Origin of the sequence: Streptomyces sp. NBC_00083 (assembly GCF_026343295.1) — a bacterium.
GTDB lineage: Bacteria > Actinomycetota > Actinomycetes > Streptomycetales > Streptomycetaceae > Streptomyces.
In genome coordinates this window covers 1,079,584-1,188,955 of the sequence record NZ_JAPELY010000003.1, presented here as the reverse complement: position 1 = coordinate 1,188,955, position 109,372 = coordinate 1,079,584, and the positions used below count along the sequence as shown (strand labels likewise).

At 70.5% G+C, this 109,372-nt stretch carries 114 protein-coding genes, 1 tRNA gene and 3 pseudogenes (1 of these 118 cut by a window edge); 62 read left to right on the top strand and 56 right to left on the bottom strand.

The window, feature by feature from the left end; translation table 11 throughout:
* On the top strand, positions 1-629 hold the 3' portion of the coding sequence (locus OOJ98_RS29190; protein ID WP_267058047.1) for a hypothetical protein. The gene continues 16 nt to the left of window position 1, outside the view; 629 of the gene's 645 nt are visible here — the last part of the coding sequence; its start codon lies off the left edge, out of view; its stop codon occupies positions 627-629.
* 37 nt (positions 630-666) lie between these two features.
* Here the strand turns inward: OOJ98_RS29190 and OOJ98_RS29185 are convergent, their stop codons facing one another.
* Positions 667-954, bottom strand: a complete 288-nt coding sequence (locus tag OOJ98_RS29185; RefSeq protein WP_267058046.1) for a DUF4190 domain-containing protein — start codon at positions 952-954, stop codon at positions 667-669.
* A 338-nt stretch (positions 955-1,292) separates the two neighbouring features.
* On the opposite strand from OOJ98_RS29185, the gene OOJ98_RS29180 reads away from it, so the two are divergent.
* Both OOJ98_RS29180 and OOJ98_RS29175 read left to right on the top strand, forming a co-directional pair.
* Complete coding sequence (locus tag OOJ98_RS29180) at positions 1,293-2,579, top strand: sensor histidine kinase (RefSeq protein ID WP_267058045.1); 1,287 nt, start codon at positions 1,293-1,295, stop codon at positions 2,577-2,579.
* Complete coding sequence (locus OOJ98_RS29175) at positions 2,576-3,331, top strand: response regulator transcription factor (protein ID WP_267058044.1); 756 nt, start codon at positions 2,576-2,578, stop codon at positions 3,329-3,331. The genes OOJ98_RS29180 and OOJ98_RS29175 overlap by 4 nt, the downstream gene beginning before the upstream one ends.
* Before the next feature lie 141 nt (positions 3,332-3,472).
* On the opposite strand, the gene OOJ98_RS29170 is transcribed toward OOJ98_RS29175, so the two are convergent.
* Positions 3,473-4,033: a hypothetical protein gene (locus OOJ98_RS29170; RefSeq protein WP_267058043.1), complete on the bottom strand. Its 561-nt coding sequence runs from the start codon at positions 4,031-4,033 to the stop codon at positions 3,473-3,475.
* 823 nt (positions 4,034-4,856) lie between these two features.
* On the opposite strand from OOJ98_RS29170, the gene OOJ98_RS29165 reads away from it, so the two are divergent.
* The 3 genes from OOJ98_RS29165 to OOJ98_RS29155 all read left to right on the top strand — a co-directional run bounded on the left by OOJ98_RS29165 (position 4,857) and on the right by OOJ98_RS29155 (position 7,695).
* Entirely contained in the window at positions 4,857-5,927 is a 1,071-nt protein-coding gene (locus tag OOJ98_RS29165) for a cytochrome P450 (protein ID WP_267058042.1), read from the top strand.
* On the top strand, positions 5,920-7,149 hold the full coding sequence (locus OOJ98_RS29160; protein WP_267058041.1) for a cytochrome P450: 1,230 nt from the start codon (positions 5,920-5,922) through the stop codon (positions 7,147-7,149). Before OOJ98_RS29165 ends, OOJ98_RS29160 begins: the two co-directional genes overlap by 8 nt.
* 261 nt (positions 7,150-7,410) lie before the next feature.
* Positions 7,411-7,695, top strand: coding sequence for a hypothetical protein (locus tag OOJ98_RS29155; RefSeq protein WP_267058040.1), 285 nt, complete (start codon positions 7,411-7,413; stop codon positions 7,693-7,695).
* Between the two features lie 484 nt (positions 7,696-8,179).
* On the opposite strand, the gene OOJ98_RS29150 is transcribed toward OOJ98_RS29155, so the two are convergent.
* Positions 8,180-9,037 (bottom strand): alpha/beta fold hydrolase, encoded by an 858-nt coding sequence (locus tag OOJ98_RS29150; protein WP_267058039.1) that lies wholly within the window; start codon positions 9,035-9,037, stop codon positions 8,180-8,182.
* A 100-nt stretch (positions 9,038-9,137) separates the two neighbouring features.
* On the opposite strand from OOJ98_RS29150, the gene OOJ98_RS29145 reads away from it, so the two are divergent.
* A complete protein-coding gene (locus OOJ98_RS29145) occupies positions 9,138-9,623 on the top strand; it encodes a helix-turn-helix domain-containing protein (protein WP_267058038.1) in 486 nt (161 codons plus the stop codon).
* Positions 9,624-9,807: 184 nt separating this feature from the next.
* On the top strand, positions 9,808-10,464 hold the full coding sequence (locus OOJ98_RS29140) for a hypothetical protein (RefSeq protein WP_267058037.1): 657 nt from the start codon (positions 9,808-9,810) through the stop codon (positions 10,462-10,464).
* A 167-nt stretch (positions 10,465-10,631) separates the two neighbouring features.
* Here OOJ98_RS29140 and OOJ98_RS29135 read toward each other — a convergent pair whose 3' ends face one another.
* Positions 10,632-11,096: a hypothetical protein gene (locus OOJ98_RS29135; protein WP_267058036.1), complete on the bottom strand. Its 465-nt coding sequence runs from the start codon at positions 11,094-11,096 to the stop codon at positions 10,632-10,634.
* 64 nt (positions 11,097-11,160) lie between these two features.
* Here OOJ98_RS29135 and OOJ98_RS29130 point away from each other — a divergent pair, with 64 nt between their 5' ends.
* The 15 genes from OOJ98_RS29130 to OOJ98_RS29060 all read left to right on the top strand — a co-directional run bounded on the left by OOJ98_RS29130 (position 11,161) and on the right by OOJ98_RS29060 (position 24,605).
* Positions 11,161-12,012 (top strand): class I SAM-dependent methyltransferase, encoded by an 852-nt coding sequence (locus OOJ98_RS29130; protein ID WP_323177945.1) that lies wholly within the window; start codon positions 11,161-11,163, stop codon positions 12,010-12,012.
* A 427-nt stretch (positions 12,013-12,439) separates the two neighbouring features.
* On the top strand, positions 12,440-13,405 hold the full coding sequence (locus OOJ98_RS29125; RefSeq protein WP_267058035.1) for an NAD-dependent epimerase/dehydratase family protein: 966 nt from the start codon (positions 12,440-12,442) through the stop codon (positions 13,403-13,405).
* On the top strand, positions 13,405-14,421 hold the full coding sequence (locus OOJ98_RS29120) for a radical SAM protein (protein WP_267058034.1): 1,017 nt from the start codon (positions 13,405-13,407) through the stop codon (positions 14,419-14,421). Before OOJ98_RS29125 ends, OOJ98_RS29120 begins: the two co-directional genes overlap by 1 nt.
* Before the next feature lie 2 nt (positions 14,422-14,423).
* Positions 14,424-15,380, top strand: a complete 957-nt coding sequence (locus OOJ98_RS29115; RefSeq protein WP_267058033.1) for a GNAT family N-acetyltransferase — start codon at positions 14,424-14,426, stop codon at positions 15,378-15,380.
* Positions 15,380-16,798: a glycosyltransferase family 4 protein gene (locus OOJ98_RS29110; RefSeq protein ID WP_267058032.1), complete on the top strand. Its 1,419-nt coding sequence runs from the start codon at positions 15,380-15,382 to the stop codon at positions 16,796-16,798. The genes OOJ98_RS29115 and OOJ98_RS29110 overlap by 1 nt, the downstream gene beginning before the upstream one ends.
* Positions 16,795-17,499: a PIG-L deacetylase family protein gene (locus OOJ98_RS29105; RefSeq protein ID WP_267058031.1), complete on the top strand. Its 705-nt coding sequence runs from the start codon at positions 16,795-16,797 to the stop codon at positions 17,497-17,499. The genes OOJ98_RS29110 and OOJ98_RS29105 overlap by 4 nt, the downstream gene beginning before the upstream one ends.
* Positions 17,496-18,479 carry a UDP-glucose 4-epimerase GalE gene (gene galE / locus OOJ98_RS29100; RefSeq protein WP_267058030.1) on the top strand — a complete coding sequence of 328 codons (984 nt, stop codon included), beginning with the start codon at positions 17,496-17,498 and terminating at the stop codon, positions 18,477-18,479. Before OOJ98_RS29105 ends, galE begins: the two co-directional genes overlap by 4 nt.
* 1 nt (position 18,480) lies before the next feature.
* Positions 18,481-19,092, top strand: a complete 612-nt coding sequence (locus tag OOJ98_RS29095) for a histidine phosphatase family protein (protein WP_267058029.1) — start codon at positions 18,481-18,483, stop codon at positions 19,090-19,092.
* On the top strand, positions 19,089-20,681 hold the full coding sequence (locus OOJ98_RS29090; protein ID WP_267058028.1) for an alkaline phosphatase family protein: 1,593 nt from the start codon (positions 19,089-19,091) through the stop codon (positions 20,679-20,681). Before OOJ98_RS29095 ends, OOJ98_RS29090 begins: the two co-directional genes overlap by 4 nt.
* On the top strand, positions 20,678-21,625 hold the full coding sequence (locus tag OOJ98_RS29085; protein ID WP_267058027.1) for an ABC transporter ATP-binding protein: 948 nt from the start codon (positions 20,678-20,680) through the stop codon (positions 21,623-21,625). The genes OOJ98_RS29090 and OOJ98_RS29085 overlap by 4 nt, the downstream gene beginning before the upstream one ends.
* On the top strand, positions 21,609-22,457 hold the full coding sequence (locus OOJ98_RS29080) for an ABC transporter permease (RefSeq protein ID WP_267058026.1): 849 nt from the start codon (positions 21,609-21,611) through the stop codon (positions 22,455-22,457). The genes OOJ98_RS29085 and OOJ98_RS29080 overlap by 17 nt, the downstream gene beginning before the upstream one ends.
* Complete coding sequence (locus OOJ98_RS29075) at positions 22,454-22,699, top strand: acyl carrier protein (protein WP_267058025.1); 246 nt, start codon at positions 22,454-22,456, stop codon at positions 22,697-22,699. The genes OOJ98_RS29080 and OOJ98_RS29075 overlap by 4 nt, the downstream gene beginning before the upstream one ends.
* The gene (locus OOJ98_RS29070; protein WP_267058024.1) at positions 22,696-23,379 is read left to right on the top strand and encodes a phosphatase PAP2 family protein; all 684 of its coding nucleotides are present in this window, start codon (positions 22,696-22,698) and stop codon (positions 23,377-23,379) included. Before OOJ98_RS29075 ends, OOJ98_RS29070 begins: the two co-directional genes overlap by 4 nt.
* Before the next feature lie 7 nt (positions 23,380-23,386).
* Entirely contained in the window at positions 23,387-24,097 is a 711-nt protein-coding gene (locus OOJ98_RS29065) for a bifunctional 2-polyprenyl-6-hydroxyphenol methylase/3-demethylubiquinol 3-O-methyltransferase UbiG (protein WP_267058023.1), read from the top strand.
* The gene (locus OOJ98_RS29060; protein WP_267058022.1) at positions 24,090-24,605 is read left to right on the top strand and encodes an NUDIX hydrolase; all 516 of its coding nucleotides are present in this window, start codon (positions 24,090-24,092) and stop codon (positions 24,603-24,605) included. Before OOJ98_RS29065 ends, OOJ98_RS29060 begins: the two co-directional genes overlap by 8 nt.
* Positions 24,606-24,633: 28 nt before the next feature.
* Here OOJ98_RS29060 and OOJ98_RS29055 read toward each other — a convergent pair whose 3' ends face one another.
* A complete protein-coding gene (locus OOJ98_RS29055) occupies positions 24,634-24,822 on the bottom strand; it encodes a hypothetical protein (protein ID WP_267058021.1) in 189 nt (62 codons plus the stop codon).
* Between the two features lie 631 nt (positions 24,823-25,453).
* Here OOJ98_RS29055 and OOJ98_RS29050 point away from each other — a divergent pair.
* Positions 25,454-27,391 (top strand): hypothetical protein, encoded by a 1,938-nt coding sequence (locus tag OOJ98_RS29050; RefSeq protein WP_267058020.1) that lies wholly within the window; start codon positions 25,454-25,456, stop codon positions 27,389-27,391.
* Between the two features lie 50 nt (positions 27,392-27,441).
* On the opposite strand, the gene OOJ98_RS29045 is transcribed toward OOJ98_RS29050, so the two are convergent.
* A complete protein-coding gene (locus tag OOJ98_RS29045; protein WP_267058019.1) occupies positions 27,442-27,915 on the bottom strand; it encodes a MarR family winged helix-turn-helix transcriptional regulator in 474 nt (157 codons plus the stop codon).
* Between the two features lie 84 nt (positions 27,916-27,999).
* Here OOJ98_RS29045 and OOJ98_RS29040 point away from each other — a divergent pair, with 84 nt between their 5' ends.
* The gene (locus OOJ98_RS29040; RefSeq protein WP_267058018.1) at positions 28,000-28,368 is read left to right on the top strand and encodes a glyoxalase/bleomycin resistance/extradiol dioxygenase family protein; all 369 of its coding nucleotides are present in this window, start codon (positions 28,000-28,002) and stop codon (positions 28,366-28,368) included.
* A 33-nt stretch (positions 28,369-28,401) separates the two neighbouring features.
* Here OOJ98_RS29040 and OOJ98_RS29035 read toward each other — a convergent pair whose 3' ends face one another.
* On the bottom strand, positions 28,402-28,770 hold the full coding sequence (locus OOJ98_RS29035; RefSeq protein ID WP_267058017.1) for a nuclear transport factor 2 family protein: 369 nt from the start codon (positions 28,768-28,770) through the stop codon (positions 28,402-28,404).
* A 267-nt stretch (positions 28,771-29,037) separates the two neighbouring features.
* Here OOJ98_RS29035 and OOJ98_RS29030 point away from each other — a divergent pair, with 267 nt between their 5' ends.
* Positions 29,038-29,316, top strand: a complete 279-nt coding sequence (locus tag OOJ98_RS29030; protein WP_267058016.1) for a DUF5302 domain-containing protein — start codon at positions 29,038-29,040, stop codon at positions 29,314-29,316.
* A gap of 141 nt (positions 29,317-29,457) precedes the next feature.
* On the opposite strand, the gene OOJ98_RS29025 is transcribed toward OOJ98_RS29030, so the two are convergent.
* The 4 genes from OOJ98_RS29025 to OOJ98_RS29010 form a co-directional block, all read right to left on the bottom strand.
* Positions 29,458-30,678, bottom strand: a complete 1,221-nt coding sequence (locus OOJ98_RS29025) for a phosphodiester glycosidase family protein (RefSeq protein ID WP_267058015.1) — start codon at positions 30,676-30,678, stop codon at positions 29,458-29,460.
* A 222-nt stretch (positions 30,679-30,900) separates the two neighbouring features.
* Entirely contained in the window at positions 30,901-33,957 is a 3,057-nt protein-coding gene (locus tag OOJ98_RS29020; protein WP_267058014.1) for a putative Ig domain-containing protein, read from the bottom strand.
* 201 nt (positions 33,958-34,158) lie between these two features.
* Positions 34,159-34,584 (bottom strand): DUF3592 domain-containing protein, encoded by a 426-nt coding sequence (locus tag OOJ98_RS29015; protein ID WP_267058013.1) that lies wholly within the window; start codon positions 34,582-34,584, stop codon positions 34,159-34,161.
* 46 nt (positions 34,585-34,630) lie between these two features.
* The gene (locus tag OOJ98_RS29010) at positions 34,631-35,842 is read right to left on the bottom strand and encodes a pyridoxal phosphate-dependent aminotransferase (RefSeq protein WP_267058012.1); all 1,212 of its coding nucleotides are present in this window, start codon (positions 35,840-35,842) and stop codon (positions 34,631-34,633) included.
* Positions 35,843-35,947: 105 nt separating this feature from the next.
* Here OOJ98_RS29010 and OOJ98_RS29005 point away from each other — a divergent pair.
* Positions 35,948-36,301: pseudogene (locus tag OOJ98_RS29005) on the top strand (winged helix-turn-helix transcriptional regulator); the annotation flags it as partial.
* Between the two features lie 310 nt (positions 36,302-36,611).
* Complete coding sequence (locus OOJ98_RS29000) at positions 36,612-36,989, top strand: hypothetical protein (protein WP_267058011.1); 378 nt, start codon at positions 36,612-36,614, stop codon at positions 36,987-36,989.
* A gap of 36 nt (positions 36,990-37,025) precedes the next feature.
* On the opposite strand, the gene OOJ98_RS28995 is transcribed toward OOJ98_RS29000, so the two are convergent.
* Complete coding sequence (locus tag OOJ98_RS28995; RefSeq protein ID WP_267058010.1) at positions 37,026-37,709, bottom strand: hypothetical protein; 684 nt, start codon at positions 37,707-37,709, stop codon at positions 37,026-37,028.
* Between the two features lie 78 nt (positions 37,710-37,787).
* A complete protein-coding gene (locus OOJ98_RS28990; protein ID WP_267058009.1) occupies positions 37,788-38,579 on the bottom strand; it encodes an SDR family oxidoreductase in 792 nt (263 codons plus the stop codon).
* Between the two features lie 185 nt (positions 38,580-38,764).
* On the opposite strand from OOJ98_RS28990, the gene OOJ98_RS28985 reads away from it, so the two are divergent.
* On the top strand, positions 38,765-39,649 hold the full coding sequence (locus OOJ98_RS28985) for a helix-turn-helix transcriptional regulator (protein WP_267058008.1): 885 nt from the start codon (positions 38,765-38,767) through the stop codon (positions 39,647-39,649).
* Between the two features lie 14 nt (positions 39,650-39,663).
* On the opposite strand, the gene OOJ98_RS28980 is transcribed toward OOJ98_RS28985, so the two are convergent.
* From OOJ98_RS28980 to OOJ98_RS28965, 4 genes are all read right to left on the bottom strand, one after another.
* On the bottom strand, positions 39,664-40,080 hold the full coding sequence (locus OOJ98_RS28980) for a hypothetical protein (RefSeq protein WP_267058007.1): 417 nt from the start codon (positions 40,078-40,080) through the stop codon (positions 39,664-39,666).
* Positions 40,081-40,280: 200 nt separating this feature from the next.
* The gene (locus tag OOJ98_RS28975) at positions 40,281-41,711 is read right to left on the bottom strand and encodes a carotenoid oxygenase family protein (RefSeq protein WP_267058006.1); all 1,431 of its coding nucleotides are present in this window, start codon (positions 41,709-41,711) and stop codon (positions 40,281-40,283) included.
* A 91-nt stretch (positions 41,712-41,802) separates the two neighbouring features.
* Complete coding sequence (glgX, locus tag OOJ98_RS28970; RefSeq protein ID WP_267058005.1) at positions 41,803-43,941, bottom strand: glycogen debranching protein GlgX; 2,139 nt, start codon at positions 43,939-43,941, stop codon at positions 41,803-41,805.
* A gap of 126 nt (positions 43,942-44,067) precedes the next feature.
* Positions 44,068-44,535: a PPOX class F420-dependent oxidoreductase gene (locus OOJ98_RS28965; RefSeq protein ID WP_267058004.1), complete on the bottom strand. Its 468-nt coding sequence runs from the start codon at positions 44,533-44,535 to the stop codon at positions 44,068-44,070.
* A 187-nt stretch (positions 44,536-44,722) separates the two neighbouring features.
* On the opposite strand from OOJ98_RS28965, the gene OOJ98_RS28960 reads away from it, so the two are divergent.
* Positions 44,723-44,935 carry a hypothetical protein gene (locus OOJ98_RS28960; protein ID WP_267058003.1) on the top strand — a complete coding sequence of 71 codons (213 nt, stop codon included), beginning with the start codon at positions 44,723-44,725 and terminating at the stop codon, positions 44,933-44,935.
* 205 nt (positions 44,936-45,140) lie between these two features.
* Entirely contained in the window at positions 45,141-45,974 is an 834-nt protein-coding gene (locus OOJ98_RS28955) for a PIG-L family deacetylase (protein WP_267058002.1), read from the top strand.
* 76 nt (positions 45,975-46,050) lie between these two features.
* Here OOJ98_RS28955 and OOJ98_RS28950 read toward each other — a convergent pair whose 3' ends face one another.
* A complete protein-coding gene (locus tag OOJ98_RS28950) occupies positions 46,051-46,656 on the bottom strand; it encodes a hypothetical protein (protein ID WP_267058001.1) in 606 nt (201 codons plus the stop codon).
* Positions 46,657-46,938: 282 nt separating this feature from the next.
* Positions 46,939-47,517: a TetR/AcrR family transcriptional regulator gene (locus OOJ98_RS28945; protein ID WP_267058000.1), complete on the bottom strand. Its 579-nt coding sequence runs from the start codon at positions 47,515-47,517 to the stop codon at positions 46,939-46,941.
* Positions 47,518-47,603: 86 nt separating this feature from the next.
* Here OOJ98_RS28945 and OOJ98_RS28940 point away from each other — a divergent pair, with 86 nt between their 5' ends.
* Positions 47,604-48,485 (top strand): SDR family oxidoreductase, encoded by an 882-nt coding sequence (locus OOJ98_RS28940; protein ID WP_267057998.1) that lies wholly within the window; start codon positions 47,604-47,606, stop codon positions 48,483-48,485.
* A gap of 97 nt (positions 48,486-48,582) precedes the next feature.
* On the opposite strand, the gene OOJ98_RS28935 is transcribed toward OOJ98_RS28940, so the two are convergent.
* Positions 48,583-48,819: a chaplin gene (locus OOJ98_RS28935; RefSeq protein ID WP_267057997.1), complete on the bottom strand. Its 237-nt coding sequence runs from the start codon at positions 48,817-48,819 to the stop codon at positions 48,583-48,585.
* Positions 48,820-49,051: 232 nt separating this feature from the next.
* On the opposite strand from OOJ98_RS28935, the gene OOJ98_RS28930 reads away from it, so the two are divergent.
* The 4 genes from OOJ98_RS28930 (at position 49,052) to OOJ98_RS28915 (ending at position 52,947) form a co-directional block, all read left to right on the top strand.
* Positions 49,052-50,416, top strand: coding sequence for a ferredoxin reductase family protein (locus OOJ98_RS28930; protein ID WP_267057995.1), 1,365 nt, complete (start codon positions 49,052-49,054; stop codon positions 50,414-50,416).
* A 29-nt stretch (positions 50,417-50,445) separates the two neighbouring features.
* Entirely contained in the window at positions 50,446-50,868 is a 423-nt protein-coding gene (locus OOJ98_RS28925) for an FMN-binding protein (protein WP_267057994.1), read from the top strand.
* 115 nt (positions 50,869-50,983) lie between these two features.
* Positions 50,984-51,709 (top strand): FAD:protein FMN transferase, encoded by a 726-nt coding sequence (locus OOJ98_RS28920; protein ID WP_267057993.1) that lies wholly within the window; start codon positions 50,984-50,986, stop codon positions 51,707-51,709.
* A gap of 245 nt (positions 51,710-51,954) precedes the next feature.
* Positions 51,955-52,947: a phospholipase gene (locus OOJ98_RS28915; protein ID WP_267057992.1), complete on the top strand. Its 993-nt coding sequence runs from the start codon at positions 51,955-51,957 to the stop codon at positions 52,945-52,947.
* Positions 52,948-53,045: 98 nt separating this feature from the next.
* On the opposite strand, the gene OOJ98_RS28910 is transcribed toward OOJ98_RS28915, so the two are convergent.
* On the bottom strand, positions 53,046-54,155 hold the full coding sequence (locus OOJ98_RS28910; protein WP_267057991.1) for a glutamate--cysteine ligase: 1,110 nt from the start codon (positions 54,153-54,155) through the stop codon (positions 53,046-53,048).
* 174 nt (positions 54,156-54,329) lie between these two features.
* On the opposite strand from OOJ98_RS28910, the gene OOJ98_RS28905 reads away from it, so the two are divergent.
* The gene (locus OOJ98_RS28905) at positions 54,330-55,742 is read left to right on the top strand and encodes a HEAT repeat domain-containing protein (RefSeq protein ID WP_267057990.1); all 1,413 of its coding nucleotides are present in this window, start codon (positions 54,330-54,332) and stop codon (positions 55,740-55,742) included.
* A gap of 20 nt (positions 55,743-55,762) precedes the next feature.
* Here OOJ98_RS28905 and OOJ98_RS28900 read toward each other — a convergent pair whose 3' ends face one another.
* The 3 genes from OOJ98_RS28900 to OOJ98_RS28890 all read right to left on the bottom strand — a co-directional run bounded on the left by OOJ98_RS28900 (position 55,763) and on the right by OOJ98_RS28890 (position 58,679).
* Positions 55,763-56,860, bottom strand: coding sequence for an alanine racemase (locus OOJ98_RS28900; protein WP_267058276.1), 1,098 nt, complete (start codon positions 56,858-56,860; stop codon positions 55,763-55,765).
* Between the two features lie 113 nt (positions 56,861-56,973).
* Complete coding sequence (locus OOJ98_RS28895; RefSeq protein ID WP_267057989.1) at positions 56,974-57,996, bottom strand: ornithine cyclodeaminase family protein; 1,023 nt, start codon at positions 57,994-57,996, stop codon at positions 56,974-56,976.
* Complete coding sequence (locus OOJ98_RS28890; protein ID WP_267057988.1) at positions 57,996-58,679, bottom strand: transcriptional regulator; 684 nt, start codon at positions 58,677-58,679, stop codon at positions 57,996-57,998. The genes OOJ98_RS28895 and OOJ98_RS28890 overlap by 1 nt, the downstream gene beginning before the upstream one ends.
* 185 nt (positions 58,680-58,864) lie before the next feature.
* Here OOJ98_RS28890 and OOJ98_RS28885 point away from each other — a divergent pair, with 185 nt between their 5' ends.
* The gene (locus tag OOJ98_RS28885; protein ID WP_267057987.1) at positions 58,865-59,794 is read left to right on the top strand and encodes an aldo/keto reductase family oxidoreductase; all 930 of its coding nucleotides are present in this window, start codon (positions 58,865-58,867) and stop codon (positions 59,792-59,794) included.
* Between the two features lie 18 nt (positions 59,795-59,812).
* Here OOJ98_RS28885 and OOJ98_RS28880 read toward each other — a convergent pair whose 3' ends face one another.
* Together OOJ98_RS28880 and OOJ98_RS28875 are read right to left on the bottom strand one after the other, a co-directional pair.
* Positions 59,813-59,971, bottom strand: coding sequence for a hypothetical protein (locus OOJ98_RS28880; protein WP_267057986.1), 159 nt, complete (start codon positions 59,969-59,971; stop codon positions 59,813-59,815).
* Positions 59,972-60,217: 246 nt separating this feature from the next.
* Positions 60,218-60,856 carry a hypothetical protein gene (locus OOJ98_RS28875; RefSeq protein ID WP_267057985.1) on the bottom strand — a complete coding sequence of 213 codons (639 nt, stop codon included), beginning with the start codon at positions 60,854-60,856 and terminating at the stop codon, positions 60,218-60,220.
* Between the two features lie 316 nt (positions 60,857-61,172).
* Between OOJ98_RS28875 and OOJ98_RS28870 the strand changes: the two genes are divergently transcribed.
* A complete protein-coding gene (locus tag OOJ98_RS28870; RefSeq protein WP_267057984.1) occupies positions 61,173-61,553 on the top strand; it encodes a hypothetical protein in 381 nt (126 codons plus the stop codon).
* A gap of 200 nt (positions 61,554-61,753) precedes the next feature.
* On the opposite strand, the gene OOJ98_RS28865 is transcribed toward OOJ98_RS28870, so the two are convergent.
* Complete coding sequence (locus tag OOJ98_RS28865) at positions 61,754-62,335, bottom strand: TetR/AcrR family transcriptional regulator (RefSeq protein WP_267057983.1); 582 nt, start codon at positions 62,333-62,335, stop codon at positions 61,754-61,756.
* 64 nt (positions 62,336-62,399) lie between these two features.
* Here OOJ98_RS28865 and OOJ98_RS28860 point away from each other — a divergent pair, with 64 nt between their 5' ends.
* The gene (locus tag OOJ98_RS28860) at positions 62,400-63,371 is read left to right on the top strand and encodes an SDR family NAD(P)-dependent oxidoreductase (RefSeq protein ID WP_267057982.1); all 972 of its coding nucleotides are present in this window, start codon (positions 62,400-62,402) and stop codon (positions 63,369-63,371) included.
* Between the two features lie 229 nt (positions 63,372-63,600).
* A complete protein-coding gene (locus tag OOJ98_RS28855) occupies positions 63,601-63,831 on the top strand; it encodes a hypothetical protein (RefSeq protein WP_267057981.1) in 231 nt (76 codons plus the stop codon).
* Positions 63,832-63,943: 112 nt separating this feature from the next.
* On the opposite strand, the gene OOJ98_RS28850 is transcribed toward OOJ98_RS28855, so the two are convergent.
* Positions 63,944-65,347: a cytochrome P450 gene (locus tag OOJ98_RS28850; RefSeq protein ID WP_267057980.1), complete on the bottom strand. Its 1,404-nt coding sequence runs from the start codon at positions 65,345-65,347 to the stop codon at positions 63,944-63,946.
* Between the two features lie 36 nt (positions 65,348-65,383).
* Positions 65,384-66,382, bottom strand: coding sequence for a UbiA family prenyltransferase (locus tag OOJ98_RS28845; RefSeq protein WP_267057979.1), 999 nt, complete (start codon positions 66,380-66,382; stop codon positions 65,384-65,386).
* A gap of 520 nt (positions 66,383-66,902) precedes the next feature.
* Between OOJ98_RS28845 and OOJ98_RS28840 the strand changes: the two genes are divergently transcribed.
* A complete protein-coding gene (locus tag OOJ98_RS28840) occupies positions 66,903-67,064 on the top strand; it encodes a hydrophobic protein (protein ID WP_267054796.1) in 162 nt (53 codons plus the stop codon).
* Between the two features lie 118 nt (positions 67,065-67,182).
* On the opposite strand, the gene OOJ98_RS28835 is transcribed toward OOJ98_RS28840, so the two are convergent.
* Both OOJ98_RS28835 and OOJ98_RS28830 read right to left on the bottom strand, forming a co-directional pair.
* Positions 67,183-68,148: a DUF1152 domain-containing protein gene (locus OOJ98_RS28835; protein ID WP_267057978.1), complete on the bottom strand. Its 966-nt coding sequence runs from the start codon at positions 68,146-68,148 to the stop codon at positions 67,183-67,185.
* A 429-nt stretch (positions 68,149-68,577) separates the two neighbouring features.
* Positions 68,578-68,886, bottom strand: a complete 309-nt coding sequence (locus OOJ98_RS28830; protein ID WP_267057977.1) for a hypothetical protein — start codon at positions 68,884-68,886, stop codon at positions 68,578-68,580.
* A gap of 954 nt (positions 68,887-69,840) precedes the next feature.
* Here OOJ98_RS28830 and OOJ98_RS28825 point away from each other — a divergent pair.
* Both OOJ98_RS28825 and OOJ98_RS28820 read left to right on the top strand, forming a co-directional pair.
* Complete coding sequence (locus OOJ98_RS28825; protein WP_267057975.1) at positions 69,841-70,554, top strand: SUMF1/EgtB/PvdO family nonheme iron enzyme; 714 nt, start codon at positions 69,841-69,843, stop codon at positions 70,552-70,554.
* Positions 70,555-70,795: 241 nt separating this feature from the next.
* Positions 70,796-72,127, top strand: coding sequence for a hypothetical protein (locus tag OOJ98_RS28820; RefSeq protein WP_267057974.1), 1,332 nt, complete (start codon positions 70,796-70,798; stop codon positions 72,125-72,127).
* 132 nt (positions 72,128-72,259) lie between these two features.
* Here the strand turns inward: OOJ98_RS28820 and OOJ98_RS28815 are convergent, their stop codons facing one another.
* Complete coding sequence (locus tag OOJ98_RS28815; RefSeq protein ID WP_267057973.1) at positions 72,260-72,772, bottom strand: GNAT family N-acetyltransferase; 513 nt, start codon at positions 72,770-72,772, stop codon at positions 72,260-72,262.
* Between the two features lie 346 nt (positions 72,773-73,118).
* On the opposite strand from OOJ98_RS28815, the gene OOJ98_RS28810 reads away from it, so the two are divergent.
* Positions 73,119-73,550 (top strand): hypothetical protein, encoded by a 432-nt coding sequence (locus tag OOJ98_RS28810; protein ID WP_267057972.1) that lies wholly within the window; start codon positions 73,119-73,121, stop codon positions 73,548-73,550.
* Positions 73,551-73,574: 24 nt separating this feature from the next.
* Here the strand turns inward: OOJ98_RS28810 and OOJ98_RS28805 are convergent, their stop codons facing one another.
* Positions 73,575-74,129: a GNAT family N-acetyltransferase gene (locus OOJ98_RS28805; RefSeq protein ID WP_267057971.1), complete on the bottom strand. Its 555-nt coding sequence runs from the start codon at positions 74,127-74,129 to the stop codon at positions 73,575-73,577.
* 224 nt (positions 74,130-74,353) lie between these two features.
* On the opposite strand from OOJ98_RS28805, the gene OOJ98_RS28800 reads away from it, so the two are divergent.
* Positions 74,354-74,938 (top strand): dihydrofolate reductase family protein, encoded by a 585-nt coding sequence (locus OOJ98_RS28800; protein WP_267057970.1) that lies wholly within the window; start codon positions 74,354-74,356, stop codon positions 74,936-74,938.
* A gap of 499 nt (positions 74,939-75,437) precedes the next feature.
* Here the strand turns inward: OOJ98_RS28800 and OOJ98_RS28795 are convergent, their stop codons facing one another.
* Positions 75,438-75,599 carry a hydrophobic protein gene (locus OOJ98_RS28795; protein ID WP_161252934.1) on the bottom strand — a complete coding sequence of 54 codons (162 nt, stop codon included), beginning with the start codon at positions 75,597-75,599 and terminating at the stop codon, positions 75,438-75,440.
* Positions 75,600-75,908: 309 nt separating this feature from the next.
* Between OOJ98_RS28795 and OOJ98_RS28790 the strand changes: the two genes are divergently transcribed.
* The 3 genes from OOJ98_RS28790 (at position 75,909) to OOJ98_RS28780 (ending at position 77,212) form a co-directional block, all read left to right on the top strand.
* The gene (locus OOJ98_RS28790) at positions 75,909-76,136 is read left to right on the top strand and encodes a DUF5133 domain-containing protein (RefSeq protein ID WP_267057969.1); all 228 of its coding nucleotides are present in this window, start codon (positions 75,909-75,911) and stop codon (positions 76,134-76,136) included.
* A 276-nt stretch (positions 76,137-76,412) separates the two neighbouring features.
* Positions 76,413-76,577: a hypothetical protein gene (locus tag OOJ98_RS28785; protein WP_267057968.1), complete on the top strand. Its 165-nt coding sequence runs from the start codon at positions 76,413-76,415 to the stop codon at positions 76,575-76,577.
* Positions 76,578-76,777: 200 nt separating this feature from the next.
* The gene (locus OOJ98_RS28780) at positions 76,778-77,212 is read left to right on the top strand and encodes a DUF6234 family protein (protein ID WP_267057967.1); all 435 of its coding nucleotides are present in this window, start codon (positions 76,778-76,780) and stop codon (positions 77,210-77,212) included.
* Positions 77,213-77,278: 66 nt separating this feature from the next.
* Here the strand turns inward: OOJ98_RS28780 and OOJ98_RS28775 are convergent, their stop codons facing one another.
* On the bottom strand, positions 77,279-78,211 hold the full coding sequence (locus tag OOJ98_RS28775; protein WP_267057966.1) for a ketopantoate reductase family protein: 933 nt from the start codon (positions 78,209-78,211) through the stop codon (positions 77,279-77,281).
* A 295-nt stretch (positions 78,212-78,506) separates the two neighbouring features.
* Between OOJ98_RS28775 and OOJ98_RS28770 the strand changes: the two genes are divergently transcribed.
* Together OOJ98_RS28770 and OOJ98_RS28765 are read left to right on the top strand one after the other, a co-directional pair.
* Positions 78,507-79,454 carry a LysR family transcriptional regulator gene (locus OOJ98_RS28770; RefSeq protein WP_267058275.1) on the top strand — a complete coding sequence of 316 codons (948 nt, stop codon included), beginning with the start codon at positions 78,507-78,509 and terminating at the stop codon, positions 79,452-79,454.
* Positions 79,455-79,566: 112 nt separating this feature from the next.
* Positions 79,567-80,541, top strand: a complete 975-nt coding sequence (locus OOJ98_RS28765) for an aminoglycoside phosphotransferase family protein (protein WP_267057965.1) — start codon at positions 79,567-79,569, stop codon at positions 80,539-80,541.
* A gap of 170 nt (positions 80,542-80,711) precedes the next feature.
* Here the strand turns inward: OOJ98_RS28765 and OOJ98_RS28760 are convergent, their stop codons facing one another.
* From OOJ98_RS28760 to OOJ98_RS28740, 5 genes are all read right to left on the bottom strand, one after another.
* Positions 80,712-81,476: a trans-aconitate 2-methyltransferase gene (locus OOJ98_RS28760; RefSeq protein ID WP_267057964.1), complete on the bottom strand. Its 765-nt coding sequence runs from the start codon at positions 81,474-81,476 to the stop codon at positions 80,712-80,714.
* Positions 81,477-81,614: 138 nt separating this feature from the next.
* Positions 81,615-81,884 (bottom strand): hypothetical protein, encoded by a 270-nt coding sequence (locus OOJ98_RS28755; RefSeq protein WP_267057963.1) that lies wholly within the window; start codon positions 81,882-81,884, stop codon positions 81,615-81,617.
* Between the two features lie 241 nt (positions 81,885-82,125).
* A complete protein-coding gene (locus tag OOJ98_RS28750) occupies positions 82,126-82,716 on the bottom strand; it encodes a hypothetical protein (RefSeq protein ID WP_267057962.1) in 591 nt (196 codons plus the stop codon).
* Positions 82,713-83,087, bottom strand: coding sequence for a PadR family transcriptional regulator (locus OOJ98_RS28745; RefSeq protein ID WP_267057961.1), 375 nt, complete (start codon positions 83,085-83,087; stop codon positions 82,713-82,715). Before OOJ98_RS28745 ends, OOJ98_RS28750 begins: the two co-directional genes overlap by 4 nt.
* Before the next feature lie 280 nt (positions 83,088-83,367).
* The gene (locus OOJ98_RS28740; RefSeq protein WP_267057960.1) at positions 83,368-83,994 is read right to left on the bottom strand and encodes a helix-turn-helix domain-containing protein; all 627 of its coding nucleotides are present in this window, start codon (positions 83,992-83,994) and stop codon (positions 83,368-83,370) included.
* Between the two features lie 188 nt (positions 83,995-84,182).
* Between OOJ98_RS28740 and OOJ98_RS28735 the strand changes: the two genes are divergently transcribed.
* A complete protein-coding gene (locus OOJ98_RS28735; protein WP_267057959.1) occupies positions 84,183-84,809 on the top strand; it encodes a bifunctional 2-polyprenyl-6-hydroxyphenol methylase/3-demethylubiquinol 3-O-methyltransferase UbiG in 627 nt (208 codons plus the stop codon).
* An 83-nt stretch (positions 84,810-84,892) separates the two neighbouring features.
* On the opposite strand, the gene OOJ98_RS28730 is transcribed toward OOJ98_RS28735, so the two are convergent.
* The 3 genes from OOJ98_RS28730 to OOJ98_RS28720 form a co-directional block, all read right to left on the bottom strand.
* A complete protein-coding gene (locus OOJ98_RS28730) occupies positions 84,893-85,531 on the bottom strand; it encodes a beta-glucanase (RefSeq protein ID WP_267058274.1) in 639 nt (212 codons plus the stop codon).
* Between the two features lie 211 nt (positions 85,532-85,742).
* On the bottom strand, positions 85,743-85,952 hold the full coding sequence (locus tag OOJ98_RS28725) for a hypothetical protein (protein WP_267057958.1): 210 nt from the start codon (positions 85,950-85,952) through the stop codon (positions 85,743-85,745).
* Positions 85,953-86,142: 190 nt separating this feature from the next.
* Positions 86,143-86,793, bottom strand: a complete 651-nt coding sequence (locus OOJ98_RS28720; protein WP_267057957.1) for a CatB-related O-acetyltransferase — start codon at positions 86,791-86,793, stop codon at positions 86,143-86,145.
* A gap of 187 nt (positions 86,794-86,980) precedes the next feature.
* Here OOJ98_RS28720 and OOJ98_RS28715 point away from each other — a divergent pair, with 187 nt between their 5' ends.
* Complete coding sequence (locus OOJ98_RS28715) at positions 86,981-87,901, top strand: LysR family transcriptional regulator (RefSeq protein WP_267057956.1); 921 nt, start codon at positions 86,981-86,983, stop codon at positions 87,899-87,901.
* A gap of 116 nt (positions 87,902-88,017) precedes the next feature.
* Entirely contained in the window at positions 88,018-88,524 is a 507-nt protein-coding gene (locus OOJ98_RS28710) for an SRPBCC family protein (protein WP_267057955.1), read from the top strand.
* Between the two features lie 105 nt (positions 88,525-88,629).
* Here OOJ98_RS28710 and OOJ98_RS28705 read toward each other — a convergent pair whose 3' ends face one another.
* Both OOJ98_RS28705 and OOJ98_RS28700 read right to left on the bottom strand, forming a co-directional pair.
* Complete coding sequence (locus tag OOJ98_RS28705; RefSeq protein ID WP_267057954.1) at positions 88,630-89,283, bottom strand: fasciclin domain-containing protein; 654 nt, start codon at positions 89,281-89,283, stop codon at positions 88,630-88,632.
* A gap of 144 nt (positions 89,284-89,427) precedes the next feature.
* A complete protein-coding gene (locus OOJ98_RS28700; protein WP_267057953.1) occupies positions 89,428-91,053 on the bottom strand; it encodes a molybdopterin-dependent oxidoreductase in 1,626 nt (541 codons plus the stop codon).
* A gap of 156 nt (positions 91,054-91,209) precedes the next feature.
* Here OOJ98_RS28700 and OOJ98_RS28695 point away from each other — a divergent pair, with 156 nt between their 5' ends.
* Genes OOJ98_RS28695 through OOJ98_RS28685 form a run of 3 tightly spaced genes read left to right on the top strand, consistent with a single transcriptional unit; the run spans position 91,210 to position 92,853 of the window.
* Positions 91,210-91,818 (top strand): sigma-70 family RNA polymerase sigma factor, encoded by a 609-nt coding sequence (locus OOJ98_RS28695; RefSeq protein ID WP_267057952.1) that lies wholly within the window; start codon positions 91,210-91,212, stop codon positions 91,816-91,818.
* The gene (locus tag OOJ98_RS28690; protein ID WP_267057951.1) at positions 91,815-92,570 is read left to right on the top strand and encodes an anti-sigma factor; all 756 of its coding nucleotides are present in this window, start codon (positions 91,815-91,817) and stop codon (positions 92,568-92,570) included. The genes OOJ98_RS28695 and OOJ98_RS28690 overlap by 4 nt, the downstream gene beginning before the upstream one ends.
* A 13-nt stretch (positions 92,571-92,583) precedes the next feature.
* Entirely contained in the window at positions 92,584-92,853 is a 270-nt protein-coding gene (locus tag OOJ98_RS28685; RefSeq protein ID WP_267057950.1) for a hypothetical protein, read from the top strand.
* 156 nt (positions 92,854-93,009) lie between these two features.
* On the opposite strand, the gene OOJ98_RS28680 is transcribed toward OOJ98_RS28685, so the two are convergent.
* Positions 93,010-93,534, bottom strand: a complete 525-nt coding sequence (locus OOJ98_RS28680; RefSeq protein WP_267057949.1) for a hypothetical protein — start codon at positions 93,532-93,534, stop codon at positions 93,010-93,012.
* Between the two features lie 133 nt (positions 93,535-93,667).
* Positions 93,668-94,114 carry a DUF1772 domain-containing protein gene (locus tag OOJ98_RS28675; protein ID WP_267057948.1) on the bottom strand — a complete coding sequence of 149 codons (447 nt, stop codon included), beginning with the start codon at positions 94,112-94,114 and terminating at the stop codon, positions 93,668-93,670.
* Between the two features lie 90 nt (positions 94,115-94,204).
* Here OOJ98_RS28675 and OOJ98_RS28670 point away from each other — a divergent pair, with 90 nt between their 5' ends.
* Positions 94,205-94,783, top strand: coding sequence for a TetR/AcrR family transcriptional regulator (locus OOJ98_RS28670; RefSeq protein WP_267057947.1), 579 nt, complete (start codon positions 94,205-94,207; stop codon positions 94,781-94,783).
* A 150-nt stretch (positions 94,784-94,933) separates the two neighbouring features.
* On the opposite strand, the gene OOJ98_RS28665 is transcribed toward OOJ98_RS28670, so the two are convergent.
* From OOJ98_RS28665 to OOJ98_RS28655, 3 genes are all read right to left on the bottom strand, one after another.
* Positions 94,934-96,211, bottom strand: coding sequence for a DUF4157 domain-containing protein (locus tag OOJ98_RS28665; protein ID WP_267058273.1), 1,278 nt, complete (start codon positions 96,209-96,211; stop codon positions 94,934-94,936).
* 180 nt (positions 96,212-96,391) lie between these two features.
* Positions 96,392-96,949: an XRE family transcriptional regulator gene (locus tag OOJ98_RS28660; protein ID WP_267057946.1), complete on the bottom strand. Its 558-nt coding sequence runs from the start codon at positions 96,947-96,949 to the stop codon at positions 96,392-96,394.
* 3 nt (positions 96,950-96,952) lie between these two features.
* Entirely contained in the window at positions 96,953-99,235 is a 2,283-nt protein-coding gene (locus OOJ98_RS28655) for a DNA-binding transcriptional regulator (RefSeq protein ID WP_267057945.1), read from the bottom strand.
* Positions 99,236-99,369: 134 nt separating this feature from the next.
* Between OOJ98_RS28655 and OOJ98_RS28650 the strand changes: the two are divergent.
* Positions 99,370-99,649, top strand: a pseudogene (locus OOJ98_RS28650) (PP2C family serine/threonine-protein phosphatase); the annotation flags it as partial.
* A gap of 23 nt (positions 99,650-99,672) precedes the next feature.
* On the opposite strand, the gene OOJ98_RS28645 reads toward OOJ98_RS28650, so the two are convergent.
* Positions 99,673-100,656, bottom strand: a complete 984-nt coding sequence (locus OOJ98_RS28645) for an aldo/keto reductase (protein ID WP_267057944.1) — start codon at positions 100,654-100,656, stop codon at positions 99,673-99,675.
* A 185-nt stretch (positions 100,657-100,841) separates the two neighbouring features.
* Between OOJ98_RS28645 and OOJ98_RS28640 the strand changes: the two genes are divergently transcribed.
* Together OOJ98_RS28640 and OOJ98_RS28635 are read left to right on the top strand one after the other, a co-directional pair.
* On the top strand, positions 100,842-101,462 hold the full coding sequence (locus OOJ98_RS28640) for a TetR family transcriptional regulator (RefSeq protein WP_267057943.1): 621 nt from the start codon (positions 100,842-100,844) through the stop codon (positions 101,460-101,462).
* Between the two features lie 157 nt (positions 101,463-101,619).
* Positions 101,620-102,663 (top strand): LacI family DNA-binding transcriptional regulator, encoded by a 1,044-nt coding sequence (locus tag OOJ98_RS28635; protein WP_267057942.1) that lies wholly within the window; start codon positions 101,620-101,622, stop codon positions 102,661-102,663.
* Here OOJ98_RS28635 and OOJ98_RS28630 read toward each other — a convergent pair.
* The 5 genes and pseudogenes from OOJ98_RS28630 to OOJ98_RS28610 all read right to left on the bottom strand — a co-directional run bounded on the left by OOJ98_RS28630 (position 102,647) and on the right by OOJ98_RS28610 (position 107,745).
* On the bottom strand, positions 102,647-103,357 hold the full coding sequence (locus tag OOJ98_RS28630) for a sulfite exporter TauE/SafE family protein (protein ID WP_267057941.1): 711 nt from the start codon (positions 103,355-103,357) through the stop codon (positions 102,647-102,649). The genes OOJ98_RS28635 and OOJ98_RS28630 overlap by 17 nt on opposite strands.
* 281 nt (positions 103,358-103,638) lie before the next feature.
* Positions 103,639-105,015: pseudogene (locus tag OOJ98_RS28625) on the bottom strand (amidohydrolase family protein); the annotation flags it as partial.
* Positions 105,012-106,511 carry a uracil-xanthine permease family protein gene (locus OOJ98_RS28620; protein WP_267057940.1) on the bottom strand — a complete coding sequence of 500 codons (1,500 nt, stop codon included), beginning with the start codon at positions 106,509-106,511 and terminating at the stop codon, positions 105,012-105,014. The gene OOJ98_RS28620 and the pseudogene OOJ98_RS28625, both read right to left, overlap by 4 nt.
* Before the next feature lie 313 nt (positions 106,512-106,824).
* Positions 106,825-106,898, bottom strand: a tRNA-Met gene (locus OOJ98_RS28615).
* Between the two features lie 94 nt (positions 106,899-106,992).
* Entirely contained in the window at positions 106,993-107,745 is a 753-nt protein-coding gene (locus OOJ98_RS28610) for a helix-turn-helix domain-containing protein (protein WP_267057939.1), read from the bottom strand.
* Positions 107,746-108,170: 425 nt separating this feature from the next.
* Between OOJ98_RS28610 and OOJ98_RS28605 the strand changes: the two genes are divergently transcribed.
* On the top strand, positions 108,171-109,151 hold the full coding sequence (locus OOJ98_RS28605; RefSeq protein WP_267057938.1) for an MBL fold metallo-hydrolase: 981 nt from the start codon (positions 108,171-108,173) through the stop codon (positions 109,149-109,151).
* Positions 109,152-109,372: the final 221 nt, after the last annotated feature.

Here is a 109,372-nt window from a genome sequence, read left to right as displayed (position 1 = left end):
ACGACGGCACCTTCTTCCTTCAATTCGCCATCTACGTCGGCGCGTTCGGCCTCGCCGCTTGGTTCACCCAGTCGCGCAGGCCGCTGTGGTCGCGAGCGGTCGTGGCCTTCGGCCTGGTTCTGCTGATGCCACTCGGAACTCTTGCTTCCGCGCAGGCCACCCGGAACAGCCAGGACAGCGAACTGGCCGCCGCACACGTCCCCCTCCTCGGGCCCGATCTGCCCGACGGCTATTACATGAATGGCGTCGGGACCACCGGTTCGGGCAACGACGGCACCCGAACCTTCTTCTACCGGCTCACGCCCGAAAGCCTGCGCAGGGGTGCGAACACCATGGACGAGCTCCATCAGGAGATCCAGGTGATCGTCGGGCCCGTGCAGCCGGGGTTCACCCCGCCCGCCCACTGCACCGCGCTGACCAGCGTCTACCCGCTGCCGTCGCCCGCCTGCCCCCAGGTGGCTCCTGGAGTGTGGCGATCGGCGAACTATCAGTACGTCGAGTACTTCACGCGAGTCGGCGACGCCGTCGCGGTCATCCAGGCGACCACTCCCCCGGTGAGCGACTCCGTTCTCCGCGAACTCGCCACCACGATGCGCGTCCGCACACCGTCGTACTTCCCCGCCGACTGACCCCCGAGCGACCAATTGACCTGCCCACCAAGCCAGTTCAACTTGCCTTGATGTGCTCGCGTACGCACTCCGTGTACTGGTGGAAACTGTCGGGTTGGTAGCACTCCTGCGTCTTGTTGGCGTACCAGATCATGAAGACGGCGATCGCTCCTGACACCACGATCGCGAGGGCCGACGTCACCACGGCGGCGACGGCCTTGCCCCGGCCGACGCCGGTCCGCCTGGCCGAGATCAGCGCGGCGATCCCCAGGATCAGGCCGATCACGGCGAGCGGACCGCCGATGAAGACGACCGAGGTGCACAGGCCGATGATGCCCAGGCTCATGGCAGCCGTGGCAAGACCGTTCTTCGGCCGTGCGGAGCCGCTCCCGCTTCCGCTCGCCGACACTCCCGGCGGCGCCATCCCGTTCACTGCCGTCCTGTTCGCTGCCCTCCTGTTCGGTACCGTCCGATTCCATGGGGTCTGGTCCTGTGCTGACGCCGTGCGGTTCTGCGGCGTCTCGATATCCGGGGCGTTCATCGGCCCGTCCTTCCGTCCTGGCATCTGGTGAGACACCGATTCTGGTGTTCGGGCCCCGCCCCCACATCGCGGGAAGGCGGGAGAATCCGCTCCCCCGATCGGGGGAGGCCACCGATGTGCCGTCCGGTCATACTTGTCCGGCCATGTTCAGAGGAATCCGGCCGCTGCTGCGCGGCTCCACGTATTCAGGTGCGCTCTTCGCCTACTGCGGCGCACTGGCGAGCCTCCCCTTGCTGCCTTTCGCCGCCCTTCCGGCGATCGCGTGGCCGTCGGCTCCCGTGGGAGTGCGGTTCGCTCTCACCGCGCTGGTCTGGTCGGTACTGATCGGTGCGCTCGGGCTGGCTCGTACCACGCGGCGGGTACTCGTCGCCTGCGCACGGCGGATGCTCGCGGTGCCGCTGCCGGACCCCGTGGGCGGGCGTCGACGTTCGGGCCCGCCCGGTGACGGGGCGGCTGCTTCACCGGCGTCGGGGGCCGACCGCCTGCGGACCCCGCTCTGGCTCCTGTCGCACGTGGCGCTGGGGTGGGCCGGGGCGCAGCTGAGCGTTCTGCTGGTCGTCGCGGGGCTGCTCCTGACCGGTGGCTGGGCCGGCGCGGAGGCCGGGGTGAGTGTGCACGGCTGGACGCTGCGGGCGGACAGCGGCCGGCAGAGCTGGGTGGTGGCGCTCTGCTGCCTGCTCCTGGCGGCGGCCCTGTGCGGGGCAGTGACGTACGCCCTGCGGTGGCTGGCGCCCAGGCTGCTCGGCCCCTCGTCGGCCGAGCGGCTCGCGCTGGCGGCCGAGCGGGAGCGGGCCCTTGCCGAACGTAACCGTCTCGCCCACGAGTTGCACGACTCGATCGGGCACACCCTGACGGCCGCCACGATTCAGGCGGCGGTGGCGGGCGAGTTGCTCGGCGCCGACCCAGTCGCGGCGCGCGCCGCCCTCCGCAGCATCGAGGAGTCGACCCGGGCCGCCCTTGAGGACCTGGACTATGTGCTGGGCATGTTGCGCGAGGAGCAGGCCGGAAGGGCGCCGGCCCGTGCCCTGGCCGACCTGCCCGAGCTGTTCGACCGGCTGCGGTACGCGGGCGCGGTGGTCGAGCCGGAGCTGACGGGCGACTGTGCGCAGGTGCAGGGGACGCTCTCCCGGGCGGCTTACCGGATCCTGCAGGAAGGCCTGACGAACGCGCTGCGGCACGGAGCGGGCGGTCCGATCAAGGTCAAGGTCGCGGCCACGCCCGGCTCGCTGGAGCTTGAGGTGGTCAACGGGACCGGAACCGCAGGCGGGAAGGGAAGCGGGGTGAGGCAGGCTCCCTTCCCGACGTCCGGGCACGGCCTGTCCGGCCTCTTCGAGCGTGTACGGCTCCTGCACGGCGAGATCGAGGCCGGCCCGCACGGACCGGAGCACTGGCGCCTCGCCGTTCGGCTCCCGATACGCTTGCCCGCATGATCGGCTCACAAGCGAGCGCAGGGGTCGCGACCGGCCGCGACGCGAGCGCAGCCGCGATCCCTGCCCCCTTCACGCCGGACGCATCCGCCGCGCCCGCCCGCACCACACTCCTGATCGCGGACGACGACGCGGTGACCCGCAGCGGTCTGCGAACGTTGCTCTCCCTGCAGCCCGGGATCGCCGTGGTCGGGGAGGCCGCCGATGGCATCGAAGCAGTGGAGCAGGCACGGCAGTTGGGGCCGGACGTGGTCCTGATGGACGTGCGGATGCCGCGCCGCAACGGCATCGAGGCCACCCGGCAGCTACTCGCCGAGTCGGCCGACCCACCCAAGGTCGTCGTGATCACCACGTTCGAGAACGACGGCCACGTCACCGCCGCGCTCGGCGCCGGGGCGAGCGGCTTCGTACTCAAGCGCCTCCCCGTCCCCAAGATCGCGGACGCGGTCCGGGTCGTCGCCGCGGGCGAGGCGATCCTCTTCCCGGCGGCCCTGCGCCAGTTGGTCACCGCCCGCCCACGAGGTTCCGCCGAGGCGCTGCCACTGGCCGCGCTGACGGGCCGCGAGGAGGAGGTGCTGCGCCTGATGGCGACGGGCCTGTCCAACCCGGACATCGCGGAGTCGTGCAGGGTGAGCCTGGAGACGGTGAAGACACACGTCGGGAACGTCCTGACCAAGCTCGGTGCGCAGAACCGGACGCACGCGGTGGTGATCGCGTACGAAACCGGCCTGGTGGTGCCCGGGGTCGCCGGCTGACACCCAGCTCGGATCGCACGGCGTTGTCACGTACGCCCTCAGCCTGTGAGCAGCCCCGGAGGCCTTGGGGTGGCATCCGGGAATCAGTTAGCGCCATCCGTCCGCGGGCGGGCACGCGGGAGCAGGTTCGCCGCGGGTGGGTTATTCAGGCCGGGTGCCGTAGCGCGTCCTGTGCCAGGCCACTGTCTCGGCGCTCATGGGCGAGTAAATGGCGTGCACGTCGCCTGAGCGCGCATTGCCACGTCGGCTCGCCCAATTCTCGGGAGCCCGGCTCACCATGACGGCCACCTGGGCGGCCGGTTGCCAATGCAAGCTGTACTCAGGTGCATTGACGTCCGGAACATCCTCCATGTGCACGCCCCGCCTGGCCAGTAGTCGTTCCAGTTTGTCGAAGCGAAGATGCCGGTCGAAGCGGCCGAACCGTTTGCGAATGGAGGTGTTGACCACGCCGCCACTCCAGGAGAGCCGGTGGACCTGGAGAGTGAAGTGATGCCCCGCCCAGGGGTGCTCCAGCGATTCACGGCACCAGAAGAACTCGGCCATTCCGTAGTCACGCCACATGCTGTGGTCGTCGAATGAGTTCTCGCTGTAATCGGAGCCCAGGATGGCGGTGACCTCGTCCGGACTGCTCGTGGGCTTCGCCCCGAGGACGGTCCCGGAGGTGATCACGTCCAGGTAGAACGCGAGGGAATGCGGTGTCACCTGAAAGCTCCTGAATCTGGCACTTCTATGCAGCGTGCTGAGGGTAGCGAGGGGTAGTGATCACCGTCCACCGCATTCCCGGTGGGCGCGCGCAGCATGTAGCCGCTCGCCGCGTCCGTCACTGGTCGACGCTCTCATCGACCGGTCCGCGCGCTCGAATGCCTCGACCTCATGACATCGGACACGCCCTGAATCCGGCACGCGGGAGCACCCGCTCGCACCGGTTCGCAATCGACCACGGCGCACGCCGAGGCCTGCGGGGAAGGTGCGGCGCGTCTGAGCTGACGCACCGCCAGGGTCTCGTGCCGGGGCCTTCTGCGGACACCCGGGGACCGCGGATTTTCCCGATCTCCCTATTTAGCAGGCCCGTCACGGGCGTCGAAAGGTATTTCCGGGCAATCCCCTATGACCGTTCGGGCACTGTTCTTCCGCGCCGCCAGAATGAATGTTTCGAGCGGCCCGACGTGAACGCCAGGACTCACAGGGAAGAAGAAAGGCGGAACCATTGACAACGCTCACGACGGCCCGCTTCACTCTCCCTCAACGGCCGGTGATTGAAAATGAACACACCCCAGGTGTGTGAATGGAAGGTCTCCGTCCGGCGGTTCACATCCGGTTATCAGCGAGAGGAAGGGACTAATCATGTCGAAGATTATTGCCGCCCTGCGTGCCAAGAAGAGCCAGCCGAGCCTGAAGCAGGCTGCCTGGTACTTCTGGTACTAAACCGAAGGCCAATCCTGGGCCCGCACACGAGGCAGGCCGACTGAATTTCGGTCAGTCGCGTGTGCGGGCCCTCCGCATTTTCATTTCCGGAGCTCTCCGTATGCCCTACGCCACGCCCCGCACCCGCCGCCGCACCACGGTGCTCGCTCCTCGTCTCCAGGCCCTGCTCGACGAACACCTCGGGAAGGACCTCGTCCGCCTCGAACCCGACACCATCGGCATCGCCGGCGCGGAACTCTCCGACCGCATCCTGGCCGCCAGACGGGCGACCGAGACGGAACGGCCCACCTTCAAGCCGCTGCACGGCCGGTCGATCTCCAAGGCGGAGGCGTCTTCGGTGATGCGCACGGTCGGCAAGGACGTCCGTGCGGCGCTCGAACAGCCCGACCCGCTGCCGGAGTCGACCGATCTGTCCGGGCCCTGGCCCATCACCGGGCACCGGTTCCTGAGCGACCTCGTGCTGCGCGACGACCCGTACCGCCTGCGGATCCTCATGTCCCGCACGCTGGAGATCGACCCCAGGCTCACCTGGAGCACCATCGTGGCCGGGGCCGCCCTCCCCCGCCGACCTGCCCCCGGGCCCCAACTGACGCATTTGGCCAACCTGTTCGCCGAGGCGCGCACCTACGACGACCGGCGCTATGCGATGGGAATCTACCGGCGCGCTGCCGCACCGGTCTGCTTCACGGTCTCCACCCTCGTCGCCAACGCCCTCTGGCTCGGCTCACCCTTCGACGACGACGCGTCCAACCGCGACATCCTGTACGAGGCGATGCGGCTCCTGCCCCCCTCGTGGAACCTGCTGCGCAACCGGTCACCGGAGTACCCGGCGATCGACGGCCGCATCGGGCAGGGGGACGACCTGCTGATGCTGCCGCTCCTCACCCACCGCGACCCCGCCCTGTGGGACGCGCCGAACGAGTTCCGGCCCGGACGCTGGGCCGGACTCGACCCGGACAACACCTCCGGCTACATGCCGTTCGGTCATGTCTCGGAGCGCTGCTGGGGCCGCCACATGGTGATGCCCCTGGCCGAACTCCTCCTGGACCACATACGTCGCACCGGTCTTGTGGTGGCTCCGGGCCAGCGCACCGCCGACGTACCGCTGGTGGGGCTGCTCGGCGTGAAGACCGTTCACATCGGCCATAAGAGCAAGGTCCGCCATGTCTGAGATCGCGACACCCGCCGACCCCGCCACGCAGATCGTCGATCCGGAGTTCTTCGACCACCCCCATGCCACCTACCGCGCATGGCGCGAAGCGGGCGGAGCACGCCGGGCCCGCTATCCGGGCCCGATCCCGGTCGAGGGGTGGGTCGTCACCTCGTACGCCGACGCGAAGGAACTCCTGGCCGATCCCCGGCTGTCCAAGGACGGGGCCGTGGAGAGGTTCGGCCGCCATGTGGGACTCACCCAGGGCCCCGGCAGCGCTCTGTTCAGCCACATGCTGAACACGGATCCGCCGCACCACACCCGGCTGCGCAAGCTCGTCCAGAAAGCGTTCACGCAGCGCCGCACGGCGGCCCTGCGCCCTGCCGTCGAGGCCCATGTGTCGGGGCTTCTGGACGCGTGGGAGGGGCGGGACGAAGTCGAGTTGATCAGCGAGTTCGCGCTGCCGCTGCCGCTGGCCGTGGTGTTCGACCTCTTCGGCGCCTCGGACGCCGACCACGAGACCCTCCAGGTCCGCGGCAACACCCTCGACGGCGGCCAGGGCGACGGCGAGGTGTCGGTGTTCACCGCCGACTCCATGCTGACCTACCTCCGGGCACTGCTCGCCCTCAAGCGCGAAAACCCCGACGACGGGCTGCTGTCCGCGCTGGTCGAGGCTCGCGCGGAGGGAGAGGAGGCGCTCAGTGAGGACGAGATCACGTCCATGGCCTTCCTGTTGGTGATCGCGGGCCATCAGACCACGGTCAACCTCATCGCCAACGGCATCCACACCCTGCTGACCCACCCCGAGCAACTCGCCGCCCTGCGCGCCGATATGACGCTCATGCCAGGCGCGGTGGAGGAGATCCTGCGGTACGAGTCCCCGTCGGCCCTCGCCTCGCTGCGGTACGCCGCCGAGCCGGTCGAGGTCGGCGAGGTAACCCTCGACGAGGGGGAGTTCGTACAGATCTCGTTGCTCGGCGCCAACCGCGACCCGCAGGTGTTTCCCGACCCCGACCGGTTCGACTTCCGTCGCGAGGACGCCGCCAAACACCTCGCCTTCGGCCACGGCATCCACCACTGCCTCGGCGCGCCGCTGGCCCGGCTCCAGGCCGAAATCGCGTTCACTCAGCTACTGAACCGCTATCCGGGCCTGCGCCTGAGCGACGACCACGAGCCAAGATGGCAAGTCAACCCCCGCCACCGCGGCCTCCTTTCGCTACCTCTGCGCCTGACGAAGTCGTGACGCAGGCACCACGCGCCGCGCCGACAGCGAGCACCTAGGAGGACGCGCCGGCGAGGGTGCCACGTGCCTGCCGCTGCCGCCGTCGAGGAGGCGACCACCTCGCCCGGTGTGATGATGGCAGTTTCCATCCGCAGGGGTGAACGGGCCTCCTCCCAGCTCGACTTCGCCCCAGCACCCTCGCTACGAAGGTCCTCCTGTACTCGCGATCTTTGGAGGATGCCCGTGCGCACAACGCCCAGACCGACGTGGGGAATTGTGGGCGTGCTGAGCACTGCTGCTCTCGCGCTGACGGGGTCGGCGGCTGCTGCCTCCCCCGGGGAGGAGCCGTGCCGCATCTCGGTCGGCACCGCCGTCATCCGCCACACGCCGTCGAAGACAGCGCCCAAGGCAGGGGTCGGCCGCCTCGACCAAAAGTGCCGCTTTCACGGCTACTCGCGTGACGTGAACTGGGCGCACATCACGATGAAGGGCTCCGGGGTGGACGGCTGGGTGGATCGGCACTCGGTCTCCACAGCCAAGGAAGAGCTCGCCCCCAGCGGCCCGTGATGCGCATCCCCCGCATGCCCCTCGTCATGCTGGCCGTGCTGACCAGTACCGCCTGCGTTTCCGTGACCCCACGGCCGGCAGTGCCCGCACGCCAGCTTGCTCCCGACGGAAGCCACACCGTTCCCGCGGCCGCCGACTCGATGTGGCCCCGCCCCGTCCAGCCACCCGCCCGCGAAGCCCTGGAACCCGCCTACGACCCGGCCCCCGCATCCGATGCCGCAGGCACCGGCTCGGCAGACCAGCCCCGACCCACCCCCGAACCGCCACAACACGAGGCCAGGGCTCGACATCACCGCGACACCAGCGGTGCCGCCGACCACCCGTCAACCGCCCATCGCCCCTCCCTCACCACCCACCCCCATCCGCGTCGCCCCACCCCCCAACCCGGCTACAACCCACGGGTGGTGTGCTCCTGGGCCCAGGGCACCGGCCTCGATCCGTCCATTGTCCGCGCCTGCCGGCAGCAACTCGGCCATTGACGTCGTTACGCCCTGCGTGCCAGACCGGCCGGGCCGGCCAGGAACGGCTCCAACAGCGCGAGCAGGGCGTGCGGTCGGTGGAGCGGGATGATGTGGCCGCACTCCTTGATGACATGTCCGGTGAAGTCATCGGCGATGGGGCGTAGTTGACGCTCCAACGCCGAACCGACGGGCTGGGCACCCACCGCCATCGTTGGCATCGTCAGGCGGGTGGTGGCGACGGCCTGCCCGATCTGCAGCGCGCTTTCGGGCAGGGCCCGGTAGTACGAGAACGCGCGGCTCAATGCACCGCTGCCCGTGTATGCGCGGACAAAGGCGTCCCGGATGGCGCGGGGTGCTCCATCGCCGAGTGTGCCGGTGTGCAGGAACCAGTCGACGTAGGCGGCCTCGTTGCCCTCCAGCACCGTCTCCGCGAGGCCTGGCGCGGCGGTGTGGAAGCCGAACCACCACGGTGGTCCGTCGGCGAGGAAATCCTCGGCGCCCGGGAGACCGCCGAGCACAGCCTCCATGACGACCAGGCGGCGAACGAGGCCGGGGTGGCGCAGGGCGAGGAGAAGGGCTGCTGGGGCACCGGCGTCGATGCCCGCTACCGATACCGAGGACACGCCCAGCTCGGAGAGTAGCGCCGCCGCGTCCTCGGCCAGGGTTCCGGCGTCATATCCGGACACGGCCGGGCTGCTCGCACCGAAACCGCGCAGGTCAGGGGCGATGACGCGGTACCGGTCGGACAGGTCAGCCATGACGTCCGTCCACACCTCCCATGTGTGGGGGAAGCCGTGCAGCAGCAGGACAGGCGGGCCGGATCCCGCGAGGGCGACGTTGAGTTCGACACCGTTGACGGCGACTCGTCGCAGTTCGGGCATGGAGGAACTCCAGGGAGGTGAGGAATGGTGACAGGGTCACGCTAGGGAACTAGCCTGGTCGCTCCAAGACGGCACTTTCCCCTCAGGTGGTGAGCTCCGGGTGACCACGTCGATGCCCGCCGAGCGCGGTGGGCGCTCCGCCGAGACCAGTGGGCGGTCCACCGAGCACAGTGCGCCGTCCGACGAACCGCGTGGCCGGGTCGGCGAGCGCGGTGACGTCCTCGACCCGCTCTGTCCGACCCGCCAGTTGCTCGACCGCATCGGCACCAAGTGGACGTCGATAGTGGTCAAGGTGTTGGCCGAGGCGGAGCCCGGTGAACTCCGGTTCGCGGAACTTCGACGTCGTGTTCCGGGCGTCTCGCAGAAGATGCTGTCCGTCACGCTGCAGAGCCTGGTGCGTGACGGCCTGGTCGTACGCCGTGTGGAAGCCACCGTGCCGCCCGCGGTCCACTACCGGCTCACCGAGCTGGGCCTGTCCCTCGAAGAGCCGCTCTCCTCCCTGCGGGTCTGGGCCGAGACACACATGGCGGCGATCGACCGCAGCAACCGGCTTGCCGAGGCGCGACAAGCCTGCCGGGAAGAGTGATGGCCACAGCCGTTCAATGACGGCGGCAACCTCATACTGGGCCGGACCTCGCAGCCAGGCGCCTCAACAAGCAACGCCTGGTGGCCCCTTGCCGACTTTCCGGCCGGACGCAAAAGGTGAGCCCGATCGCGGTCCGGCCGGCTGCGGTGCACCGAGTGGATGAGCCGGCCCTTACGCTCGTACCGTGGAGAAGTCATGGGCGCCGTCGAACAGCACCGATCCCTTGGTGAGGGCGTTCCCGTCGCGGCTCGCGGGTGATGTGAAGCGTGTGCTGGCGCTCGTACCGGATGGCACATGCGCACCGGCGAACCCGTTCCAGGTCGAGGTGGAGGGGGAGACCGTCACCATCCCCCTGCGGATCGACCGCAATGAGCCGGACGCCGACGTGGTGGGTTCACTGTCCGACGTCCAGCAGGTGGTCCTGCACTGCTTGTACTCCCGGCACAGCGACGGCCGGGTCCGTCAACGCCACCTTGAACAGATCGTGAAGCTGGACGAGGCGTGGGTGGTCCCGTTCGTCGTGCAGCTGGTCGGCGAATACGTGGTGGAGATCCTCGAAGCCATCTACGGCGGGCTGCCCGGACTCAGAGTTCAGGACTCGGTCCAGCGCCGTCTCTATGGAGACTTCATCGTTCGGAATCCCGCGTTCTTCGCCCGGACGGAACGGCGCGTGGTCAGTTACTGGTCCTGGCACTACCGCTGGAAGTACCAGGAGTTCGGCACGTATCCAGGGAGTTCCCTGGCCGAAGCGCTGCGGGCTGCCGCCTCCGAACAGGCGGGCGCGCCCTGGCCCCGCCACACGCCGCCCCCGTCGGTGGACACAGGCGGAACGACGGCCTGAGTCGGCGCCATCCGTCCATCCGTCCGGGGGCCGTCGCACCCTGTACGCCACAGTCGGCCGGGGCCCGACTGTGGCGTGGCCGGGCGTCCTGCTGGGGCGGGTCCGGGGGTGTCGGGCGGCGCCGCCTGGATGTCGGACTGCGAGCCGTACGGCACCCCTCTCCTCCGTCAGCCGCGTGGGGCCGCCGACCCCGGACCGCTCAACTCGTGTGGAATGACCACGACTTGTACGTCATCCTCGTAGATGACCCGCCCGGGGTCGGCGGACGACAGTGCCAGGCAGTCGACGCCGTGGGCCGCCAGTATCGACAGATATCCCGGGACCCGGACGAGGAGGTGGGTGGCCGACGGCTTGAACCATGCCGCGGCGCCAGGGTTGACCGCGTCGTCGTAGACAGAGGGGTCGACCGTCGAGGGGTCGGTGTACGCGGCGTCGTACCAAGCGTTGTTGGTGCGGCGGAAGGCCTCCTCCTCGGCCGACAGTCTTCCTTCCCGCGCCAGATTGTTGACGAGCCCGAACACGCCGGTGAAGTGACCTCGTCCGTTCCGGTGCGGCGACTGGAACCGCACGTACGGGACGGTCCCGCCGTCGGCGCCGCTCCCGCCGTCATGACCCTTGCCGCTCGTCTTCATCCGGCCATCCTGCCCACCCGCCCCCTCGATCCGCCGGGCATCCTCGATCCCCTACGCTGACGCGGTGACTGATGACCAGGAGCGGGTGCAGCCGTCCGGCGTGTGGGCCACGGCGGTGGGGGTGGCTCGGGTCCGGGCGCTGGAGAGCGAGCGGGAGGACGCGCTGTTCCGCGACCCGCTGGCCCAGGCCTTCGCCTCCGCGGGCGGCCTGTGGCCCTCCTCGGCGTCGCAGCCCGCTGACGAGGCCGCGCGACGCCGCCGGCTGGCCGTGGCCTTCTCCATCGTCATCCGGACGAAGTTCCTCGACGACCTGTTGCGGCAGGCCTCCGCGTCCGGGGTCCGGCAGGTGGTGCTGCTCGGCGCCGGCATGGACAGCCGGGCCTTCCGGCTGGACTGGCCCGAGGGCACCCGGCTCTTCGAGGTCGACACCGCCGAGCCGTTGGAGTTCAAGGCTTCGGTGCTGCGCCAGGAGAGTGCTGTCGCTCGCTGCGAGCGGATCACCGTCGCGGTGGATCTGCGGGAGGACTGGCCGGGCGCACTGGCGGCCGCGGGGCACGACCCGACCCTGCCGACCGCGTGGATCGCCGAAGGACTCCTGATCTATCTGCCCGAGGACGCCGTGGAGCTGCTGCTCGCCCGCATCGGCGAACTGTCGGCGTCAGGCAGTCGGATGGGACTGACGTTGGGCTCGCGCGGTGTGATCGAGCGCTTCGGCGCGGATGCCGCGCCGGGGTCGGCGGCGTCCCTGTGGGTGTCGGAGATGCCCGACGACCCGGTGGGCTGGTTGGCGGGGCACGGCTGGGATGCCGGCAGCTACACGTTGCGCGAGCGTGCCGCCGCGTACGGCCGACCCCTCAGCACCCCGCCGCGGCGCGAGGAACAGCCCGGCGGTCTGATCTCGGCGGTCCGCCGCTAGCGCACCGGTCGAACCCACTTCGGCGGCCCGCGCCGCCCGTCGGGAAACCGGCACCCCGCGCTGTCCGCAGCCCTCGACCGAAGTCAACAAAAGTACCCACCGGTTTGAGTCGAATTGATCTAGGTTGAGGAAAACAGCCAGCCATTCGCCGCCCGGTTCGAGACAGAGTAAACATCGCTCACGGCGCGCGTAAATCCGGATGAGGGCCCTCCCCTTGCCGTTCTCGCCTGGGGTTTTCAGCTGAGGCGATAAGCCTGAGTTGGTCCAAACGTGAACCGAGTCACACCCGGGCGTCCACAGCGGCGGCCTAAGGTGTCGCTGTCACGGGCCAGATGGGTTTCGTGCCGATCTCATGCAGGCCCTCAACGCTCCTGCCGACAGGCCCATTCACGAATTGGTCCACTAGCGGGGATGCCGAGGTATTGGCATGCAAAGAACTTCTTCGAAAGGCCGGATCCTCATCACCGGAGGCGCCGGATTCATCGGTGGTCATCTTGCCCGCGCGCTTGCCGCATCCGGGGAGGACGTCACCGTTCTGGACGACCTTCGCGTGCCCCCGATGATCCCGCCGGAGGGCACGGGCAAGTTCCTGGAAAAACCCGTCCTGGAGTTGGACGAGAGGGACCTTCTCGACGTACGACTCGTTTATCACCTCGCGTCACACAAGAGCGTTCCTCGCTCCTTCAAGCAGCCACTCGCTTATCTCGACAACCTGGATTCCGGCCGACATTTGCTCGCCCTCTGCACGAGCACGGGTGTGGGGAAGGTGGTCGTGGGGAGCACGTGCGAGGTCTACGGCCAGGCCGACGTGCTGCCGACGCCCGAGACCAGCCCCCTGTCCCCACGCTCGCCCTACGCCGCGAGCAAAGTCGGCCTGGAGATGGTGACCGGCGCCCACCAGCGCGCTTGTGGCGCACCCGAGGTGGGGATCGTCCGGTTCTTCAACGTCTACGGTCCGGGCGAGCGGCCCGATGCGCTGATCCCGCGGCTCTGCGCGAACCTCCTGGCCAGAAACGAGCTGCCGGTCGAGGGCGACGGCGAACAGCGCCGCGACTTCACCTACATCCCGGATGTCGTGGACAAGCTGGTCGCGTTGGCCGGCCGGCCGCTCCCCCGGGTCGTCAACTTCGGTTCCGGCCACTCCTTTTCCGTCAATGACGTCGTACGGATCCTTCAGTCCGCCTCCCCGGGCGCCGGGATCGCCGAGAGGCGGCCGCGGCCGAATGAGATCGCGGAGTTCCGGGCGAACACCGCACTGCAAACGCGGCACTTGGGCGCACGGCCCCTCGGGACCGGCCTCGAAGAAGGCATTCGTCTGACCCTTGCCTGGTGGCAGTCCCGGGGCCCGGACGACGTACTCCAGCGCATCTTCCAAGAGGAGGGGGCCGACTGATGGCCGGATACACCGCACCTGTACGCGCCAGTCTCGATGTCACCTACGCATGCGATCTGCGCTGCATCCACTGCCGCACGAACACCGGGGAAATACCGGTCCACATCCGCCGCAAAATGCTGTCGATCGAGCAGTTGCAGGACATCATGCTGCAACTGGACCGGATGGGAACGTTCGAGATCACCTTGACCGGCGGGGAACCGACGATCCGCAAGGGATTCTGGCAGCTCCTTGACGTCGTCCCGAAATTGCGCCATTCGACGGTCACCCTCATCACCAACGCGGCGGCCCACACCCGCGAGCAGCTGGACCGCATCGTGGACAGCGGAATCTCGTCCATCCGGGTCAGCATGGACGGCACACGGGAGACGTTCGCCGCGGTCAGGCTCATGGACGTGTTCGACACCGTCGTGGACAACTCGATCTACCTGCGCGACCGGGTCCGCAGTTTCAAGGTGCTGACCACGGTCATGAAGACCAACCAGCACAATGTGTTCGACCTCGCGCACTACCTGCGTGCTCAGGGCTTTCGGCGTCAGGATCTGATCCTGGTCCGTGCGCACGGCCGCGGAGGCCGCAACCGGCTGCTCCTCACCGAGGAGGAGACCATGGCGGTCCACCGCCAAGTGGCCGCGTTCAAGCGGGACGTACCGGCCACGGACTTCGATCTGAACCTCAACGCCCCCTACTTGGTGCCGGGCGAGACGCTGCGCCCCTTCCAGGACGTCGTGATCTTCCCCTATCTGGTGCGTGACAGCAGCGTCGCGATCTCCGCGACGGGCGACGTGACCATGAGCCGTCTCTACAGCGCCGCGCCCCTGGGAAACACCAAGGACGCCGCCCTGCACGAGATCTGGGCGCAGGGCCAGTCCCAACTCGCCCAAGAACAGGAGGAGTTCACCGAGGACCGGCTGCGTGAGATCTTCTGGGACTTCGCCTCCGGTGACACGTCGGAGGGGCCGGTGCTCACCTCGCTCCTGGACCGGCAGATCTTCGAGGGTGCGGAGGTGAGGTAGCCATGGCCAGGGAAGCATTGATCCGGCTGTACGACATGGGTCCGTCCCACCCTCTGCTCGACGCGCCGGCCGCCGCTCCGGGTGTACAGGATCCGGCTCCCGCTCTCCCCCGGTTCGAGGCGGCCGTGGGGCCCCGGGCGGAGTCCTTCGTGGAACTGCGCCGGAGCGGGGCACTTCTGGGCCGGTGCGGCATCAACCGTCAGGGCCCCGGCACGGTCGGCGGCTGTGAGCTGACGGCCGCGGTCGCGCCGGCGGACCGCGCCCAGGTGCACTGGCTCCTCATCCATCTGGCGCTGGAGCGACTCCAGTGGCTCGGATACGCCTACGCGCTGCTGGAGATCGGTGAACACGCGGACCGGTTCCCGCCGGAGCTGCGGCAGGCGTCGTGGTGGATCCCCGATTCCACTCGGCTCACGAGCGCGGTGGCCCGGGATGACAAGAGCCTGGAATGGGCGGATCTCTTCATCGACTTCCGGACGTGGCAACCGAGCTCGACTCCGGTCTCCCTGACCGTCAACGGCCGGGACCTGTGGGTGCGCCGTCCGGAAGCCGGCGAGCAACTGCTGATCGTCGACTGGCTCAGGGAGACCTTCGGCGGCGGCTGGGCGAGTGAGATCCACCGGTCGTTCTCGCGGGATCCGATCTCGTCCGTCATCGTGGTCGACCGCGACAAGGAGCTGCCGCCGAAGGACCGGCTGCTCGGCTTCCTCGCCTACGACACCGCGCGGCTCGGGATGCTCTCGACGATCGCCCTCGTGCCCGAGGCACGTGGCCGGGACCTGTCGCTCGCGACGGTGCTCATCGAGGAGTGTCTGCGCGAAGCACGGGCCAGCGGAATGACGTACGCGGTGCTCGGCGGTGTCGGCCATGCCCGTGTGGCGGCCCTGCGCGCGTTCAGTGCTCTGTGGACCATCCCCGGCTCGTGCCCGGGAATCTTCGGGAGGGGTGTTCGGAACTAATGGAGATCGTCCTTACTGTCTCCGATCAGGTCTGGGGCGGCAAACACCGCTACATGCACGACATGGCGGTCGGTCTTGCGCGGTCGGGCCACTCGGTCACCGTCCTCGCGGAGGACGGCGGGGCCATGCTGCGGCAGTGCCGGGCCGACGGCGTCCTGAGCGTGGGTGTGCCGGTCTTCGCCGAGGGCGGCGCGGTCGAGGCCGTACAGGAGGCGCTGCGGCGCCGTCGCCCTCGTATCGTCTGTGTGACCGGCCGGGCGGACGCCGCCGCCGTGCACCGGGCGCGGTCGCTCGGTGCGCACGATGCCGCTGTCGTCCTCTTCCGTCACTCGGCCTTCCCGCTGGGAACCACCGACGAGGTACGGGGGCTGTTCAGCGGTGTGGACCTCGTGTTCGCCACATCGCGTGAGCAGCGCAAGCGGCAGTTCGAGCCCTTGATGGACGCCGGCGTCCTGGTGGACGGGCAGGTCGAGCTGCTCACCAGTGGCGTGGGCGAACAGCTGCTTTCGGCGCTGGACGCCGCGGACCGGAACGCCGCGCGCCGTGAACTCGGCGCGGACGAGGGGCAGTTCGTGTTCCTTGTGCTGTCCCGGCTGGCATGGGAGAAGGGTGTCGACCGGGTGATCGACGCCTTTGCCGACATCGAACTGCCGCAGGGGGCGCCGACGCCGCTGCTGGTGATCGCCGGGGACGGACCGCTGGAGACGGACCTGCGCGACCAGGCCGTCGAGCGGGGTGTCGCCGACCGGGTCCGGTTCGTCGGGCACCTCGACGACGTGGCCCCCGTCATCGCCGCCAGTGACGCCGTGGTCCTCGCCAGTACGGTTCCCGAGACGGGCCCGCTGGCACTGAAGGAGGCCATGGCCGCGGGCCGTCCGGTCATCGCCTCGGCCCAGGGCGGCATCCCGGAGTTCGTGGAGGACGAGCGGCACGGTCTGCTGGCCGTCGACGACGAGGACCTGCGGCAGGCGATGCAACGGCTCGTGGGCGACCGCGCGTTCGCCCGGACCCTCGGTGCCGCCGCAGCCGAGTCGATCCGCGGTGGTCACCGTGCGGTTCGACGCGTGGAGTACCTGGTGCACCGTCTCGACCTCCTGGTCCTCGACCGGTTCGGCCCGGAGCCGGTCCTCGACGAGGTCGCGTGGGACGACGTGCGGCTGCGCGGGGAGGCGGAGGGCGGCTTCGTCTTCGTACCGCGTACGTCGCACATCATGGAGCTGGGCAGCGACGCCTACGACGCCGTCCGCGCCGCGGCCGAGGCCGGCGATCCCCGCCTGCTGCTCAAACTGACCGATGGGGATCCCGGTGTCCTGGCGCGTCGCCTCTACGCCATGGGTGCCCTGATCCGGCCGGGGCGTGAACCGGCACCCGCCGCCGGCACCCCGGGCGGACGAGGGCCCGCTCCGGAGGAGGCGTGAAGGTTCTCGTTCTCGCCGCGCACCCGGACGACGAGGTCCTCGGTGCCGGTGCCACGGTGTCGGCGTTGAGCCGGCAGGGCGCCGACGTACGGATCCACGTCCTCGCCGAGGGCGTCTCCCTGCGGCACTCGGGCGTCACGATGCAGGAGGCACGGGAACGCTGCCGGGCGGCTGCCAAGGAACTCGGCGCGAGCGAGGTGTCGTTCGGCGGTCTGGCCGCCGACGGGCGCCTGCTGGCCGACCTTCCGCAACGGCAGGTCGTCGACGCCGTCGGCCGGGTCGTGCGTGAGGCGGCGGCCGAGGTCGTCTTCACGCACCACCCCGGTGACATCCACGCGGACCACCGCAGCGTCGCCCAGGCGGTGGGGTACGGCACCCGGATCCTCGGTTCCGGTTCCGTCCGGCAGGTACTGCACTTCGAGGTGCTGTCGTCGACGGAGCAGCAGACGGGCCTGGTGGCGCCGTTCGTTCCCACCGTGTTCTACGACGTCACCGGGCACGTCGAAGCCAAGTGCCGCGCCCTCGCGGCCTACCCCTACGAGGTCTACGACGCGCCGCACCCACGGTCCCTGACGGCCGTGCGGACCCTGGCCGCCTACCGGGGCACACAGGTGGGTGTGGAGGCGGCCGAGGCGTTCGCCGTCGGCCGGGAACTCCGTGCCGCCACGACGGCGGACCTCGACGGAGGCGATGCGCGATGAGAGTCCTCGTGACGGGCGGCGCCGGATATGTGGGCTCCTTCACCGTGCGGCGCCTCCTGGCGGCCGGCCACGACGTCGTGGTCGTCGACAACCTCAGCACGGGCCGCCGCGAAGCCGTCCGGGGTGGCCGGCTGCTGGTGGCGGACATCCGCGACATCGCGAGCATGACTCCGCTCTTCACGGAGTTCCGCCCCGAGGCCGTGATCCACTTCGCGGCCCTGAAATCCTCCGAGGAGTCGCTGCGTGACATCAGCGCGTACTTCGCCGTCAACGTCACGGGGACGCAGAACGTGCTCGCCCTGTGCGCGCGTACGGGTGTGGAGAGGTTCGTCTTCTCGTCGTCCTGCGCCGTGTACGGAACCCCGCAGATCTGCCCGGTGGACGAGACGGCGCCCGTGCGGCCGGAGAGTCCGTACGGAGAGACGAAGTATCTGTCCGAGCGCATGATCGCCTCCTACGCGGGGACCACCGGGATGCGCTACGCGAATCTGCGGTACTTCAACGCGGTGGGCGCCGCCGACGACGCGTCGCTCGGGGAGCGCGCGGGACCTCTCGCCACCCAGCTCCTGCCCGTGGCCGTACGGGCCACTCTGGGTCTCGGCCCCACCCTGCGGATCTTCGGCGACGACTACCCGACGAGCGACGGAACGGCGCTGCGCGACTACGTCCATGTCGAGGACCTGGCGCGGGCCCACGTGCGGGTGCTGGAGGGCCTGCGGGACGCCCGCCGGTGCGGGCCGGTGAACCTGGGCCGTGGCCGGCCCGTCAGCGTGCGCGAACTGATCGACGCCCTCGACGCCGTCTCCGGAAAGGAGACCCCGACGTCCGTGGCGCCGCGCCGCCCCGGAGACCCGGGCCTGTCCTGGGCCGACCCCGGGCTGGCGCTGAGCCGGTTCGGTTGGCGTGCGGAACACGACCTCGACCACATCGTCCGTACCGCGTGGAACTGGCACACCAGTGTCCCCGCCTCACTGGAGTGACATGGACCTCTACCTACTGCGTCACGCCGAGGACCGTGCGGGACAGCACGATCCGCACGGCACTCTCCTGACCGGTGCCGGACGCCGCCAGGCCCGCGCCGCCGCTCATTGGCTGGCGGAGCGGCGCCCGACCGAGATCCGGACCAGTGTGCTGCCCCGCGCGCGGCTGACCGCGGACATCGTCGCGGAGCACACCGGCCTCGCCGTGCGGGAGGACCCCCGGCTCAACGAGATCGTGTGGGCCTCGCTCGACGGTGAACGTCTGCCCAACCCGCGGGAGGACCGGCTCCATCCGCCGCCCCCGGGCGCCGAGTCGTGGCATGCCTTCATGACCCGCGTCGCCACCTGCATGAGCGAGCTCTGCCATCGGGCCGCGCAGGACCAGCGGATCGTGCTGGTCACCCACAGCGGCTTCTTCGACGCCGTCAACGAGCTCCTGTGCGGCGGGGCGGGCAGGGTCGAGCTGCTGACGGCACACGCCGGGATCACCCACTGGCAGTACCGCCCGGCCCATCCCGGGGGCGCGTGGCTGCTCCACCAGCACAACGCGTCCGGCGTCCTGTCGCCGCCGACGGACCGGAATCCCGCGGGCACCCGGTGGCCGAGCTCATGAGGGGGCGTCGTCGTCTGGTCGTCATCTGTGTCGACGGTGGTCTGCCCACGATCGTCCGCGAGCACGACTTCTTCGATCTGGGCCGGGTGCTGCCCGGCCTGCCGGGGAGCGGCGTGCACGAACTGCGCAGCATCTACCCCTCGTCGACGGCGCCTTCGCACGCGTCCTTCCTCACCGGCACTCATCCGCGGGGGCACGGCATCGTGGGGAACCGGTTCTGGGAGCGGGAGGCCGTCGCGGACATCCGGCGCCGCGCGGACGACCCGCTCGCCTCGTTCCACCCCTATGAGGCGAGCTCTCTGACGGCTCCCGGCCTGCTCGACTGGTTCGCTCGGCAGGGCGCGACGGCGGCCGCGGTCCACTTCCCCCAGACCTTCTCGCGCACCGCCCGGCAGGCGTTCCCCGCCTGTTACTGCCTGTACGCCCCAGCCCGCGACCTGTCCGTCCCGCTGGCGCCCCCGGCCGACGGAGTGGCCGTGGGAAGGGTGACGCTCTCCTACCTCGGCCACGGCATCGCGTTGTGCCTCCGGCTCGACGAACGCACGGGGACGATCACCGTGCGGAGCGTCCTCGCCGGCGACGGCGGGACCAGAGCCGCCATCGGCATCGGCAACGACAGCCGGCCCGGCATCACGGTCGACGGCTCCCGCCCCACCCGGCTGGACATCCCCGTGCCTTCCGGTTCCGTCTCCGTGGCGCTGACCTGCCGCCGGGTGACGGCCGGCCGGATCGAGGTGGGCCTGGGAACCGCCGTGCTCACCCTGGGATTCGGCGGGATCGACCTGTCGACGCGCTCCGGCCAGGGGCCCGCGTCCCTGCACGTCGACTACACCGCCAATCCGCACCACGCCTTCCACGAGTCGCCGCGCGCCGAGTGGGTGGAACAGGCCGCGCTCGACGTCCTGGAGCAACACGACCCCGACGTGCTGTTCGTACGCTTCAACCAGGCCGATCACGCCCAGGAGTTCCTGTACTGGCACGCGGTCCGAGGCGGCGCCGACGAGCGGATGCGGGCGTGGCAGCAGATCCTCGACGTGTACGCCAGGATCGACGCGTGCGTGACACGGCTCGCCGGGGCCGTCGGCGGGAGTGCGGACTTCCTGCTCTTCTCCGACCACGGCATCGACTACGTCGAGACCCACCTGCGCCCCAACCATCTGCTCGGGGACCTCGGCCTCGCAGACCGCATGGTGTTCCAGGGCGACAGCAACAGCGCCTATCTGTACGCCGATTCACCGCTCGCGCCGGCCGAGAGAGCGGGCCTCGACCGTGCCCTGCGCGCGCTCGACCCGTCCGTCCGGGTCCTCACCCCGTCCGACCAGGAACAGCTGAAGCTGCCGGTGGGCAGCGCGCGCCTCGGCCGCCTCACGGTGAGCTGCGGCCCGCACATCGAGTTCCAGTACGACGACGCGACGCCGACGGAGCGCGTGGCGTCCGCCTCGCACGGCTATCTTCCCAGCGACCCGGCCATGAGCGGCTTCTACCGCCACTTCGGGCCCGCGGCACCCCTCGTACCTCCCCCCGAGGACATCACGGGTGCGGCGGCCGTGGTCCGCCGCATCTGGCGTCACGCGACGCGGGGTGCATGACCGTGCCGCACACCACACCGCGCGACGCCCCGGACAGCCCGCCGTACGCGTACGAGGTCGAGGGCCTGTGCAAGCGGTTCGGCGGGACGGCCGGGCCGGCCAACGCGGACATCTCCTTCCGCATCCGGCAAGGCGAGTTCTTCGGGCTGCTCGGCAGCAACGGCGCCGGGAAGACGACCTTGGTCAAGCAGATGACCGGGCTGGTCCGCCCGGATCGGGGGACGGTGCGGCTGCTGGGGCGCGACGTCTTCACCCACCCTCGCTTCACGGCCTCCACGGTCGGCTACATGCCGCAGTCCGCTTTCGCCCTCAACTCCCTGACGGTCAAGGAGGCCCTGTATTTCAGTGCGCATCTGCGCGGTGTCTCCGCGAAGGCGGCGCGCCGTGAGCGCGACACCATGCTGGAGCTCCTCGACCTGACACATCTGGCCGGCAAGGTGGCCCGTCAGCTCTCCGGGGGAGAACGGCGTCTGCTGCAGATCGCGGTGACGCTGGTCGGAGCGCCGCCCGTGCTCATCCTCGACGAGCCCACCAACGAGCTGGACCCGTCGCGGCGCCGCCAGATGTGGCAGTTGTTCCGGGAGCTCAACCAGCGTGACGGTCGCACGATCATCCTCATCACGCACAACGCCGTCGAGGCGGAGCAGGTGATCGAGCGCGTCGGCATCCTCAAGGAGGGCCGTCTCGTCGCGCTCGGCGCTCCCGCGGAGCTGAAGTCCTCCCTGCTGCGATCGCAGATACGCCTGTCGATCACCCTCGGCGACACGCAGAGGCACGGTCTGCCTGACTACGTGCGCGTGCAGTCCGAGCATCGCGGCAAGGTCGTCGCGCTGGTCGACTCCGCCGACCTCCCCAGCCTCACCAAGGACGTGGATCTCACCGTCTTCCCCGCGTTCACCCTGCACACCGCGACCCTGGAAGACGTCTATGTCAGCTACGCGTGACGAAAGGCTCGGGCTGGGCTTCGCGGGACAGGTCTGGGACCTGTTCCGGATCCAGCTCACGAACTGGCGCTGGTCATGGCCCCAGATGGTGCTCACGGGCATGCTCGCCCCGCTGGTCAGTATCGCGGCGCTGGGCCTGTTCGCCAGGAGTTCCGGTCCTGCGGCGACCGAGTACGTGCTGACCGGCAGCGTCACCATGGCCATCCTCTTCGAGACGCAGAACCGGATCGCCAGCAACTTCGCGTTCATGCGCGGCAACGGCGCCTTCGAGTACTACGCCGCCCTGCCCGTACGACGCGAAGCACTCATCCTGGCCACGCTCGCGGCCTTCTCGATCCTCTCGGTGCCCGCCGTGGCGGTCACCCTGTTGCTCGGCTCGGCCCTGCTCGACGTGCGGCTCACCGTCTCACCGCTGGCTCCCCTGTGCCTCCTGTTCGCCCTGCTTCCCTCGGCCGGACTCGGGGCGTTCATCGGCAGCAGATCGGGAACCATCGAGCAGGCCTCCTCGCTGAGCCTGGCCAGCACGCTCCTGATGATGGCCGCGGGCCCGGTAGCCGTCCCGCCGGACATGCTCCCCGGCGTGCTCGTCCAGATCGGCCACCTCAATCCCGCGGTCTACGCGGCCGACAGCCTGCGCCACTCCCTTACCAGCCCCGACGGTGTCCGGGCCCTCGCCGACGCGGCGGTACTCGCCGTATTCGCCGGCGCGGTCTGGGGCCTGACCGGCACCCGCATGCACTGGCGGGCCCGCTACCGGCGCCGCGACCTCGCGACCAGAACCGACGAACAGCCATCACGGGAACAACCATTACGGAAGGGACCACTCCCATGACCGAGCAGGAGTTCATCGCCGTCCTCGCACCGCTGATGGAGGAGATCACCGGGAACGCCTTCTCCCCCGGCCAACTCGACGTCAGCTTCGGTGATCTGGACATCGACTCGCTCAACCAGATCGAAATCATGAGCCGTGTCGAGGACGAGTTCGGCTGTCGGATAGAGGACAGCACGCTGCGCACCATCCGCACCCCCCGCGGCCTCCTCGACCACATCGCGAGCACCGCAAGCCCCGCGTGATCCGACCCCTCGCCGGGGGCCCGCCCGGGTGGCCGATGTGGTTCGGGTGGTGGACGGCGGCCCATGCCGGTCTGCTGCTCGTTCTCGTCACGTTCGGGTGGGACCAGCGGCTGAGCGGGGCGCTGTGCTCCTGGACGGCCGGCCGTACGTCCCTCGTCCGTTGGCTGGAGGTCCTCACCTCGTGGGGCAACCCGTGGCCCGTGACCCTCGTCGCCGCCGGATCGGCGTGCTTCGCGCTGATCCGGCGGAACGTCACGGCCGCGGTCGTCCTCCTGGTCGTGCCGTACGCCGCCACGGTGAGCTGCGACCTGGTCAAGGGGTGGGCCGAACGGCCGCGCCCTTCCCTGCCCTGCGCCTCGGTGCAGGCCGCCGGATTCAGCTTTCCCAGCGGCCACGCGGTCGGCGTGACGACCGGCTTCCTGCTGGCCGCGCTCTACGTCGGCTCCCGGACTCCGCCGGCGGTGTCGGCGCTGATCCTCGCACTGACGGGGTTGTGCGCCGAACTCGTCTCGTGGAGCAGGGTCCTGCTCGGTGTGCACTTCGGCGTCGATGTGCTCACCGGGCAGCTGCTCGGCGCCGGATGGCTGGCCGTCGCCGTCCTGCACCGCAGGCCGGGTCCCCTCTCGCGCCGTGGAACCCGGCCATCGCTGCCCGATTCGGCGGATGAACCCGTGCCATGATGACGGCGTGCCGTTCAACCACAACAATCATTACCATCGCCTCTTACTGCGCGAACTCCCCCCGGCGTGCCGCACTGCGCTCGATGTGGGCTGCGGGACGGGGGAGTTCGCGCGGACGCTGGCCCGTCGAGGCATCGACGTGCATGCCATCGACGCGGACAGGGACGTCATCACGGCCGCACGCGAGCAGACGTCCACGCTCGATTCCTCTGCGCGCGTCTCCTTCGAGCAGGTGGACATCGGCCATCTGCGACTGCCGCCGGGGAGCTACGACTACATCGCCTGCCTGGCCAGCATTCACCACGTCCCCTTCGAGACGGTACGGAAGCTGCGCGCGGCGCTGACCGAGGACGGTGTGCTGGTCATCCTCGGCTGCTACCGGGCGACGACGGTACGAGACCACGCAACGGGTCTGCTGGCCGTTCCGGTCAACGCCGCCTGGCGCGCGGTCATTTACGCCCGGGAGAAGTGGCAGGGCAGACGCGCCGACCCGGCCGGCCCTGCAAGGCCGCGCTTCTCCGCTTCTTCCGCTTCTTCCGCTTCTTCCGCTTCTTCCGCTCCTGCTGCCGATCGGGCCACCGCTCCGGTGATGGCCCCGCTGATGTCGCTGGCAGAGGTCCGCGCGGGCAGCGCCGAGTTCCTGCCGGGCAGCCACATCCGACGGCTTCTTTTCTGGCGGTACCTTCTGGTGTTTCGCAAGGGGCAGGAACGTGGCTGACCGGCAGGCGCCCGCGCACGCCCGGACGTCACGTTCGTACGTCCTCGGGGCCACGTGTGTCGCGTTCAACGACCTGGGGCAGGTTCTCGTGGGCCGCCGCCGCTCCCCGGAACGCTGGGAGCTGCCCGGCGGGTTGGTGGACCCCGGGGAGGCCTTCCATGATGCCGCGGTGCGCGAGACGTACGAGGAGACCGGGGTTCACGTCGAAGTCCACGGCCTGGTGGGGGTCTACCAGCATGTGAGCCGGGGCATCCTCGCGGGCATCTTCATCGCGACGGCCGTGTCGGGAGAGCCCGGCCCGACAGCGGAGTCCAGCGCCGCCGAGTGGACGGACGTGGAGGACGCACTCGCACGACTGCACCCGCTGTACCGCCCCCGTCTGGAGGACGCCCTGGCGGCCAGGGACTCCGCCACGTTCCGCGTCCACGAGGGGACGACGGTCCTCTCGCTCTTCCCCGCCGCACACCTCGCAGGGCGCCACGGCTCCGACCGACCGGATGCCGACTGACGAAAGGCCGGCCGTGCGCCCAGGCGCGTCAGGCGGGCTCGACCGTTTGCATGAGGCGCTGGAAGGCCGTCATGCAGGGCAGGCAGTGGTGGTCGGTCTGGGTGTCCTCGGCGGGGTCGACGGGTTGACCGCACAGGGTGGCCCGCTGGTCGTGGGCGACGACGTGCCACACCCGGCGGGTGCCGGAAACGGCCGTGCCGACATGCATCTCGTACATGGCAGTCCTCCTACAGGGGAGAGCACTCCACAGCACCACCCCCGCGGGGCCGGCGCCCCTCCTGGACGCTGTTCGAGTGAATCCGGCGCCGTCGCGATGGGGGCGCAGGACGCCGCCGACGTGCCGGTACGGATGCCCGGCCGGGCCCGCATCGGGCGAGGTGCAGCGGGCCGCCCGGCCCGGGGCGACGGCGGGTCCGCTGGGACGCTTGGCCGTGGCCGGCGTCCTCGACCGCGACGCCCGAGCAGACGTCGCCGCTCACACGGCTGTCAGAACAGCACCGTGCACCACCGGTTGAAGCTCGCCTCCGTACCGGTCGGCACGCGCGGCGCCCGCGTCTCCGTGAGCGGCAGGCCCTCATGCCGCCGGGTCTCCGCGTCCGCGTCCCTGTCCGTGTCCGTGTCCGTCGACGGGACGGCACAACGCTTCGTCAGGCGTGGGCCTTTGATCGGATGAGCGCACTCTTTCATGGCAGGGGAAACGAGCGAGCGCCCAGGAAGGATGCGCGGGGCGCGAAAGGCGCCCCGGACGCACTCGCGCGCCCCCTGCACCACACGCGATGTGACTGTCATCCGATTCGCTCGTTTGTAGGGCATCGAACCAACGACCGCCCCGGAGAAGGTGCCCCACCATGCCAGCTCCCCAACGCGAGCGTCATCCCCGTCCCGCCGGTCCGGTGCCCGGACTCGGCCAGGCGGAGGCGACGCTTGTCGAGCACTACCCCAGGCTCGTCCGGCTGGCCTACCTCATCCTCCCCCCTCGGCTCGGCCGGCACGGGCGCGTGCTCGCCGCGCACGGCGTGGTGCAGGGTGCGCTGCCCGCCCGGCCGGGGCCGATCAAACCCGGCCGGGTACCGGCGCAGCACGGTGACCGGGCTCCGGTACTCGGCTGGATCCTGCGGCGCGTGATCGGCGCAGCCCTCTCCTACGAGCCCGGGGCCGCCCGCTGGCGCAGGGCCCTGCGTCCGGCGCTGCCCGCGGTCTGGGGGCTGCGGCTGACGCCCCGGATCGGCGGCGCTGACGAACTCGCCCTGGAGCAGCAGCTGGCGACCGTACCCGCCGAGGTCCGCGCTGCGTTCGTGCTGCGGCATCTGGAGGGGTACGCGCCCGACGCCGCCGCGGAGCTCCTGGCGGCGGCCGGGGTCCGGGATCCGCAGGACGCGCTGCGCGCTGCGGAGGAACTCGGCCCGCACGACGGGACGAGGGCGGGGGCGCTGCTCGACTCCGTCGAGTTCGACCCGTGCACCGTGCAGGCGCGGCCCACGGATCTGCTGCGCCGTCGCCATTGGCGGCGCTGGGGCGCGGTCGCCGCCCTGCTGGTGGCGCTCATGCTGACCGTGGGCCAGAGCGGCAAGGACCCGGCGGCGCCCGATCCCGCCGGGCGTTCCGCCGCGGCGGCCGCGCCGACCGACCCCGCGTCGCTGGTGCGCGCCCCGGCCGCCGCCTGGCAGTCGAGCTCACGCATCGACTTCACGGTCTGGCCCGCCCGCGGCAGCCTCACCGGCGACACCGCGCTGCTGGGCCGCGCGCTGGCGGCCTGGGCACGACCGGGACCGGGTGTCCACGTGTCGGCCGCACCGCGGACCGCCACCGGGCCCGCATCCGCTGCGCCCCAACTCCTGTACGCGGGGCGGGTGGACGACACCGACATCGTCCTGCTGTACGACGGCGGGCGGGTCGTGCGCTACGCGGAGACGGCGGGCGGGGCCGCCGAGCTGACCTTGTCCCGCGCCGACAACTCCGATGTCACGACAGGGGCCGCCCTCGCCCTCAGCCGGACCGCGAACCGGACGCGCTTCCTGCTCGCCCCCTGGGTCGCCGAATCGACCACCCGCGACCTGCTCGCACCCGACACCCCGGCCCGCCCGCTCCACATCGGTGACGACGGTGTCAGCGACGCCGTGGCGCGCCCCGGCCTCAGCGGACCCTGCTCCAACTGGCCCGCGCTGCAGCTGCGTTCGTCCGAGCGCATCGCCGAGAAGCACGCGTTTCTGCTCACCGATCTGGGCGCCCTGTCCCCTGTCCACCTCACCTACACCCCACCGCCCGGCAGCGGCGCTCCGGCCCGCCAGCCCCGCGAAGCCACGAGCACGGCGGCGCTGGTGAGCTGGGCCCACACGGCCTGCACGTTGCGATCCGCCGCGGGGAGCGGCGTACGGGCGGTGAACAACTGGGTGTTCGCGGAGCAGCAGTTGCCCGAGGGCGCGGGTCAGGCCGAGTGGCTGTGTTCCAGGGCCGACACCTGGAACGGGCCGGGCCGGGCCTTCGTACGGTTCCAGCCGCCCGCGACGCCGGTTCGGGAGCCCGGCACCCTGATCGCCGACGCCCGCGACAGCTCCTACTGCAGCCGCTTCAACCAGCACATCCTCGCCGACACCCGCTGGAACGCCCCCTCGGGCACCCCGTACCTCCTCGCCGCCGGAAGCCGAGCGGTCACCCGGATCACCGTGACGGGCCAGGTGCGCGCGGATGCCACCGGGACGACCCTCGCCGTGAAGGCGGCCCGGAACCAGTCGGCGCAGCTCAGCGCCGCGCTCAGTACGGGAAGGACGCTCGGCGCCGTCCACTGAGCCGGCGGCGAGTTGTCCGGCGGCCGGTCCTTCGGGGCGGGCTCGCCGCGTCAGGCTTCCAGGGTTGTCGCGATCCGGTCGAGATCGGCGAGGAGCGCCGCGAGTCGCCGGGGCGGGATGGACTCGACCATGCGGTGTTCGATGGCGTAGACGGCGGCCTGGACCGCGGCAAGACGTGTCCGCCCCTCCTCGGTGAGGCGTGCGGGGAGGGCCCGTCCGTGGTCGGCGGTGGCGGGGCGGATGATCAGCCCCGCGTCCTGCAGGCCCCGCAGGACGACGTTCCCGGACTGCCGGGTGACGAAGGTCGCGCGCGCGAGTTCGGCGTTCGACATGCCGGGGTTCTGAGCCAGGAGTTCGAGGGTGGAGTACTGCGGCACGGTCAGCCCGTGCTCGCGCAGGACCTTGTCCATCGCGCCGCGCAGCGCGGCCTGGGCCCGTTTGAGCAGGTATCCCACGTGGTGGGTGACGTCGTCGTCCGCCGGGCGGCGCGGTTCGGTCGGCAGGCCTTCCAGGCTCTCGTTCATGTCAGCATTTTGACATAGGTGAAGCCGCAGCCTAGGCTCTATGTCAAAGTCCTGACATCAAAACCGCGAAACGTGAGGAAACCCATGCCTGTCGCCATCGACGGTCCCGACTTCATCGCCCTGCAGGTCCGTGACGTGGAGGCTGCGGCGGCCTTCTGCGAACAGCACCTGGGGCTGCGGCGAGCCGAGGTCTCACCCCCGCACGCGGTCGTGTTCGACACCCGGCCGACGTTCGCCATCCGCGCCCTGCTCCCGGGTGTCGACCTCGACGACACGAGCCGGCCGGGTCTCGGCATGGTCCTCTGGTTCCCGACCCCCGACGCTCAGGGGCTGCACGACCAGCTCGTTGCCGCAGGCATCAAGATCGTCGAGCCCCTGGCGGAAAGCCCCTTCGGCCCGAAGTTCTCCTTCGAGGGTCCCGAGGGGTACGTCCTCACCGCGCACGGGGGCTGAGCGGATCCGGGGTCGCCCTGCCGACGCCGCCGGTCAGGCGCTCCGCTCGAATCCCGCGACGAGCTCACGCGGGTCGAAGGCCACCCGGATCCGGGTGATGTGCCCGTCCTCCGTGTGCATCCAGTTCGCCGTGGGCGTCGGCGGCGCGACGCTCGTGTAGAGGTCGAACCAGGTGATCACGTCAGGGTCCTCCGCCACCCGCGCCCTCACGTCGATCTTCTCCAGCACACGGCCCAGCCCCTTCAGCCCGGCGAGCGCCTCCTCCACGCCGGAAGCCGTGCCGAGCGGTCCGACGAAGTCGATGTCCCGGGCCAGGAGGGCCCTCAGGGTCTCGAAGTCGCCCGTCTCCCAGGCGGTGAAGTAGGCCTCGGCAAGTTCTCGCGCGGTCTTCGTCGTCGTCATGCCCCCATCCTCCGGCCGCTTGATCCATCCGTCCAACAGGTGGATCCGATGGCAGCCATCAGCGCCGCGTATGGAGGCGCCCGGAGCGCTCGGCCCGTTCGAGGGAGGCATCTGCATCCGTACGTCGGGGGCTCGCCCGCCCAAGGTCTCGGCGGGTTCCGCCGCGACGGCGGAACCGCCTGGCGGGGGCTGCTTGAAAGCCGGTGCCGCGAACAGCGTCCGGCATGACAAGCTGCACGTTGCACTCCCCGAACCCAGGAGGTCCCCATGACCGCAGAGAACGCCTCACAAGAAGGTTCGGAGCCGACGGAGCCCGAGGGCGCTGCCCCGACGTCCGGGCCGGCCGAGCCCGAAGGCACCGCCATCGCTCCGGACGCCGACGGTCAGTACGACCTGAAGCGTCAGTTCCGCGAGGCGCTGGCGCGCAAGCGCGGCACCCAGGCGGATGCCGGTGCCCACGGCTCGGACTCCGCCACGTCGAAGGTCCGTGGCGCGCACGGCCCGGCGTCGAGCCAGAAGTCGTTCCGCCGCAAGAGCGGCGGCTGACGGCCCCCGGCCTCATTGCCGGTACACAGCGGCAACGGGACACGGCCCGGGTGCGGGAACCATCGCGCACCCGGGCCGCACTCTTTTCCCGGCCCCGTTGAACCACGCATCGCCGTGCAAGGACGTCGGTGACTTCAGCGGTCAGGGGCTGAAGAGGGCGATGCCGTTGGGTACCCGGCGTTCCTGGCCCTGGTCGAGGGTGTTGCGTACGACCGCGCGCCCGGTGGCGGGGTCGCGGGTGACGAGCGTCGTGGACGCTCCTCCGTCGACGTAGACACCCTCGTCGCAGTCGAGGGAGCGCAGGAGACGGGCGAGTTCGGCGAGGGTGAGGCCGGTCGCCGTCGATTCCCGTCCGTCGGTGGCGACCAGCCGCATCACGTGGCCGTGGCCGGCGAGACCGACAGCGGTGCGGGGTGCGGCAGTTGTGGCGTCCAGGCCGGGCAGTGGCCGGCCGTGTCCGAGCACGCGGTAGGCGCCCAGGGCGAAGGTGAACGGCACCTGGCTGGTGGACGCGAGGCGGTAGCCGACGTCGACCCGGGTGCCCGCGGCGAGGGAGCGCAGGGCCTGTGCGCCGCCCTCACGGCCCAGGGCGACGATGGTTCCGGGCGGGATCGGCCCGCTGCCGGGGCTTGTGCTGGTGCGCTGGACGCGTCCCTGACGGATCGTCAACTCGAAGGTGTCGTGGGTGCAGGGGGCTGCCCGGTCGCGGTCGGTGCCGCAGACGGCGCGGGCGCGTGACGTACTCCCCCACTGGTGGGTGAACAGGCCGATCGCCCCTTCGGGGAGGGCGTACTGGTTGAGGCCGCGCACGGGCAGGGTCGCGTGCGGGGTGCGGAGGTGGCCTCGCAGGGTGAGCCGTGCGGTGCGGGCCCTGCCGTCGACACCGACACCGACGACGTCTTCACCGCTGTCGCCCGGGGGCAGCGCGCCGCCGAAGCGCTGGCCTTCGGGGACCGCCGCCTTCAGTGCGCGGCCGTCGAGCACGGCGGCTCCCGAGGCCGCTCCCGTGGCGGGGACGCCGGGGTGCTGACCCTCGGTGATGTTGAAGAAGTCCCCGTTGACCGCGGCGGCGGCCCCCTGACGGTCGGCCATGACGGAGACGGGTGCCCGGTCGGCGACAGCACCGGGATACAGGAGGCCGGCCCGCACACCGGGGTGCTGGAGGTGGACGGTCAGCAGATGGATGCGGATCGGTCCGTGCGGAGTGGGCAGGTCGAACGCCCGGTACTCGATCCCCGGGGCGATGCGCTCCGTGGCGCCCGCATCGGCCGGCGCGGTGGCCTGCGCCGAGAGGGCGGGTGGGGCGGTGCACAGAAGGAGCGTGAGCAGAAGGACGGTCGCAGCGACGCGAACACGGTTCATGCGCCCAACATCCCGCCGAGCGGGGCTCGGTAGCCAGAAGCGGGGCGCACGCGTGGCCGATTTCCACCCGCATGGCACGGCCGCCCGGTCCGCCCGGAAAGCCACCGGGCCGCCCCCGCTCGGGCTCAGCGAGCGGGGGCTCCCTTCTTCGGATCTCGACTTGGCAGGTATGTCAGCGAGGTGCGCGCGGAGCGTGTCACGCGCCCTCACAGGGTCAGGCGCTCACAGCGTCAAGGTGAGGGTGAAGGGCTGTGTGGTGGTGCCCGCACTGTTCTTGGCGGTGAGGGTCAGGTGGTAGATGCCCGGGAGCAGGGCGGTGCCGGTGATGGTGGCGGTGCCGTTGCTCGTGGGGGTGAACCTGAACCCGAGGGGCAGGGCGCCGGATTCGCTGAGGACCGCCTTCGGGACGCCCGTGGTGGTGACGTTGAAGGTGAAGGGGGTCAGCAGCCGGGCGGTGGCGCTCGCCTTGCTGGTGATGGCTGGGGGCTGGCTGACGGTGATCGTCAACGGGCCGGTGGCCTTGCCCGCGCTGTTGGTGGCGGTGATGGTCAGCGGATAGCTGCCGCCGCTCCCGGCCGCCGGTGTGCCGGAGACCGTTGCCGTGCCGTCGCCGTTGTCCTTGAAGGTGACCCCGGCCGGCAGGTTCCCGGACTCCGTCAGGGCGGGGGCCGGGGCGCCGGTGGTGGTGATGGTGGCGGTGAAGGCGGTGCCGGTGACGGCCGACGCGGAGGTCGGGCCGGTGACGGCCGGTGCGGTACCGACGGGGCCGCCCGACGACGGGACGGTGATGGTGATCGTGGACCCGGCGCCCACCGGGGTCCACGCCGACCGTGTACCGCCGTACGACTCGCCGAAGGCGGCGCCGTTCAGGGTGCTGCCGTCCGGGACGGTGACCGGCACCGATACCGCGGATCCGCCGGAGTTGCCGATCACGACGGAGCCGTTCTGCACGGAGGCGGTGACCGTGCCCGCGTTCTTCGCGGCGGTCCACGCAGCGGACTCGGCGAGTACCTGGGACTGGCCGGCGTCAGTCATCTGGACCAGAGGTGTCGTCGACCAACTCGCGTACTGCGCCTGCATGTTGCTCAGCAGGGTCAGCAGGGTGTAGCCGTAGTCCGAGGTGGTGCCGTTCACGGTCTTGGTGGCCGGACCGACCAGGTTGGCCTGGTGGGCGTAGTTCATGCGCGGGTCGTCGGACAGGACGTGGCCGAGCATGATCCGCGACTCGGAGGCCAGCACCGTGGCCTCGCTCGCGGGGGTGGTGGTGCAGGTGGTGGACGGCGTGCCGACGCACTTGCCGGTCTCGCCGGGGTACTGGCTGTCGCCGACCGGGGACCCGGCGGCGACGTAGGCGGTGTTGTACTCGTTGAGCTCGTCGGGCCAGTTGGCCGCGTTGTAGTAGATGTTGCTGGGGTAACGGGGCGCGGAGGAAGCCGTGTTGGCGGCGCCGGTCGCGCTGGTGCCGGTGATGGCGTACGACTGCGGCTGGCGCGAGGCGTCGGCGCCGAAGACCGTGACTCCGGTGTCGGCGAAGGCCCGCGGGATGTTGGGGTTCTCCAGGCCGGAGTGCTCGCCGGTGACGACGGAGTGCGTGCTGAAGTTGGTGAGGCCGTTGTTGGCCGCGAAGGCGTCGTCCAGGCCGATCTCCTGCTCGATGCTGGAGTCGGGCGTGGCGCTGGTCGCGGGCACCCAGCCGGCGGCGTTCGCGCAGCCGATGCCGGGGTCGGTCGCGGTCGGGTAGTCGGCGGTGCTGCCGGGGCCGCCGGCCGGGCTCGTGGCGCCGGTGTCGGTGTACGAGTAGGCCGTGGCCGCGCCGGTCGGGTCCTCCTTGACCTGGCCGATCAGGCCGAAGCTGGTGGAGCCGGCGGGCGCGCGGTAGATGTCGTAGCCCCAGAAGCCGGTGCCGCCGGAGTACTGCGACTCCAGCTTCGCCAGGCTCGGGCCGCCCCCGTTGGGCGCGTCCGGCCAGGACAGCGCGACCGATCCGTTCGCCGCGACGGTGACCTGCTGCGGGGTCGAGGGTTCCGACTCGCCGTAGGCGGTGGCGGCGGTGATCTCGTAGCTGTACCCGCCGGCACTCAGGGACCCGCCGGTGCCCGCCGTGGGCGCGTTCGCGGGCTGCGGGGCCGCGACGGTGCAGCCCAGGAACATGTGGGACCAGGTGTGCGTGATCCAGTTGAACTGGCCCTGCTGCTTGAGCATTTCGTTGACGAACGCGGCGTCATTCGGATAGTCGGCGTCGACCGTCTGCCCCGGGTCGGTGTAGGTGGTGCCGTTCACCGTGGTGCTGCCCGAGCAGTTCGCGCCGGACGTCGCGCTCGCGGTGGGCGCGGTGCACGCGCCGATGGCGTTGAACGCGAACTCCAGCTTGATGCCGGTCTGCTTCTGCCAGTTGGCCACGTAGTCCACGTCCGCGGCGCTCATCTGGGTGTCCGGCGGCGCGTCTGCGGCATTGCCGCCCACGCCCGGCGGGCACAGCACGTCGTTCGGCTCGGTGGCCGCCGGGGTGCACTGGTACTTGTTGCTCCACTCGTTGTCGGCGATGAACAGGTCGTCGACGTCCTGGCCGAAGTAGTTGCGGTACAGGCCCAAGTGGGTGTTCTGAGTAACCCAGTTGATCAATCCCGGTGCGAGCAGCAGCCAGGGAAGTTCGGTGGAGTTGTAGTTGAAGGTCAGCGCCAGCTCGGCGACGCCTGCCTGCGCGTCGGTGGCCGGGTGCTGATAGACGGCGGCCAGCGTCCGGCCTGCCGCGTCCTGCAGCCACGGGGTGACGGGCGCGCCCGCGACCGGCGTGGCCGGGTATCCGTAGGATCCGGCCTCGAACGGCACCGGGCCCTTCAGCTCCGGCAGCCCGGCGAGACCGGCGGCCGTCAGCTGCGCGGTGCCGCTCATCGCGCCGGAGTCACCGGCCGTCAGGCCCACCGAGGCCGACGGATACACGTACCCGTCCACCTGCCGTATCCCGAAGCCGGCCTCGTAACGGTCCAGATCCGTCAGCTGCCCGGCGCCGAACCAGGCCGGCGAGTCCGCGAACACCACACCGTTGTAATAGCCGTGCGTGCCGCTGGACAGCGACGGCAGCGACACCGTCTCGCTGCCGAGGTCCCCGGTGGCGTTCACCAGCGTGTACGCCACGCCTTCGGTGTCCAGCGCGTGCTGCCACGCCACCGTGGTCGGGTCGGCCGGCCCGTCCCCGATCAGGAGCACCTTCAGATCCAGCTGCGGAGCCGGGTCCGCGAAGGCCGGCGCCGCCGCCTGCGCGGTCGCCGCTAAGGTCACCGCGGCCACTCCGGCAACGGCCCATCGTGCTGCGCGTCTTATCACCGTGCGTCTCCCCATCTCCTCGTGAGTCCCGCCCGCCCCTCCAGCCCGGCCAGGCGGCTAGCACAGCATCGGGCGCTGCAGGCGCGCCAAGCCGGGACATGGGGAGAACATGGACATGGGGAGAGCCAGAGAAGAGCTTCACCCGCGTCGAAGCGGTCAGACCCCGACCAGCACGGCAACCACCACCGCCGTCGTGCCGGTAGTCAGGACCGCCCCCATGACCGTGAACAGCACGTAGAACGCCTTCGAATCCCAGCCATGGATCACGAACCGGCGCGGGTTCCTCTCGTCGTACAGGACCGTGACAGAGTGACCGACGCCGAAACCGCGCAGGATCGTGCTCCGGCCGAACGCGGAGGGGTACGTGCACGCGCGGCCGTCGTGGGTCGTCCACGCCACGACGGGGTGATGGTACGCAGCTCCCTCGTCACCCCGCCTGGTGTCGTGACGCACGACGCGCCCCACCGCGGTACGCCCGTCGCGGCGCAGCGCGCCGAGGCGGCGGAGGCCGTGGACGCCGGCGCAGAGGAAGCCCGCTCCGATGCACAGCGGTATGAGCGAGAAGAGCCATGCGCGGTCCATGTCGTGCACTCCGATCAGCTGGTGGTCGTCGAATCCCGGCTACCGGCTACTGCCGATACGTGGCGAGGAAGCGGCCGATGCGGTTGATCGCGGTCTCCAGGTCGTCCGAGCGCGGGAGGGTGACGAAGCGGAAGTGGTCGGGGCGGGGCCAGTTGAAGCCGGTGCCCTGGACGACCTGGATCTTCTCGCGCAGCAGCAGGTCCAGCACGAAGCGCTTGTCGTCGACGATTTTGTGCACGGCCGGGTCGAGCCGGGCGAAGGCGTACAGCGCGCCCTTGGGTTTGACGCAGCTCACGCCCGGGATGTCGTTCAGTGCCCGCCAGGCGACGTCGCGCTGCTCGGTGAGCCTGCCGGTGGGCAGCGTGAGGTCGTGGATCGACTGGTGCCCGCCGAGCGCGGCCTGGATGGCGTACTGCCCCGGGACGTTCGGGCACAGCCGCATCCCGGCCAGCGTGGTCAGTCCTTCCAGGTAGTCCTTGGCCAGCTCCTTCGGCCCGGAGGCGACCAGCCAGCCGCTGCGGAACCCGGCCACCCGGTAGGACTTGGACAAGCCGTTGAAGGTGAGGGTCAGCACGTCCTCGGCGAGTGCGGCGAGGCAGTGGTGCTCGGTGCCGTCGTAGAGGATCTTGTCGTAGATCTCGTCGGCGAGCACCATGAGCCCGTGCCGGCGGGCGAGTCCGAGGATGCCTTCGAGGAGTTCCTTCGAATAGACCGCGCCGGTCGGGTTGTTGGGGTTGATGACGACGATGGCCTTGGTCCGGTCCGTGATCTTCGAGGCGATGTCGTCGAGGTCGGGGTACCAGTCCGCCTCCTCGTCGCACATGTAGTGCACGGCCCGGCCGCCCGCGAGGCGGACCACGGCGGTCCACAGCGGGAAGTCGGGGGCCGGGACCAGTACTTCGTCGCGGTCGTCGACAAGGGCCTGCACGGCCATCTGGATCAGCTCGGACGCGCCGTTGCCGAGGTAGACGTCATCGACCGTCACACCCGCGACGCCGCGCTGCTGGTAGTACTGGACCACCGCGCGCCGGGCGGGGAGGATGCCGCGGGCATCGCTGTAGCCATGGGCCCGGGGCAGGTTGCGGATGATGTCCTGGACGATCTCCTCCGGCGCCTCGAAGCCGAACGGCGCGGGGTTGCCCGTGTTCAGCCTGAGCACGCTGTGCCCCGCCTCCTCAAGGGCGTTGGCCTGGTCGACCACCGGGCCGCGGATCTCGTAGCAGACGTCCCTCACCTTGCTGGACTGCCGAAACTCCATCTGTGGCCTCCCCGACCGTAGCTGTCGCCCTTGCCCGCACCCGTGATTGCTTTGTTCTACCAAGTACCAACTTGGAAAGTCCAACCCTCGGTTATGCTGGCCCCCATGCCACAGCGGAGTTACGACCAGTACTGCGCGGTCGCTCGCGCCTTGGACGCGGTGGGGGAACGCTGGAGCCTCCTGATCGTCCGTGAGCTGCTGAACGGCCCGCGGCGCTACACCGACCTGCACGCGGACCTGCCGGGTGTCTCCACCGACATCCTGGCCGCGCGCCTCAAACAGCTGCAGGCCGACGGCCTGGTCGAGCGCCGCCCACTGGAGCGGCCCGCCGGCGGGATGGTGTACACGCTCACCGAGCCCGGCCTGGCGCTGCGGGGCGTCGTCGAAGCGCTGGCGCTCTGGGGCCGCGACCTCCTCGGCGCGCCCCGGCCCACGGATGCCGTTCGCGGGCACTGGTTCACGGAGCAGGACCGGCCGAATGCGGGGGCGGTCGGTCCTGGAGACCAGCGGCATGACCCCCAGGGCGCTTGACGGCACGTCACCGAAGCCCCGCCTGAGACCTGCCGAAATCCCGCCATGAAGACCGCAGGAGACGTCACCCCGGAACGCGCCGTGGGGCGCCGAGCAGGGGACCCGGGCAGCTTCGTGCCCCGTGCGGAGGCCGACCGGCAGCACCGGCTACCGTTGCGCCGTCAACGGCGCGGATGCATGGGGGACGACAGTGGCCGGCACAGAGAACGACACTCCGCCGACAGCAGGCTCGTTGGGCATGCTGCCCACGGTCGTGAAAGCGGGAGCGACCCTGGCCCTGCTCGCCGCTATGACCGCGATCGCCCTCGCCCTCCTGCCCGTGTCGAAGTCGGTCCAGGGCCTCGACGCCGGCTACCCGACCTCCACCACGAACGTGACCTGCGGATCAGTCCTCATACCCTCGGGAGACGACGTACTCGGCGACTTCAGGGACAGGAACGAGGCGCTGGCCTGTGGCTCCGCGAGGACTCAGCGGGCCGGATGGGCCGGCACGGCGCTCGGCGCCTCGATCGTCATCCTCGTCTTCGCCCTGCTGATGGGCGACGGCTTGGCCGGCGGCTCCGGCACGCCACCGCGCGAGGATCGACGCTCGCCCGACGAACAGCCCGCCGAATAGCCGGAGCCATGCGGTGGATCGTCGGGCTAACACAACTCACCCTCCCACAGGGGTACTTGACGCTCCGTCAGGCACCGAAACGCCCGTGCCGGCCAGGCCCGTGCCGTGCAGCGCCCGCAGCATGACGGGGAGTTCCCAGTGGTCGTACTCGGACCCCGCGACCAGGGACTCCAGGAGCCCCGGCGTCAGCTCGCGGCGTTCGGCGTGGTCCAGGATCTCCTCCGGGCCTACCGGCGCGTCCTGACCGAGGTCGAGGGCGTCCAGCACGTCGGAGCGGTCGACGAACCGGCTCATGCCGCAGTCCAGGCCGTCGTCGTCGAGGCTGTCGGGGTACGGGGCACGTGCCCAGGCGCCGTTCTCGTACCAGTACACGCAGCCCAGCTCGTACCCGTCGATCAGGTGGCGGAGTGTGTCGAGCGGGAGCCAGTCCGGTGCGCCGGCCAGCATGTCGATGGACGGCTTGTGCCATTTGACGCCGCTGGACTCGTCCTCCCCGTAGAGCACGAAGCGCCCCTGGCCCAGCCTCTCCAACGTCCAGCACGTGGTGCCGCAGTCGTCGAGGTGGAGGCCGCCGCCGTCGATCCAGTGGCCCGTGCGGTGCACGAAGGCCAGCTCCTCCTCCTCGGCCGACGCCTCCAGGACCGCGAGAAGTCCCCAGCGCGCCCAGAGCAGTTCGGCCTCCGGCAGGTCGCCGGGCTGGCCGGGACGGTGCATCGTCATGTGTTCCCCCGTGGGATGGTGCGGCGTCTCGTACGGGATCCGAGCCTAGTGCGCCGACCACGGGAGGGGGCGGGCCGCCTACGCGGTTGTGGCGATGCCACCGTCGACGGGGATCACGGCGCCCGTCACATAGGCGCCTGCCCGGCTCGCGAGGAACACGGCGACACCCGCCATGTCGTCGTCGCGGCCGATCCGGCGCAGTGGGGCCGACGCCACGATCGCCTCGCCGAACTCATCGAGCGTCGCGGCCATCATCGTCGACGGGAAAGGTCCCGGAGCCACGGCGTTCACGGTGACGTGCTGCGGCCCCAGCTCCTTGGCGAGCACTCTGGTGAGTTGGTGCAGTGCGGCCTTGCTGCTGGAGTACGAGTAGTTGGGCCGCTGGGGGATGTGGATGGCGGCGATGCTGCCGATGTTGATGATCCGCGCGGGATCGTCGGCGGTGCCCGCCCTGCGGAGAGCGGGCAGCAGCGCCTGGACCAGCCAGAACGGTGCCTTCAGATTGAGGTCGACGACCGTGTCCCAGGCCGCGTCCGGGAACGTCGCCAGCGGTTCGTCCCACATGGCGCCCGCGTTGTTGACGAGGATGTCGAGGCGCTCCGAGTCGGCGGCGACAAGATCGGACAGCCGCCGGCACTCACCGTGGCGGGACAGGTCGGCGGGGATGGCCCGCACCTCACCGAACGCGGACAGCTCTTCCTGCGCCCGAGTGCACGCTCCTGCGTCGCGTGAGCTGATGACCACGCGGACGCCCGCCTGGAGAAGGCCACGCGCGATCATCATCCCGATGCCTCTGGTGCCGCCGGTGACGAGCGCGCGCTTTCCGCTCAGATCGAAACGTTCCGCGTGTGTTGTGTAGGGGTTGTCCACCGTGACGCCTTTCCATGTGGTCGTGCGGGGTGACGCGCCGGGTGCTCGGCAGGGCCGGTGTGAGGGCGCTCTGCCTTGCTGCGTCCCTGTCATGGAACCCGTATGCGTGCGCGGGTGGGAGTGACCTCTCTTCCGGGTAACGGCAGTACCTCCCAGCCCAGCGCCGCACGACCTACGGTGGTGAGGTGAGCGACAGCGAGAGGCATGAGCGGACCGACGAGGTGCGGAAGTTCCTCAGCACCCGTCGCGCCCGCCTCACGCCGCAGCGGGCGGGGCTGCCCGTCTTCGGCGGCCATCGACGGGTGACCGGGTTGCGCCGGGAGGAGGTGGCCCTGCTGGCCGGGATGAGCATCGACTACTACATCCGCCTGGAGCGCGGGAACCTGCGCGGCGCCTCGGACTCGGTGCTGGACTCCTTGTCCCGCGCGCTTCAGCTCGACGAGGCCGAGCGGGCCTACCTCTACGACCTGGCCCGCGCGGCCACTGCGTCCGGGCATCGGCCCACCGCCGCGACGGGGCGGATCCGACCGGTGGTTCTGCGGATGCTCGACGCGATGACCGACCTGCCGGCCTACATCCGCAACGGGCGCTACGACATCCTCGCCGCCAACGCACTCGGCCGGGCTCTCTACGCCCCGGTCTACGATTCCCCGTTGTTCGCACAGCGCGGCCCGGTCAACACCGCGCGGTTCGTTTTCCTCGATCCTGGGTCCGCCGATTTCTGGCCCGAGTGGGAGAAGGCCGCCGACGACTCGGTCGCCTTCCTGCGCACCGAGACCGGCCGCTCGCCGCAGGACAGGGGGCTGATGGAGCTGATCGGCGAACTGTCCACGAAGAGCGACGAGTTCGCCCGGCGCTGGGCCCGGCACGACGTGAAGTTCCAGCGCTCCGGCGTGAAACGACTCCACCACCCGCTCGTCGGGGACCTGGCCCTGCCCTATGAGGCCCTCGATCTGGCCGCCGACCCCGGGCTCCGTATCACCATCTACTCCCCCGAGCCCGACTCATCCGCGCGCCAGGCACTCGATCTCCTGGCCGGCTGGACGGGCTCGACCGCACTTGCGCGCTGACTGACCCAGGGCTCCTACCGGCCGGGCGCCCAGGGCTGCGGCAGCGGAGCCGGACCGTCCAGCGCACTGCGCAGCTTCTCCTTGAGGCTCTTCGCCCGCGCCTCCTCCTCCGTACGGGAGTGCATCAGCCGGGCCGCGGTCACCCGGAAATGGCACTCGCGCCGGCGCTGTCGCACCAGGACGACCCAGGTGCCGTCCTGGGCGAGGAAAGCCTCCCGGCCCGGCTCGTCGCCGGGCCGGGCGTGCCGGGCCAGTACCCGCGGTATGTAGCGCAGCGCGGCGTCCTCGGCCATGGCGACCGCCTCGGCCCGGTCCTGGCCGATGCGGTGCGTGCCCACGAGCATCCACCGGTGCAGCCTCAGATGCACCCCGTCGGCGTTCTCACCGATCATGGTGTCCTCCTCGATGAGGACGTACCACTCGTTGATCACAGCCCATGTCTCCCTTGTTCGCCCGACTCGCACGTCACACTCGATCACACTCCGCCCCAGGCCAACATCCCGGCACCGCACGGTAGTGATCGCAAGAGACCGCCCAGGATCTCAAGGTGCCCTACAGACAGCCGAGTTGGCGATATGAACCTCAGGCTCGCCCACACGTGGTTCACGAAACTCCGAGCCGGCCGGTCCGTTCACGTGGGCAGCCAGGAGCCGTGCAGGCCGAGGGGGACGCGGACCGGAATGCGGACCCGCGCGACGGGCCCGGACGCGGGGTCCTCGGCCGGGATGACGAGGAACCAGCTCGTCCCGTCCGTGCGGTCGGTCGCGAACGTCAGCCAGTGGCCGCGCTCGTCGGACGGGCGGCCGGGCTCGGGCGCGAAGACCGGCTCCCCCACCGACAGGTCCCCGGCGGGCCAGACGCTCGCGGTGTTGGTCTCGGTGTCGTACCAGCGCAGGGCGTTGAACTCCCCCGGCAGCAGGTCCGGGCCCTCGACCCGGGCAGCCAGTGCGAGGAACCGGTGGCGCCGGCCGATGCGCCGGTCGTCGATGCGGGGCAGTTCCACCCGGGCGTCGTCGATGTCGGTGCGGGCCATGCGGCCCGCGACCGGGTCGATACGAGCCCGCACCAGGTTGCACCGCACGGGATCCGCCGAGGACGCCGCGGAAGCGCTGCCCACCGTCAGACGGCTCCACTGCACGTATTCGAGGACGACGTCGCCCTCGCCCTCGGGCCCGTCGTCGTACGCGTTCACCGTGTGCCACAGCCAGAACGCCTCGTCCGACGCCCACCGCACCCGGCCGCCGTCGCGCGGGATCAGCGCGACGCGTGTCCCGCGCTCGGGGCGCCAGGCGAGGAAGGAGCCCCCGGACATCGCCCCTTCGAGGTCGATGAAGACCGGGGAGAGCACGAGGACGATGTACCGCTTGGTCAGCGCCATGTCGTGGATCATCATCGGCTCGTCGACGCCCTCGACGGGTGTGGCCTTCCGGATGACGACACCCGTGGGATCGATGATCGACCACGTCAGGTACGGGGCTTCGAGCGCGTAGCAGAACACCACCATCTCGCCGGTGACGGGATCGATCTTGGGGTGGGCCGTGATGCCCACGGGCAGAGCGCCCCCGAAATCCTCCCGGCCGACCGTCTCCAGCTCGTCGTCCATCCGGAACGGGCACGCCGACTCCGCGAGCGCCATCAGACGGCCGGCGTGGCTGACGACGTTGATGTCGGGAAGGTCCTTGAACTCGTTGGCCAGTTCGGGCCCGACGACGTCGGGGCCGGGCAGAACGAACGACTCCAGGCCGCCCCACAGGGCGTGGCCGACGCGTTCCTCGGCCAGCAGCCCCGGAGTGCGGACGAAGCGGTTGCGGTAGCGGGCCCGCCCCTCGGAGAGCCAGACGCCGTGCAGCATGCCGTCGCCGTCGATCGGGTAGAGGTACGACCCGATCGGGGTGAAGCGGGGATTGGGCCCGTTGCGGACGTACAGGCCGTCCAGCGAGGACGGGATGTCCCCGGTCACCTCCAGGTCGATGGCGTCGACCTCTTCTGTCACCGGTGCGAACGACCCGAGCAGATGCGGAACGCGGGTGGGGTCGAAGCCTGGCTGCGTCCTAGCACTCACAGGCCCTCCCAAGGTGATGTCCAGGGGCCTCAGCTCATTTCAGCGTAACTCCGCCCCTGGAAATCACCCACGTGAGGCACAGAGGGCCTGATCAGGCCCTTCGCTCCCGCTTCAGCACGCGCAGGCTGTGTGCCTCCATCGGGAACTCGGCCTCCGCCTCGAAGACCGCGGCTCGGGCCCCGCCCCCGTCGCCGTCGCCGTCCACCGTCGGGTCCGCGGTGTCCAGCACCAGTTGCCATTCCTCGCCGAACGCCGCCGTGGGCAGACGGAAGTCGATGGGCTCCCGATAGCTGTTGAACAGCAGCAGGAACGTGTCGTCGGTGAGGGGGCGGCCCCGCGCGTCGCGTTCCATCAGCCCGTCCGCGCTCAGGTACACGGCGAGGGCGTGCGCGTCGCCGCGCTTCCAGTCCTCGTCGCCCATCTGCGACGCGTCGGGCCGCAGCCAGACCACCTCGGCCCGCTCCGGTGGCGTGTCGGGCGTGGGGCCCACGGGGAAGTGCCGGCGACGCAGCCCGGGGTGTGCGTGGCGCAGCGCCACCACGCGCCGGGCGAAGTCGAGCAGGCCCCGGCGTTCCTCGTCCAACTCCCAGTCCATCCAGGAGATTTCGTTGTCCTGGCAGTAGGCGTTGTTGTTGCCGCCCTGGGTGCGGCCCAGTTCGTCGCCGTGGGCGAGCATGGGCACGCCTTGCGAGAGCAGGAGGGTGGCGAGCAGGTTGCGCTGCTGGCGCAGCCGCAGTTCGCGTACGCCGGGGTCGTCGGTCTCGCCCTCGGCTCCGCAGTTCCAGGACCGGTTGTCGTCGGCGCCGTCGCGGCCGTCCTCGCCGTTGGCCTCGTTGTGTTTGCTGTCGTACGAGACGAGGTCGCGCAGCGTGAAACCGTCGTGCGCCACCACGAAGTTCACACTCGCGCGGGGCCGTCGCCGGTCGTGCTGATAGAGGTCGGACGAGCCGGTGAGCCGGGACGCGAAGTCGGCGAGGGTGTCGTCCTCGCCCCGCCAGAAACCGCGTACGGTGTCGCGGTAGTGGCCGTTCCACTCCGACCACAGGGCGGGGAAGTTGCCGACCTGGTAGCCGCCGTCACCGATGTCCCACGGTTCGGCGATCAGCTTGACCTGGCTGATCACCGGGTCCTGCTGGACCAGGTCGAAGAAGGCCGAGAGGCGGTCCACCTCGTGGAACTGCCGTGCCAGGGTGGCGGCGAGGTCGAAGCGGAAGCCGTCCACGCGCATCTCGGTCACCCAGTAGCGCAGCGAGTCCATGATGAGCTGCAGGACGTTGGGGTGCCGCATCAGCAGGGAGTTGCCGGTGCCGGTGGTGTCGAAGTAGTGGGCCGGGTCGTCGTCGACGAGGCGGTAGTAGGCCGCGTTGTCGATGCCGCGGAACGACAGGGTGGGGCCCTGGTCGTTGCCCTCCGCGGTGTGGTTGAACACCACGTCGAGGATCACCTCGATCCCGGCGGCGTGCAGGGCCTTCACCATCTCCTTGAACTCGACGACCTGTTGGCCGCGGGTGCCGCCGGCCGCGAAGCCGTTGTGCGGCGCGAAGAACCCGATGGTGTTGTAGCCCCAGTAGTTCGACAGTCCGCGGTCGACGAGGAAGCCGTCCTGGGTGAACTGGTGTACCGGCATCAACTCCACGGCGGTGACGCCGAGTTCCTTGAGGTGTTCGATGACCTCCGGATGCGCGAGCCCCGCGTAGGTGCCGCGCAGCTCCTTCGGCACGCTCGGGTGACGCATCGTCAGGCCGCGGACGTGCGCCTCGTAGATCACCGACTCGTGGTACGGGTGGCCCGGACGCCGGTCACCCTCCCAGTCGAAGCTCCGGTCCGTGACGACGCCGAACATTCCGTGCCCGGCGCTGTCCAGACCGTTGGGCGTCTCGGGGTTCTCGGGGTCGGCGGTCAGTAGCGAGGGATCACCGTCGAGCTGTCCGTCCACGGCGGTGGCGTACGGATCGAGCAGTAGTTTCGCCGGGTCGCAGCGCAGTCCCTCGGAGGGCCGGAACGGTCCGTGCACCCGGTAGCCGTACCGCTGGCCTGGGCCGACCCCCGGCAGGTACGCGTGCCACACCGACCCGTCGGCATCGGTGAGCGGCACGCGCCGCTCCTCACCTGCGTCGTCGAAGAGGCAGAGCTCCACCCTTTCGGCGACCTCGGAGAAGAGGGCGAAATTGGTTCCGGCGCCGTCGTGGACGGCACCGAGCGGATAAGGACGACCAGGCCACGTCTCCATTCCCGCATCAAAACACGAGAGCCCCCGACGGACGGCCCCCGACGCGGCGGCACCCCGACGGCGTTGCCCGATCGCCGGGCCCGGCGCCGTACGCCGGGCCGGGCTCGGGGCCGGTCCGAAGGGCTCCTACTCCTGCGCGAGCGAGGCCGGGAAGCCGCCCGTCGCCACCGGGCCCCAGCGGACCGGCGTGACACGGATCAGGGACTTGCCCTGCTTCACCATCGCCGCGCGGTACTCCGCCCAGTCCGGGTGCTCGCCGCTGATGCTGCGGAAGTAGTCCACGAGCGGCTCGACCGAATCCGGCGGGTCGATGACTTCGGCCTCGCCGTCCACCTGGACCCACGGCCCGTTCCACTCGTCCGAGAGGACGATGACGCTCACGCGCTGCTCCCGGCGCGCGTTGCGCGTCTTGGCGCGCTCGGGGTACGTGGACATGACCAGGCGGCCCGCGTCATCGACGCCGCAGGTGAGCGGCGAGCCCTGCGGGCTGCCGTCGGCGCGTCGGGTCAGCAGGATGGCGCGGTGCCGCGGGCGGATGAATTCCAGCAACTGGTCCAGTTCGACAGGGGTGTTGGTAGCGACTTTTGGGCTCATGCATCGCACCCTACGACAGGCCGCCGCCGCCCTGGCGCCCCGGCGCGCGCCGCCGCGGCCGCGGAACGCCGGCTCGCGCGGCGCGGTGCCCACCGGGCCGGCTTCCTCTTCGACGACCGACTCGTGAGAGAACGGGTAACGAACGGGTAGGAACGACAGGCCCGCCCGCTACCGAGGGAGAACGCCCGTGACCAGCGACGACATCATCACCCGGATCACCCGGGTCGAGGCGGAACTCGCGCAGCCGACCCCGCCTCCTTTGAGCGGGCAGGTCAGCATTCCCCTCGACCCGATCCGCCACCACGCGTACACCGGCGACGGCGGGCCCTGCACCACCCTGCTCTTCGGCGAGCAGTGCGCCGAACCGGCCGACGATCACGATCCGTCGCTTTTCGCCTGACCCCTGCGGCGACGAGACCGGGGAGAGGACCGTGATCCTCGACGGCGACGGCGGATCACGTCCGTCGGGCAGGCGTTGCCACCGCGTGACCGTGGCGCTTCCAGTAAGAATGGGTGAGGACGACTGAGCCCGCTCCGGCGGGGTCCGCCCAGGTGGATATAGAGCTGAAACCCCTGGAAACCCTTTGATACAGGAGAAATACGTCATGACCGATCGGCCTTTGACCATCATGGCTGTGCACGCCCACCCCGATGACGAGGCCACGAGCACGGGTGGAGTTCTCGCCCGCTACGCGGCAGAGGGAATTCGCACGGTCCTCGTGACATGTACCGACGGAGGATGCGGCGACGGGCCCGGCGGGGTGAAGCCGGGCGACCCCGGGCACGACCCGGCGGCCATCGCTTCGATGCGACGGGATGAACTCAAGGCGAGCTGCGCCGTCCTGAAGGTCAGTCACTTGGAGATGCTGGACTACGCCGACTCCGGGATGATGGGCTGGTCCACCAACGACGCCCCCGGGTCGTTCTGGCGGACGCCCGTGGAGGAGGGCGCCGCGCGCCTCGCGGAACTCATGCGCCGCTACGAACCCGATGTGGTCGTCACCTATGACGAGAACGGCTTCTACGGGCACCCGGACCACATCCAGGCGAACCGCATCACGATGGCGGCGCTGGCCATGATCGAGCAGACGCCGAAGGTGTACTGGACGACGGCGCCCCGCACGATGATGCAGCGGTTCGGCGAGGTCATGCGCGAGTTCCACCCGGACGCCCCGGAGCCGGACCCCGCCGAGGCCGCCGCGATGGCGAAGATCGGGCTCCCGGACGAGGAGATCACCACCTGGGTGGACACCTCGCCCTTCGGCGCCCAGAAGTTCGACGCGCTGGCCGCACACGCGAGCCAGGGCGAGAACATCTTCTTCCTGCGGATGGGCGTGGAACGGTTCACGGAGCTGATGGGCGTGGAGACCTTCGTACGCGTCCAGGACACCACCGGCGCGGAGCTCCCCGAGAACGACCTGTTCGCCGGCCTGCGCTGAGCCACCGAGAGCCCGGCCCCGCCCGTCCCGGACGCATACGGTCCGGGCCGGACGGGGCCGAGCCGAGGATCTTGCGTCACGGACGAAGGCCCACCCGGCGCAGCGTCAGTGCCGCGAGGTCGGCGATCACGTCGGGGTCTCCGCGGCGCCAGGCATCGGCCAGGCCGCCCGGCGGCGTGGGGAGCGCGGACAGCGGCCGCTGGGGTCCGGTGAGCGCCCGCAGCGCCAGGAGGTCCGCGCCGCCGGGAGCGTCCAGAAGCCGGCGGGTGGTGGCGGTGCGCCGGATCCATCGCGCCCTCGGAACGAGCCACAGCATCGGGATGACGGCGGTCGGAAGCACGATCAGAGCGATCGTGGTCAGCGTCGCCACGTGCCCCACGGTGTCCTGCAGCGACTGACCGGCGTCGGAGAGACTGGTGCCGGCGTGGGCCGCGGACTGGAGCGGCTTCTTCAACGAGCCACCCACGAACGGGACTTTCGATGCCGCGTTGCCGGCGTCGTCGAGACTGGAGGCGAGGCTGTCACCCGCGCTCTGCGCCTTCCGCCCCGGCTCGGCCAGGGTCAGGATCGCGTCGCGTACGACCAGGGCGAACGACACGGTGACCGCGATCAGGAACAGGGCGATCAGATCCGCGAAGAGCTGACGGCTTCGGCGCGCTGGGGTCTGGGCGTAGAGACGCATGGACGTGCTCTCCTGTTCAGGTGACTGATCCGGCGGTTGGTCCGGTGACGGCTCCCGACGACGACATCACTCGGTCCGTCTTCCCGTGTGGGCGCGCGGTGAACGTATCCGGGCAACGGCTGCGGCGTGCACGTGACTTGACGGTACGTGGGCGCACGGGAAAGGCGGGGCATCCGCGCCCGCGCCCCGTCGTGGATCGCGGTCCGCCCGGCCGTCGCTCAGATGCCCGGCGCGCCCTGAGGCCGTCGAGCCGGGACCGGCCGGGGCCGGGCGCCGGCCCGGTCAGCCCAGCGAGGCGCTGACCGCGCGCAGCTCGTCCAGCGCGGCCAGGACGTAGCCGGCGAGTTCGTCGTCGCCGTCGCGGTCTCCGTCGGACCACTGGGCGAACCCGCGCTTGAAGGCGAGGACGCCCAGCTCGCTCGCGAGGGCCGCGGTGGGGTCGGGCAGGCCGCGCGCGACCAGGGCCGCCGTCATCGCGGCGGCGAGGCTGATGGTCTTGAGCGCGTCACGCTCCTGGAGTTCGCTGCAGGCGGCGATGGCCGCCTTGACGCGCGGAGCGAGCTCGCGGTTCATCGGGCCCATCGCGCTCGACGCCCGTTCGAGACCGGCGGCGACCGCCTCCAGCGGTGTGGCACCGCCGGGGGCCTCGGCGATCCCCTCGGACAGCAGCCGGCTCAGCGTCTCCTGCCCGGCCACGAGCAGCTCGCGCTTGTCGGGGAAGTGCCGGAAGAAGGTGCTCTTGGTGACCCCGGCGCGCTCGACGATCTGCGCGACGGTCGTGGCGTCGTACCCCTGCTCCGTGAACAGGTCGACCGCTGCCACGACGAGGCGCTCGCGCGCGCCCGGTTCCCACCTACCCATGGGGCCAGCATAGGCGATGGGACTCTTGTCCCGTCACCCTGCTACCGTGATGGGACAAGAGTCCCATCACTTGGTGGAGGATTTTCATGCGTGTTTTCGTCACCGGTGCCACCGGTCTGATCGGATCCGCCGTCGTCGCCGAACTCCTCGGCAACGGCCATACCGTCCTCGCGCTCGCCCGTTCCGACGCCTCCGCGCTCGCCGCCGAGGCGGCCGGGGCCGAACCGCTCCGCGGAGCCCTCACCGATCTGGACGTCCTCCGGGCCGGTGCCGCTCGGGCCGACGGGGTCGTTCACCTGGCCTTCGGCAATGACTTCAGCAGCCCCGAGGCCCTGGCGAAGAACGTCGCCGAGGAGAGCGCCGCCCTCGCGGCCCTCGGCGATGAACTCGTCGGCAGCGAGCGCCCGTTCGTGACCGTATCGGGTACGCCGCACGCGCCGGGCCGGGTCTCCACCGAGGCCGACCCGCTGCCGACCGACGGGCCGGTCGGCGGTCGCAGCCGCGCCGTCATGGCGGTCCTGGATCTTGCCGCACGCGGAGTACGGAGTACGGCGGTGCGGCTGCCGCGCACGGTGCACAACCAGGGCGCGGGCGGGTTCGCGGGCCTCCTGACGGACATCGCGCGCAGGACCGGGGTGTCCGGCTACCCGGGCGACGGCACACAGCGCTGGCCGGCCGTCCACGCGCTCGACGCGGCGGTGCTGTTCCGGCTCGCCCTGGAGGGCGCGGACGCCGGGACCGTGTGGCACGCCGTCGCGGACGAGGGGGACCAGGTGCGGGACATCGCCGCGGTCATCGGCCGCCGTCTCGGCCTGCCGGTCGAGCCGGTGCCGTCGCAGACGTACGGCCCCATCGGCCCGATCTTCGCGAGCGACCAGCCCTCGTCGAGCGCCCACACCCGGCAGCGCCTCGGCTGGGAACCGAAGCATCCGAGCCTGTTGGAGGACCTGGAGAACATCCAGCCCTGAGCCTGACAGAGGACGGCCGGGGAGGCCCGGGGGGTTGCCCCGGGCCTCCCCGGCCGGGCGGGCCGTCGCCAGACGGCCCGCCCCCTTCATCCCGCTGTCAGCTGTTGACGCAGGTGTTGCCGAAAGCCGGGTTCAGCGCCGCGGCTGCACCGATCGTGTTGCCGCAGAAGTTGACCGGAATGTGAATCGGAACCTGGATCACGTTGCCCGAGCCGACGCCCGGGGAGCCGATGGCGGCGCCCTCCGCGTGCGAGTCGGCCATGGCCGTACCGGCGCCGCCCAGCGTCGCGCCGGCCACCAGGCACGCCATCACGGCAAGAGTGCGGATCTTCATATGCGATCTCCCATCAATAGACGGTGTGGCCACCTATACGACCGCAGGGCGTCCGGCATGCCCTGCCATTGACCCATCCGGGGGCGAGGCTCTTCGTTTCCTCTGCATTACCTGTGGATCGGGCGCCGGTCACCTCTTTCAGAGGAAACGCAGAGGTACCGGTGTGAAGCTGGCCGCTCATCATCCGACAGGGTGGCGGCCCCCAGGGAGCCGTTCCCCGGGAAGGGGCCACATGGCTGCCGGCACCTACGACACCCGCTCCGTGACGCGCCTCCCGCACGCCGCGCCGCGGGGCAGCGCCTGGATACCCGTGGCCGCTCTGACCGTGGTGTGGGGCGGAGCCACCGGGGTGGTCGGCCTGTGGTGGAGCGACACCACATCGGTCGTCGGCGTGGCGGGGTGGCTGACGGACGGTGGCCGCATCAGCGGCCTGCTCGCCGGGTACGCCTGCGCGGTACTGCTGGCCCTGATGGCCCGCATCCCGCTCCTGGACCGGGGTGTGGGCACCGACCGGCTGGCACGCTGGCACGCCATGGGCGGCCGCTACACCCTCTCGCTCGCCCTCGCCCACACCCTGCTGATCATCTGGGGCTACGCCGTCGCGGCACACGTGAACGTGGTGAGCCAGACCACGACGCTCGTCCTGCACTATCCGGACCTCCTCAAGGGCACCGCCGGATTCCTCCTCCTGGTGGGCACCGGCATCGTCTCCGCGCGCGCCGCCCGCAGCAGACTGCGCTACGAGACCTGGCACTACCTCCACTTCGCGACCTACCTCGCGGTCTTCCTGGTCTTCGGCCACCAGCTCTCCAACGGCGCAGACTTCGTCGGCAACCGTTCCGCCCAGCTCGCCTGGTACGCCCTGTATTTCGGCGTGGCCGCGCTGCTCGTGTGGTTCCGGTTCGTCGTCCCCGTGCGCCGCGGAATACGCCATCGCCTGCGGGTCACCGAGGTCCGCCCCGAGTCGCCCGGTGTCGTGTCCGTGTACCTCACGGGGGAACACCTCGATGAACTCGGCGCCGCGCCGGGGCAGTTCTTCCGCTGGCGCTTCCTCACGCCGGGGCTGTGGTGGGCCGCCAACCCGTATTCGCTCTCCGCCCCCGCCCACCCCCGCTTCCTGCGCATCACCGTCAAAGCCGTCGGCGACCACAGCGCCGCCCTCGCCCGGCTCGCGCCCGGCACCCGCGTCTGGGCCGAAGGCCCCTACGGCGGGTTCACCGCGGCGCGCCGCACCACGAGCAAGACGCTGCTCCTGGGCGGAGGCGTCGGCATCACCCCGCTGCGTGCCCTCCTGGAGACGCTGCCCGGTGACGTCACCCTCATCTACCGCGCCCGCCGCCCCGAGGATCTCGCGCTGCGCGGCGAACTGGACGCCCTCGCTGCCGCCCGCGGCGCCCGCGTCCTCTACTCGGTCGACGAGCCGGCCACCCATTGCCTGCCCCTGACGGCGGCGGCGCTGCTCCGGTACGTACCCGACCTCCGGGACCGGGACGTGTACCTGTGCGGGCCGCCCGGCATGACCGAAGCGGCGTTGCGCGCCCTGAGCGACGCGGGGGTGCCACGCCGCCGCGTCCACCACGAGTCCTTCGCGTTCTGACCGCTACCCGAAACCCGAGGAGATGTGTCGTGCGCCGAGTCGCCGTCACCACCCTGTCGACCGCCGCGGGCATCGTCATGCTGCTTGCGCTCAAGCCCCACCAGAGCCACCCGCCCGTCGTTTCGGCACCCAGACCGGCCGCCTCGGCGTCCGGCACGCAGGCCGCCGGCGCGCGTACGGGGGACTTCACCGGTGACGTCATCGACACCCGGTACGGCCCGGTGCAGGTGTCCGTCACGCTCGCCAAGGGGCGCCTCACCGCCGTCCATGTGCTCCAGGTCCCGTCCGAGCGGGGCCGCGACCAGGAGATCGCGGCCCGCGCCGTGCCCCGCCTCACCGAGGAGGCGCTCGGTGCGCAGAACGCGCAGATCGACGCCGTGTCGGGCGCGAGCTACACGAGCGAGGGCTACATCGAGTCCCTGCAGAGCGCGCTGGACAAAGCCGGTGCGTGACACGACCCGCAGGGACCAGGGACCGTTCGGGGCCCGTACGAGCCGGGGGACGCATCCGGCGCACCCCGGGCAACCGCCGCGCCCGAGCGAGGGCCTGCGCCACGCGGAACACGTCATGGGCACCGTGTTCTCCTTCGACATCCGCGACCGGCCCACCCCCGCCGTCCACCGCGCCCTCGCACGAGCCGTGCGCCACCTGCACCGGGTCGACGCCGTCTTCTCCACCTACCGGCCCGACAGCCACATCAGCCGTCTCGACCGTGGCGAGATCCGCCTCGCCGATTGTCCGCCGGAGGTCCATGAGGTCCTGTCCCTGTGCGCGCGGGCGGTCCACGACAGCGAGGGCTATTTCAGCATCGTCCCCGCCGACACCCTCGACCCGTCCGGACTCGTCAAAGGCTGGGCCACGGAAGCCGCGTCGCAGCTCCTGTACGAGGCAGGCGCACACAACACCTGCGTCAACGGCGGCGGCGACCTCCAACTGCGCGGCCGGGCGGCCGACTCCATCCCGTGGCGTGTCGGCATCGCCCACCCGCTGCGCCCCGGGACTCTCGCCACCGTCGTCACCGCCCCCCACGATCTGGCCATCGCCACCTCGGGCACGGCCGAGCGCGGCGCACACATCCTCGACCCGCACACCGGCACGCCCGTCACCACCCTGGCCTCCCTCACCGTGGTCGGTCCGCGCCTGACGATGACCGACACCTTCGCCACGGCCGCGTTCGCCCGGGGCCACGGCGCCCGGGAGTGGCTGGAAGCGCTGGACGGCTACGAGGCCTTCGCGATCCTGCCCGACGGCCGGCAATGGCGCACCTCGGGCTTCGGCCGGTACGGCTCCTGAGTAGATCCGGGGCATGAAGCCGGCGTCGAGCCGCTCATGAAACCCGTACGGCGGGCGCGGGCCCCTGCCCCCGACTGAACCCGCCACGCCACCCAACTGGCTTTCAGCCAAAGGCCGTTGCCGAGCAGATGTGTGCCACCACCCGAGCAACGCACGACGCACATGCCTCATCTAGCTGTGCGGCACGGCACACCGGGCGCCCTGTCGACGGGGGACACACACCACCGTACGAAGGAGTACGTTTCTTGACCGCTCACCTTCACAAGAGCACCGGCCTGCGGGGGCTGCTGGCGCTGTTGGCCGCGCTGTGCGCGATCGCCGGTGTCGGCACCCTCGGCACGGCGTCGCCGGCGTCGGCAGCCGACCAGCGGCACGCCATCTACGCGATCGCGCACCGCGTCGACACCCTGGACGGCGTCGACGCCGCGCTCAAGCACGGCGCCAACGGCATCGAGATCGATGTCTGCTCCTGGTACAACCCGAACGAATGGCGCGCCTACCACGACTGCTCCTCGGCGGGCGAGACCCGCCACGGCCCGAGCTTCGACAGCATGATCGACCGGATCGTCTCCAACGCCAAGGCGGGTCGCCGGCTGGCGCTGGTCTGGCTGGACATCAAGGACCCCAACTACTGCGGCGAGGCGCCCAACCGGGCGTGCAGCGTCGCCGGCCTGCGCGACAAGGCGCAGCGGCTCACCGCCGCCGGAATCCAGGTGCTGTACGGGTTCTACGAGTACCACGGCGGCAGCACCCCGGACGTCGGGGGCAGGGGCTGGCAGAGCCTGCAGGGCAAGCTCGGCCCGCTGGAGGGCATCACGACGACCGGGACCCGTGACCAGGTCATGGGCGCGTTCAACCGGTCCGGCTCCGGCTTCCCCAACGGCCGCCGGGTGATGGACTACGGCGACACCGACATCACCAACGGGTTCGGCAACTGCACGGAACCCGACCGCAAGACGTGCGCTGAGCTGAAGAAGGGCGCCGGGGACCGCTCCGCCAAGCGGCTCGCGGCAACGTTGTCGTGGACGACCACGTACAACGACCCCTGGTACGTGGACAAGCTGCTGGGTGACGCCAAGGTGGACGGGATCATCGCGGGCTACGGCGCGTTCACCGGTGTGCGCGAGTACGACGACAACTGGAAGTGCGCCAACGCCATCGGCCTCATCCGCGACTGGGTGGGCAAGCACAGCTCCACCCACCGCATGGCCACCGCAGCCGACCGCCTCTTCACGTAGGAAACGGCCCCGGCGCATCCCGCGTCGGGGCCGGGGCGCCGTGGGCCGCCGACCACTGCGCATGGTCGGCGGTCCCGCGAGGCAGTGGGCCGGGTTGCTCAGTCGTCCTCCGGCCCCGTTCCGACGGCGGTCTCCTCCGTGATGAAGTCCACCAGCCCGGCCATGCCGCCACGTCCCAGGACGTGGCGTTGCCGGTCGGCTCCGGTGCCCTCGCGCAGGAGGCGGTGGACGAGGGGCTCGACGTGACGGGTGTCGCCGTGTTCGTCGAGGGCCTGCCTGATGTGTTCGGCGAGTTGGTACAGGACGTCGCCTGCGGCGTGGGGCCGGCCCTCGGGGTCCAGGAGCGTGGTGTTGAGACCGTGGCGGGCGGCGTGCCACATCGCGGCCTGGAGGAGTTCGGGCTGGCACTGGGGCTCGGGGGTGGCGTCCTTGTGTTCGCGCAGCGCGGTCGCGGCAAGGGCGCGGACGACGCCGGCGAGCATGACGGCGTCGTCGACGCGCAGTTGCACGTCCATGCAGCGCACCTCGAGCGTGGGGAAGCGCTCGGAGAGCCGGGCCTGCCAGTACAGCTGTCCGGTGTCGGCGATGGTCTCGGACACGATCAGCGCCTCGATGCGCTGCTCGTAGTCGCTGAGGCCCGCGAAGTACGGCGGCGGCCCGCTGACCGCCCACCGGCTGAAGACCGGCGTGCGCCAGCTCGCGAACGCGGTGTCCTGGCCTTCCCAGAACGGCGAGTTCGCGGACATCGCGAGGAGCGTGGGCAGCCACAGGCGGATCCGGTTCAGCACCGCCACCCCGGTCTCCCGGTCCGGCATCCCGACATGTACGTGCATCCCGTTGATGAGCAGGTCCTCGGCCAGACGGCCGCCCTGATCGTGCAGTTGCAGATAGCGGCGCTCGCCCGTTACGGGCACCAGCGGCCCCGTCACCGGCGCGGCCCCGGTGGCGGCGAGCCGGCAGCCGGAGCGCTCGGCGGCGGTGCTGAGCGCATGACGCAGCCGCAACAGATGGCCGGCCGCCTCCGTCAGCTCCTCACACACCGGGGTGGCGACCTCCACCTGGGCCTGCAGCAGTTCCGGCTGGACCTCCCCCTCCTCGGCCAGCTCCCCGAGCCCCGCGGACCGGCGTACCTCCTCGGACATCGGCACAGGGTGCCCGGTGACCGGGTCCAGCAGCAGGTACTCCTCTTCGACCCCAATAGTGATCATGGATGCTGCCTACCCGTCCTGAGCACTGCCCTATCGGTTCTCTTCAGAAGTCGGAGACCGGACTCCGCACCGCCCGCCCCCAAGCTTCGATAGTGCCTCGAAATCCCGGTACCCGCCGCTTCCGGCCCGGCTAGGGTCGGGGCCGAGGATCATCCCGGGGGGGGGCAGATGGCTATGGCATCGCGACCAGAACGGACCGACCAGCTCGTGGCGGCCCTGTACGCGCAGGACAACGAGTCGGTCAGACATCTCCTGCGCGACGGCGCCGACCCGAACGCCCGGACCCCCGACGGCCTCCCTCTGCTGTGCACCGCTGTGGCGGGGTTCGACCACCAGAGCGCCGAGGCTCTGACACAAGGCGGTGCCGACCCCGGTGCGACCCTGCCGGACGGTACGACACCGCTGCTGCGCGCCGTCGACCTCGGCTCACCCGCCCTCGTCAGCTCCTTGCTCCGCGCCGAGACACCGCCGCGGTTCTCCGAAACCGATCGCCGGCGCCTGCTCGACCTCGCGCGGCACTGGTGCGAGGCAGGCGCCGAGAACGAACTGCGCCGGCGCACCGGAGCCGAGGGCGCGGCCACGCACCGTCTCATCCGTGAGGAGTACGCCGACATCGAGGAGGTGAGCCTCGCAGGTCACACGGTCCGCGCCGGCCACATCGCGATCCTCACCGACCTTGAGCAACAGTTCGGCATCGTGACGCAGACGGCTGAGCTGGTCGCACGGGCCGCTCCGTACCACCGGCCGGACGGGCTCCATGCCAACTGGTCCGCCTCCCAGCACACCCTGGGCGCCCGCCGCGGTCCGCAGGACTGGTCCGACCTGAAGGCCCTTCGGGATCACCCCGATCCGGTCCACCGAATCCTTCTCGCCGATGTCGTGTGGAGCCGCGCTCATCGGACGCACTGGTTCCACCACCGAGACACCCGGGACGACGCCGCGTTCCTCGCCGAATGGGTCCGCGAGGAGGCGGACGGCATGGTGCTCGCCCGGCTCTTGGACGTGTACGGCGACGACGAGTACCCCGACCAGGAGGCCATCGGGCTGCTGTACGTCGACCACCCCGACCCACGGGTGCGCCGCCAGGTGCCCGGACTGTTCTGCCGCGGGGCACCGTCCCTGTACGGACGGGACTTCCCGCCCGGCGACGCCGTCGCCGCCACGCTGCTCGCGCTGTCACGCGATCCCGACCCCGAGGTGCGGTGCTCCACCACCGCCGAGTTGGCCTCGCACTTCACAGCGGAGTTCCGCCGAGCCCTACTGGCCCTCGTCCAGGATCCCGACCCCGGTGTCCGGAGACGGGCCGGCGTCGCGTTGGGCTCCACCAAGGACCGCACGGCCGCCGTAACGGGCGCCCTCGTGTCCCTGCTGGACGAGGACGATCAGCTCCTGCGTCTGGAAATCGTCTACGCCCTCGCCCGCCGCGACGACCACCGCACCGAAGAAGCCTGGAGCCGGGTCGGTGAACTTCCGGTCGGCTTCGAGGAGGTGGAGGACCACCGCATACACGCGTACTGGGCCTACAAGGGGCGTCATCAGCCGGCCGCAGCCCTTTCGTCCTCGGCCGACCCGGCCTTACCGCACTGATTCGAGTGGTGCACGCCCAGTCACCAGCCGGTCACGCGCTCCCAGTAGTCCTGGATCTCCGGTACGGCGAGGGCGGTGCGGGTGCTGTCGACGACGTGGTAGCCGCGGTGCTGGGCTGCGGTGGCGCAGGCGTGGTTGGGCAGGATGCGCAGTCGGGTGCCGATGGGCAGCTCGGGCAGGGGGGCTCCGTCGCGGGCGGTGAGGGTGCCGTGCTCCTGGCTGGCGGCGGTCATGACCAGCCCGGGGACGAGGTTTCCGGCCAGGTCGGTCACGAGACCGTACCCCTGGTCCTGTGCCTGGACGGAGGTGCCGCGGTCGCGGGACATCGCCATCCAGCCGCCGTCGGTCATGATCCATCCGCGTTCGGGGCGGTGTCCGATGACGGTGACGACGACCGACAGGGCCAGGTCGTCCACGCTGCAGACCCCGATCCCGGCCATCACGAGGTCGAAGAAGACGTAGTTGCCGGCGCGCAGCTCGGTGACGCCGGTGAGGTCGTCCGCGGCGTGGGCGGTGGGGGTGGAGCCGACGCTGACGGTGGTCACGGGCAGGCCGGCCGCGCGCAGCCGCTCCGCGGCGTCGACGGCGCAGTCCCGTTCGTTCTTCGCCGCCCGCCGCAGCTCCTCGTCGGTGTAGGCGAAGTACGACTCCCCCGCGTGGGTCAGCACGCCGGTCGGACAGTGCGCGGCGTGCAGAACGCGGCCGATCCGGACGAGTTCGGGTGCGTCGGGTGTCACGCCGCCGCGGTGGCCGTCGCAGTCGATCTCGATCAGGGCGGGGATGGGAACGCCCGCCGCGCGGGACGCGTCGGCGACGTGTTCCGCCTGTTCGGTGCTGTCGAGCAGGACGCTCAGGGTGACCCCGCGGTGCAGCAGTGCGAGGACGCGCGGGAGCTTGTGGGGGTCGATGCCGACGGCGTAGGTGATGTCGGTGTAGCCGCCGTCGGCGAACGCCTCCGCTTCCGCAAGGGTGGAGACGGTGACGGGGCCGAGCGCGCCGTCATGGAGCAGGGCGGCGACGTCGAGGCTCTTGGCCGTCTTCACATGGGGCCGCAGCGCAACGCCCAGTGCTCCGGCGTGCGTTGCGAGCCTGGCGATGTTCCGCCGCACCTTGGACACGTCGACGACGACGAAGGGGGTGTCGAGGTCGGCGAGGGTACGACGACCGTCGGATGTGCTTGAACTACCGTGCTTTTGAGGGGAGTTGCCCGAGGTTGCGTCGGCGGGGGTGTTCACAGGGAGATGTCCATCTTCTTCAGGAGTGCGAGGCCCAAGTACAGGTCCTGGAGGCCGATTCCGGAGCTGTCGAAGACCGTGATGTCGTCGGCGTCCGCGCGTCCCGCGGCGCGGTGGGTGAGCACATCGCCGAGCGGGGTGAGGACCGTGCCGTCCGGCGCGTGCTGGCTCTCGCCCATGCGGCGGGCCTGCTCGGGAAGGTCGCAGAAGACGCGGGCGCGGTCGAAGAGTTGGGGCGGAAGCTCTCGCTTGCCCGGTGCGTCCGCGCCCATGCACGACAGGTGCGTACCGGGGCGGACCCACGCGGCCTCGAACAGCGGCGGTGTGTCGGCGCGGGCGGTGGTGGCGGTGACGATCACATCGGCCCGGCCGCAGGCCTCCTCGGCTCCCGCGGCACGGGCGTTGTGCCCTTGGGCCACCAGCGCCGCGGCCATCCGCTCGGCGCGCTCGACGGTGCGTCCCACGACCAGGACCTCGCCGATGGCCCTGACGCGGCTGACGGCCGCCACCTCGTACGCCGCCTGGTGGCCGGTGCCGAAGACGGCCAGCGTGGTGGCGTCGGCACGCGCGAGCAGATCGACGGCGAGCGCGTCGGCCGCGGCGGTGCGGTAGGCGTTCGCGGTGCCCACCTCCAGGACCGCCGCGATCCTGCCGACCGTCTGGTCCAGCAGAAGCAGGGTGGAGTGGTGGCGCGGCAGGCCGTGTTCCTCGTTGTCCGGCCAGTACGTGCCGATCTTCACCCCGGCGTGGGTCGCGGACGCGGACGGTTTCAGGGTGAACCGGTTGCGGGGGTCGGATCCGTGTACGGCGAGGCTGGTGAACACCTCGCTGTCCACGGTCGCGGCGAAGGCCGCACGGGCCGCCTCCAGGGCCAGCTCCTCGTCCACGTACGCGGCGGTCTGCTCCTCGGTGAGGTACAGCAGACGGCGGGCGGCAAGCGGCCCATCGGAGGCGGGGGCGGATCCGGGCGCGGGCGCGGGTGCGGCCACGGGATCTTGGGTCGGTCCTGCGGCAGTCATCAAATGCCCCCTTGCTTCACGTAGTTGTAGACGGTCGCCCGGGAGACGCCGAGGAGGTCGGCGATGGTCTGGGCGGCGTCACGCGAGTCGAAATGCCCGTCCTCGTGGAGTCGGCGCACCAGCGCCTTCTTGTCCTCCCGTCCCAGCGACCGGGGGTTCGCCCCGCGTTCCGCGGCCATCGCCTCCACCGCCTGACGCAATGCGCGCGCGTTGCGGCCGCGCAGGGTCTCCAGGGGCTGCTCGCGGTGCTCGGCCTCGGTGGCCACGAGGTTCGAGAGCGCGAGTGTCATCGGTGACAGCACCGAGACGTCGAGGTTCAGGCAGAGCGCCGCGATGTACTGGCCGGCCGCGTTCTTGATGCCGATGGACGTGCTCTTGGCCGGGCGGCCGTCGGGGAACCGGTTCGGATAGTTCTGGATCACGCTGGGGTAGCCGGGGTCCTCGATGCGCGCGAGGCCGAGTTCCGTAGCCGAGTCTCCGACGCTGCGGCCCGACAGGTTGTTCTCGATCGCCCGGATCGCGTGCCGCGGGTCCCGCAGGTCGTGCAGCACCACTTCGCACAGCCCGGGGAACATGCGGCCCAGCGCGACAGCGATCTTCTCGGCCTCGCCGATGAGGTGCTCGTCCGTACCGGCCGGGCCTTCGGCCGCGTCGATGCCGCCGTCGTCCTCGTGCTCGCTCATTCCCACACCCACACCGTCCCTGGCCATGTCATGGTCCGGCGAACCATGACCCCGACGGCCCCCGTACGACCGCACACCTAGACATGTTATCCAGATCTGGACTATCCGTCCAAGGCGCCGTCTCTGCGATTGTTCAGCGCCCAGGCGGGAGGCAAGGACGGAGCGAGTCGGACAGGATGGTCCCCATGAAGACCATCGCCTTCCCCCAGACCGAACTGCGAGCGTCCAACGTCGTCCTGGGACTGATGCGCATCGCCGAACTCGACGACGAGGACATCCGTACGCTTTACGGGAGCGCCCGGGATGCCGGCGTGAACACCTTTGACCACGCCGACATCTACGGGCCCACGCGCCACGCATGCGAGGAGCGTTTCGGGCAGGCCGTCAAACTCTCGGCCACCGAGCGCGAGTCGATCGTCATCCAGAGCAAGGTCGGTATCCGGTCCGGCTTCTTCGACTTCTCCCGAGAGCACATCGTGCGCACCGTCGACGAGTCGCTCGCGGCACTCGGCACCGACTACCTCGACATGCTGCTGCTGCACCGTCCGGACACCCTCGTCGAGCCCGAAGAGGTGGCGGCGGCCTTCGACGAGCTCCACGCGGCGGGCAAGGTCGTGAACTTCGGGGTCTCCAACCACACCCCGGGCCAGATCGAACTCCTCAAGACCGCCGTGCGGCGCCCCTTGGTGGCCAACCAGGTCCAACTGAGTATTACTCACTGCCCGTTGATCGCGTCGGGGATCGCGGCCAACATGGCCGGACTCGACCAGTCGCTCGACCGGGACAACGGGCTGCTCGACTACTCACGGGTGAACGGCATGACCCTTCAGGCATGGTCACCGTTCCAGAAGGGCTTCTTCGACGGCGTCTTCATCGGCGACGTCGAGCACTACGCGGAACTGAACACCGTCCTGGACGAACTGGCGGCGAAGTACGGGGTGACTCCGACAGGCATCGCCGTCGCGTGGATCACGCGCCATCCCGCGAACATGCAGGTGGTACTCGGCACCACCAACCCGGGCCGGGTCGCCGAGTCCGCGGCGGGCTCGGAGATCCCGCTCACCCGGGAGGAGTGGTACCGCCTCTTCAGCGCGGCGGGCCACACCATCCCGTAGGCTCCGGCCGGCGGCGCCTCACGCCGACTTCGAGCGGCCGACGAACAGCCGGCCGCTCGGCTTGGTGGCGCCGCGGACCGAAACGGTGAAATCGTGAACCAGATCGGCGGCGTCGCGAACAGGGTCGACGTACTCGTCGAGCGCGAGGTCGATGTCCTCGGCGACGCCCTCCGCCATCAGTTCGCGCGGAGACGCCCGCGCGCAGACCGTCCGGGGCAGCCCGCGGCGGCCGTGGTGCGGGCCCCTTCCCGGGCGGCGCCAGTACTTGACACCTTCTACCGAAGGGGCCGGGCAATTCCATCGGCCGTCGTCAGCGTGTCAGCGCGCCGACTACCGCCCCGGCCCTCGGGCAGGAGGTGCGTCCCGAACGGGTGCACCGCCGGGGGGCGTCGCAACATGACGTCATGGCCTGCGTACCCTGCCTCACCGAGCCGGCTGGGCAGCCGCGGGCGGCGGCAGGAGGTCGGCGTGGTGGACCGTGTAGCCGCCCTTGGCGACGGGGGCGTACGGCGCGGGGGCCATGCAGGTGCCGACCTCGGCTTCCGGGGTGCTCTTCGCCCCCTTGCCGGGCAACAGGTTGACCCCGTTCCACGAGAACCCGACGCGGTCCTTGCTGTGGCCGGCGTCCGAGCCACCGTCGTACACGCTGAACCCGATCCGCTTGCCGACGTCGGGCGGGCCGCCAGGGCTGACCTTGGTGATGACGGCCGTCAAGGTCGCCGTGTGCGGCGAGGTGACCAGGCAGTCCACCTTCCCCTCCTCGGTGTAGGTGATGTCGCGCTCAGCCGAGTAGTGCGACACCTTGACGGTGCCGCGGGCGTCCGTGGGCAGCCCGGTGGGGACGTCGGGCAGGGGCTCGCTGTAGGGAACGGCGTGGGCGTCGAAGGTGAAGGTGCGGATGTCGTTGTCCTTGACGTACGGAAGCGTGAATCGGGCGGATCCGGTCACACTCGCGTACTGCGGTCTGTCTTCCCTCGCCGATGCGGCGGAGACGGAGGTCAGCGCAGCCGCGGTGGCGAGGGTGGCAAGCGCGGCGGTGATGCGAAGAACGGTGGCTGTCACTGGGCACTCCAACAGATCGAGGCAGACATCGAAGGCGTCGATGCGTGAACCGCTCGCACCTCCGTTTGATGACTCCATCCTTGCCGGTCCGAGTCGCCGGATCGTCGCCCGAGAGGGGTAAGTAGCCTGCCATTGCTGTCAGTTCATGGGGTGACGAGCAGTCATCCTCTGGTCGCATCACGCGCTTGGGCGGCGGATGGACGACCGCAGTGGGGCCTCCGTAAGCCGCGACGCCCATGAGGAGCCGGCTTGCCCCTGCCCCGATCCACGACGTTCACAAGGGCGGATCGACCAAGGCTTCTGGCAGCATGAGCCTGTGGAGACCGTCGATGACTCGGGTGACCCGCTCCGGCTGCTGATGGGCCGGGAGGTGAGCGCTGTGTGTTTTGCGCGCGGTTACGTCGAGTTGCACTTCGACGGACCGGTCCTGCGGGCCCTGAGCGATCCCTTCGGACGGTACGGCTGCCAGGGATGGCGCTTCCCGGGGCGAGGGTCGCCGGAGCTCATGCGCTACTACATCGGCAAGATCGTCGACGACTACCAGCTGATTCCGGATCGCCTTCTCGCGGTGGACTTCGGAGAACACCGCTTTGCCATACCGCTCGACCATGGCTCGCGCACGGGCCCCGAGTCAGCCCATCTGATCGGCATCGACGAGAACGGCCGGACCGACGCGATGGCAAGGTGGACCTGGTAGCATGGAGTCCCACTCGGCGTCATCCGCGCTATCGGATTCTCACCGTCTCGCGTCGCGCCGGGCGGGGCCTTCCGTCTCGACCAGGTGGCTCGGTCCCACTTCGCCGGAGGCGCTCGCATCGTCCCTGCCGCGGCCGCTTGAGGCAGGTACGCGAGGGCTGAAGGTGCCGGCTCCGGGCACAAGCGGCACGCCGCGTGTCTTCAGCGCACCAGGAGTCTGATGGCGACCTTCAGACGTTCGAGGTAGGCCTCCCGTGTTGCGGCCTGGTGCTTGAGGCCGATCGAGGTGCTGATCATCGTCTGCGCGACCGGGGCGGCCGTCTCGTGTCCTGACGCGGCGGCGATCGCGTCCGTGATCAGCTCTTCGAAGCGTCGAGGAGCGGTCTGCGCGATCTCTCCGAGGAGGTGGGGGTTGTCGGCGATGACGACGGTGACGTCGCGCGCGAGCGGGCCGACGTAGCGGCCCGCCCACTGGTCGAAGGCTTCGACGAGGCGCTCCGGAAGGGGACGGTCGGCGTCGGCCAAGACGTCTTCGACCACTGCAAGGTCGCGTTCCAATGCCTGGGTCGCGGCCGCACGGAACAGAGCCTCCTTCGAGGAGAAGAGGAAGTAGAGCCCGGGGCGGGAGATGTGCGCGGCCCGCGCCACTTCCTCCATCGAGGTCTTCCGGTAGCCGAATCGGGCGAACGTCGCGAGCGCGGAGTCCAGAACCGTGGTCCGACGGTCGGTATCGATGATGGGCGACGTCAGGGGGCCGGCCGGGCCGGCCTCGGGGCTGCTCATGGGGCGAGCATAGGAGCAGGATCCTAGCTATACAAGTTCAGTCCACCATGTATAGCTTTGCTGCATGCACGCTTCTGAACCCCTCTCCACCTCCTTCACCTCATCCAGCACGGCGGCCGATGTGGTGCGGGGCCTCGACCTCACCGGTATCCGCGCGATCGTGACGGGAGCTTCCTCCGGAATCGGGATCGAGACGGCTCGCGCGCTGACCGCAGCCGGGGCGCAGGTGACGCTCGCCGTGCGGAACACGGCTGCGGGTGACGCCGTCGCTGGATCGATCGCGAGCTCGACAGGGGCGGTCCGGCCCCGAACCGTCCGGCTGGACCTCGCCGACAGAGCCTCCGTCGCGTCGTTCGTGGCCGCGTGGCGCGGCCCACTTCACCTGTTGGTCAACAACGCGGGCGTGGTCACCGGTGGTCTCGAACGAACCCGCGAGGGCTGGGAGTTGCAGTTCGCGACCAACCATCTGGGGCACCTCGCGCTCGCCATGGGCCTGCACGACGCCCTGGCCCTCGGGGCGTCCGACCGCGCCGGGGCACGGATCGTCTCGGTCAGCTCGACGGCGCACATGCGTTCCGGCATCGATTTCGACGACCTTCACTTCGAGCGGCGCAGCTACGACCCGCAGATCGCCTACGCCCAGTCGAAGACGGCGAACTCCCTGTTCGCCGTTGAGGCGACCCGCCGGTGGGCGTCCGACGGCATTGTCGCCAACGCGGTGAACCCCGGCGGTGTCGCGACGGGTCTGCAGCGGAACTTCACGGTGCGGCAGAAGCAATCGCTCGACGCGGCCGAGGCCGCCGGAGTATTCAGGTACAAAACGGTCGAGCAGGGAGCCGCCACCACGATGGTCGCGGCCGTCGCCCCGCAGTTCGCCCACTCCGGAGGCCACTACCTCGATGACGCGCAGGAGGCCTACACGGTGCCGAACGACGCCGACCTCGCGCGGCATCCGCACGGCGTCAAGGAATGGGCACTCGATCCCGCCGTCGCCAAGCGCCTCTGGTCCGTATCCACCGACCTGCTCCGCGTCTGACCTCGCGGCCGAGCGGCCACCTCCGCCCACGACGGCGGGCGGCGCCACGAGAACACCGGGCATGCAGTGGTGTGACCACACCACGCGCGGCTCGACGGCGACGGCCGGTGTACGGGGTGAACCTTCCATGCGGGATCCCCCATGCCCCAGGACAGCGCCCAGTCACGCCTCACCACGTGGCGCGCGTATCGCTTTGCCTCAGAAATCGAACATGCGATCTAATTAAGTCATGAACCCCGCCCCCTTCCCCAGCGATCTTGTGGAGGCTCAGACCGCCTGGTACGCCACGTACTGGGAGCTCGCCACCGCAGCGCCCGCCGTCAGCACTGCCGCGCACCGTCGGCGCCTTCAGGAACTCTCCCGGCGCATCGCCGGTCACCCCTACTGGCAGACCCCGGCGGGAACCCCCGCGGCTCGGATGGCCCTCAAGGAACTCGCCCGGGTGCGGGTCCAGCCATGAGCCGCGACGCCGCCCCCGCTGCGGTCCGTCCGCCGCGCCGGGCGGACGGCTGGAGAATCGCCTCGACAGAGTCGACTCGCCATCGGGACCGGGCGCGTGGGTGTTGCCTCGCCTACAACACCGAGCGGCGTTGCGGAAGCACTCGACTCGCTCGCCCTGGGTGAGCAGGTTCGTGATGCCCCCGGACCGGCTCCGTGATCATGCGCAGACCCGCCGGTGCGAGTGCGAGCCGGGCATGGGGGCGTACGCGGCTCTTCGGGGCCGGGCGCAGTTGCCAGCGGGAGGCGATGGCGCTGATCAGGATGACGCCCTCGGCCAGCGCGAAGGTGTCGCCCAGACATTTGCGGCGTCCGGCGCTGACCGGGATGTAGGCGTGACGGGTCTCGGAGGTGGGCGGGGCGTCCCAGCGAGCCGGATCGAAACGCTCGGGGTTCGGGAAGCTCGGACCGTGGTGGAGTTGGTAGGCGCTGAAGAAGAAGTCGGTGCCCGCGGGGAAGGGGTAACCACCGAGGGTGACCTCGGTCGTGCTCACGCGGGTCAGCATGGGCGCCGGCGGGTACAGGCGCAGCACTTCGAGCAGGACGTTCCGGGTGTACGGGAGCGCCGGCAGGTCGGCCGCGGTGGCCGTGGCGCCCGCCAGGGTGTCTTCCAGTTCGGTGCGGAGCCGGGTCTCGACGTGCGGGTGCCGCGCCAGGAGGTGGAGGAGCCATGCCACGGTGGCGGCCAGGGTCTCCGCCCCGGCGACCAGCAGCGTGATCACCTGGTCGCGGAGTTCCTCGTCGGTGAACGCCGGGTCGGCGGCGTCGTCCGGCGTCGCCATCAGCGTGGCCAGGGCCCCACCTGCGGAAGGGGACCTGCGTGCCGCGGCGACCACCTGGTCCGCGGCGGCCCGCGCCGCGTCACGGGCGTGGTTGAAACGCCGGTTGCCCGCGGTGGGCAGCTGGTGGACCCATGGGTAGGGGATGGCCGCACGGACGAAGACTCCGGCGATCAACACCCTAATGTGTGAGGCGAGTTCGTTCGCTTGCTGCGGGTCGATGGTGGGCAGCAGGGCTCGGATGAGGACGCGCATGGTGGTGGTGGTCAGGTCGGCCAGGAGGTCGATCTCCTGGCCGGCGTGCCAGGACTCGGCGAGTGTTTCCGCCTCCTTGCCCATCACGGTGGCGTATCCGTCCATGCGGGCGGCGGTGAACGCAGGCTGAACGAGGCGGCGTTGGCGCAGGTGGTTGGCATCGGTGGCGGTTCCCAGGCCGTTGCCCAGGAGGTCACGGCCCCGGTCGATGAGGGGCCCGCCCTTGTCGTAGTCGCGTGAGACGAGGAGGGTGTGCACCAGCTCGGGGCAGCAGATCAGGTAGGCGGGGCGCGCGCCCACCTTCAACCGCTGGACCGGGTCCCCGTCCAGGCACTGAACCAGCCAGGGCAGGAAGCCGGACAGCAGACGCGGGGTGTGCCCCAGCAGGGGCACGGCGCCCGGCGCGGTCGGAACCCCACCGGGCGGGCGGCGGTCACGTGTCACGGCTCTGCTCTCCCTGGTCGTGGCCCTGGATTACGGTCACAGCGTGATGAAGGCGGCCAGCACGATGGCCGCGTACCAATACTCGAACCAGCGGTAAGTGCGGTGATCGTAGGCCGAGTTGATGCGTCGCGGCACGCGCCATGCGATGACCCAGCAGAGCACTGCGGTCGCCGCTTCGGCGATCCATGCCTTCGGGTCGTCAGGGGATGCGCGGATGATCAAGAAGTGGTCCACGAACGGGAGGAGACCGAATCCCACGCAGAGGAACGTGCGGGCGAAGGGCTCACCGAAGGCGAGAGGAAACGTCATGCGGCCGGTGGCCGCGTCGCCGTGCAGATCGCGCAGATCCTGGACGGGGATCAAGACGAAGGCCGACACGGCCAGGGTCACCATCCACCGCCAGGCCTCGTCGCCGAGTGGGGCAACCATCTGCCAGGCCGGGCCGAGCATGAGCGGGATGCCGAGGCTGATGACGGCGTTCTTGACGACCCAGTGCCGAGCGCCACCCAGGTTGTGCAGCAGCGTCACGGCTTCCCAGATCAGGGCCCACTGCCACACCCCAAGTGCCCATCCCACCAAGGGAAACGCCGTGAAGGTGACTACGGCGCGCCACACGGTGGCCCGCCGGCTGGCCTCGCCGGTCACCAACGGGCGGAAGGGCTTGTTGAGCTGGTCCTCGCGCAGACCCGCCAGTTGGTTGGTGAGGCAGAAGGTGTAGAGGTAGAGCCAGAAGTAGGCGAGGGAACTCGCGGCGACGCCGACGAAGCGAGCGGCCGGGAGGTGGTAGTGGACCGCCACCCCGAGGGTCATCAAGACACCTGGACAAAACCCGGACCACACATCATTCCTGACGAACCGCCAGCTCACCCACAGCTCGTGGCCCAGCCGCCACGGCACGAGCCGTAATGTCCTCGCGACGGTGCCGCACGCCACACCCTGGGACGAAGACGTATCGGCGCGACCACCGTGCTTGCCCTTGCTCGGCACGCCTCGCACCGAAGCGGGCCCGGGAACCTTGCTCGACGTGCCGACCATGGCGGCTACTCCTCGGTGTCGGTCCTGGGTCTCGGAGTCGGTCTCTGAGTCGGTGCCGGTCGTCGATGAGGTCCTCGGCGTCGGCGCTCGGCGTCGGTCCTCGCTGTCGTCCTCGCTGTCGGTCCTCGCTGTCGGTCCTCGCTGTCGGTCCTCGCTGTCGATGGCGGTCTGGTGGGCGTGCTCGTACGGAACGGGGGCGGGCACAGGGGGCGACGTGCCCGGAGGACGTGCGGCGCAGCGGGTCGGCGTCCAGGGCAGGGCCCGCCATGCTCGCCACAAGACTCACGGCACGCAGGACATACCCCGGAGGCCGGGACATCAAGGCGGCGCAATGGGGGCGCTCGCAGCACGGGCGGCGCTCGGCCCGCTCGTGCGGGAGCGGGCGCGTCCGAGTAGGGCGGTGGGTCCCGGCGGGAGAACGGCAAGGGCAGATGCCCGCCTAAGAATTCTGTAAACAGTGGCATCCGGGCTGTGTGGACGGGCCACGGCGGGGCATCCGGTGGCTCGGAGGTTGATAACTATGGTTCCCCTGCTTCTCGTTCTCCTTCTGGCCCTGATCCTCTTCGGCGCGGGCTTCGCGCTGAAGGCGCTGTGGTGGATCGCGATCATCGTGCTCGTCGTCTGGCTCGTCGGCTTCATCGCCCGTCCCAAGGGAGGAAGCGGCCGCTGGTACCGCTGGTAGACACCGGCAAACAAGCTGGACCTGTGGGCTCCCCGCCTTTTGTTTCTCCGGTGGGGAGCCCACACACATGTGACGGCGCCACCATGGTGACTACGAGTCCGCGCGAACAGGACGAGGCTCAGTGCGGGAAGGTGCGCGGCGGGCGCTGACGGGGCAGCGTGGTGCGGAACTCCTCGATCACGGAACTCACCTGCCGCATCAGAAACGTTTGCTCCAGCAGGTCGAGGTAGAGGTTGCGTGCGGCCAGTCCGGGCAGGTCCACGCAGAAGTACAGGGCCATGAGCGGGTTGACGAACAGCTCGCCGCCCCTGGTCCTCTCCGTGAACCGGACGTCGCCGAAGTCACCGCGCACAGCGGCGGCGACGGATCCGTTCACGATGCTCGGGTGGCTCACGGTGTGGCAATGGGCGTGTGCGACCGCGTCGAGATACAGCGCACCCTCCCGCGCCGCCCCCAGCAGCGAGAACGCGCCGAGGTAGGCGCCGTCCCGGTCCAGAGCGGCCAGGTTCTCCAGGACGAGCGAGTGGTTCACGCCGTGATACGCGTCCACTCCGAAGCCGAGGCAGGCCACCAGCCGGTGCGGGACCTCGTCGAGCCCGCTCACGGCACCCAGGCTCGCCATGTCCTCCTCAGGAGTACCGAGGCCGTTTTCGTCGCCTCGCATCAGGATGTCGGTCCCGCCGTCCACCAACACGACCGCGTCGACGCCACCGAGATGCGCGATGAGCGCGCGATAGGCCGCCCGTAGCGGAGCGACCCCGATACTCGGGAACGCGTACACGGTCGACGGCAGACCTTGCGTCGCGAGCCATTGGGCGAGCGTCCGCTCGGGGAAATAGTCGCCGCGCAGCGGGGTGTCGGGCGTGACGGCCGCGACATCCAGGTCTACCCACACCTCACTGTCCAGGCCGTACAGGTCGGCGAAGGACAGGTTGGCGAGGTGCACCTCCTTGCCCTCCGACTGCAGGGCGAGCGCGAGCGGCAGCCCGGCATACACGTCGAAGCCGCCGCCCGCGCCGGCGATGAGCACCCTTCGCGCGTCGCGCAGGCGCGTGAAGAATGCGGGTTCCCCGAGAGTGATCACCGGAGGACGCTAACAGGGGGCTCGGCGACATCGGGGCGACGCCGTCGCGATCGGCGGGGCACCGCTCGTGCGGCGAGGCACGGGCCCCGCCCAGGCCCTGGCCACCCGGTGGAGGCTGCGAGGCGCCGGCCAGCAGCGGGTAGTTGCAGCCCGATCAAGGGAGTTGGAGCCTGCCCCGCACGGTGCCGAGTCCCACCTTGACTGCGCCGGGCCCACGGCCGACCTGGCCAGACGAAGCCGTGCCCGGCGGCCTGTTCATGCGTCGACGGTCCTTCTGGCGCGCCCAGGACAAGGACTAGGTGGACCAAGGCGGGACACCCCCCACCGAGCCGAGGGTTGACCGAGGAGTCTTAGCGATATATCGTTGAGCTATCGCGAAACGATCGTGATTCTCTACTGAAAGGTGGTCGCATCATGCGTCCCGAATCCTCAAACCAGTTCAAGCGCCTCCCCGGGCGCGGCTCCGCCCGCCCTGTCGGCCCTCGTCACGACTTCGACGAAGGCTCTACGGTCCGCAGCCCCCACGCCATGAGTGCCCAGGGCCGGGGCCGATTCGCACGGCCCGAATCCCGCCCCGAACGCCCCGGATCCGGTTTCCTCGGCGGCAGCACCCGTCACCGGGGTGGTCGGCAGCAGCCGTACACACCACCCGAACACCTCCTCGTCGCCCATCACAGCAGCGGTTCCGGCAACCGGTCCCGTGTCCGCCGGTTCGGCGGCGACGTTGGCGACGCCCATAGTCCGGCGTTCCCGGGCTCGGCCCCCGTGTGGGCGCCCCGGAGATCCGGCGGGGGGCGACCCGGCCATCGTGGGCCCGACGTCATAGGGCGCGAGGACATGGATTCCAGTGCCATGGATCCCTGCGTCACAAGGTCCGGCGGCTGGGGGCCGGGCGCCCGCGGATCGTCCGCGCCCGGCCGGTTCCGCCGGCGTGTGGGGACAGCACATGTCTGCTCCGCCCCCGGTGAGACCCATGCACACCATCCCCGCCATGGGTGGCGGCACCACCACCGGCACTCCCCCGCCCGGACGGAGCCACCCCGCTGCGGACAGCACCGCGGCCGTGGGGGTCGAGCCGAAGAGTCGGCCGGCCCGGCACGCCGTGCTCCTCAGCGCCACGGCCGACCGTTCGAGCGGGACAACCGGCGTCCCTCCGTCGGCGGCCACGTCCACCAGGACCGTACGGCCGGTAGCCATGGGGGCCCGGCGCCCCACGGACGCGAACGCGGAGGAGAAGGCAGGCGAGAAGGCGGAAGCCCGGCCGGTCGCCCCGCCCCCTGGAGGCGTCACCGGTCCTCCCCCGCTCGCTCCCGTAGCCGGTTCGGCGTGACAGGATTCGCCCCTGCTCCGGTTCGGACCCCGCTCCACCGAGGAGCCGACGGCCCATGGGTACGGCGCCACGGCGGCCCCCGCAAGTAACCGCCCACCACGAACAGATGCCGCGTCGGCTGAGCCGGCGCGGCATCCGCTCATGTCCCGCCACCGGCACCGGCACCGGCACCGGCAGCAGCACCTCCGCAACCGAACCTCCGAGCCGCCGGATACTAGTCATTGATAATTCGACGTGAACTCTGCTGCGGGGAAGGCCAGTTACTTGCCTGGCCCCGCTGCAAATCCGGCGTAGGGCAAGCCGGCCACGTGATCGTCCGGTACGCGCCTCGATGCGATCATCTGCCCATGGATGCACGCCCCATGGATGGAACCCGGGTAGAGATGATCGCCATCCCGGCGGGACAGGTATCCCTGTCCGACCGGCGGACGCGGCGCAGCTGGTCGGTCGAGCTCGCGCCCTACGAGCTGGCCGCGTTCCCCGTCAGCCAGGCCCTGTACGCATCGGTCACGGGCGAGCGACCGAGCGCCGCCACGGGAGAGGCGTTGCCCGTTGAGAGCGTTTCCTGGTGGGACGCGGTCCGCTTCTGCAACGCCCTGTCCCAACGCGAGGGACTCGCGCCTGCCTATGCCCTTCACAGCAACGGTGAGGACATCGGATGGGATGCGTCCGCCGACGGATACCGGCTGCCGACCGAAGCCGAGTGGGAGCACGCCTGTCGTGCCGGCACGACAGGACCCCGCTACGGGCCCCTGGACGAGATCGCCTGGTACCGAGACACCTCGGACGCACAGGTCCACGCGGTGGGTGGCAAGCGACCCAACCCGTGGGGGCTGTACGACATGCTCGGCAACGTCTGGGACTGGTGCTGGGACGTCTACGACGCCGAGGTCTACGGCGCCTACCGGGTGCTACGCGGCGGAGGCTGGTTCGACGAACACTGGAGCTGCCGAGCCTCCGCGCGACGCCGCAGCCACCCCACGTTCCAGGTCGACGACGTTGGATTCCGCGTCGCGCGCTCGCGCGGTGCGAGCGTCTCCCCGCCTACCGGCGATCGCCCGAGGACCGGTCCGTGACGAGGATGAGCATGCCGATCGACGTACCCGCCGGCACGAGCGGCAGCAGCAACGCCTGGACCACGAAGGGAGCAACGGCACGCTCTCGGCCAGCCTCGCTTTTGCGTTCTGGACGGCACGGGACGGCGCCGGCCGACGCACACCGGAGCGGGGCCGTCCCCCATTGACGCGCGCTGCGCCTCGCGGTTGGCTGCCACCGGCTCGATCGGGCACCATCCAGCGCTTCAGCAAGGGGAGTTGCATGCGCCAGTTCAGACGTACAGCCGTCGTGGCGGCGGTCTTCGTAGCCTGCACAACAGCGGCGCCGTCGGCGTTCGCTTCAGCGGAGGGACACCGGGAACGCACCGAGCGGATCAGCGTCGCCACCGACGGCACGGAGGCGAACGGCGAGTCGGGGCAGGGGGCGCTCAGCGGTGACGGCCGCTTCCTCATCTTCGGCTCGCAGGCCGACAACCTGATACCCGGCGACACCCGGAAAGGCGGCTCTTTCCTCAAGGAGTTACGCACCGGGAAGGTCGAACGGGTCAACACGGCCCCCGACGGAACCCCCGCCGACGGATCCTCCGGGGACGCCGCAGTCAGCGGCAACGGTCGGTACGTCGTCTTCACCTCTGACGCGACGAACCTCGTGCCCGGCGGCAACCCGACCGGCAGCACCGAGGTGTACGTTCGCGACCGCTGGACACGACACACGGAACTCCTCATCGGGCACCGGCCGCAGGAACAAGTCGCGGACGGCGAACCGTCGATCAGCGCCAACGGCCGCTTCGTCGCCTTCCTCTCCACGCGCAGCGACCTGGTGCCCGGGGACACCAATGATGCGCAGGACGTGTTTGTGAAAGACATGTGGCGCGGGACCGTCACACGCGTCAGCGTCGCCTCCGACGGCACCCAGGCAGACGCCTATTCCATCTCTCCTGTGATCAGCGCGGACGGCAGTCGGGTCGGGTTCAAGAGCAGGGCTTCCAATCTGGTCCCTCGGACGGACACCGATGGCGATGCTCTGGCGCGGCCCCGGGCCCAGGTGTTCTATGCACACGACATGCGCACCGGCCGCACTCAGTTGGCCGCCCACACTCGCGCAGGCTCGCAGGTGGCGGTCATCACCGATATCGGCCTGAGCCCCGACGGGCGGTACGCGCTGTTCATGAGCCTCAACAGCGACATAGTCGCCGGCGACACCAACGGCACCACGGACGCCTTCGCCACGGACCTGCACACGGGCGTCGCCCGGCGGTTGAGTGTGGCCGCGGACGGTACGGAAGCCAACGACTTGTCCTACGGCCACATCGCCATGAGCGCAGACAACCGGAAGGCATTCTTCACCTCCGCCGCTTCCAACCTGGTTCCGGGCGACACCAACGGCAGCGAGGACCTCTTCGTACGTGATCTGCGTACCGGCAGGGTAGAGCGCGTGAACGTCGCGTCCGACGGAGCGCAGGCCAACGCTTTCACGCTGAGTTTCAGCGTTGACTTGGCCGGGCGCACGGCGGTGTTCGACAGCACGGCGGACAATCTCGTCCCCAAGGACACCAACGGCGTCAGCGACGTCTTCCTGCGCCGCCTGCGCTGACCCCGAGCCGAGGATCGCTCCCCCAGCCCCGGGGGCTGCGGGAAACGAAGCCCGCTGCGTCGTGCTCGGCGCAACGCGGCGGGAAAAGGCCGCGGTGCGGGACGCGTGGCGTGTCCCGCACCGCGGGGTGGATCAGATGCCGAATGGTGCGGCGTAGTGCACGGTTCCGCCGGGCAGCGGGTGGCCGGCGTCGAGGGCGAGCGCCATCAGGGCCTCGTCCGGAACGTCGATGCTCAGGCCGATGCCGTGGACGGAAGCGCGGGTGAACCCGAACCGGGGGTAGTAGTCCGGGTGCCCCAGCACGACCACGTACCGCTCACCCATGTCCTTGGCCGCCGCGAGGGCAGCGCGGACGGCAGCGGAGCCGGCACCGCTTCTCTGCCGGTCGGGCCGGACGGAACACGGCGCCAGGCACAGCGCCGGGACGCTGCCGATGTGGCAGCGGGTGAGCAGCGCGTGGCCGATGGGACGGTCGCTCGCGTCGGTGGAGACGAGGGAGAGCCCCTCGATCCATGCCTCCGGGTCGGCTCGCAGGGCGTCGACCAGGTCGGCCTCCGCGTCGGTGCCGAAGGCGGCGCGGGTGATCTCGCGAAGGGCGGGAATGTCTGCGCGCACCTCGGCGCGCGTGGTCCACATGTTGCTCATGGTGAATGAGGATCCGTTCCGGAGTGGTGTTCGTATGGCCTCGCGAGCTCACGCTCCCAGCGAGGACGGACAGAACGAGGTCAGGCCACTGCCCGGGACGTGAGGGAGACCCGGACGCTGTACGTGGTGGCCACGAGCACGGTCATCAACCTCACCTCCTTCTCTCCTCGGATCCGCATCACGTCGAATCCCATCACGAACGGACGCGACCAAGGATACAGGGACTCGATTTATGCGAACTCATGATCGGCAAACGTACTTACTGACGAGCGGCATGAGACCTGATCGCGTTGTCGGTTACGGTGAGCGGCAGGTTCGGCTGTGGTGATCAGGCGGGGAGACCGGCGTGGCAGAGATCGAGGTTCCGGGGCCGGAGCCGGAGTGGGAGGCGGCTCCGTCGTACCAGGGCGAGAAGCGCAATCCGGCGTTCCAGCAGAGCATGTGGACGTACGCAGCCGGCTCCTTCCACCTGGCCGGCATGGTGAAGCCACCGCTCGACGCACTGGCGGGCCAGCTGCGCCTGGGCGTCGAACGGGGGTGGGAAGACCTCGGCGACGTCGATGTCGCCATGTTCAGAATCAGCCGGTTCGACTTTGCACTGAGCACGTTCGTGGGGGCGGTGGACCCCGCCACGTTCGTCTGGGTGAGCCGCTCGGTCAATGACGTCGACATGGCCCTGGGCGCCCTCTTCGACGCGCTCGGGCTCGACCGCGAGAGCCTGGACTTCTGCAGCGCGGTGGAACTGGGATTCGAGGGGTTCGGCGGGTCCCCGCCGTGAGCGGTCAGCGGGGCCGCTCGGCGTTCAGGGACAACGCTGCCACTCTCGCCTGATGAGGCCGAACACCCACGAGTCCGATACCTCGCCGTTCACGACACAGTCCTCCCGCAGCGTCCCTTCGCGCACGAAGCCGACCTTCTCCAGCACCCGGGCAGAGGCCACGTTGCGCGTATCGGTCTCGGCCTGGACCCGGTTCAGGTCCAGCGCGTCGAAGGCCCATCGCAGCAAGGCGTGCGCGGCCTCCGTCGCGTAGCCGTGGCCCCATGCCGCCTCATCGAAGACGTAGCCCAAGGACGCGCTGCGGAAGACCGGGTTCCATCCGGTCAGACCGCACCAGCCGATGAAGGCCCCGTCAGAGGCGCGGTCGATGGCCACCCGCGCCCCCGTGCCTTCGTCCGCCATCTTCCGGCACGTCGCGATGAAGGGCTTGGCGCGGGCCGGCTCGGTCCACGGCGGGGAGTCCCAGTAGCGCATCACATAGCTGTTGCTGTGCAGCGCGAAGAGGGGGCCTGCGTCGTTCTCGGTGAAGGGGCGCAGCCGCAGGCGATCGGTAAGCAGTACGGGGGTGGGCAAAGTCATGCGCCATCTTGCGCCCTCATGGCGCGGGCCGACCACCGGATTTCCACGAGCCGGACGCGTACGCCTTCAGCCCACGCCCCGACCAGGCGGGCAGACAGCGCGAGCGGCCAGCCGCTGTGAGTCGTACGCCCTTCGCGTGACCTCACCCGCCCGTATACAAGGAAGGGAACTCACTGAGCGCTGGGCGCCCGTACCGTCGAAGACATGACCGAGGAGGACGTGCCATGCGCAGCGTGAGCTATTCGATGGGCATCTCGCTCGACGGCTACATCGTCGGGCCGACTGGCGACTTCGACTGGGCGGCGCCCGACGAGGAGATCTTCCGTCTCGTCACCGATGAGATCCGGGAAGTCGGCGTCCACCTCATGGGACGGCGACTCTACGAGACGATGCTGTACTGGGAGACCGCCGACCAGGATCCTGCGCCGGACGACGCCTTGCTGGAGTGGGCCGTGCTCTGGAAAGCGCTCCCGAAGGTGGTGTTCTCCACTACCCTCTCGGCGGTCCAGGGCAGCGACACACGGCTGGCTTCCGGCGGCCTGGCGGAGGAGATCGCGAGGCTGCGAGCCGAACCCGGCGAAGGCAGCATCGCGATCGGCGGCGCGTCCCTCGCCGCCGAGGCAGCGGGCCTCGGTCTGATCGACGAGTACCGGATCCGGGTCTACCCGGTGTTGGTCGGCGGCGGCATCCCGTTCTTCGCTCAGCACGCGCAGCACGTCGACCTCGACCTCGTGGAGACCCGCACCTTCAGCTCTCAAGTCGTGTATCTCCACTACCGCGTGGCGCAGCGGTCCGGCAGCACGGATTAACACCGCACGGTCCAGAGTTCCGGTCAGCACGCTGCTTTTGATCGCATGGCGGCGGAGGTTGACCGACGCGAACGACCCATTGGCGGCTATGAATTCGGACCCCGAAGTCCGAGAACACCGGGCGCATTGCTGACTCGGGATCAGAGCGACGCCGGAGCAGCGGCTCCGATTTCGACATGTTGGCCAGGCGTCGACCGACTTACGCAGTTCATGAGGTCACCCGCGCACTCCATGCGGCCCATGCCGGGAAGCGGCAAGCATCGCGGGCCGTGGCGGCGGCCTGGTGGAGGCGCGGTTTCCCTTGCGAGCAGGCCGTCGCCACGGCCACTGCACACTCGCGTACCCCGAGAAGCACGATCGCAACTGCCCATGGCTGGGCCCGCATGGGTGTGGGCCCAGCCATACAGTCCCATCCGGGGGACCTCATATGCGTGGGCATACGTGTGGGCTCCACACCGCTTTCCGCGGTGTGGAGCCCACATATTGAAAAGAGTTGCGGCTACCAGCGATACCAGCGGCCGCTACCCCCCTTGGGACGGGCGATGAAACCGACCAGCCACACGACCAGCACAATCACCGCGATCCACCACAGTGCCTTGAGCGCGAAGCCCGCGCCGAAAAGGATCAGAGCCAGCAGAAGAACGAGAAGCAGGGGAACCATAGTTATCAACCTCCGAGCCATCGCATGCCCCGCGCATGCCGACTCACACACCCTCGATGCCTCTGTTTATGGATTCTTTATCCGGGCATCCGCACCCCCTCCAGCCTCCGGCCCACGCGGGTCGGCCCCACGCCGGAGCCCCCAGTGCGGCGATGCTCCAGGCTCCGTCCACCGGCCGAGCCCAGAGTGTCGTCCCGTTCGGCCCACGCTCCCACCCGTCCACGCGAGGTACCCATGTGGTGGCAGAGGGACGGATTGTCGGCAGGTCGGCACCATGCCCATGTGATGTGAACCGGAGGACGACACCAGATGCTCATGGCCCACCCCGCGGTCCTGCGGAACCTGATGGACCAGTACGACGTGCTGCGCATCCTGCACACCGAGAACGGCTCTGCCGAGGTCCGCCGGCGGATGGACGACACCGCCTACACCCTGTGTGTGCTGACCGGGACCCGCGACGTAGACGCCGCTCTCCGCGCCGCCCACCACCAGCTGGCCGGTGTGCGCCCGCACGACGACAGCCTCGTTCCCGCCTGAAGCCCGCGACGGCACCCACGTCCGCCCCCTGCACGCCTCGGCCATGCGCCAGGCGCTGGACCGATCTGGGCGCCGTCCGTCACGCCCCCGTCCAATGCACCTCCGAATCCTTGAGCAGCGAGCGGAGCGTGGGTTCGGTGGAAAAGGCCGATCGAACATTGTCACGCACCGCCCACCACCCACGTCGAAGAAACGTATACGCACCGTGTTTGCGTCGCGCAATATTGGTTACCAGGTGTAGTGAGAGCCCGTCAGTAATCGACGGAAGGAAGCAACATGACGCTCGTTACGGCGCTCATCATCGTCGCGGTCATCACTTTCGTGCTCCTGCTCGCGCTCGCGCCTTCGGCGCCCGCCAAGCGGAACCCGTTTCCCCATCGCCCCAACCGCCGCTTGTCCAGGGTTCCTGGCCAGCGCACCATTCGCCATCACACCCGCTGACCACACCCGCTGACAAGCGGAGTTGCGCGGAGATGTGGGCCAGGATGTCCGGGGTCGACCCGGGCCGTATGGCCCAAGGTCGGCCCCTCCCACCTGAGTTCACCCCGGCAGGCCGTTCACGGCGTGCGGAACCGTGTCGCGCAAGGGACTGAGTACGGATACTCAGGCACGCCCTCCGTCGCTCTGGCAGGGTGCGCCCCATGACACAGGCGCGCCCCGAACTCCTGCCTCGCCGACGCAGACGCCGGCCCTGGTCGAAGAAGACTTCGCTCGGCACCGACATCGCCGCCGCGATGCTGCTGCTCCTGACCGAAATCCTGCTCGGCGTGAGAAAGGTGTTCGTCGACTCCATGGAGGCCTGGGCTGCCGAGGGCAGACAGACCAACACCGCGGCGTCGGATCTGGCCTCGATCAGGTGGTTGGAATACTTTCTGGCCGCGATCGTGCTGCTGGCCATCATCGCGACGGTCTGCCTGGCCCCCTGCACAGCGGTCCTGCAGTTCCTCGCCGCCGGTGCGGTCGCCCTCATGCTGGTCCTCGCTCAGCACAGCTACCACCAGGCACACCCGGACCCGCCACCCAAGCCGGACCCCCACTACACCCCCTGCTACAGCGGCAGCCATCGGTGCCATTGAGCGCGTCGGAGGGGGCGCAGCGACGTGTCGCGTTCGGCCGCCGCGCCAGCCGATCCGGCCTGATCGTCAGTCGGCCCGGAGCTCGCTCATGAGGCGGGTCGTGAGCGGCGTCGGGATTCCCAGCCGTTCTCCCGCCCGCAGCAAAGCTCCACCGATCGCGTCGAGTTCCAACGGTCGGCCCGCTTCCGCGTCGCGCAGCATCGACGACTTGCTGCCGGGTGGGAAGGCGTCGTAGCGCGACAGCACATGGGCCGCGTCCCCGGGGCCGCCTGCTGCACTGCTGACCGCGACGGTCTCCTCGACCAAAGCTTCCAGCTCCTGGCGTCGTTCGGTCCTGATCGCACCGATCGGCAGCCGGTAGCGTGTGGTGAGCAGCGCGAAAGGGGCCAGGAAGGCCAACTTGCCCCAGAGGACGGCGGTTTCGCCTCCGACGACACGCGTGTTCGCACCGACCGCGTTCAGCAGGGCGGCGAGCGGAGCGACCGCTTCCGTCGCGCCGGTGGGCGCGAGGTCGATGTCCAGGAACGGGCTGCCGTGTTCGATGACGCCGGGGGCGATGCGGGTGGACTCCACGCGGATCACACCCGCGACCACACCTTCCGCACCGTAGTGGGCCCGCAGGGTACTCATGTGCTCGATGCCGTTGAGCAGGGGCAGGACGATCCCGCCGTCGAGGAAGTGGGGCGGGGTGCGGTCGAGTGCCGCGTCGAGTGCGTTCTGCTTGACCGTCACCAGGCACAGGTCGACGGGCTCACGCAGCGCCGTGTCCGCCTCGACCCCGGCGGTGAAGTCGCCGAACTGCTCACTGCGTACACGGATCCCGTCGTGCCGCAGGGCTTCGGCGGTCGCTTCCCCGGCGATGCAGATCACGCGGTGTCCGGCCCGCGAGAGGAGCGCGGCGAGCAGGCCGCCGATCCCGCCGGGACCGAGCACTGCCACCTTCACGCCGGACGACGGAATGCGTGCGGAGTCGGCGGCCGTCGTTGAGGGGGAGGTCATGGGGTCTCGCTCCTGCATAGGTCTTCTCCCTTCTTTCTGGGGCCGGGGCCGGCACAACCCCCATGGGCACACCCCCTATGGGCACCATCCCTATGGAGGCACCATCCCTATGGGGTCGGCACCCACCCCGTCGTCCCGCCCGTGTCCGGAACCGGTGCGAGCGACGGGACGGGTTGCCGCCTTGGGCCCGAGACGATCCTGGCCAGCGGCAAAGGGCAAGTCAATCCTCGGGTTTCCTAACGCACACCCAAGAGATTCCTTCACTGTGGGGCGGACCTATCGTGGCCGTATGCCCATGACCTTCGACGACCTCCGCATATTCGTGGCGGTGTGCCGCGCCGGCAGTCTGAGTGCCGTCGCCCGGGATCTGTCCTGCACCCAGTCCGCGGTCAGCCAGCATGTGAAACGACTCGAACGGGCAACAGGGGTACGGCTGTTGGAACGTCGGCCTCGCGGTGTCGTACCCACTCCCGAGGGACGCGTCCTCCAGAAGGCCGCGGCCGAAGGGATCACCGGCCTCGACCTCGCGTTGCGTCGGCTCGGGGAACTCGCCCGCGGCGAGACCGGGTCGGTGCGCGTCACGACCGGCGCCACATCGGTGCGTCACTTCATGTCCGATGCCGTCGTGACCTTCCGGGCGGAGCATTCGGGGGCCGTCCTGGAGTTCCGGACCGAGACATCGAGCGGGAGATGTTTCGAGGCGCTCGCCGAGGGCGCCGTCGACCTGGCCTGGGTCACCATCGGCAAGCCGGTGCGGGGCATCGAGCAGCGCCCGGTCGTGGAGCTGCCCTGGGTGCTCGCGGTACGGGCCGACGATCCGCTCGCCGGCCGGACACGGATCACGCCCGACGACCTCTCCGGCATCCAGCACATCCGGTTTCCGGAGAACTCCTCCTCCCGCACCCATGTCGACACGGCCTTGGCGCGGCTCGGTGTCCACCTCACGTCGGACACCGCCGTCGCCGACTGGGACACCGCCATCCTGCTCGCCGGCCTGGGGGTGGGACACGCGGTCGTTCCCGATCTTCCCGGCCAGGGGCTGGGCGATACCACCGCCGGCCCGTTGCGGTTCCTGCCGCTGCCGGACCTTCCGCCGCTTCCCGTCGGCTGGGCGGTACGCCGATGGGAAGCGCTGACTCCGCTGGCGCGTGCCTTCGCCGACTTGGTCGGAGCCCGCCGCTCGGCGCCCCCGCCCTCCGCCCCGCCCCGCCCTGCCCTGCCCTGCCCGGCATCCTGCCCCTGACCTGAGCGCCCTGGCGATGTGAGACATCCATGGCCCGCCAGTCGTCGCTGAACGACCACACGTGAGCCAGGTCACCCATGTGGTCGGGGCCCATCGGCTAGCGTGGCTGGGCATGGCCCTCACCGAGATCGAGATCACCGCGCAACTGATCCGGGATCTGCTGCGCGACCAGCACCCGGACTTGGCCGATCTTCCTCTGACGCTCGGCGCACATGGCTGGGACAACCAGCTGTGGCGGCTCGGCGACGACCTCGCCGTCCGGCTGCCGTGGGCGACGCTGTCCGCGGACGCGCTGCTGCGCAAGGAGTACGCGTGGCTACCCGTCCTGGCCCCCCGCCTTCCCTTGCCGGTGCCGGTCCCGCAGCGCCTCGGCGAGCCCTCCGAGCGGTTTCCGCGGCCCTGGATCGTCACCACGTGGGTGCCGGGAGCGCCCGCAGACCGCTGCCCCGCGACGCGCGCCGAAGCGGCGGACTCCTTGGCCGCCTTCCTGACCGCGCTTCACCGGCCCGCGCCGGAAGGGGCGCCCGCCGGCCGCGATCGCGGGGGCCCGCTCACCGCCCACGCCGACGGGTTCGAGCAGCGGCTGGCCTCGGCCGCCGACCTGGGCCTGATTCCCGACCCGGACGCCGTCCGCGCCGTCTGGGACGACGCCGTCAGCGCGCCCGGCTGGACGGGCCCGGAGCTCTGGCTCCACGGTGATCTGCATCCCGCCAACGTCCTTACCGCGGACGGCACTTTCTGCGGTGTGATCGACTTCGGCGATCTCTTCGCGGGCGATCCGGCGTGCGACCTCGCCGCGGCGTGGCACCTGCTGCCGGACGGCGCCGTGGACCGCTTCCACACCGTCTACCAGCCGGCCCCTGACCCGGCGACCCTTCGCCGGGCGCGTGGGTGGGCACTGCTCAAGGCGCTCGCCTGCATGGCGATCGGCGAGGCAGGAGTCCACGGCCGGCCGGGCGGCAAGGCCACCTGGGGGCCGCCGGCGCACGCCTGCCTGCGACGCCTCACCGCGACCAGCGGGTCTCCTTCGACGAGTTGGACGAGGCCCGGCGTGGGCCAGGCACCCGGGTCGCCCCGCTCGGCCTGAGCCTTTTGCGCGCGGTGGACCGGCCACGGGATGTGCCTGGTCAAGGCCGGGTTCGCCACGGAACGCGCCCGCAGATAGCCCAGTTGGTCCCACCTCGGCGGCTGTGCCATGGCTATCGCGCCGGCACGCAGGGCGGAGCGCCGCGTGATCCGCAGATATCTGCCGCCCCCCTAGCCGGGATGCCGACGTGCGAGGTGGACGACGATGTCGGCGTTGATCTCGACCATCCCGGGCAGCACCCGCCCGATCACGGCGTACGTCAACTCGCGCTTTTCCGGCGCCAGTTGGAGGTAGGCCGAGACCGTCGACAGGTGGCCCAAGTAGTCGGGGGCGCTCATCCTCAGGCGCCGCTCGATGACGGTCTGCCGTACGTCGGTGAAGAGGGGCGAACGCTGCAGTTCCGTGCCCGGCCACTGCACCTCCTCATCCGGCGCGGTTCCGTCGGGAGAGGGGATGTCGTCGTCGTCCAGGAAGGGCGCCCGCGCCGCCCGCACCGATTCCTCGACCGCTGGATCGGCCAAGCGCACCGCTCCTCCGAAGGAGGCGAACACGCCCTCCGGTTCCAGGAGCGCGGCCACCCGAGGCCATCGGCCCTCCGGGCGCGTCCAGTGCAGGGCCGCCGCCGCGTAGACCAGTCCATGGGTCTCGTCCAGGCGCAGATCCTCGAACGCGGCCCGCACCGTCCTCACCTTCTGCGGCACGGACTTGACGAGTTCGGCGAGCATGGCGGGGTCCGGCTCCGTCGCGGTGACCGCGATCCCGTGCGCGGCGAACAGCCGGGTCGCCTTGCCCGTCCCGGCGCCGATTTCCAGGGCCGAGCCCATCGGCCGGCCCGCGTACGTCATCACCAGGTCGAGGAGCTCGTCGGGATACCCCGGCCGGAACCTCTCGTAGGCTCCTGCTACGGCCCCGAAGCTCAGTGCACGAGCAGACATGCCGAGCATCCTGGCACGGCCCGCACCATCGGCGCTCGGCGTTGCTCAGCGGCCCGGACGACGCCAGGCAGCGTCTTCCGGCATCGGTGGCAGAACGCCGGTGTGGCGCACGGGAGCGCCCCAGCGGCAATTCCCCGTCTACTTCGTGTGCCCAGCCGCCGCCCTCACCCGGGCTTCGAGGTCCTGCCGGGGTTCGCCGTGGTCCGTCGCGTACGTGGTGACGGCGCTCTGCATGTCACGGGCCAGGTCGCGCCATGCGCGCCACGCGGTCTCGTACGTCTGCGTCTGCCGGCCCGACCAGGGGCGGGTGCCCGGCGGCCCGTACTGGCTCCGCAGCTGCTCCGCCTGGGCGTGCGCCGCATCGACCGTACGCTGCATCTCGACGAGTTCCTCGAACGTGTGCGCCACGATCGCCGATCATAGGGTGGACACACGCGACATACCGGCTCCGACCCGCGCGACATGGGTCGAGACATGGCGACTGCGCACAGCCGGGGTTCGTCGAGGTGGCAGCAGCCCATATCGGGCGCGCGTGAGGAGTGTGCTGGATGGGAGGGCCCGTCGACCTCCCCAGGCGTCCTGGCCCTCCTCCGACCCAGCAGTCACCGCCTACCCAACTGGCCGGGAACATGCACGTTCCTTCGTAAAATCAGGCGCGGCGGACCCGCCAGAGCCAGGTCGCCGTGCAGGCGAGGAGGGCGAGCGTCACCAGGTTGGCCACGAGGGCCGGGGTGCCGGACGGGGCGCCCGACAGGTTCCAGGTGGCTATCACGGCGCTCGGCACCACGGCGGTGAGCAGGACGCCGGTGGTCTTCTGGACGGCGGTCCAGTGCACGGAGGTGCACAGGAGCACCGCGCCCGCGATACGGAACAGGACGCCGATCAGGGGCCCGGGAAGGTCGGGGAAGACCATCATGAACGGCAGCGACAGGGTGAGCATGAGGAGCGGGACCAGGGGATGCACCTTGCCGCGCCGGCCTTGGGTAGGGGCGGAGTCCGCGGGCGGGGCCCAGGCGGCCGCCCCCACGGACTCGGCGAGAGCCGTCGCCGCGATCGTCCGGGGATCGCCCAGCTCCGCGAGGATCTCGCCGGTGGCGGTGTCGGGCCGCTCGGCGCGCGCCACCTCGATGTGTTCGGCGAGGTCCGCGAGGAGTTCCTGGCGGCGGTCGGCGGGCAGGGCGGAGCTTTCGCGCTCCACGGCCGAGAGGTAGTCGCGTACGAGGTCGGTCGAGGTCTTCATGCGTCGTCTCCGGTGGGGGGTGGCGGGGTGGTCAGGAAGGCGTCGACGGCGTTGCGGAATCCGGGCCAGACACGGGTGAACTCATCGAGCGCGGCCCGGCCGGTGTCGGTGAGCGCGTAGTAGCGCCGGGGCGGTCCGGAGGTGGACTCCTGCCATGCGGTGGTGACCAGGTCGTCGCGGCGGAGCCGGGAGAGCAGCGGGTAGACCGTGCCCTGGCTGGTGGCGAGGGCACCGGATTCCTCCAGGGCGTGCAGGAGTTCCACGCCGTAGCGGGGCCGGTCCCGCATCAGGGCGAGTACGCAGTACTCCAGGACGCCCTTGCGCAGTTGGGCGGCGGCCCGAGCCTGCTTGGTCGAATCACCTGGTTCCATGCAATGCAAGATACCCCCTGACGGGGAAGTCTTTAATACCGGCCTGCCCTCAGGCGGCCGGGGCGGCCGGGGCGGCCGGTCGATGGGGGCGCGGAGCGAGGCAGCCCGCTGAGGGCGGAGGCGCGGTTGCCGTTCCGAAAGTCCTCTCCCCCATGGCCCGCACGGGAAGGCGGGCCGCCCACGAGGACCGGGCCACGAAGACGCACCCGAAGGCGGACCGCGCACGAGGACCGGCCGCACGCGGCGGCGGACCGCTCGCGCTGCCCGGCCGCGCGCATGTCTACGGGCGGACTTCGCCCCGGGGCGGCTCCTTCGGGTCGCTCCGTACGTGCGCGCGCAGTCCTTGCAATCCGAACAGGATGAGCAGTTCGACCGCGCCGCCGTCGGCGCTGCCCAGCCAGTGGGGCAGCGCCGTGTCGAACTCGATGGCCTCGCCGGGCGGCAGGGTCAGATCGCGTTCGCCGGTGACGAGCCGGAGGCGCCCGCTCAGTACGTAGAGCCATTCGAAGCCGTCGTGCGTCTGCGGGATCGGTTCGAGCGGCTCCCGCCGGGCGGGGATGATCATCTTGAACGCGTGCACCCCGCCGGGCCGTCGGGCCAGGGGCACGAACGTCATACCGAAGCGACTGACCGGCTTGAGGTGGATCCGGGGGTCGCCGGTGTGGGGCGCGCCGACGAGGTCGTCCAACGGCACGTCATAGGTACGGGCCAGCGGCAGCAGCAGTTCGAGGCTCGGGCGGCGCAACCCGCTCTCCAGCCGGGACAGCGTGCTCTCCGATACGCCGGTCGTCGCCGCGAGGCCGGCGAGGGTGATGCCGCGCGCCCGGCGCAGGGCGCGAAGGCGTGGTCCCACCGCGTCCAGTACTTCCTCGTCGGTCTTCGGGTGCTTCTTGCTCGGTTGATCCATCACGCCCAACGGTCCATCGCGTCGTCTCGGTCCGTCGTGCCATCTTGCCGGAACCGCAAGATTCCGTGCCGACCGTGCTGCGCCTGGCAAGACTGAACGCATTCCGAAACCGAGCGCGTGCCGATCCGGGCGCGTTCGGAGACCGAGCGCGTTTCGACACTGAGCGCGTTCCGACGCAAGGGGACCCGATGAGCACCAGCGATGCGACCACGTTCTGGGACGGCGTCTACGCGGCGCGGCCTGCGGCCGACAGCCCTCAGCCGAACGTGCGCCTCACCGAAGCGGCGGCGAGCCTGCTGCCCGGCGACGCGCTCGACCTTGGTTGCGGCAATGGCGGGGACGCGCTGTGGCTAGCCCGCCGGGGCTGGCGGGTCACGGCCGCCGACATCTCGGCGGTGGCGGTCGAACGGCTCGCAGCTCTGGCTCGCGCTCATGAGGTGGAGCGCCGACTCACCTCACTCCAAGCCGACTTGCAGGCCTCGTTCCCGCCGGGCGAGTTCGACCTCGTCTGCGCCCACTACCTCCACACGCCGAAGGAGTTCGACCGGGCGGCCGTCCTGCGAACGGCGGCGCACGCGCTGCGGCCGGGCGGCCGGCTGCTGGTCGTCGACCACGGTTCGACCGCGCCCTGGTCGTGGAATCAGGATCCCGCCTTCCACTACCCGAGCGCGCGCGAGGTCGCGGCCGGTATCGGTCTGGAGCCGCAGGGTTGGACGGTCGAACGGGCCGACGCGCTCCGGCGGATGGCGACCGGGCCGGACGGACGGACCGCCGAAGTCACCGACCACGTCCTCCTCATCCGCCGCGCCACCTGAGTCGGTACGCGGGCCGCATCGGCGGCGTGCGGGTACAGCGTCGCCGGTGTGCGGCGCGCCTCATGGGCGGGGCACGGCACACGTCATCGGCGGTGGATCTTCAAGGCCGACACTTCGTACGTCATCTCGGTCACGTCCGGCGGCGGCTCCGGGTGGTAGCGGCCCGCGCTGACGGACAGGTTCACGATGAGGTAGGCGCGCCAGTTGCGCCCCACGCCCGCGCGGTCGCCGAAGACCCGCACGCCGTTCACCCACCAGGTGACGGACCGGGCACCGAACCGGACTCGCAGGTCGAGCTCCGCGCCGGGGGCGACCGCGGCACCGCGGAAGTAGAACTGGCCCCCATGGACATGGTTGGTCAGCTCCAGGAGATCCGGGTTGTCGGGGTGGTACTCGAAGATGTCGATCTCCTGGCCGCCGTCCCGCCATGTCCAGATGGCGGGCCACGCGCCCACCGCGACGGGCAGCCGCACATGAGCCTCCAGCACGTCTCCCGTGCGGACCATGAACCCCTCGGAGCTGCCTTCCGTGGTCAACAGCCCTGTGTTCCAGGTGCTGTTGGGGTTACGCGTGGCCCGGAACGCTCCACTGCGGCTGTACGCGGGGTCCTCGACCAGGTAATCCAGTTTGTTGTCACCGGGGTTGACGGGGCCGCCGTCCGGATACGCCGACGAGCGGCCCGCGACCCACTGCGTACGCGAGGCGAAGTCGGCGGTGAACACGACGGGGGCGTCACCCGCGCGGAGACGGAGTCGGGAGCGGAGGCCGGGGCGGGTTCGGGGCAGACGCTCGCGCCACCGCGCGAGGGCATTGGAGAGCACGATGCGACTCTGCCCGGTCGGGGCGATCGATATCCCTCGATAAGCCCTCGATCATCCCGAGGTGAGGCATTCGTCGGCGCACTCTCACGCCGAGCGCCCCCTATGTCTCGCGTCACGGATCGGCAGCCTGCGAGTGGGCCGACTCGGGGGCGGCCGGCGGGTGCATCGGCCCGGGGACGACCGTGGAGAACGGCACGTTGAGCATCGCGTCGAACGCCTCGACGACGGGGACGTGCAGGTACGCGCCTTGCAGCCGGGTGCGGTCGGCGGCAGGGGCGGCTCCGGCCCTGCGGGCGCCGGGGCCCGCGCGGGCCCCGCGCAAGGGGGCGGGGGCGAGCCCGAGGCCCGTTTCGGCGAAGGCCCCCTCGATGCTTCCGGGTTGGGGCGGGGACAGCTCGGTCGCGGCGCAACGCGATGTCGTAGCTGTCCTGATCGCTGCGCGAGAGGTCTCGCGCCGGGGCGGGGCGGTCGGGTCTGCGGGGTGTTACGCGCCTTCCTGCGGCCCCGGCACCTCAGAGGTGCGGCGCTGCCCTCACCAGGTCCTCCACGCTGCCCGACATGATGGTGCGCACATGCTCCGTGATGGTCTCGATGGGCCAGTCCCACCAGGCCACCGCCAAGAGCCGGGCGGTGTCCCGTTCGTTGTAGCGGGTGCGGATCAGGCGGGCGGGGTTGCCGCCTACGACGCCGTAGTCGGGGACGTCCGTCGTGACCACGGAGCCCGCCGCGATGATCGCGCCGTGTCCGATGCGTACACCCGGCATGACGGTCGTATCGAAGCCGAACCACACGTCGTTGCCGACCACCGTGTCCCCACGGTTGGGCAGGCCGGTGAGGAGGTCGAAGTGGTCGGCCCATGAGCCGCCCATGGTGGGGAAGGGGAAGGTGGAGGGGCCGTCCATGCGGTGGTTGGCACCGTTCATGAGGAACCGTACGCCGGTGCCCAGCGCGCAGAACTTCCCGATGACGAGCCGCTCGGGCCCATAGTGGTAGAGCACGTTGCGTGCCTCGAAGGCGGTCGCACCGTCCGGGTCGTCGTAGTACGAGAACTCTCCGACCTCGATCAACGGGGAGTTCACCAGCGGCTTCAGGAGCACCACGCGGGGCTGGCCGGGCATGGGGTGCAGAACGGTGGGATCGGCGGGATCGGCGGGCGTGGGCATCGGACGGATCGTCCCTTCGTCGGGGGGGTGGCTGTTCGCCTGGCGGCGGGGCGGCTGTTGATCTGAGGGCGGGGCGGTCTGGTGTCGGGGACGGCAGGGGTCAAGTCTGTGAGAGAGCGGCCCTTCGATCAACGACACATCGCGAGCTACAGTCATAAGCGCAAGTGATCGGCGGCGGGGCGGCACCATGGAACTGCGGGACATCGAGATCTTCCTGACCCTCGCCGACGAACTGCATTTCGGCCGGACGGCGCAGCGGCTCCATCTCTCCCAGGCGCGGGTGAGTCAGTCCGTCGCCCAGCAGGAACGCAGGCTGGGCGGCGCCCTGTTCGACCGCAGCACCCGTGCGGTCGCGCTCACCGTGCTCGGCAAGCAGCTGCGGGACGACCTGCTTCCGGCGTACGAGGCCATCCGCACGGCGCTCGCCCACGCGACGGAGACCGCCAGGGGCGCGGCCGGAGTGGTACGGCTCGGCGTCATGGGCGCGCTGCCTTCGGAGATCGAGTGGCTCGTGCGGGCCTACCGCGACCAACACCCCGGCTGTGACGTGGAGTTCGTCGAGTTCCACTTCAGCGACCCCGCGGCGCTCGTCCTCTCCCGCGAGGTGGACCTGCAGCTCCTGTGGCTTCCGGTGCCACAGCCACACCTGGAGCCCGGCCCCGTCGTGTTCCGCGAAGGGCGCGTACTGGCCGTCGCCGATGGATCCGACCTCGCTGCGCGCACCCACGTCACCATGGAGGACCTCGCCGGCCGTACCGTCATCGATCCCGGAACCCGCGTGCCCAAGACATGGTTCGCCGCCATGTGCCCCGAGCGGACACCCCTCGGGCATCCCGTCCACCGCGGGCCACGGGCGGAGACGTTCCACGAGATCCTCGCTCTTGTCGCGAGCGGTCGCGCCGTGTGTCCGCTCAACGCACATGTGGTCCGCTACTACCGCTATCCCGGTGTCACCCTTCTCCCCATCACGGACGCCCCTCCCACCGAGTGGGTCCTGGCCCTCCCCCGCACACCGACGCCACCCCACGTCTCCGCGACGCCGCCTCACGTCTCCGCGCTGCTCGCGACGGCACGCGAGCTCGGGCCCCGTACGGCCGGGCCCCACTGAGCGGAGGGTCCTGAAGGACCACCTGAGTCAGCCCGGTGGGAGGGGGCTGGGAGCTCGCGTGCCAGGATCAGTACCGGGCAGTAGCTTCACCGGTGCGACGAGAGGGAGCGAGCGGCATGGGACGGGTCTGCACAGTGAGTGACAGCGTGGTCGTCGGCGTCACGCCGGAGGTGGCGTACCGGGCCGTGAGCCGTCCGTCCGACATGGGGCGGTGGAGCCCGGAGAACCTCGGTACGGCGGGCGCGACGGGTGAGGGAGCCGCTGCGGTCGGCACGGTCTTCGTCGGGCGCAACAAGCGGGGCGCGTTCCGCTGGGTGACCAAGTGCACGGTCACCGCGGCCGACCCCGGGCGCCGCTTCGCGTTCCGCGTCCACGCCATCGGGCTCAGCCGCCCGCGGGTCCGTGGCCCGATCGCCACCTGGGAGTACCGGTTCGAACCGGTCGAGGGCGGCACCCGGGTCACGGAAACCTGGACCGACGACCGCAGGAAGTGGCCCGATTTCGTGGCCAACGTCTTCGACCGCGTCGCCACCTCCGGCAGTACGTTCGCCGCCTTCCAGGCCCGCAACATCAGCACGACCCTGCGCAACCTCAAGCGGGAGCTGGAGAGCAGCACGGGCTGAGTGCCGTGCGCGGGGAGAACGGCGCGGGATGAGAGCGGCTCCGTAGGAGTGGGGCGAAGTGTGTGGGCTCCGCCCATGTGGGGAGCCCACACACTTCCGTCGCGACTACTTGGGCATCAGGACGGTGTCGATGATGTAGACCGTGGCGTTGGCGGTGGGCACGTTGCCGCAGACCACGTTCGCGGAGTCATTGACCTTGTACGCGGTGCCCGAGCCGGACGTGGTGATCTTGCCCTTCTCCAGGGTGTCGAAGGAGCCGCTCCCCAGCTGCTGGGGCGTGACCTTCTGACCCACCACGTGGTACGTGAGGATCTTGGTCAGCGTGGCCTTGTCGTTGAGCACCTTGTCCAGGTCGGCCTTCGGGATCTTCGCGAAGGCGTCGTTGGTCGGCGCGAACACCGTGATGTTCTGCGCGTTGTTGAGGGTGTCGACCAGGCCCGCCTTCTTCACTGCGGCGACCAGCGTGGAGAGCGCCGGGTTGTGGGAAGCGGCCGTGGCGACCGGGTCCTTGGCCATGCCGTCGAACGAGCCGGCGCCGTCCTTCGGCACCGACGCGCACGCGGCACCGAACGGCTTGTCCATGGTCGATGCGTCGCCACCGGCCGAAGCCTGCGCACCCGAGGGCGCGGAGGCCTCCGACGACGATGCGGAGGTGTCCTTCTTGCTGTCGTCGCTTCCACAGGCACTCAGTGCGAGCGGCAGAACGGCGGCCGTGGCGACGGCGAGCGCGGTACGACGGAAACGCAGGGTGTTGTTCATGACTTCTCCTGTGGACAAGGGGCGCTTCGATGCCCCGGGGTGGTGGGGTTGTCTTGTCGGCGGGCGGCCTGCACGACCGGCGGCCCACTTGGTGAGAGGCCTGCGCAGGCGCAGGCCGGCGTGGTCGGGAGCGGCGACGGTGGGTCAGTCCACGGTGATCACCACCGAGTGCCGGCCGCTCGCGCCGTCCGGGATGGTCGGCGTGCGCTGTTCCGTCTGCACCGTCCCGGTACGGTCGGTGGCCCGGACCGTCAGCGTGTGGTTTCCGGGATTCGCCTTCCAGGGCAGGGACCACTGACGCCAGGTGTCGGAGGTGTCCTCCGCGGCGAGGTCGGCCCGCGTCCAGGGGCCGTCGTCGACGCGCACCTCGACCCGGTCGATCCCCCGGTGCTGTGCCCAGGCCACCCCGGCGATCATCACCGTCCCGGCCTTCGGGCGGGCGAACGGTTTCGGAGTGTCGATGCGGGACTCGGTCTTGATCGGCGCCTGCCGCGCCCAGGACCGCTTGACCCAGTACGCGTCGTAGTCGGCGAACGTGGTCAGTTCGAGGTCCTGGATCCACTTGCACGCCGAGACGTAGCCGTAGAGACCCGGCACGACCATGCGGACCGGGAATCCATGCACGAACGGGAGCGGCCGGCCGTTCATGCCGACAGCGAGCAGCGCGTCACGGCCGTCCATGAGGTCCTCGACCGGCGTGCCGATCGTCATGCCGTCCACCGAGCGCGCCACCAGCTGATCGGCCGGGCCGCCCCGCGACGGCGGCCGCACCCCCGCTTCCTTGAGCAGGCCGGCCAGCGGCACCCCGATCCAGCGCGCGTTCCCCGCGTAAGGGCCGCCGACCTCGTTGGACACGCAGGTCAACGTGATGTCCCGCTCGACGAGTTCGCGCTCCAGGAGGTCCTGGAACGTCAGCGTCACCGGCCGGGACACTCCCTTGCCGTGGATCTTCATCCGCCAGGTGCCGGCGTCGACCTTGGGGACGACCAGCGCGGTGTCGACCCGGTAGAAGTCGCCGTTGGGCGTGATGAACGAGCTGATGCCCGGGGTGTGAAGGACCGCCCCGGGCGGGATCGGCCGGGCCGTCGAGACGGGCCTCGGGAGCGTCACCTTGCCGCGCGCGGCTACCGCCCCCTGACCGTTCGCGGTGTTCAGGGACCGCCCCAGGAGTCCGGCGCCCGCGGACGCGGCGGCTGCCGCGCTCGCGGTGATCACGAAACCGCGCCGGTCCCAGCCGTCCGGCCGCCGGGCGGGCGGGCCCGAGACCTGGCCGGGGACGACGAGGCCGGGGGCCGCGGCGTCCGGCGCGCTCGCGGGCCGCAGGGAGAGGCGCCCGATGAGCAGATACAGCAGTCCCGCCCCGGCGAGAGCGCCCGCCACGGACGGCAGCGCGTCGGCCGTGCTCGCCGAATCGGGACGGCCGGTCGCGGCCAGCGCGCCCACCACTCCGAACAGGAGCACCCCGGCGGCTCCGGCACGCCGGAAGCGCAGCGCCAGTACGCCGAGGAGGAGGGCCAGCAGGGCCAGGACGGCGAGGATGCCGAGCTGGAGCACGAGCTTGTCGTCGGTCCCGAAGTGGCGGACCGCCCAGTCCTTCAGGGCGGGTGGCGTGCGGTCGATGGCCGCGCCACCCACGGCGATCACCGGGCCGGATTCGGGCCGGACCGCGGCGGAGACCAGCTCCGCGACGGCCAGGGCGGCGAAGCCGGCCAGCAGTCCGGACAGTGCGGCGAGCGGAAGGCGGACGCCTCCGCCCGGGAATTTGATCACGGGTCCTATTCGGAGCCGTCCGGCTCCGGGATTGGCCGCTCACCCGAAAGAGTTGCGCTCCCCCACCCGTGCGGGCAGGCGTTCGACATCGGGGCCGGGAAACTTGGTGCGTGCGGCAATCCGCCGACGCTCCGGCTCCGAATCACCCTCATGACCATGAACCGCCGGGAGGATCAGCGGGTGAAAGAAACCGTGCACATCAGCGGGGCACGCCAGGCGGGCCCCGACTTGGCCGAGCTCCTGGCCAGGACCGCGCGTGGCGACGAGCAGGCGTTCTCCTCGGTGTACGACGCGGTCATCGGACCCGTCTTCGGCCTGGTGCGCAGCGTCCTGCGTGATCCGGCCCAGTCCGAGGAGGTGGCACAGGAGGTGCTCGTCGACGTGTGGCGCACCGCCGCCCGGTACGAATCCGAGCGGGGCGGCGTCATGAACTGGGTGATGACCCTCGCGCACCGCCGGGCCGTGGACCGGGTCCGCTCGGCGCAGGCCTCGGCGGAGCGGGAGAACAAGGCGGCGCTGCTCGCCCGGACCCCGGACTTCGACGAGGTGAGCGACGAAGTGGAGACCCGGCTCGAGCGCGAGTCGGTACGGCGCTGTCTGCGGGCCCTGACCGAGTTGCAGCGGGAGTCCGTCGCGCTCGCCTACTACCGGGGGCTGACCTACCGCGAAGTCAGCGAGCTGCTGTCGGTGCCGCTCGGCACCATCAAGACCCGCCTGCGCGACGGACTGATCCGGTTGCGCGACTGCCTGGGGGTGACCGCATGATCGGCGCCGACCTGCACACACTGACCGGTGCGTACGCCGTGCACGCGCTCCTCGACGACGAGCGCGAGGAGTTCGAGCGTCACCTCGCCGCGTGCGAGTCCTGCACCCGCGAGGTCCACGAACTGACCGCCACCGCAGGGCGTTTGGGGCTCGCCATGACCGCCACACCTCCGGCGGCGCTCAAGGCGGACGTGCTGCGCAGGATCAGCACCGTACGGCAGGACGCGCCGCGCACCGGGCCGCTCGCTCCTTCCACGTCCCGGACCGGCCGGGGCCGCGCGCTGAGCAGATTCGTCCTCGCCGCGTGCCTGGCCGCGGCCGTCGGGCTCGGCGGGGTCGCCGTGTGGCAGCACCAGCAGGCGGACTCGGCGCGGGACCGGGCGAGCAGCGCACAACAGCAGTACCGGCAGCTGACGGATGTCCTCGCGGCACCGGACGCCAAGGCCACCACCGGGCACGTCACCGGCGGCGCCAACGGCACCCTCGTCATCGCCCGCAGCCGCAATCAAGCCGTCTTCCTCGCCTCGGGGCTCGCCCAGCCCCCCGCCGGCAAGGTCTACCAGCTCTGGTTCGACGACGCGGGCACCATGCGATCGGCCGGGCTGATGGATCCCGCCCGGACCACCGAGGCGGTTCTGCTGACCGGGCCCGTCGACCAGGCCTCCGGCATGGGCATCACCCTGGAGCCGGCGGGCGGCTCCCCGCACCCCACCACCCAGCCCCTGGCGGTCATGGCCTTCCCCCAGGCCTGAAACGGACGTGGTCGTGCGAGCCGGCGCCCTGGCATCCCCATCGGCACCGGTCCCGTGCCCCGCCGGGAAACCGGAGGCGGAGAGCGCCATCACCGTCTACGAGCGGGGCGGGGAGCACGCCGAGGCTCCGCGCGCGGAAGCCGTACGCTTCGCCGCGCTGATCGAGGGCGACGGCCTCGGCCGACTGGGGGCGGCGGCGGTCCGGGCCCGCGGGGCGGACCTGCCCGAGGCCGCCGGCATCCTCGACTCGCTGCGGCAGAGCTTCGAGAACCGGCGGGGCTGAGCCCGTCGGGCCCGGCCCCTGGCGCCCATGTGCGGCGCGCGGGGGCCGGGCGGTGCAATCGCCGTCGACGGCTGGGCGGGGCCGGGCGGTGGCGTGCAGCTTCGCTCGGCCGCGGGTCCCGTTCGCCCGCGGGGCGGCCTCGAGCGCGGGGAGCGGTCACTCGGTCCACACCGGATCATCGGGGGCCGGCCGCCCGGAGAAGCGGCGCAGCGTACCTCCGGCGGGTGAGAGCCGGCGGCGCGCGGTGACGATGAAGTCGTTCTGCGCCGACTCCACATACGACCGCAGCACCAACCACTCCTCCTCGGGGGTCAGGCCACGCTTGATCTTGGTGTGGAGCCGCCACATCTGTTCGTCCAGAGCATGTGCGGCTTCCGTGATGTCCGGGTCGGCGACGAGGTTCACCATGCTGAGGGCCTCGTTCCACGGCCGCCAGTCGATGGCGGTCCGGCGGACGACGCCTTGGGGGATGGAGCGCGGACGAGCCGTTTCCGCCTCGCTCAGGCTCACGAGCAGCCCGGACGACTCGCGCAGCACGCGTACGCACGCTGCCGTCAGCTGCTCCCGGGCCCAGTGCCGGTCCTGTGTCCTCCTGCTGACCGCGCTTCCGGCGAAGACACCGAGCAGGGTCGTCACGGCGGCCCCGGCGGGGGCGGCGAGCAGGCTCCACAGCGCGGACATGCGGCCAGTGTGAGGGCAGCGGGATCGGTCGGAGTCGGGTTCCACGGAATTGCCGGGGCGGCGGCCGCCCCGGCCGGACGCGCCGCGCGCGGGCCGGGCCGCGGGCTCGCTCCGCGTGCCCCGTCCGCGGGGTTCAGACGAGCGCGGCGGCCAGCACGGCGAAGGCGGCGACGATGATGGCGACGCGGACGTAGTGGAAGCGGTCCCAGCGGCCCATCTGCTCCTTCCAGTCCTCGGGCAGGTTCTCGGTGGTCCACCCCTTGCTCTGGTTGTTGATCGGGACGAGCAGTGCGATCGACATGATCACGCTCAGGATCAGGAGCGCCGCGGCGGTGACGACGAGGACGGCACCGTGGTGGTGCCATCCGGCGACCGCCCAGACCGCGCTGAGCACGAGCGAGCCGATGTACCAGAACGGCATCACGGCGCCGAGCATGCGGGCTCCGTGGGTGCGGCCGCGCAGGCCGTTGTCGCCGGGGAGTCCGTTGAGGATCGGGTTGATGACGAAGGCGACGGAGAACTCCACCCCCACCATGACTCCGAGGACGACGGTGGTGAGGACCTTGAGTGCGTCGAGCATGATGACCCCTCCGGGATCTAGCGCCGCTAGGTGATGAGTCAACGCTAGACCTACTGCCGCTCGGTTGTCTAGCAGTGCTAGGGTCGCTCTATGTCGGTACAGGAACGCAAGCAGCGCGAACGGGCGGACCGTGAGCGCCTCATCGTGGCCACGGCCCGCGAACTCGCCGAGCAGCAGGGCTGGGACGCGGTCACCACCCGGCGGCTCGCCGAGCGCATCGAGTACAGCCAGCCCGTCCTCTACAGCCATTTCCGCGGCAAGCGCGAGATCATCGGCGCGGTCGCCCTGGAAGGCGCCGCCGAGATGGCCGCGGCCCTGCGAGCGGCGGCCGCCGACGCGGACGGGCCCCGAGCCCGGGTCACCGTCCTGGCGCGCGGCTACCTCGACTTCGCCGCACGCAACCCCGCGGTCTACGACGCCCTGTTCCAGCTCGACGGCGGCCTTGCGTACGCGCGCGAGGACACCCCGGAACCGCTCAAGGACGCGTTCGCCGCGCTGCTCGAGTGCCTCGGCGAGGTGGCGGGGGAAGGCGTCCACCCCGGGCTGTTCACCGAGGTGTTCTGGGCATCCCTGCACGGCCTCGCGACCCTGACCAGGGCGGGCCGGCTGCCTCCGGAGGACACGGAGCAGAGGCTGAACCTGCTGGTGGACCGGCTGGCCGCGCTCTGACGCCCCGGATGCTCACGGTGCCCTCTGCTTCAGCACGCGTGGAGCCGGCGCGCGGGTTCTCCCAGGAACGCTCGTCTGCTGAGGGCGGCGGGGGCATGACGGGGGCAGTGACGGGCCCACCCCCGGGGCAGGCACTCCCCGTCGCCGGCGTCAGAGCGCGCTGAAGCCGCTCTCCCCCGGCCGGCGGCAGCCGGTGATGGCCGCCAGGGGGATTCCCCCGATGAAGTCCATCTCCTGGGTGGGGCCGACGGGACCGATGACGGCCGCTGTCGCGGTCTCCAGGGACGTGCTGTTGGCGTAGACCGTCGGCTTGGTCAGGATCTTGCTCCGTGCGGGCGGCGCGGCGAATCTGTGCCAGCCGCTGACCTGGATCTGGTAGAGGTGCCGGTCGTTGCTGGCGTATCCGCCGCAGTCCTCGTCCAGCGCCGTGGAGACCAAGGTCGGCTTGGGGCTGCTGACATGGGCTCGGGCGTAGGCGATCGGATCCTCGAGGAACAGGGCGAGTTCGGTCGCGACGGACGTGCTGTTGCGGGACCTCATCCCGTTCGCCTGCCGGATGACGTCGGGAGTGCGCCCATCGGCCCGGAAGAAGACCAGGCCGGCCGATCCGGCGAGCGTGTACCCGTGCGTGGGGGCGTCGGACTGTGCCTGCTCGGGCTCCGCAGCGGCCGACGTATGCCCGGCCGAGTCGGTCCGGTCGGCGCCGGAGGTCTGCGTGGCCCCGCCGGCCCTCAGGTTCTCGGGCTTTTTCGGTACGCGCGGCGGAGCGCTCTTCCCGTTGGCGGGCGCGGTCTGTACGGCGAACGGGCCGTCGCGACCCTCGTGGGCGGCACCGGTGGCCGGGGCAGTCCGTGGCCCCGCGGCAGTTTGCACATCGAGCGGTGCCTGCATGACGCGCTGCGCGTTGACCTCCGCGGCGCGTTCGAACCTGTCGGAAGCGTCGGAGACGCGGAGTCCGTTGCCCATGTCCGTACCGGCCACAGGGCCCTGACGCTGCTGGATGACATGGGTCAATTCATGAGCGAGGGTGTGCTTGTCCCCACCGTCGGCGCCGACGACGACATGGCTGCCGGACGTGTAGGCGCGTGCGCCCACCTCGGTGGCCGACGCACGGGCGGCGCTGTCGTCGTGGACGCGCACGTCGGAGAAGTCCGCGCCGAGCCGAGCCTCCATTTCCTGGCGCACTGGCTCACCGAGGGGCTTTCCGGCGCTGCGGAGCACGTCGTGGACGGCGGAACGCTGCACCGGTGCGGGCGAGGACGCGATCTCCTGGTGGCCGCAGCCGGCGCCGTGCTCGTGCTGTTCCCGGGCCCAGGTGTGGTCGGCGCCGCGGAGCATCTGGACGACCGCGGCGTTGCCCGCAGAAGCCTGCAGGCCGAGCAGCCCGTGCTCCGCAGGCGGAGCGGATGCGGGCCGACGGGCAGGCATACGGCTGTTGCCCGCTCCGGCGTGGGAGCCGGCCTTCTCCTGATCGTGCACGGGAGCCCCTCTGCTGGCGCGAGATCGTCAACTTCCCTGAATACGCGACAGGGAGCCGCTGGCGCAAGGTACGGGCGGACAGCATGTGCTGACCGGACGGGCACATCCGATGCCGCGATTGTCCGCGGCTCAGAAATCCAGGTCGAGGTAGTCGATGTCGTTGATCTCCACGTCGGAGAGGCCCGGCGCGCGGCCCCCGCCGTCCTGGAAGTAGATGTCCTTGAACCCCTCGGCGATGATCCCGCGCATTTCCCGGTCGCCGGCGCCGGCGGCGCGTGCGTCGAAGAGGCGCTGCGCGTAGGCCGGGGGGAGGTGCACGGTGAGGCGGCGGAAGCGGCCGTCGTCGGTGGTGCCGACCGGCGCCGTGTAGCCGAAACGGGCCCGCGTCTCCACGGTGATTCCGCCGGTGGCCGCCGCTTGCCGTCGGCGGCGCTTGCGCACCAACGGCTGCCAGCGGGCTCGTACCGCCTCGTCGATCTTCGCCGCGACGTCGGCGCGGGCGTGTCTGCGCGCACCGCGGCGGTAGCGGTTGACGGAGTCGGCGGTGACGCCGATCTCCTGCGCGACCGCCTTCGCGCTGCCCAACTGCTTGATCAGGTAACCGACTTGGCCCTTCAGCGTTTTCGGCGGCTCGCGCGTGAACGCCTCCCGGTCGGCGCGTTCGATCGCGTCCTCGATCTCCCCCACGGCCTACTCCCCCTCGTCCAGGACGGCGTCGCCGCCCTTGATGTGCCGGGCCGGGTTCAGCCCCTTCTCCATGAGGTCGACCGCCCACAGCAGCGACTGAACGCCCTCCAGCTTCGCCAGGCCCGGCGAGGGGCCGAGGCGGAACCCGCCCGGTTGCGGCTTGCCCGAGGCCGCGTACGGCAAAAAGTCCAGCGGGCCGGGGCCCGGCGAGGGGTAGACGACGCAGTCGGACAGCACCGCCAGCGGGTACAGCCCCGTCATCTTCGCCATGTTCACCAGCTTGCGGTGCATGTTGACCCGCGCCTTGCTGATGACGGCGGCGCGGATGTCGGGGCGCCACGTGGGACGCAGCATCGCGGGCCACGGATCGCCCGCCTTGTAGCCCTTGCCCTGCGGGTTCTCGAAGAGCTTGCCGATGCCGCCCTTGATGGTGCCCTTGATCGCGGCGAGCACGGCCGTCAGTGCCGGGTCGATGTCCTTGTGGCGCTCCATCGCCGCGAGGAACTCCACGTCCGAGAGTTCCTTGGTGACGCCGAGGTCGGCGAGGGTGTCGACGTAGGCGGACCTGAGCCGGTCGTGCCAGGGGTCCAGGTACGCGCCGGTCTCGCGGCGCAGATACGCCTCCAACGGCTCGACGTTGAAGCCGAGTTCCTGGGCGTACGCCACGGTGTGCGTCTGGTACCAGGCCGGCCCCGTGGGGCGCTCGCCGCTCGGCGTGAACGGCGACGGCAGGCGCGGGTCGATCTCCACATGGCTGAGGTCGACCAGCCAGGACCCGGGGATCTTGGGGTTGAACCTGGGCCCGGCGAAGTACACCGGCTCGGAGAGGCCGACCGTGAGCCGCGCGGCTGCCGCGAGGAACGCGGTGTTGAGGTCGAGGCCGACCACGAACGGCAGGTGGCACTCCTCATCGGTGAGCAGGTCCACCGACCGCACCCATTGGTACGCCTCCTCGTGCAGGAAGCCGCCCCGCCAGCCGGAGTTGAAGACGGCGGGGTGTTCGGGCTGCCCCTCCGGCGGTGCCGGGTCCATCGGCTCCGTCCCGAGACTGCCGGGGTTGGGCCCGCTGACCCAGTTGCCCGTCTCCTGGTCGCGCACCGGGCGCGTGGGCGGGCGCAACGCGGTCATCAGCTCGAGGCCGTTGACCGCGGTGCCGCCGCGGGGGGTGATGACGCGCTGGGCGTAGATGCCGAGGACTTGGGCGACATCAGCGGGGTCCATCTCCGCAACACCGGGCCAGGAGCGGTCGTCGAGGGCGCCCCAGGGCAGGACGGCGAGCTGTACGCAGTGCCGTTGCGCGCCCTGGGCCTTGCGGTAGACCCGCGCCCACGGCCCGAATCCGCGCTGGGTGAGCTGCCACTTCGCCTTGCTGATCTGCTTGATGACGGGGTGGTCCGCGCCCAGACGCAGACCGCGGCGGTCCTCCAGAACCTCCGGCAGTCCGAGCTTCACGGCGGCCGGGGCGGTGAGCACGACGAGCGGGTCGCCGTCCTTGCCGTGCCGGTGCAGCTTGGGCGCGCCGAGGCCGGCTTCGCGCAGCGTCCACTCCACCAACTCCACGACAGTGGTGGCCGGACAGTCCAGCACGATCCCGTCGACGCCGTAGGCGCAGCCGTCGCCGTCGAGGACGGCCAGGGGCCCGTGCGGAAAGCGCGGGTCGACGGCCGGCTTCGTGGCCGCCCTGCTCACCACGGAGGTACGCCGCGACGGGACGGTACGGGCGACAGCCGGCACCGGGGACACGACGGCGCGGGATGCGGAGGACTCGCCGGATGCGCCTGGCGCCGCCGGCTTCGGCACCGCGGACGGACCACTGACGGCCTCCGGCGCCGGTCGGGGCACGCCGGCCGGGGCGGTGCCGGGCGCGCCGGGGGTGCGGGAGGCGCCGGGGGCGCCGAACGGGGCGGCTGCGCCCGAGACGTCGGGGGCGCTCAAGCCACCCGGGGGGCTCAAGGTGCCGGGCTCGGCCGAGACACCTGGTACGACCGCGACAGTCGGCGCAACCGAGCCGCCTCGCACCGCCGAAGTGGGGCCGGGCGCCGGGTACTTCTCCGCCCACCCCTTCAACAGCCGCTGGTACGCGGCGAGTCGGGCGCCCCGGGGCTCGGAGCGGCCGTTCTCGTAGTTCTTCACCGACTGCTCGGTCACGCCCAGGGCCTTCGCCATGCGCCCCTGCGTGATCCCGGCCGCTTCACGCAAACGGGCCCGCTCCACCGGGAGCGGAAGCTCAGGCTCCGCCTCCAGCAACGCGTCGATGTTCGCGAACAGCTCTTCCTCGGACGCCATGTGTCTCTACCTCCGCCTGCGACACTAGCAGGCCCTTACCCCATTATTTAGCCCATCTATTAACCCGCTCGGGTTGTGTCACCGCACCCGAGGGCGGCGCGCCTGGCCTCACCGCGCCTTCAGCGCCCGCCCGCCCGGCCGGCAGTCTTCTGCCTCTGCTCCACGACGCGATCGAGTAGGCCAAGCGGGCGGATGCACGGCGTCGTCTCCGGCGACAGCGCTTCCCGCGATGACAGCCCCTCCCCGGCGAGGCGGCCAAGACGCCCACCGCCATGCTGTGGACCGGCTCGCAGCTGGCTCTCGTCCACATCGGCGATCCCCGCGTCTATCTGCTGCGCGACGGGGAGCCCGTGTCAGATCACGCACGACCACACCCTCGTGCAGTCGATGGTCGACGAAGGACGCCTCGCCCCGGCGAAACGGCCGCGGCGGCGGTGTCAGCCGTTGAGCGTGGACATGAGCTCGGGGGCATAGCGGTCGCCCGCTGCGATGCCCTGTGGGGCGACGGCCTCGATCGCCGCTAGGTCCTCGGCGGTGACGGTGATCTCCGTGGCCGCGACGTTCTCCTCGAGGTAGCGGCGGCGCTTCGTGCCCGGGATCGGCACGGCTCCCTGGTGCATGACCCACGCCAGGGCGAGCTGCGAGGCGGTGACTCCCTTGGCCTCCGCGAGCCGTCCGACCTCGCGGACGACATCGAGGTTGCGCGCGAAATTGCGGCCCTGGAAGCGGGGGTCGGTGCGTCGGAAGTCGTCCGCGGCGAAGTCCTCGGGGCTGGTGATCGCGCCCGAGAGGAAGCCTCGGCCCAGCGGGGAGTACGCGACCAGGCCGATACCCAGGTCGTTCAGTGTGTCGACGACGCCGTCACGTTCGACGCCCCGCTCGAAGAGCGAGTACTCCGTCTGTACGGCCGAGACGGGATGGACGGCGTGGGCGCGACGGATGGTGGCGGGCGCCGCCTCACTCAGTCCGATGGCCTTGACCTTGCCCTCCGCGACCAGCTCCCCCATGGCTCCGACCGTCTCCTCGATCGGGACCTGCGGGTCGACACGGTGCAGGTAGTAGAGGTCGACGTGGTCCGTGCGCAGGTGGCGCAGCGAACGCTCCAGCGAGTGGCGGATGTATGCGGGGCGGCCGTTGTGGCCACGCGGCTCACCGTCGTCGGTGATCTCGATGCCGGTCTTGGTGGCGAGGACGACCCGGTCCCTGCGGCCCGCCAGGGCCTTGCCGAGCAGCTGCTCGTTGCGGAAGGGACCGTAGCTCTCGGCCGTGTCCAGCATCGTGACGCCCAGCTCCAGGGCCCGGTCGAGCGTGGCGAGGGACTCGGCCTCGTCCGTGGCGCCGTAGAAGGCGCTCATGCCCATGCATCCCAGACCCTGGCCGCTGACGGTCAGGCCCTGGGTGCCCAGTGCGCGGTATTTCATGGTGTGCTCCTGCATCGGTGAGGTCGTGGTGGCCAGGAGGCCAAGGCCAGAGCCGGAGCCGATTACCGGAACCTGATCCTGAACCCAAACTTGAAACCGCGACCCTGTAACTAACTGGTTAGTTCCACCATGCGACAGACTCCCGGGCTTGTCAATAACCGGTTAGTTACCTGTACGCTCCTCCCATGGCAGGAGACTCGAACGCGACCAAGGCCCGGCTGATGGACGCCGCCTTCAGTGAGTTCGCGGAGCACGGCCTCGCCGGCGCTCGCGTGGACCGCATCGCGGCCTCGGCCGGGGCCAACAAGCGGCTCATCTATGTGTACTTCGGCAACAAGGAGCAGCTGTTCGACCTGGTCATCGAGCGCTGCATGGCCGAGGGCACCGAAGCGGTCCCGTTCGACGTCGACAACCTGCCGGCGTACGCGGGCGCTCTGTTCGACCACCTCGTGGCCCGCCCCGACCTGGTGCGTCTAGTCACCTGGAAGCAGCTGGAGCGGCCGGGCCCCGTCCATCCCGAGGCGGTCGCCTCCTGGGAGGGCAAGCTCGACGCCCTGGGCGCGGCGCAGGAGCGAGGGCACGTCGATTCCGCCCTGGACCCCGCCGACATCCTGAACCTGACGCTCGCGCTGGCCCAGGCCTGGTTCACGGCCGCGGGCGGCTTGGCGGATACGGCGCAGTCACCGGCGCCATCGGCACACTCGGCCTCGTCATCGGCGGGCGGCCCCGAGTCGCCGGCCCGGTCCCGTCAGCGGGCCGCGGTCGTCGAGACCGTACGCCGGATGACGGCGCCCCGGGCTCGGTAGGCCGAGCACCCCGCACCCGTATCGGTGGCGGACGGCGGTCGCCGCTCTTCCGCTCGGGGTCCGCCGTCCGCCCATCCCCGCGTCCCCCGGCGTCGTGCGCGTCGGCGAAGATGGGCCCTGCCCCGTTGGCCGCCCGAACAGAGGAGTGCTTGCGCAGATGCCCGCTTCCGGTTCCCCCTCCGGTACCAAACCTCCGACGATCGCCGATGTGGCGCGCGTCGCGGGGGTGTCGCGCACGACCGTCTCGCACGCGCTCAACGGCCTGGGCAAGGTGGACCCCCGTACCCGGGAGCGGATCAAGCAGGTCGCCCTGGAGCTGGGGTACCGGCCCAACTTGCGGGCGCAGCGGCTGCGTACGGGCCAGGCGAAGGCCATCGCGCTGGTGTCGTCCATGCCGTTCGCGGTGGCCGGCGGCCCGTCGAGGCTCGGGTTCTACATGGAGGTGGCCGCCGCCGCGGCCGAGAGCGCGCTCGTCCACGACTACGCGCTGGTGCTCGTGCCGCCCGTGCAGTCCGACTCCGCGCTCTACTCCCTCGACATCGACGGCGCCATCGTGGTCGAGCCCGACGTCGATGATGCCGCGGTCGCCCAACTCCGGGGCCGGGGGCTGCCGTACGTGGCGCTCGGCCGGCCGGTCGCGGCGGACGACGAGGCGCCGTTCGTGGACCTGTGGGGCGACGAGGTGGTGACCGTGCTGCTCACGCATCTGCGCGAGCAGGGGGCCAAGCACCCGGCGCTCATTGTCGGTTCGGGCTCGCGGCACTCGTCGGTCGATGCCCGTGCCGCGTACGAACGCATCGCCGCCGAGTACCAGTGGGCGCCCCTCGTCGAGGCGTGGCCCGAGACGGGTGGCGAGGAGGAGGCGTACGAACGCTGTACGGCGCTGCTCGCCGCGCATCCCGAGATCGACGCGGTGTGCGCGCTGGTCGACGCGTTCGCGGTCGGGGCGGTCCGTGCCCTCCAGGACAGCGGGCGCTCCATCCCGGACGACGTCATGGTCGCCACCCGGTACGACGGGCTGCGCGCCCGCACCTGCCAGCCGCCCCTCACCGCCGTCGACCTGCATCTGGACCGGGCGGCGTCCGACGCGGTGGAACTGTTGCTCGCCGGGTTGCGCGGCGCCGCGGCCGCACCCGCCCCGGCCGCGGCGCCCGCGCCCACCCTGATTGCGCGTGCTTCCTCGCTCAGGCCCCGGCGATGAGGACGGTGCCGGAGACCAGCGCGAAGACGAGCACGAACAGGCGCATCCTGCGGGCGTCGATCCGCTGATGCACCACCCGGCTCAGCCATGCGCCGACGGCGATCGCCGGGAGCAGCGCCGCCGCCCAGCCCAGATCGGCGACGCGACCCTGTCCGGTGGCGAACAGCAGCGCCAGTGACGCCACTTCACCCACGAGGAAGCAGGCGGCGACGGTGGAGCGCAGCTCCGCGGGCGGCCGGTGCTGATAGACCAGCGCGAGCGGGGGCCCGCCGACCCCGGTCGCCGTCTCCGTGAGCCCGGTGACCAGGCCCGCGCCGAGGTACGCGACCCGGCCGGGTGCGAAGGCGGGTGCGGCCAGGCTGACCAGCGCCGCGAGGACGGTGGCGCCGCCGACGAAGAGTCCGATGCTGCGGTCCGGGATGAGCCACAGCAGCGCGAGCCCGCCCGGTGTCGCGGCCAGCCGGGCCGCGGCGATCCACCGGGCCCCGCGCAGATCGAGCGAGCCGCGCTCGCGCCAGGCGACGTACAGGTTGAGCGGAATCATCGACGCGAGGACGAAGACGGGCAGGAGCGAGGGATCGATGATGCCGGCCACCGGGGCGACCACCAGCGCGAAGCCCAGCCCGCTGCCGCCCTGGACGAATGCGGCGATCCCCACGGTGATGGCGAGGATCACCAGGGTTTGAGTGGTCACTGTGCTGTGCTCCGGTTCCGTGCAGGGGGGTGGTTCTGTGCGGTGGTGCTTTGTGTGGGGGTGCTACGTGTGGGGGCGCTTTGTGTGGTCGGAGCCTGTGTGGTCGGGACCTGTGTGGTCGGGGCCTGTGTGGCTTCGACCGGGGTGGCTGTGCTCTGTGCGGGCACCCCGTACGTCCTGTGTGTCGGCTCCACCTGTGTGGGCTCTGGCCGTGTGGGTTCACGCTGTGTGGCCGCGCCACGTGTGGCGGTTCCCCGTGTGGCGATTCCCCGTGTGGCCGTTCTCCGTGCCGCCGTGGATGTGGGGTGCGCGCGGGTGATGGGTGCTCGTGCCACGGCGGTCCGGGCCAGGGCCGCCGCCCGGCGCACCAGTTCGGGGCCGTCCCAGTCGGTGGGCCACCCGTGCCACAGTCGTAGCCGGCCGGCCACGAACACGGCGTTGATCTGGTCGCGGTTGCCGCGGCGTACCAATTCCCACGGCAGGTCCCAGGACAGGGCGAGTTCGGGGGTGGACACGTCCACGAGGAGGAAGTCGGCCGCCATTCCGGGGGCGATGGTGCCGGTGTGCCCGCCGAGGCCGACCGCGTCGGCTCCCCCGGCGGTGGCGTGCTCGAGCCAGGTCCAGCCGGCCCCGCAGGAGGAGTCACCGGTGGTCAGCCCGTACGCGAGACGTTGGGCGGACTCGGCGGCGTCGGCGAGCCGGAACCCGTCACCACGGGTGCCGTCCGTGCCGATCCCGAAGCGGACTCCGCGCTCGGCGAGCACGGTCGCGGGTGCTACCGCGTTCCCCTTCCACGCGCTGGCAACCGGGTTGTAACTGATGGCGGTTCCGGTGTCCGCGAGGAGCGACACCTCGCGCGGCGCGAGCAGGGTGGTGTGGGCGGCCAGCAGGTGGGGGCCGAGCGCGTCGACGCTGTCGAGGTGCTCCAGAGGCCGAAGTCCGTGCCGCAGCAAGGAACGTTCGATCGCGGCGAGGTGCTCATTGACATGCATCTGGACCACCGCCTTGGCCTCGGCGGCGAGGCGGCCCGTCGCGTGCAGGGTGGCATTGGTGGCGGCCTCGGGAATGGAGATCGCGAGGGAGGGGTGGATGAGCGGGTCGTGGGTGTAGGCGGCCAGGTGCTTCTCGGCTCGCTCAAGGACGCCGGCGGAGTCCGTGTCCGGCCCGGCGTCGTCGCAGATCAGCCCGAGGACGCAGCGGATCCCGGCGTCCCGCGCCGCGCAGGCGACGATGTCGGTGTCCACATCGGCGCGCGTCCCGGCGTCCGTGACGGTCGTGAAGCCTCCGCGCAGGGACTCCAGCGCGGCGAGCTTGGCCGCCACATAGGCCGCCTCCTCGTCCAGTGCGCCTTCGAGCGGCACCCATACGCGGCGGAAGATCTCCGACGGCTCCCCGAAGGCGAGGGCCGCACCGAAGCTCTGGGTGAGGTGGTGGTGGCTGTCGACGAAGCCCGGCATGAGCAGGTGGCCCGGCAGACGCAGCGCCTGGAGGTGCGGATACGCGCGCTCCACCTCCTCGGTCGGCCCCACCGCCTCGAACGAGCCGCCGGAGACGACCACCGCGTACAGCTCCATGACTCCTTCCGGCAGCAGGACGGCGTCGGGGATGAGGAGCAGGGGGCCGCGCATACGCAGCCGCTCCTGGGTGAGCTGGTTCATCGGTTGCCTTCGGTGCGTAGTGCGGAGCGTACGGAGAAGCGGGCGGCGAGGGCCGGGACGGCGTGGTGGAACAGGATGTTGAGGGCGGCGGCGACGAACGCCCCGACCGCGACGCCGCTTTCGAGAAGGATGCGGGCGGTCGAGGGGAACCCCTGGTAGACGTTGGGCACGAGGATGGGCAGCAGGCCGAGCGCGAGGGCGACTGCGCAGATGAACGTGTTGGTGTGCCGGTCGAGGTCGCAGCGGGCGAGCATCTGCACGCCGAGCACCGTGATCACCGCGAAGACGACCATCGCGGTGCCCCCGACGACCGGGGCGGGCACGACGCTGATGGCGCGGGTCACGGGTGCGAGGAACCCGATGACGATGAGGACGACACCGGCGGCCGCCGTGACGTACCGGCTGCGGACGCCGGTGACGCGGACGATGCCGATGTTCTCGCCGCTCGTCACCATCAGCGGCATCCCGAACAGCCCGCCGAGCGCCGAGACGAGGGCGTCGCCGCGGATCGTCCTGGGCACGGCCACGCGTTGGTCGATCTCCTTGCCGACCGCCTCCGCGTTGATGACGGTCTGGCCGGTGGCCTCCGCCATGGAGGCCAGGCTGTAGAGCATGAGCGGCAGGGCTGCCAGGACGTCGAACGTGGGCGTACCGAACGGCATGAGGCGCGGCATGTCGATCCACCCGCCCTCGCCGAGGTGGCCGAGGCTCACATCGCCGAGGAGCAGCGCGAGCACCGTACCGGCGATGAGGCCGAGCATGACGGAGAGTTGGCGCAGTACGCCCCGGAAGAGCAGGTGGCTCACGACCGTGAACCCGATGGTCGCCATGGCGAGCCCGATGTTGCCGGGGTCGGCGAAGCCGTGCTCGCCGGGCCGCCCCGTGACGAGGACAGCTCCCACCTTCACCAGGTTGACGCCGACGATCACGATCATCGTGCCGATGACGAGGGGCGGGAAGTACTTCAACAGCCGTGCGAAGAGCGGGAGTACGGCGAAGGTGAAGACGGCGGTGAGGATGACCGCGCCCGCTGCGACACGCAGGCCGTGCTCGTCGGCGATGGCCAGGAAGAGGATCAGTGGTGCGCCGCCCGGCAGCATCACGAAGGGCAGCCTCGGCCCGAACTTCCAGATCCCGAGAGATTGGATCAGCGATCCGATGCCGGACAGCACGAAGGCGGCGGAGAGCAGATCGACGGTCAGCCCCGCGTTCAGGCGCAGGGTGGCGCTCATCAGAAAGATGGCGGAGATGGGGGTGGCCGCCATGACCAGCACGTGTTGCAGACCGAAGAGCAGGATCCGCCCCAGCGGGCGGGACTCGTCGACGGGGTGGGGCGAGGCGGAGGTGGGCGAGTCGGGACCGGGAGAGCCGGATCCGGGACAGCCGTCGCCGGGAGAGCCGTCGCCCGTTTCGGTGGCGGACGCGGGCAGAGGTATTCGGACTACGTCTCTGACTGGTTCGGGGGCGGCGGACGGGGAGCGGCGGGGACGTGACACGTGCGAGCTCCGTTCGGTTCGCGAGCGCGGAATTCAGCCGTGGACCGGCCCGGACGGGAGCCACACACGATCGGCCAAATCGATTTGGCCGCCAGTATGGGGAGGCCGACGAACCGGCGTCAAGGGTGGGGGCAAGGCGAAATGGAACGCACGGTTCGACATCGCGTCGCGAGGCCTTTGCGGGGACCGAGGCGGGAAATGCGCCGGGGGGGCAGGGGCGGGGCGGTGTCGGGTCCGCTCGGCGCACAGCAGTGGCGGACATACGTGAAGGCCCGGATCCGCGGGGGATCCGGGCCTTCACGTACATGCGCAGTAGCGGGGACAGGATTTGAACCTGCGACCTCTGGGTTATGAGCCCAGCGAGCTACCGAGCTGCTCCACCCCGCGTCGGTAGACACCACCGTACGCCATGGAGAGGGGCACCGTTGACCACCGCCGGCGGGACACCGTCCACGGCGGCACAACGGCGGGCGCGCTTCGCTCAGGGGCGCGTACCCCGGCGCGTCAGGTGCCCGCTCATCGCGGCGGCGCAATCCAGGACACTGTGGATGTAGCGGTTGCGCGTGGCGGTCCCGCGCATCTGGTTCCGCGATGCGAGCAGGGCCACGGCTCCGGCGACCGCCGGGCCCTTCCATACGGCCACCGCGATCGCATCACGATTCTCGAGGGGCGAGGGCCCCACCGCGAAGCCGTCCTCGCGGATGCGGCCCAAGGCGCCGCCGGTGCGGGGGCCGTCGCCGAGAGCGGCCATGATCGCGAGCCCGGAGGCATCGGCTTCCAACGGCGCACGCCACAGCCGTTGGACCGACTCCCTTGACGCGGCGGCGAGTTCACTGCCGTGAGCGCCCAGGACATGCTCCGCGCAGATCCGTACAGGTGGCCCCACCAGGAGCGGAACGTAGATCATGGCGATCTGGCCGGTACGCGCCTGAAGGGCAACCAGTTCGGCGCGGATGGCGGGCGAGGTCTGCCCCATGGGTGGCGCGGGTCTGGCGGTGGCGGCCGGTCCGAACTCGTGCCCGGCGCTGAGGGCGTAGCGCCCCCGGCATCCCCGGGTTTCGACCTCTCCCGCGTCCACCAATGCTCGCAGGTACCGGTGTGTGGTGGCGCGGGGAAGTCCCGCGAGGGTGGCGATGTCGGCCAGTGGATGTGTGCCCGGTCCCAGCACGCGTACCGCTCTCAGTACGGCGATGGTGCGGGCGACGGCACTGCCGTTCCCCTCCGGTGGCGACATGACAGCGGCAGGCTGCGCCATCGAGAACTCCCCCTCATGGTCGAGGCCCTTCGCGTCTCCCACAACACGACGGAGCCCAGGGTGATTCTCGCCAAGGGGACTTGGTCTATGCCAGGCCCATCATTTTCCGGAAGGTGAACTTCAGGTATGTCGCGTTCCTGTATGTCGCGTACCTATGTGCCGCGTACCTATGTGCCGCGTTCCCATGTGTCCTGTTCCTGTATGTCGATCGGGGACATGGTCGCACCTGAACTGAAGTGTCTGTACATGGAGAACTCGCCCCGTCGACGCACGCGACTCCGCCGCCCCTTCCGCCCTGCCTCCGAGCTACCGCCTGGATGAACTCGCGTCCCAGTACGCCCTGTTGACCCCATCAACCCCGGCGCTTGTCGCTGCGGTCACCGCCCCGGCTAGATTACGTGACCATGACCTCCACACCGCGACTCATTCCCATAGCCCCCGGAGTACACGTCTGGGCTCCCGACGGAGCGGACCGGTGGGGCCTTGCCAACTGCGGGCTGATCAGCTCCGGCCGCGAGGCCGCGCTCCTCGACACCCCGTACGCCCTGGACCTGACCGACGCCTTCCTCGCCGCGGCACGCGAGGTCGCCCCGGACGCCCACATCGGCACGGTGTTCACCACTCACGGCAACGGCGACCACAGTTGGGGCAACCAGCGGGTCACCGGCGCGCGGATCATCTCCACGCATCGCACCCTTGAGCACCAGTGTCTCGAACCGACGCCGGAGCAGCTCCGCGCCCTCGTCGAGGAGACCGACCCCGATCAGCCGCTGGGATGGTACTTCCGGCGCCACTTCGGGGCGTTCGACTTCAGCGGGATCACCGTGACGCCCCCGACCGACACCTTCGAAGGGCGCCTCGACGTCCAGGTCGGGGAGATACTCGTCGAGCTGCACCAGACCGCGCCGGCGCACACGGTGGGCGACTTGATCGCGCACCTGCCCCAGCAGCGCGTCGTCTTCGCCGGCGACATCGTGTTCGCCGGGGACCACCCCTGTCACTGGGCGGGCCCCCTCGCCAACGTCGTCACGGCGTGCCACGAGATCCTGGCCCTCGACCCCGAGCACATCGTGCCCGGCCACGGCCCCATCCTCGACCAGGACGGCCTGCGTTCGTACATCCACTACCTCACCGACCTCGCCGAGCAGGCCCGCGACCTCCATGCACGGGGTTTCACGCCGGCCACGGCGGCGCAGCACCTCATCGGCGAGAAGCGCTATCCGGGGCTGGGGCTCGAAGAGCGTCTCGCCATCACGCTGGGGAGGGAGTTCCGTCACCTGGACAACGACCCCTCGGACCCCGAGATCCTCTCGCTGGCCATCGAGGCCGCCACCATCGCCTGGCACAACAACACGGCCCGCGAGACGGCCGGTTCGCCGAGCTGAGCTCCTCCCCCACACTCCAGCCAGCCCCTATGTGTCGCGCGCCCATAGGGGGCTGCTGAGACCCACGCCCATCCCGGCCGACGGAACACTCCACCCGTCACCATCTCGGTGAGTGGAACACCGACGGCCCCCGCCGGGCTGCCGCTTGCCTCCCTCGGCGCCATGGCGCTGAACTGGCCTCACGGTGCTCAACCAGACAAACGGGGGAAGAGCACCCGCGC

Bases quoted from the DNA above. Each gene is read 5' to 3' on its own strand.
- OOJ98_RS29185 (WP_267058046.1), bottom strand. From the start codon at position 954: ATGAGCCTGGGCATCATCGGCCTGTGCACCTCGGTCGTCTTCATCGGC.
- OOJ98_RS29180 (WP_267058045.1), top strand. From the start codon at position 1,293: ATGTTCAGAGGAATCCGGCCGCTGCTGCGCGGCTCCACGTATTCAGGT.
- OOJ98_RS29175 (WP_267058044.1), top strand. From the start codon at position 2,576: ATGATCGGCTCACAAGCGAGCGCAGGGGTCGCGACCGGCCGCGACGCG.
- OOJ98_RS29165 (WP_267058042.1), top strand. From the start codon at position 4,857: ATGCCCTACGCCACGCCCCGCACCCGCCGCCGCACCACGGTGCTCGCT.
- OOJ98_RS29160 (WP_267058041.1), top strand. From the start codon at position 5,920: ATGTCTGAGATCGCGACACCCGCCGACCCCGCCACGCAGATCGTCGAT.
- OOJ98_RS29150 (WP_267058039.1), bottom strand. From the start codon at position 9,037: ATGCCCGAACTGCGACGAGTCGCCGTCAACGGTGTCGAACTCAACGTC.
- OOJ98_RS29135 (WP_267058036.1), bottom strand. From the start codon at position 11,096: ATGAAGACGAGCGGCAAGGGTCATGACGGCGGGAGCGGCGCCGACGGC.
- OOJ98_RS29125 (WP_267058035.1), top strand. From the start codon at position 12,440: ATGCAAAGAACTTCTTCGAAAGGCCGGATCCTCATCACCGGAGGCGCC.
- OOJ98_RS29120 (WP_267058034.1), top strand. From the start codon at position 13,405: ATGGCCGGATACACCGCACCTGTACGCGCCAGTCTCGATGTCACCTAC.
- OOJ98_RS29115 (WP_267058033.1), top strand. From the start codon at position 14,424: ATGGCCAGGGAAGCATTGATCCGGCTGTACGACATGGGTCCGTCCCAC.
- OOJ98_RS29110 (WP_267058032.1), top strand. From the start codon at position 15,380: ATGGAGATCGTCCTTACTGTCTCCGATCAGGTCTGGGGCGGCAAACAC.
- galE (WP_267058030.1), top strand. From the start codon at position 17,496: ATGAGAGTCCTCGTGACGGGCGGCGCCGGATATGTGGGCTCCTTCACC.
- OOJ98_RS29095 (WP_267058029.1), top strand. From the start codon at position 18,481: ATGGACCTCTACCTACTGCGTCACGCCGAGGACCGTGCGGGACAGCAC.
- OOJ98_RS29090 (WP_267058028.1), top strand. From the start codon at position 19,089: ATGAGGGGGCGTCGTCGTCTGGTCGTCATCTGTGTCGACGGTGGTCTG.
- OOJ98_RS29085 (WP_267058027.1), top strand. From the start codon at position 20,678: ATGACCGTGCCGCACACCACACCGCGCGACGCCCCGGACAGCCCGCCG.
- OOJ98_RS29080 (WP_267058026.1), top strand. From the start codon at position 21,609: ATGTCAGCTACGCGTGACGAAAGGCTCGGGCTGGGCTTCGCGGGACAG.
- OOJ98_RS29075 (WP_267058025.1), top strand. From the start codon at position 22,454: ATGACCGAGCAGGAGTTCATCGCCGTCCTCGCACCGCTGATGGAGGAG.
- OOJ98_RS29055 (WP_267058021.1), bottom strand. From the start codon at position 24,822: ATGTACGAGATGCATGTCGGCACGGCCGTTTCCGGCACCCGCCGGGTG.
- OOJ98_RS29050 (WP_267058020.1), top strand. From the start codon at position 25,454: ATGCCAGCTCCCCAACGCGAGCGTCATCCCCGTCCCGCCGGTCCGGTG.
- OOJ98_RS29045 (WP_267058019.1), bottom strand. From the start codon at position 27,915: ATGAACGAGAGCCTGGAAGGCCTGCCGACCGAACCGCGCCGCCCGGCG.
- OOJ98_RS29040 (WP_267058018.1), top strand. From the start codon at position 28,000: ATGCCTGTCGCCATCGACGGTCCCGACTTCATCGCCCTGCAGGTCCGT.
- OOJ98_RS29035 (WP_267058017.1), bottom strand. From the start codon at position 28,770: ATGACGACGACGAAGACCGCGCGAGAACTTGCCGAGGCCTACTTCACC.
- OOJ98_RS29030 (WP_267058016.1), top strand. From the start codon at position 29,038: ATGACCGCAGAGAACGCCTCACAAGAAGGTTCGGAGCCGACGGAGCCC.
- OOJ98_RS29025 (WP_267058015.1), bottom strand. From the start codon at position 30,678: ATGAACCGTGTTCGCGTCGCTGCGACCGTCCTTCTGCTCACGCTCCTT.
- OOJ98_RS29015 (WP_267058013.1), bottom strand. From the start codon at position 34,584: ATGGACCGCGCATGGCTCTTCTCGCTCATACCGCTGTGCATCGGAGCG.
- OOJ98_RS29010 (WP_267058012.1), bottom strand. From the start codon at position 35,842: ATGGAGTTTCGGCAGTCCAGCAAGGTGAGGGACGTCTGCTACGAGATC.
- OOJ98_RS29000 (WP_267058011.1), top strand. From the start codon at position 36,612: ATGCTGCCCACGGTCGTGAAAGCGGGAGCGACCCTGGCCCTGCTCGCC.
- OOJ98_RS28995 (WP_267058010.1), bottom strand. From the start codon at position 37,709: ATGACGATGCACCGTCCCGGCCAGCCCGGCGACCTGCCGGAGGCCGAA.
- glgX (WP_267058005.1), bottom strand. From the start codon at position 43,941: ATGGAGACGTGGCCTGGTCGTCCTTATCCGCTCGGTGCCGTCCACGAC.
- OOJ98_RS28965 (WP_267058004.1), bottom strand. From the start codon at position 44,535: ATGAGCCCAAAAGTCGCTACCAACACCCCTGTCGAACTGGACCAGTTG.
- OOJ98_RS28955 (WP_267058002.1), top strand. From the start codon at position 45,141: ATGACCGATCGGCCTTTGACCATCATGGCTGTGCACGCCCACCCCGAT.
- OOJ98_RS28950 (WP_267058001.1), bottom strand. From the start codon at position 46,656: ATGCGTCTCTACGCCCAGACCCCAGCGCGCCGAAGCCGTCAGCTCTTC.
- OOJ98_RS28945 (WP_267058000.1), bottom strand. From the start codon at position 47,517: ATGGGTAGGTGGGAACCGGGCGCGCGCGAGCGCCTCGTCGTGGCAGCG.
- OOJ98_RS28940 (WP_267057998.1), top strand. From the start codon at position 47,604: ATGCGTGTTTTCGTCACCGGTGCCACCGGTCTGATCGGATCCGCCGTC.
- OOJ98_RS28935 (WP_267057997.1), bottom strand. From the start codon at position 48,819: ATGAAGATCCGCACTCTTGCCGTGATGGCGTGCCTGGTGGCCGGCGCG.
- OOJ98_RS28930 (WP_267057995.1), top strand. From the start codon at position 49,052: ATGGCTGCCGGCACCTACGACACCCGCTCCGTGACGCGCCTCCCGCAC.
- OOJ98_RS28920 (WP_267057993.1), top strand. From the start codon at position 50,984: ATGGGCACCGTGTTCTCCTTCGACATCCGCGACCGGCCCACCCCCGCC.
- OOJ98_RS28910 (WP_267057991.1), bottom strand. From the start codon at position 54,155: ATGATCACTATTGGGGTCGAAGAGGAGTACCTGCTGCTGGACCCGGTC.
- OOJ98_RS28905 (WP_267057990.1), top strand. From the start codon at position 54,330: ATGGCATCGCGACCAGAACGGACCGACCAGCTCGTGGCGGCCCTGTAC.
- OOJ98_RS28895 (WP_267057989.1), bottom strand. From the start codon at position 57,996: ATGACTGCCGCAGGACCGACCCAAGATCCCGTGGCCGCACCCGCGCCC.
- OOJ98_RS28890 (WP_267057988.1), bottom strand. From the start codon at position 58,679: ATGAGCGAGCACGAGGACGACGGCGGCATCGACGCGGCCGAAGGCCCG.
- OOJ98_RS28885 (WP_267057987.1), top strand. From the start codon at position 58,865: ATGAAGACCATCGCCTTCCCCCAGACCGAACTGCGAGCGTCCAACGTC.
- OOJ98_RS28880 (WP_267057986.1), bottom strand. From the start codon at position 59,971: ATGGCGGAGGGCGTCGCCGAGGACATCGACCTCGCGCTCGACGAGTAC.
- OOJ98_RS28865 (WP_267057983.1), bottom strand. From the start codon at position 62,335: ATGAGCAGCCCCGAGGCCGGCCCGGCCGGCCCCCTGACGTCGCCCATC.
- OOJ98_RS28860 (WP_267057982.1), top strand. From the start codon at position 62,400: ATGCACGCTTCTGAACCCCTCTCCACCTCCTTCACCTCATCCAGCACG.
- OOJ98_RS28855 (WP_267057981.1), top strand. From the start codon at position 63,601: ATGAACCCCGCCCCCTTCCCCAGCGATCTTGTGGAGGCTCAGACCGCC.
- OOJ98_RS28845 (WP_267057979.1), bottom strand. From the start codon at position 66,382: ATGGTCGGCACGTCGAGCAAGGTTCCCGGGCCCGCTTCGGTGCGAGGC.
- OOJ98_RS28840 (WP_267054796.1), top strand. From the start codon at position 66,903: ATGGTTCCCCTGCTTCTCGTTCTCCTTCTGGCCCTGATCCTCTTCGGC.
- OOJ98_RS28830 (WP_267057977.1), bottom strand. From the start codon at position 68,886: ATGGGCGTCGCCAACGTCGCCGCCGAACCGGCGGACACGGGACCGGTT.
- OOJ98_RS28825 (WP_267057975.1), top strand. From the start codon at position 69,841: ATGGATGGAACCCGGGTAGAGATGATCGCCATCCCGGCGGGACAGGTA.
- OOJ98_RS28820 (WP_267057974.1), top strand. From the start codon at position 70,796: ATGCGCCAGTTCAGACGTACAGCCGTCGTGGCGGCGGTCTTCGTAGCC.
- OOJ98_RS28815 (WP_267057973.1), bottom strand. From the start codon at position 72,772: ATGAGCAACATGTGGACCACGCGCGCCGAGGTGCGCGCAGACATTCCC.
- OOJ98_RS28805 (WP_267057971.1), bottom strand. From the start codon at position 74,129: ATGACTTTGCCCACCCCCGTACTGCTTACCGATCGCCTGCGGCTGCGC.
- OOJ98_RS28800 (WP_267057970.1), top strand. From the start codon at position 74,354: ATGCGCAGCGTGAGCTATTCGATGGGCATCTCGCTCGACGGCTACATC.
- OOJ98_RS28795 (WP_161252934.1), bottom strand. From the start codon at position 75,599: ATGGTTCCCCTGCTTCTCGTTCTTCTGCTGGCTCTGATCCTTTTCGGC.
- OOJ98_RS28790 (WP_267057969.1), top strand. From the start codon at position 75,909: ATGCTCATGGCCCACCCCGCGGTCCTGCGGAACCTGATGGACCAGTAC.
- OOJ98_RS28785 (WP_267057968.1), top strand. From the start codon at position 76,413: ATGACGCTCGTTACGGCGCTCATCATCGTCGCGGTCATCACTTTCGTG.
- OOJ98_RS28780 (WP_267057967.1), top strand. From the start codon at position 76,778: ATGACACAGGCGCGCCCCGAACTCCTGCCTCGCCGACGCAGACGCCGG.
- OOJ98_RS28775 (WP_267057966.1), bottom strand. From the start codon at position 78,211: ATGACCTCCCCCTCAACGACGGCCGCCGACTCCGCACGCATTCCGTCG.
- OOJ98_RS28770 (WP_267058275.1), top strand. From the start codon at position 78,507: ATGACCTTCGACGACCTCCGCATATTCGTGGCGGTGTGCCGCGCCGGC.
- OOJ98_RS28765 (WP_267057965.1), top strand. From the start codon at position 79,567: ATGGCCCTCACCGAGATCGAGATCACCGCGCAACTGATCCGGGATCTG.
- OOJ98_RS28760 (WP_267057964.1), bottom strand. From the start codon at position 81,476: ATGTCTGCTCGTGCACTGAGCTTCGGGGCCGTAGCAGGAGCCTACGAG.
- OOJ98_RS28750 (WP_267057962.1), bottom strand. From the start codon at position 82,716: ATGAAGACCTCGACCGACCTCGTACGCGACTACCTCTCGGCCGTGGAG.
- OOJ98_RS28745 (WP_267057961.1), bottom strand. From the start codon at position 83,087: ATGGAACCAGGTGATTCGACCAAGCAGGCTCGGGCCGCCGCCCAACTG.
- OOJ98_RS28740 (WP_267057960.1), bottom strand. From the start codon at position 83,994: ATGGATCAACCGAGCAAGAAGCACCCGAAGACCGACGAGGAAGTACTG.
- OOJ98_RS28735 (WP_267057959.1), top strand. From the start codon at position 84,183: ATGAGCACCAGCGATGCGACCACGTTCTGGGACGGCGTCTACGCGGCG.
- OOJ98_RS28720 (WP_267057957.1), bottom strand. From the start codon at position 86,793: ATGCCCACGCCCGCCGATCCCGCCGATCCCACCGTTCTGCACCCCATG.
- OOJ98_RS28715 (WP_267057956.1), top strand. From the start codon at position 86,981: ATGGAACTGCGGGACATCGAGATCTTCCTGACCCTCGCCGACGAACTG.
- OOJ98_RS28710 (WP_267057955.1), top strand. From the start codon at position 88,018: ATGGGACGGGTCTGCACAGTGAGTGACAGCGTGGTCGTCGGCGTCACG.
- OOJ98_RS28705 (WP_267057954.1), bottom strand. From the start codon at position 89,283: ATGAACAACACCCTGCGTTTCCGTCGTACCGCGCTCGCCGTCGCCACG.
- OOJ98_RS28695 (WP_267057952.1), top strand. From the start codon at position 91,210: ATGAACCGCCGGGAGGATCAGCGGGTGAAAGAAACCGTGCACATCAGC.
- OOJ98_RS28690 (WP_267057951.1), top strand. From the start codon at position 91,815: ATGATCGGCGCCGACCTGCACACACTGACCGGTGCGTACGCCGTGCAC.
- OOJ98_RS28680 (WP_267057949.1), bottom strand. From the start codon at position 93,534: ATGTCCGCGCTGTGGAGCCTGCTCGCCGCCCCCGCCGGGGCCGCCGTG.
- OOJ98_RS28675 (WP_267057948.1), bottom strand. From the start codon at position 94,114: ATGCTCGACGCACTCAAGGTCCTCACCACCGTCGTCCTCGGAGTCATG.
- OOJ98_RS28670 (WP_267057947.1), top strand. From the start codon at position 94,205: ATGTCGGTACAGGAACGCAAGCAGCGCGAACGGGCGGACCGTGAGCGC.
- OOJ98_RS28665 (WP_267058273.1), bottom strand. From the start codon at position 96,211: ATGCCTGCCCGTCGGCCCGCATCCGCTCCGCCTGCGGAGCACGGGCTG.
- OOJ98_RS28655 (WP_267057945.1), bottom strand. From the start codon at position 99,235: ATGGCGTCCGAGGAAGAGCTGTTCGCGAACATCGACGCGTTGCTGGAG.
- OOJ98_RS28645 (WP_267057944.1), bottom strand. From the start codon at position 100,656: ATGAAATACCGCGCACTGGGCACCCAGGGCCTGACCGTCAGCGGCCAG.
- OOJ98_RS28640 (WP_267057943.1), top strand. From the start codon at position 100,842: ATGGCAGGAGACTCGAACGCGACCAAGGCCCGGCTGATGGACGCCGCC.
- OOJ98_RS28635 (WP_267057942.1), top strand. From the start codon at position 101,620: ATGCCCGCTTCCGGTTCCCCCTCCGGTACCAAACCTCCGACGATCGCC.
- OOJ98_RS28610 (WP_267057939.1), bottom strand. From the start codon at position 107,745: ATGTCGCCACCGGAGGGGAACGGCAGTGCCGTCGCCCGCACCATCGCC.
- OOJ98_RS28605 (WP_267057938.1), top strand. From the start codon at position 108,171: ATGACCTCCACACCGCGACTCATTCCCATAGCCCCCGGAGTACACGTC.